This window comes from Streptomyces sp. JJ38, from assembly GCF_019303475.1.
GTDB lineage: Bacteria > Actinomycetota > Actinomycetes > Streptomycetales > Streptomycetaceae > Streptomyces.
This window is the reverse complement of the sequence record NZ_JABLSI010000013.1, coordinates 1-113,601: the sequence shown is the minus strand read 5'-3', so window position 1 is coordinate 113,601 and position 113,601 is coordinate 1. Positions and strand designations below refer to the sequence as shown.

At 72.9% G+C, this 113,601-nt stretch carries 102 protein-coding genes and 2 tRNA genes (1 of these 104 only partly in view); 43 read left to right on the top strand and 61 right to left on the bottom strand.

Going from position 1 to position 113,601, the window contains the following annotated elements; translation table 11 throughout:
- A protein-coding gene (locus HPT28_RS27610) for a LuxR family transcriptional regulator (RefSeq protein WP_219090447.1) crosses the window boundary here: on the bottom strand, positions 1–1,010 show its 5' portion. The gene continues 1,654 nt to the left of window position 1, outside the view; the window shows 1,010 of its 2,664 coding nt (coding positions 1–1,010); its start codon is at positions 1,008–1,010; its stop codon lies beyond the left edge, outside the window.
- A 217-nt stretch (positions 1,011–1,227) separates the two neighbouring features.
- Complete coding sequence (locus HPT28_RS09040; RefSeq protein WP_219090446.1) at positions 1,228–2,862, bottom strand: M28 family metallopeptidase; 1,635 nt, start codon at positions 2,860–2,862, stop codon at positions 1,228–1,230.
- Positions 2,863–3,124: 262 nt separating this feature from the next.
- Here HPT28_RS09040 and HPT28_RS09035 point away from each other — a divergent pair, with 262 nt between their 5' ends.
- From HPT28_RS09035 to HPT28_RS27605, 4 genes are all read left to right on the top strand, one after another.
- Positions 3,125–4,069: a diiron oxygenase gene (locus tag HPT28_RS09035; protein ID WP_219090445.1), complete on the top strand. Its 945-nt coding sequence runs from the start codon at positions 3,125–3,127 to the stop codon at positions 4,067–4,069.
- 145 nt (positions 4,070–4,214) lie between these two features.
- Positions 4,215–4,928, top strand: a complete 714-nt coding sequence (locus tag HPT28_RS09030) for a TetR/AcrR family transcriptional regulator (protein ID WP_219090444.1) — start codon at positions 4,215–4,217, stop codon at positions 4,926–4,928.
- Positions 4,929–4,938: 10 nt separating this feature from the next.
- Positions 4,939–5,199 (top strand): hypothetical protein, encoded by a 261-nt coding sequence (locus tag HPT28_RS09025; protein WP_219090443.1) that lies wholly within the window; start codon positions 4,939–4,941, stop codon positions 5,197–5,199.
- Positions 5,200–5,352: 153 nt separating this feature from the next.
- On the top strand, positions 5,353–6,906 hold the full coding sequence (locus HPT28_RS27605) for an NlpC/P60 family protein (protein ID WP_308119139.1): 1,554 nt from the start codon (positions 5,353–5,355) through the stop codon (positions 6,904–6,906).
- On the opposite strand, the gene HPT28_RS09015 is transcribed toward HPT28_RS27605, so the two are convergent.
- From HPT28_RS09015 to HPT28_RS08995, 5 genes are all read right to left on the bottom strand, one after another.
- On the bottom strand, positions 6,896–8,128 hold the full coding sequence (locus tag HPT28_RS09015; protein WP_219090442.1) for a styrene monooxygenase/indole monooxygenase family protein: 1,233 nt from the start codon (positions 8,126–8,128) through the stop codon (positions 6,896–6,898). The two genes, HPT28_RS27605 and HPT28_RS09015, sit on opposite strands and share 11 nt — an antisense overlap.
- Before the next feature lie 117 nt (positions 8,129–8,245).
- The gene (locus HPT28_RS09010) at positions 8,246–8,869 is read right to left on the bottom strand and encodes an ATP/GTP-binding protein (RefSeq protein ID WP_308119143.1); all 624 of its coding nucleotides are present in this window, start codon (positions 8,867–8,869) and stop codon (positions 8,246–8,248) included.
- Positions 8,870–8,930: 61 nt separating this feature from the next.
- Positions 8,931–9,350: a DUF742 domain-containing protein gene (locus HPT28_RS09005; protein ID WP_219090440.1), complete on the bottom strand. Its 420-nt coding sequence runs from the start codon at positions 9,348–9,350 to the stop codon at positions 8,931–8,933.
- A complete protein-coding gene (locus tag HPT28_RS09000) occupies positions 9,347–9,835 on the bottom strand; it encodes a roadblock/LC7 domain-containing protein (RefSeq protein WP_219090439.1) in 489 nt (162 codons plus the stop codon). Before HPT28_RS09000 ends, HPT28_RS09005 begins: the two co-directional genes overlap by 4 nt.
- On the bottom strand, positions 9,832–12,630 hold the full coding sequence (locus HPT28_RS08995; RefSeq protein WP_219090438.1) for a nitrate- and nitrite sensing domain-containing protein: 2,799 nt from the start codon (positions 12,628–12,630) through the stop codon (positions 9,832–9,834). Before HPT28_RS08995 ends, HPT28_RS09000 begins: the two co-directional genes overlap by 4 nt.
- 430 nt (positions 12,631–13,060) lie before the next feature.
- Here HPT28_RS08995 and HPT28_RS08990 point away from each other — a divergent pair, with 430 nt between their 5' ends.
- On the top strand, positions 13,061–13,858 hold the full coding sequence (locus tag HPT28_RS08990) for a hypothetical protein (RefSeq protein ID WP_219090437.1): 798 nt from the start codon (positions 13,061–13,063) through the stop codon (positions 13,856–13,858).
- Between the two features lie 24 nt (positions 13,859–13,882).
- Here the strand turns inward: HPT28_RS08990 and HPT28_RS08985 are convergent, their stop codons facing one another.
- From HPT28_RS08985 to HPT28_RS08975, 3 genes are all read right to left on the bottom strand, one after another.
- Positions 13,883–14,338, bottom strand: coding sequence for a MarR family winged helix-turn-helix transcriptional regulator (locus HPT28_RS08985; protein WP_219090436.1), 456 nt, complete (start codon positions 14,336–14,338; stop codon positions 13,883–13,885).
- Positions 14,339–14,503: 165 nt separating this feature from the next.
- Positions 14,504–16,927 carry an endopeptidase La gene (gene lon, locus HPT28_RS08980; protein WP_219090435.1) on the bottom strand — a complete coding sequence of 808 codons (2,424 nt, stop codon included), beginning with the start codon at positions 16,925–16,927 and terminating at the stop codon, positions 14,504–14,506.
- 199 nt (positions 16,928–17,126) lie between these two features.
- Positions 17,127–17,957, bottom strand: coding sequence for a rhomboid-like protein (locus tag HPT28_RS08975; protein WP_257578287.1), 831 nt, complete (start codon positions 17,955–17,957; stop codon positions 17,127–17,129).
- Positions 17,958–18,178: 221 nt separating this feature from the next.
- On the opposite strand from HPT28_RS08975, the gene HPT28_RS08970 reads away from it, so the two are divergent.
- The 3 genes from HPT28_RS08970 to HPT28_RS08960 all read left to right on the top strand — a co-directional run bounded on the left by HPT28_RS08970 (position 18,179) and on the right by HPT28_RS08960 (position 24,248).
- Complete coding sequence (locus HPT28_RS08970) at positions 18,179–18,943, top strand: response regulator transcription factor (protein ID WP_219090434.1); 765 nt, start codon at positions 18,179–18,181, stop codon at positions 18,941–18,943.
- Positions 18,944–19,043: 100 nt separating this feature from the next.
- The gene (locus HPT28_RS08965) at positions 19,044–20,096 is read left to right on the top strand and encodes an ATP-binding protein (RefSeq protein WP_257578328.1); all 1,053 of its coding nucleotides are present in this window, start codon (positions 19,044–19,046) and stop codon (positions 20,094–20,096) included.
- Between the two features lie 306 nt (positions 20,097–20,402).
- Positions 20,403–24,248 (top strand): multifunctional oxoglutarate decarboxylase/oxoglutarate dehydrogenase thiamine pyrophosphate-binding subunit/dihydrolipoyllysine-residue succinyltransferase subunit, encoded by a 3,846-nt coding sequence (locus tag HPT28_RS08960; RefSeq protein ID WP_219090432.1) that lies wholly within the window; start codon positions 20,403–20,405, stop codon positions 24,246–24,248.
- A gap of 119 nt (positions 24,249–24,367) precedes the next feature.
- Here the strand turns inward: HPT28_RS08960 and fxsT are convergent, their stop codons facing one another.
- From fxsT to HPT28_RS08925, 7 genes are all read right to left on the bottom strand, one after another.
- Positions 24,368–27,388, bottom strand: a complete 3,021-nt coding sequence (fxsT, locus tag HPT28_RS08955; protein WP_219090431.1) for an FxSxx-COOH system tetratricopeptide repeat protein — start codon at positions 27,386–27,388, stop codon at positions 24,368–24,370.
- A gap of 91 nt (positions 27,389–27,479) precedes the next feature.
- The gene (locus HPT28_RS08950; protein WP_219090430.1) at positions 27,480–28,808 is read right to left on the bottom strand and encodes an HEXXH motif-containing putative peptide modification protein; all 1,329 of its coding nucleotides are present in this window, start codon (positions 28,806–28,808) and stop codon (positions 27,480–27,482) included.
- 29 nt (positions 28,809–28,837) lie between these two features.
- Positions 28,838–29,116: a hypothetical protein gene (locus tag HPT28_RS08945; RefSeq protein WP_219090429.1), complete on the bottom strand. Its 279-nt coding sequence runs from the start codon at positions 29,114–29,116 to the stop codon at positions 28,838–28,840.
- Between the two features lie 221 nt (positions 29,117–29,337).
- Positions 29,338–32,487, bottom strand: a complete 3,150-nt coding sequence (locus HPT28_RS08940) for an SAV_2336 N-terminal domain-related protein (protein ID WP_219090428.1) — start codon at positions 32,485–32,487, stop codon at positions 29,338–29,340.
- A 7-nt stretch (positions 32,488–32,494) separates the two neighbouring features.
- Positions 32,495–33,586: a MoxR family ATPase gene (locus HPT28_RS08935; RefSeq protein ID WP_219090427.1), complete on the bottom strand. Its 1,092-nt coding sequence runs from the start codon at positions 33,584–33,586 to the stop codon at positions 32,495–32,497.
- A 109-nt stretch (positions 33,587–33,695) separates the two neighbouring features.
- Entirely contained in the window at positions 33,696–35,741 is a 2,046-nt protein-coding gene (locus tag HPT28_RS27600; protein WP_219090426.1) for a trypsin-like peptidase domain-containing protein, read from the bottom strand.
- The gene (locus HPT28_RS08925) at positions 35,738–36,190 is read right to left on the bottom strand and encodes a CU044_2847 family protein (protein ID WP_308119138.1); all 453 of its coding nucleotides are present in this window, start codon (positions 36,188–36,190) and stop codon (positions 35,738–35,740) included. Before HPT28_RS08925 ends, HPT28_RS27600 begins: the two co-directional genes overlap by 4 nt.
- Before the next feature lie 137 nt (positions 36,191–36,327).
- Here HPT28_RS08925 and HPT28_RS08920 point away from each other — a divergent pair, with 137 nt between their 5' ends.
- The 3 genes from HPT28_RS08920 (at position 36,328) to HPT28_RS08910 (ending at position 38,746) form a co-directional block, all read left to right on the top strand.
- A complete protein-coding gene (locus HPT28_RS08920; RefSeq protein ID WP_219090424.1) occupies positions 36,328–36,507 on the top strand; it encodes a DUF6104 family protein in 180 nt (59 codons plus the stop codon).
- A 330-nt stretch (positions 36,508–36,837) separates the two neighbouring features.
- A complete protein-coding gene (locus HPT28_RS08915; RefSeq protein ID WP_219090578.1) occupies positions 36,838–37,746 on the top strand; it encodes a hypothetical protein in 909 nt (302 codons plus the stop codon).
- A gap of 1 nt (position 37,747) precedes the next feature.
- The gene (locus HPT28_RS08910; protein WP_219090423.1) at positions 37,748–38,746 is read left to right on the top strand and encodes a PadR family transcriptional regulator; all 999 of its coding nucleotides are present in this window, start codon (positions 37,748–37,750) and stop codon (positions 38,744–38,746) included.
- Positions 38,747–38,925: 179 nt separating this feature from the next.
- Here the strand turns inward: HPT28_RS08910 and HPT28_RS08905 are convergent, their stop codons facing one another.
- The 5 genes from HPT28_RS08905 to HPT28_RS08885 all read right to left on the bottom strand — a co-directional run bounded on the left by HPT28_RS08905 (position 38,926) and on the right by HPT28_RS08885 (position 43,367).
- The gene (locus HPT28_RS08905; protein WP_219090422.1) at positions 38,926–39,405 is read right to left on the bottom strand and encodes a GNAT family N-acetyltransferase; all 480 of its coding nucleotides are present in this window, start codon (positions 39,403–39,405) and stop codon (positions 38,926–38,928) included.
- Complete coding sequence (locus tag HPT28_RS08900; protein ID WP_219090421.1) at positions 39,402–40,376, bottom strand: zinc-binding dehydrogenase; 975 nt, start codon at positions 40,374–40,376, stop codon at positions 39,402–39,404. Before HPT28_RS08900 ends, HPT28_RS08905 begins: the two co-directional genes overlap by 4 nt.
- Positions 40,377–40,501: 125 nt before the next feature.
- On the bottom strand, positions 40,502–41,290 hold the full coding sequence (locus HPT28_RS08895; RefSeq protein ID WP_306824595.1) for an amino acid ABC transporter ATP-binding protein: 789 nt from the start codon (positions 41,288–41,290) through the stop codon (positions 40,502–40,504).
- Complete coding sequence (locus HPT28_RS08890; RefSeq protein WP_219090576.1) at positions 41,287–42,231, bottom strand: amino acid ABC transporter permease; 945 nt, start codon at positions 42,229–42,231, stop codon at positions 41,287–41,289. The genes HPT28_RS08895 and HPT28_RS08890 overlap by 4 nt, the downstream gene beginning before the upstream one ends.
- A 182-nt stretch (positions 42,232–42,413) precedes the next feature.
- Positions 42,414–43,367 carry an ABC transporter substrate-binding protein gene (locus HPT28_RS08885; RefSeq protein ID WP_219090420.1) on the bottom strand — a complete coding sequence of 318 codons (954 nt, stop codon included), beginning with the start codon at positions 43,365–43,367 and terminating at the stop codon, positions 42,414–42,416.
- Between the two features lie 559 nt (positions 43,368–43,926).
- On the opposite strand from HPT28_RS08885, the gene HPT28_RS08880 reads away from it, so the two are divergent.
- Positions 43,927–45,123, top strand: a complete 1,197-nt coding sequence (locus tag HPT28_RS08880) for an NADP-dependent malic enzyme (protein ID WP_219090419.1) — start codon at positions 43,927–43,929, stop codon at positions 45,121–45,123.
- Positions 45,124–45,206: 83 nt separating this feature from the next.
- Here the strand turns inward: HPT28_RS08880 and HPT28_RS08875 are convergent, their stop codons facing one another.
- On the bottom strand, positions 45,207–45,977 hold the full coding sequence (locus HPT28_RS08875; RefSeq protein ID WP_219090418.1) for a trans-aconitate 2-methyltransferase: 771 nt from the start codon (positions 45,975–45,977) through the stop codon (positions 45,207–45,209).
- Positions 45,978–46,066: 89 nt separating this feature from the next.
- Between HPT28_RS08875 and HPT28_RS08870 the strand changes: the two genes are divergently transcribed.
- Positions 46,067–46,678 (top strand): ABATE domain-containing protein, encoded by a 612-nt coding sequence (locus tag HPT28_RS08870; protein WP_219090417.1) that lies wholly within the window; start codon positions 46,067–46,069, stop codon positions 46,676–46,678.
- Here HPT28_RS08870 and sodX read toward each other — a convergent pair.
- A complete protein-coding gene (sodX, locus tag HPT28_RS08865) occupies positions 46,600–46,938 on the bottom strand; it encodes a nickel-type superoxide dismutase maturation protease (protein ID WP_219090575.1) in 339 nt (112 codons plus the stop codon). The two genes, HPT28_RS08870 and sodX, sit on opposite strands and share 79 nt — an antisense overlap.
- Positions 46,939–47,128: 190 nt before the next feature.
- On the opposite strand from sodX, the gene sodN reads away from it, so the two are divergent.
- Entirely contained in the window at positions 47,129–47,524 is a 396-nt protein-coding gene (gene sodN, locus HPT28_RS08860; RefSeq protein WP_219090416.1) for a superoxide dismutase, Ni, read from the top strand.
- Positions 47,525–47,821: 297 nt separating this feature from the next.
- On the opposite strand, the gene HPT28_RS08855 is transcribed toward sodN, so the two are convergent.
- The 4 genes from HPT28_RS08855 to HPT28_RS08840 form a co-directional block, all read right to left on the bottom strand.
- A complete protein-coding gene (locus HPT28_RS08855) occupies positions 47,822–48,400 on the bottom strand; it encodes an HAD domain-containing protein (RefSeq protein ID WP_219090415.1) in 579 nt (192 codons plus the stop codon).
- Between the two features lie 35 nt (positions 48,401–48,435).
- The gene (locus tag HPT28_RS08850) at positions 48,436–49,167 is read right to left on the bottom strand and encodes a bifunctional 2-polyprenyl-6-hydroxyphenol methylase/3-demethylubiquinol 3-O-methyltransferase UbiG (RefSeq protein WP_219090414.1); all 732 of its coding nucleotides are present in this window, start codon (positions 49,165–49,167) and stop codon (positions 48,436–48,438) included.
- Position 49,168: 1 nt separating this feature from the next.
- Positions 49,169–50,080, bottom strand: a complete 912-nt coding sequence (locus HPT28_RS08845) for a phosphotransferase family protein (protein ID WP_219090413.1) — start codon at positions 50,078–50,080, stop codon at positions 49,169–49,171.
- Positions 50,081–50,161: 81 nt separating this feature from the next.
- Positions 50,162–50,911 carry a hypothetical protein gene (locus tag HPT28_RS08840; protein ID WP_219090412.1) on the bottom strand — a complete coding sequence of 250 codons (750 nt, stop codon included), beginning with the start codon at positions 50,909–50,911 and terminating at the stop codon, positions 50,162–50,164.
- Between the two features lie 223 nt (positions 50,912–51,134).
- Between HPT28_RS08840 and HPT28_RS08835 the strand changes: the two genes are divergently transcribed.
- From HPT28_RS08835 to HPT28_RS08825, 3 genes are all read left to right on the top strand, one after another.
- Complete coding sequence (locus tag HPT28_RS08835; RefSeq protein ID WP_219090411.1) at positions 51,135–52,490, top strand: tetratricopeptide repeat protein; 1,356 nt, start codon at positions 51,135–51,137, stop codon at positions 52,488–52,490.
- Position 52,491: 1 nt separating this feature from the next.
- On the top strand, positions 52,492–53,022 hold the full coding sequence (locus HPT28_RS08830; RefSeq protein WP_219090410.1) for an NUDIX domain-containing protein: 531 nt from the start codon (positions 52,492–52,494) through the stop codon (positions 53,020–53,022).
- A gap of 164 nt (positions 53,023–53,186) precedes the next feature.
- The gene (locus HPT28_RS08825; protein ID WP_219090409.1) at positions 53,187–54,581 is read left to right on the top strand and encodes a hypothetical protein; all 1,395 of its coding nucleotides are present in this window, start codon (positions 53,187–53,189) and stop codon (positions 54,579–54,581) included.
- Positions 54,582–54,627: 46 nt separating this feature from the next.
- Here the strand turns inward: HPT28_RS08825 and HPT28_RS08820 are convergent, their stop codons facing one another.
- The 4 genes from HPT28_RS08820 to HPT28_RS08805 form a co-directional block, all read right to left on the bottom strand.
- Positions 54,628–54,765, bottom strand: a complete 138-nt coding sequence (locus HPT28_RS08820) for a hypothetical protein (protein WP_219090408.1) — start codon at positions 54,763–54,765, stop codon at positions 54,628–54,630.
- Positions 54,766–54,780: 15 nt separating this feature from the next.
- The gene (locus HPT28_RS08815) at positions 54,781–55,314 is read right to left on the bottom strand and encodes a CbrC family protein (protein ID WP_219090407.1); all 534 of its coding nucleotides are present in this window, start codon (positions 55,312–55,314) and stop codon (positions 54,781–54,783) included.
- 424 nt (positions 55,315–55,738) lie between these two features.
- Positions 55,739–56,686, bottom strand: coding sequence for a bile acid:sodium symporter family protein (locus HPT28_RS08810; protein ID WP_219090406.1), 948 nt, complete (start codon positions 56,684–56,686; stop codon positions 55,739–55,741).
- Positions 56,683–58,347 (bottom strand): FAD-binding dehydrogenase, encoded by a 1,665-nt coding sequence (locus tag HPT28_RS08805; RefSeq protein WP_219090405.1) that lies wholly within the window; start codon positions 58,345–58,347, stop codon positions 56,683–56,685. The genes HPT28_RS08810 and HPT28_RS08805 overlap by 4 nt, the downstream gene beginning before the upstream one ends.
- Positions 58,348–58,601: 254 nt before the next feature.
- On the opposite strand from HPT28_RS08805, the gene HPT28_RS08800 reads away from it, so the two are divergent.
- Positions 58,602–59,234 carry a TetR/AcrR family transcriptional regulator gene (locus HPT28_RS08800; RefSeq protein ID WP_219090404.1) on the top strand — a complete coding sequence of 211 codons (633 nt, stop codon included), beginning with the start codon at positions 58,602–58,604 and terminating at the stop codon, positions 59,232–59,234.
- A gap of 73 nt (positions 59,235–59,307) precedes the next feature.
- On the opposite strand, the gene HPT28_RS08795 is transcribed toward HPT28_RS08800, so the two are convergent.
- The 4 genes from HPT28_RS08795 to HPT28_RS08780 form a co-directional block, all read right to left on the bottom strand.
- Positions 59,308–59,718 carry a VOC family protein gene (locus HPT28_RS08795; protein WP_219090403.1) on the bottom strand — a complete coding sequence of 137 codons (411 nt, stop codon included), beginning with the start codon at positions 59,716–59,718 and terminating at the stop codon, positions 59,308–59,310.
- Between the two features lie 63 nt (positions 59,719–59,781).
- Entirely contained in the window at positions 59,782–60,174 is a 393-nt protein-coding gene (locus tag HPT28_RS08790; protein WP_308119136.1) for an AraC family transcriptional regulator, read from the bottom strand.
- Positions 60,175–60,287: 113 nt separating this feature from the next.
- The gene (locus HPT28_RS08785; RefSeq protein ID WP_219090402.1) at positions 60,288–61,487 is read right to left on the bottom strand and encodes a S8 family peptidase; all 1,200 of its coding nucleotides are present in this window, start codon (positions 61,485–61,487) and stop codon (positions 60,288–60,290) included.
- A 188-nt stretch (positions 61,488–61,675) separates the two neighbouring features.
- Positions 61,676–62,662 (bottom strand): LysR family transcriptional regulator, encoded by a 987-nt coding sequence (locus HPT28_RS08780; protein ID WP_219090401.1) that lies wholly within the window; start codon positions 62,660–62,662, stop codon positions 61,676–61,678.
- A gap of 228 nt (positions 62,663–62,890) precedes the next feature.
- Between HPT28_RS08780 and snpA the strand changes: the two genes are divergently transcribed.
- The gene (gene snpA / locus HPT28_RS08775; protein ID WP_219090400.1) at positions 62,891–63,583 is read left to right on the top strand and encodes a snapalysin; all 693 of its coding nucleotides are present in this window, start codon (positions 62,891–62,893) and stop codon (positions 63,581–63,583) included.
- 216 nt (positions 63,584–63,799) lie between these two features.
- Positions 63,800–64,285, top strand: coding sequence for an NUDIX domain-containing protein (locus HPT28_RS08770; RefSeq protein WP_219090399.1), 486 nt, complete (start codon positions 63,800–63,802; stop codon positions 64,283–64,285).
- Here the strand turns inward: HPT28_RS08770 and HPT28_RS08765 are convergent.
- A complete protein-coding gene (locus tag HPT28_RS08765; protein ID WP_374226945.1) occupies positions 64,251–65,393 on the bottom strand; it encodes a methyltransferase in 1,143 nt (380 codons plus the stop codon). The genes HPT28_RS08770 and HPT28_RS08765 overlap by 35 nt on opposite strands.
- A 101-nt stretch (positions 65,394–65,494) precedes the next feature.
- Between HPT28_RS08765 and HPT28_RS08760 the strand changes: the two genes are divergently transcribed.
- From HPT28_RS08760 to HPT28_RS08745, 4 genes are all read left to right on the top strand, one after another.
- A complete protein-coding gene (locus HPT28_RS08760) occupies positions 65,495–66,418 on the top strand; it encodes a 1-aminocyclopropane-1-carboxylate deaminase/D-cysteine desulfhydrase (RefSeq protein ID WP_374226940.1) in 924 nt (307 codons plus the stop codon).
- A gap of 18 nt (positions 66,419–66,436) precedes the next feature.
- The gene (locus tag HPT28_RS08755) at positions 66,437–66,961 is read left to right on the top strand and encodes a GNAT family N-acetyltransferase (RefSeq protein ID WP_219090572.1); all 525 of its coding nucleotides are present in this window, start codon (positions 66,437–66,439) and stop codon (positions 66,959–66,961) included.
- Positions 66,962–67,197: 236 nt separating this feature from the next.
- Positions 67,198–67,605 (top strand): anti-sigma regulatory factor, encoded by a 408-nt coding sequence (locus HPT28_RS08750; RefSeq protein ID WP_219090397.1) that lies wholly within the window; start codon positions 67,198–67,200, stop codon positions 67,603–67,605.
- Positions 67,494–68,618 (top strand): RNA polymerase sigma factor SigF, encoded by a 1,125-nt coding sequence (locus tag HPT28_RS08745; protein WP_374226944.1) that lies wholly within the window; start codon positions 67,494–67,496, stop codon positions 68,616–68,618. Before HPT28_RS08750 ends, HPT28_RS08745 begins: the two co-directional genes overlap by 112 nt.
- Positions 68,619–68,658: 40 nt before the next feature.
- On the opposite strand, the gene HPT28_RS08740 is transcribed toward HPT28_RS08745, so the two are convergent.
- Positions 68,659–69,186 carry a hypothetical protein gene (locus HPT28_RS08740; RefSeq protein ID WP_257578284.1) on the bottom strand — a complete coding sequence of 176 codons (528 nt, stop codon included), beginning with the start codon at positions 69,184–69,186 and terminating at the stop codon, positions 68,659–68,661.
- Between the two features lie 154 nt (positions 69,187–69,340).
- Here HPT28_RS08740 and HPT28_RS08735 point away from each other — a divergent pair, with 154 nt between their 5' ends.
- The gene (locus tag HPT28_RS08735) at positions 69,341–70,312 is read left to right on the top strand and encodes a diacylglycerol kinase family protein (RefSeq protein ID WP_219090396.1); all 972 of its coding nucleotides are present in this window, start codon (positions 69,341–69,343) and stop codon (positions 70,310–70,312) included.
- A gap of 316 nt (positions 70,313–70,628) precedes the next feature.
- Positions 70,629–70,886, top strand: a complete 258-nt coding sequence (locus HPT28_RS08730; protein ID WP_191211014.1) for a WhiB family transcriptional regulator — start codon at positions 70,629–70,631, stop codon at positions 70,884–70,886.
- Positions 70,887–71,050: 164 nt separating this feature from the next.
- Here the strand turns inward: HPT28_RS08730 and HPT28_RS08725 are convergent, their stop codons facing one another.
- Together HPT28_RS08725 and HPT28_RS08720 are read right to left on the bottom strand one after the other, a co-directional pair.
- Positions 71,051–72,535, bottom strand: a complete 1,485-nt coding sequence (locus HPT28_RS08725) for a PAS domain-containing sensor histidine kinase (protein ID WP_219090395.1) — start codon at positions 72,533–72,535, stop codon at positions 71,051–71,053.
- A gap of 517 nt (positions 72,536–73,052) precedes the next feature.
- Positions 73,053–73,835 (bottom strand): GntR family transcriptional regulator, encoded by a 783-nt coding sequence (locus HPT28_RS08720; RefSeq protein WP_219090569.1) that lies wholly within the window; start codon positions 73,833–73,835, stop codon positions 73,053–73,055.
- A gap of 303 nt (positions 73,836–74,138) precedes the next feature.
- Here HPT28_RS08720 and HPT28_RS08715 point away from each other — a divergent pair, with 303 nt between their 5' ends.
- From HPT28_RS08715 to HPT28_RS08680, 8 genes are all read left to right on the top strand, one after another.
- Complete coding sequence (locus HPT28_RS08715) at positions 74,139–75,410, top strand: extracellular solute-binding protein (RefSeq protein ID WP_219090394.1); 1,272 nt, start codon at positions 74,139–74,141, stop codon at positions 75,408–75,410.
- Between the two features lie 93 nt (positions 75,411–75,503).
- A complete protein-coding gene (locus HPT28_RS08710) occupies positions 75,504–76,493 on the top strand; it encodes a carbohydrate ABC transporter permease (RefSeq protein ID WP_219090393.1) in 990 nt (329 codons plus the stop codon).
- Between the two features lie 104 nt (positions 76,494–76,597).
- Positions 76,598–77,410, top strand: a complete 813-nt coding sequence (locus tag HPT28_RS08705; protein ID WP_257578314.1) for a carbohydrate ABC transporter permease — start codon at positions 76,598–76,600, stop codon at positions 77,408–77,410.
- A 3-nt stretch (positions 77,411–77,413) separates the two neighbouring features.
- Positions 77,414–78,970, top strand: a complete 1,557-nt coding sequence (locus tag HPT28_RS08700; RefSeq protein WP_219090392.1) for a glycoside hydrolase family 3 N-terminal domain-containing protein — start codon at positions 77,414–77,416, stop codon at positions 78,968–78,970.
- Between the two features lie 92 nt (positions 78,971–79,062).
- Entirely contained in the window at positions 79,063–80,112 is a 1,050-nt protein-coding gene (locus HPT28_RS08695; protein ID WP_219090391.1) for an SIS domain-containing protein, read from the top strand.
- Between the two features lie 376 nt (positions 80,113–80,488).
- Positions 80,489–82,708, top strand: coding sequence for a carbon starvation CstA family protein (locus HPT28_RS08690; RefSeq protein WP_219090390.1), 2,220 nt, complete (start codon positions 80,489–80,491; stop codon positions 82,706–82,708).
- A gap of 23 nt (positions 82,709–82,731) precedes the next feature.
- Positions 82,732–82,929: a YbdD/YjiX family protein gene (locus HPT28_RS08685; protein ID WP_219090389.1), complete on the top strand. Its 198-nt coding sequence runs from the start codon at positions 82,732–82,734 to the stop codon at positions 82,927–82,929.
- A 77-nt stretch (positions 82,930–83,006) separates the two neighbouring features.
- Positions 83,007–83,516 carry a GNAT family N-acetyltransferase gene (locus tag HPT28_RS08680; RefSeq protein WP_219090567.1) on the top strand — a complete coding sequence of 170 codons (510 nt, stop codon included), beginning with the start codon at positions 83,007–83,009 and terminating at the stop codon, positions 83,514–83,516.
- 63 nt (positions 83,517–83,579) lie between these two features.
- On the opposite strand, the gene HPT28_RS08675 is transcribed toward HPT28_RS08680, so the two are convergent.
- From HPT28_RS08675 to HPT28_RS08640, 8 genes are all read right to left on the bottom strand, one after another.
- Positions 83,580–84,317, bottom strand: coding sequence for a D-Ala-D-Ala carboxypeptidase family metallohydrolase (locus HPT28_RS08675; RefSeq protein WP_219090388.1), 738 nt, complete (start codon positions 84,315–84,317; stop codon positions 83,580–83,582).
- Positions 84,318–84,538: 221 nt separating this feature from the next.
- Positions 84,539–85,198 (bottom strand): peptide deformylase, encoded by a 660-nt coding sequence (gene def, locus HPT28_RS08670; protein ID WP_219090387.1) that lies wholly within the window; start codon positions 85,196–85,198, stop codon positions 84,539–84,541.
- 96 nt (positions 85,199–85,294) lie between these two features.
- On the bottom strand, positions 85,295–86,308 hold the full coding sequence (locus HPT28_RS08665) for a tetratricopeptide repeat protein (protein ID WP_219090386.1): 1,014 nt from the start codon (positions 86,306–86,308) through the stop codon (positions 85,295–85,297).
- A 373-nt stretch (positions 86,309–86,681) separates the two neighbouring features.
- Entirely contained in the window at positions 86,682–87,074 is a 393-nt protein-coding gene (gene rsrA / locus HPT28_RS08660) for a mycothiol system anti-sigma-R factor (protein ID WP_219090385.1), read from the bottom strand.
- Positions 87,071–87,754: a sigma-70 family RNA polymerase sigma factor gene (locus tag HPT28_RS08655; RefSeq protein WP_374226943.1), complete on the bottom strand. Its 684-nt coding sequence runs from the start codon at positions 87,752–87,754 to the stop codon at positions 87,071–87,073. Before HPT28_RS08655 ends, rsrA begins: the two co-directional genes overlap by 4 nt.
- A 259-nt stretch (positions 87,755–88,013) precedes the next feature.
- Positions 88,014–88,652 (bottom strand): alpha/beta family hydrolase, encoded by a 639-nt coding sequence (locus tag HPT28_RS08650; protein WP_219090383.1) that lies wholly within the window; start codon positions 88,650–88,652, stop codon positions 88,014–88,016.
- A 31-nt stretch (positions 88,653–88,683) separates the two neighbouring features.
- Positions 88,684–89,499, bottom strand: coding sequence for an SOS response-associated peptidase (locus HPT28_RS08645; protein ID WP_219090382.1), 816 nt, complete (start codon positions 89,497–89,499; stop codon positions 88,684–88,686).
- Between the two features lie 51 nt (positions 89,500–89,550).
- Positions 89,551–91,644 carry a glycosyltransferase gene (locus HPT28_RS08640; RefSeq protein ID WP_219090381.1) on the bottom strand — a complete coding sequence of 698 codons (2,094 nt, stop codon included), beginning with the start codon at positions 91,642–91,644 and terminating at the stop codon, positions 89,551–89,553.
- A gap of 245 nt (positions 91,645–91,889) precedes the next feature.
- On the opposite strand from HPT28_RS08640, the gene HPT28_RS08635 reads away from it, so the two are divergent.
- Genes HPT28_RS08635 through rsgA form a run of 3 tightly spaced genes read left to right on the top strand, consistent with a single transcriptional unit; the run spans position 91,890 to position 95,021 of the window.
- On the top strand, positions 91,890–92,660 hold the full coding sequence (locus HPT28_RS08635; RefSeq protein WP_219090380.1) for a M50 family metallopeptidase: 771 nt from the start codon (positions 91,890–91,892) through the stop codon (positions 92,658–92,660).
- A 41-nt stretch (positions 92,661–92,701) separates the two neighbouring features.
- Positions 92,702–94,015, top strand: coding sequence for a 3-phosphoshikimate 1-carboxyvinyltransferase (aroA, locus tag HPT28_RS08630; protein WP_219090379.1), 1,314 nt, complete (start codon positions 92,702–92,704; stop codon positions 94,013–94,015).
- Positions 94,016–94,028: 13 nt separating this feature from the next.
- Positions 94,029–95,021, top strand: coding sequence for a ribosome small subunit-dependent GTPase A (gene rsgA / locus HPT28_RS08625; protein WP_219090378.1), 993 nt, complete (start codon positions 94,029–94,031; stop codon positions 95,019–95,021).
- Between the two features lie 75 nt (positions 95,022–95,096).
- Here the strand turns inward: rsgA and HPT28_RS08620 are convergent, their stop codons facing one another.
- Positions 95,097–95,666, bottom strand: coding sequence for a TetR/AcrR family transcriptional regulator (locus HPT28_RS08620; protein WP_219090377.1), 570 nt, complete (start codon positions 95,664–95,666; stop codon positions 95,097–95,099).
- A gap of 182 nt (positions 95,667–95,848) precedes the next feature.
- Here HPT28_RS08620 and hisN point away from each other — a divergent pair, with 182 nt between their 5' ends.
- Together hisN and HPT28_RS08610 are read left to right on the top strand one after the other, a co-directional pair.
- Complete coding sequence (gene hisN / locus HPT28_RS08615) at positions 95,849–96,643, top strand: histidinol-phosphatase (RefSeq protein WP_219090376.1); 795 nt, start codon at positions 95,849–95,851, stop codon at positions 96,641–96,643.
- Positions 96,644–96,826: 183 nt separating this feature from the next.
- A complete protein-coding gene (locus HPT28_RS08610) occupies positions 96,827–97,252 on the top strand; it encodes a cyclic nucleotide-binding/CBS domain-containing protein (protein ID WP_219090375.1) in 426 nt (141 codons plus the stop codon).
- A 136-nt stretch (positions 97,253–97,388) separates the two neighbouring features.
- Here the strand turns inward: HPT28_RS08610 and HPT28_RS08605 are convergent, their stop codons facing one another.
- Positions 97,389–98,852, bottom strand: coding sequence for a catalase (locus HPT28_RS08605; RefSeq protein ID WP_219090374.1), 1,464 nt, complete (start codon positions 98,850–98,852; stop codon positions 97,389–97,391).
- 158 nt (positions 98,853–99,010) lie between these two features.
- Here HPT28_RS08605 and HPT28_RS08600 point away from each other — a divergent pair, with 158 nt between their 5' ends.
- Positions 99,011–99,427, top strand: coding sequence for a Fur family transcriptional regulator (locus tag HPT28_RS08600; RefSeq protein ID WP_219090373.1), 417 nt, complete (start codon positions 99,011–99,013; stop codon positions 99,425–99,427).
- A 160-nt stretch (positions 99,428–99,587) separates the two neighbouring features.
- On the opposite strand, the gene HPT28_RS08595 is transcribed toward HPT28_RS08600, so the two are convergent.
- The 4 genes from HPT28_RS08595 to HPT28_RS08580 form a co-directional block, all read right to left on the bottom strand.
- Positions 99,588–99,661 (bottom strand) — tRNA-Met (locus HPT28_RS08595).
- Between the two features lie 66 nt (positions 99,662–99,727).
- A complete protein-coding gene (locus HPT28_RS08590; protein WP_374226939.1) occupies positions 99,728–101,596 on the bottom strand; it encodes a tetratricopeptide repeat protein in 1,869 nt (622 codons plus the stop codon).
- Positions 101,597–101,791: 195 nt separating this feature from the next.
- Positions 101,792–101,865, bottom strand: a tRNA-Met gene (locus HPT28_RS08585).
- A gap of 42 nt (positions 101,866–101,907) precedes the next feature.
- Positions 101,908–104,889, bottom strand: coding sequence for a UPF0182 family protein (locus tag HPT28_RS08580; RefSeq protein ID WP_219090372.1), 2,982 nt, complete (start codon positions 104,887–104,889; stop codon positions 101,908–101,910).
- Between the two features lie 112 nt (positions 104,890–105,001).
- Here HPT28_RS08580 and HPT28_RS08575 point away from each other — a divergent pair, with 112 nt between their 5' ends.
- Positions 105,002–105,565 (top strand): PPA1309 family protein, encoded by a 564-nt coding sequence (locus HPT28_RS08575; RefSeq protein WP_219090371.1) that lies wholly within the window; start codon positions 105,002–105,004, stop codon positions 105,563–105,565.
- Between the two features lie 197 nt (positions 105,566–105,762).
- Here the strand turns inward: HPT28_RS08575 and HPT28_RS08570 are convergent, their stop codons facing one another.
- The 4 genes from HPT28_RS08570 to HPT28_RS08555 form a co-directional block, all read right to left on the bottom strand.
- Positions 105,763–106,857, bottom strand: a complete 1,095-nt coding sequence (locus tag HPT28_RS08570) for a PDZ domain-containing protein (RefSeq protein WP_219090370.1) — start codon at positions 106,855–106,857, stop codon at positions 105,763–105,765.
- 9 nt (positions 106,858–106,866) lie between these two features.
- Positions 106,867–107,160, bottom strand: a complete 294-nt coding sequence (locus tag HPT28_RS08565) for a hypothetical protein (RefSeq protein ID WP_219090595.1) — start codon at positions 107,158–107,160, stop codon at positions 106,867–106,869.
- Positions 107,161–107,286: 126 nt separating this feature from the next.
- Positions 107,287–107,757: a molybdenum cofactor biosynthesis protein MoaE gene (locus HPT28_RS08560; protein WP_219090369.1), complete on the bottom strand. Its 471-nt coding sequence runs from the start codon at positions 107,755–107,757 to the stop codon at positions 107,287–107,289.
- Positions 107,758–107,886: 129 nt separating this feature from the next.
- Positions 107,887–109,005, bottom strand: a complete 1,119-nt coding sequence (locus HPT28_RS08555) for an SDR family oxidoreductase (RefSeq protein ID WP_219090368.1) — start codon at positions 109,003–109,005, stop codon at positions 107,887–107,889.
- 233 nt (positions 109,006–109,238) lie between these two features.
- On the opposite strand from HPT28_RS08555, the gene HPT28_RS08550 reads away from it, so the two are divergent.
- Positions 109,239–110,699 carry a zinc-dependent metalloprotease gene (locus HPT28_RS08550; protein WP_219090367.1) on the top strand — a complete coding sequence of 487 codons (1,461 nt, stop codon included), beginning with the start codon at positions 109,239–109,241 and terminating at the stop codon, positions 110,697–110,699.
- Positions 110,696–111,223, top strand: a complete 528-nt coding sequence (locus HPT28_RS08545) for an NUDIX hydrolase (protein ID WP_219090366.1) — start codon at positions 110,696–110,698, stop codon at positions 111,221–111,223. The genes HPT28_RS08550 and HPT28_RS08545 overlap by 4 nt, the downstream gene beginning before the upstream one ends.
- 105 nt (positions 111,224–111,328) lie before the next feature.
- Here HPT28_RS08545 and HPT28_RS08540 read toward each other — a convergent pair whose 3' ends face one another.
- The 3 genes from HPT28_RS08540 to HPT28_RS08530 all read right to left on the bottom strand — a co-directional run.
- Positions 111,329–112,063 carry an AIM24 family protein gene (locus tag HPT28_RS08540; protein ID WP_219090365.1) on the bottom strand — a complete coding sequence of 245 codons (735 nt, stop codon included), beginning with the start codon at positions 112,061–112,063 and terminating at the stop codon, positions 111,329–111,331.
- A gap of 16 nt (positions 112,064–112,079) precedes the next feature.
- The gene (locus tag HPT28_RS08535) at positions 112,080–112,763 is read right to left on the bottom strand and encodes an AIM24 family protein (protein WP_219090364.1); all 684 of its coding nucleotides are present in this window, start codon (positions 112,761–112,763) and stop codon (positions 112,080–112,082) included.
- 11 nt (positions 112,764–112,774) lie between these two features.
- A partial coding sequence (locus HPT28_RS08530; RefSeq protein ID WP_219090363.1) for an AIM24 family protein occupies positions 112,775–113,601 on the bottom strand: 827 nt, incomplete at its 5' end.

Here is a 113,601-nt window from a genome sequence, read left to right as displayed (position 1 = left end):
AGGGCGGCGTCGGGGTCGGTGGCGGCGAGGGCCTGGTGCCGGGCGCGGGCGGCGGGGTCGGTGGTGGCGGCGGCGAGGGTGATGTGGAGGGCGGCGCGGCGGGCGGCACCGGCCTGGGCGGCGATGACGTCGGCGGCGGCGGGCGGGGTGAAGCGGATGGTGTCGCCGTCGGTGAGCAGGAGCCCGGCGGTGGCGGCGCGGGCGATGTGGTCGTCGGCGGCGGGGCGGCCGGTGCGGAGGAGCAGCGGGAGCGTGGGCGGATCGGCGAGGGCCGCGGCGAGCAGGGTGTCGCGGACGGCGTCGGGCAGGGTCGCGAGGCGTTCGGTGAGAAGGGCGGCGACCTCGGGCGGGAGGGGCGCGGGTCGACCCGGGCGGGGGACGCGGTCCGCGTAGGCGGCGGCGAGGGCGAGGGCGAGGCGGGGGTTGCCGCCGGAGTCGGCGTGGAGCTTGTTGGTGAGCCGGACGGGGAGGCCGTGCGGGTCGAGGAGTCGGGCGACGCCCTCGGGACTGAGCGGGGGCACGGGGAGCTCGACGGCGTCCGGGGCGGGCCGCCAGGGGGCGGCGTCGGGCGCGACGTCGGTGGGGAGGCGGGGTGTCCAGCGGCCGGCGACGACGGCGCGGACGGGGGCCGGGGGCAGGCGGCCGGACGCGCGTGCCAGGGTGCGCCGCACGGCCTCGACGGCTCGGGGGTGGAGCCACTGGGCGTCGTCGACGAGGAGGAGGGTGGGGGTGTCGGGGGGCGGTTGCGGTGTGCGGGGCGGGGGCCTGCGGGGGACGGTGACGCGCAGGACGTTCTCGCCGCGGGTGCGGGCGGCGGTGGCGAGCGTGGCGAGGAGCGCGGTCTTGCCGATGCCCGCGGGGCCGGTGAGGACGACGCTGCCGCCGGCGGCGAGGCGCGTCTCGACGGCGCGGAGCAGCGCGGAGCGCCCCACCAGCGGTGGCGCTGATGGAGTGAGGTCATCGGCCGGTCTTCCTGCGTGGTCGTCGATGGCTCCCCCGGGCGCGTGCACGGTCGCACCGACCTTAGCGACGTGGCGCGCCGGGCCTCAACGGCACGGGTGTGACGGCTTTTGGACGGCGGCTCGGGGGCGGCTTCGGGCGCCGGCTCCGGACGGCGACGGTGCCGCCCGGCCGGGTGGGTCCGGCCGGGCGGCGGTGGAGCGGTGACCGTCGGCCGCTCAGCACGTCGGGGCGTGCCCAGAGGCTCGGGGCATGCTCAGGGCGTGCTCAGGGCGTGTCGTAGCCCAGGGTGTAGGAGCCGCTGCCGGAGTAGGCGTAGACCCGGTAGCGGTAGTAGCCGGAGGTGCCGGAGTAGGAGATCGACTCGTCGGGCCCGGAGCTCGTGCCGCTGTCGACGTTGGACCATCCGAAGCCGTTCCACTTCTGCAGGTAGAGGTCGAAGTCGACGCCGTCGGGGCCGTCCAGGCAGGCGCGGTGCGTGCCCGAGGTGGGGGTGTGGAAGTAGCTTCCGTCGGGCTGGTAGTCGGCGTCGCCCCGGCCGGAGAGGGTTCCGGTGCGGGTGTTGTCGTGGCCGCCGCAGGAGGAGGTGCCGTTGACGGTCAGGGTGTAGGTCGCGGTGTCCGAGGTCTGCGTGCCGGTGCCGGTCACGGTGACGGGGTGGGTGCCGGACGGCGCCGACTCCGCGGCCGTGAGGGTCAGCGTGGCGGACTCACCGGAGGTGACGGTGGCGGGGCTGAACGTGGCGGTGACGCCCTCCGGCAGCCCGGAGGCGGCGAGTTGGACCTGCTGGGCGGTGCCGCGCGTGGTCTGGGTGGCGACGGTGGCCGTGGCCGATGCGCCGGCGTCCACGGTGCCCGAGGTCGGCGAGACGCTCACCGAGAAGTCGTCGGCCGTCTGCTCGCCGGCGACCGTCCAGACGGCGTAGGCGATGGCGTCGGCGTTGCGGTTGAGCGCGCCGTCGTCGAGGTTGGCGAGGCCGTCGCAGGAGGAGTGGTAGCAGGGGTCGTAGGCGCGCCCGGCGGTGCCGCCCCACAGCTGCGCCTCGGCCTGGGTCTTGCGGCCCTCGGCGCCGGTGAAGGTGCCGCCGGCCGCGATGCCGACCTCGATGAACGGGCCGTAGTCGCTGCGTCCGCTGAAGTCGGTGCCGCGGGTGGGCCAGTCGATGGAGGTGAAGTAGTCCTCCAGGACGGTCTCCAGGTAGGCGGAGCCGTCGGGGCCGGGTCCGGCGCCGACGCCGTCGGAGTCGTCGCCGTCGTAGATGAAGTAGCCGGGGTTGGGCGAGCCGACCATGTCGAAGTTGTAGTAGCCGCTGATCCGTGCCTGGTCGGCGGCGGAGAGGCTGTCGACGTAGTGGCTGGAGCCGATCAGGCCGAGCTCCTCGGCGCCCCACCAGGCGAACCGCAGGTGCTTGTCGGGCTGGTAGTCGTTGCGGGCGACCTCCAGCGCGACTTCGAGGATGGCGGCCGAGCCGGAGCCGTTGTCGTTGATGCCGGCGCCGGAGCTGACGCCGTCGAGGTGGCCGCCGACCATGAGGACGTCGTCGGGGTCGCCGCCGGGCCAGTCGGCGATGAGGTTGTAGCCGGTCTTGCCGTAGTACGTGAACGACTGCACGCGGGTCTCGAAACCGGCAGCGTCCAGTTCGGCCTGGACGTAGTCGACGGAGGCCTGGTAACCGGGGGTGCCGTGGGCCCGGTTGCCGCCGTGCTGGTCGGCGATGTCCTGGAACGCGGAGAGGTGTTCCTTGACTTTGTCGAGCGAGATGTCGGGCGCGGCCGCCGTCGTCGCGGTGGTGGGGGCCTGCCGTGGTGCCGCACTCGCGCTTCCGGTGGTGACCAGGCCGGATATCGGCAGAGTCGCGGCGAGGGCCAGGGTGACGACCGGGGCCGTCAAGCGTCTCAGCATCTCGTCCTCCTTTCCGATGGTCTCGCTCCTGCCGCCTGCGGGCAGGGCGTCGGCCGGGGGGTGGCCGTGGCCAGCGAGCGTAGGGAGGGAAGCGGGCGGCGGAATCGGGGAGAACCCTTGTCGTCCTGCGGAACGGCGGAGTCGCGCAAAGAGTCGGGTCCGGGGGATTGACGCACTTGCTGACAGGCAGTCTCATAAAAGGGTCGCCGATGTGACCGGTGGTAACGCTCCGCCGTGCCCAGACCCGCAGTGAGGTGCAGCCATGACCACAGCCTCCGAACTCGGTACCGACCACCCCCTCCTGCGCGACGCACTCGGTCGGCTCAAGGACCGCGAGGAGGTGGCCGAACGCCTGCTGGAGGCGTCCCGGAAGCACTCCTTCGACCCGGACGTGGAGCTGGACTGGGACGCGCCCTTCGAGGAGGGCAAGTGGTTCTGGCCGCCCGAGCTGGTGTCCCTCTACGACACGCCCCTGTGGCGCCGGATGTCCGAGGAGCAGCGGATGGACCTGGCCCGGCTCGAGGCGGCCTCGCTGGCCTCGCTGGGCATCTGGTTCGAGATCATCCTCATGCAGCTCCTCGTCCGGCACATCTACGACAAGCCGCTCACCAGCAGCCACGTGCGCTATGCGCTGACGGAGATCGCCGACGAGTGCCGGCACTCGCTGATGTTCGGGCGGCTGATCAACCTGGGCGGCTCGAACCCGTACCCGGTCAGCCGGTTCAACCACAACCTGGCCCGCGTCCTGAAGACGGTCTCGACCACGCCCGGCTCGTTCGCCTGCACCCTCCTGGGCGAGGAGATCCTGGACTGGATGCAGCGCCTCACCTTCCCCGACGAGCGGGTGCAGCCGCTCGTGCGCGGCATCACGCGCATCCACGTCGTGGAGGAGGCCCGGCACGTGCGCTACGCGCGGGAGGAGCTGCGGCGGCAGATGGTGTCCGCACCGCGCTGGGAGCAGGCGCTCACCCGCCTCAGCGCCGGTGAGGCGGCCCGCGTCTTCTCCGTCGCCTTCGTCAACCCGCAGGTCTACACGGACGCCGGACTCGACCGGCGGGAGGCCCTCGCCCAGGTACGGGCGAGCGCGCACCGGCGCGAGGTCATGCAGACGGGCGCCAGGCGGCTGACGGACTTCCTCGACGAGGTCGGCGTGCTGCGCGGCGTGGGCCGCCGGCTCTGGATCAGCTCCGGCCTGCTCGCCCCCTGACGCCTCCGCGAACGCCCGGGCAGGGCGTTCCGCCTGCTCCGCGCCCCCTGCCCCACGTCGCCGACCGGCCGGGCGCGGTCCGCCCCCGCGCCCGGTGCGCACCTGCCCGGAGCGGTTCGTCCGGCCCCCCGTTACCCTGCTGGGCATGACCGCCCCCGCGTACCGACGACTCAGCGTGGAACAGCGGCGGGCCCAGCTCATCTCGACGGCGCTCGGCCTGTTCGCACACCGCCCGCCCGAAGAGATCACCCTGGACGACGTGGCCGCCGCGGCGGGCGTGTCGAGGCCGCTCGTCTACCGCTACTTCCCCGGCGGCAAGCAGCAGTTGTACGAGGCCGCGCTGCGCCAGGCCGCCGACGCCCTGGAGGCCTGCTTCGACGAGCCGACGGCCGGACCCATGACCGAGCGGCTGCTGCGCGTGCTGGACCGCTACCTGGCCTTCGTCGAGCAGCACGACGCCGGGTTCACGGCGCTGCTGGCGGGCGGCAGCGTGGCGGAGACCTCGCGGACGAACGCCATCGTGGACGAGGTCCGCAGAGCCGCTGCCGAGGAGATCCTCAGGCATCTGGAGGTCCCGGAGCCCGGGACCCGGCTGCGGATGGCGGTGCGGACGTGGATCGCGGCCGTGGAGGCGGCCTCGCTGATCTGGCTGGACGAGGGCCGGGTGCCGCCGCGCGAGGAGCTGACGGCCTGGATGGTCGAGCAGTTCGTCGCCCAGCTCCTGGTGACCGCGACCCGGGACGAGGAGTCCGCGCTCGCGGTCGCGACGGCGGTGGCGACCGAGGAGCGCGAGGGCCCGGCCGGGGAGCTGTTCCGGCGGCTGGTGCCCGTCCTGAGCGTCGGAGAGTCGCTGCTGTGACACTGGCCGGGTGAGAAGCGAGAAGACGGTGTTCGTGGGCGGCCCGATGGACGGCCGGGTCCTGGACGTGCTGCTGGGCCCGACGGGCCGGCCGCCCAAGTGGTACGAGATCCCGGTGCCCGACGCGGAGGGCGGCCCGCCGGTCGTCCACGTCTACCGGCTGGAGCCGGCCGGGACGTCGCGCCTGGGGATGCCGCGCGGCTGGCGGTACGTGCACGAGCCGGAGGGGCGCCCCCCGCGGAACTGGCCCTGGCGCGGTAAGCGGACCTGAGGGCGGCGGCGCCGGGGGACGGCGGGCGCCGCCGCGGGCGGCGGCCCGGTGCTCACCAGGGGGTGATTTCTGGTGGGCCGGTTGACCTAGCCGTCGGCGACAATATGACCGTACGACCTCCGTATCGCCTCTGCTGGGTGCGGAGGTGATGAGGTGTCAGCCACACGACGCTCCGCACGTCGGGCCGGAGCACGTCGGGCCGGAGCACGTCGGGCCGGAGCACGTCGGGCCGGAGGGCTGGGCGCCGCCACGGCCGTGGTGCTCGCCCTCACCGCGCCGTCCGGTCCGGCCGTCTTCCCCGCCGTCGCGGGGATCCTCCCCACCCCGCCCGGCGGCTCGGCCGCGGGGACGTCGGAGGAGCCTGCGGTACCGGTGTGGCGAGGGCGGCTGACGGGCCCGCCCCGACACCCTGACGCACCCCGACCCCCGTCCCCGGACAGCCCGGAGAGGCCGGCCCCGGACGAGCCGCCCGGCCCGCGCGAGGCGCCGGACGCCGCGCCCGAGGTCGCGGACCCCGAGGCCGCGGAGGGCACCGGAGAGACCGCCGGGCGGTCCGTGGGCGAGCTGCTGGGCCGACTGCGCACCCTGTACCGCGAGGCGGGCTCCGCGACCGAGCAGTACAACGCGGCCGAGGAGGCCCTGCGCGAGCAGCGGGAGAAGGTGCAGCGGCTGCGGAAGCGGCTGACCGGGGCCAGGGCGGATCTGGACGCACAGCGGCGGGCGGCCGGACGGCTGGCCCGCGAGCAGTACCGGGGCGGCAGCGTGGCGCTGGACCCGTATCTGGGGATGCTGCTCAGCCGCACCCCACAGGACGCCTTCCACCGCGGCCACGTCCTGGACGAGGCCGCGCAGAGCCAGGCCGCCACGGTGCGCAGGCTCGCGGCGGGCGAGCGACGGCTGCGGCGCACGGCGGAGCGGGCCCGGCGCGCGCTGGAACGGCGCGAGCGGCTGGCCGAGGACGAGGCCGAGCGGCGGGACGCGGTCCTCGGCCGGCTGGACGACATCTCCCGCCTGCTGGCCTCGCTGAGCGACAGCCAGCTGGCCGCCGTCAGGGAGCGCGAGCGCGCCGAGGTGCGGCGGGCCCAGCGCGAGCTGCTGGACGACGGGAAACTGGGCTCGGACACGCAGGCCGCGGCCCGGGCTCCGTCGGCGGCGGGGGCGGCCGCGGTGCGGAACGCGCTCGCGCAGGTGGGCAAGCCGTACCGGTGGGGCGCGGAGGGCCCGGCCGCGTTCGACTGCTCGGGCCTGACCTCCTGGGCCTGGGCCGAAGCAGCGCGTCCCATTCCGCGCACGAGCCAGGAGCAGTGGCGCCGGCTGCCCCGGGTCGGGCTGGACCAGCTGCGTCCCGGGGACCTGGTGGTGTACTTCGCCGAGGCGACCCACGTCGCCCTGTACATCGGCGACGGCCGGGTGGTGCAGGCGCCCCGCCCGGGGGCCGCCGTCAAGGTCTCCCCCGTGGCGGCCAACCCCCTGCTGGGCGCCGTCCGCCCGGACCCCGACGGACGCCCCCTGCCGCGGTACGCGCCGCCGCCGCTGCCGCCGGGGGCGGGCGAGGGCGCCGACGCGGGCTACGGCTCGGCGCGGGCGCCCTCGTCGTCCCCCGCGCCGGGGCCCGGCACCTCGGCCGTCCCGGGGCCCGGGACCCCGTCCACGCCGCGGCCCGGGGCCTCGGCGGCGCAGGGCCCCGGTGCCACGGTCAGCCGGTGACCGAGGCGAGGTAGGCCTCCGCCTTGGCGGGATCGAAGAACCATTCCTCGAAGTCCGCCGGGTCGTTGAAGCCGTTCGCGAACCGGTCGGCGACGGGCTGGAGCTGCCCCGCCGCGCCCAGCAGGTTCACCACGTGCTCGGGCGGCGGGGCGAGCATGGCGTTCGTCCACTTGGTGACGTGCTGGGCCGTCTCCCAGTAGCGGTCGAAGGTGGCCTGCATCCACTCCTCGTCGAACGGCCGGTCACCGTGCTCGACGATCGAGGCGAGGTAGGAGGCGGCGCACTTGGAGGCGGAGTTGGAGCCCTGCCCGGTGATCGGGTCGTTGGCGACCACGACATCGGCGACGCCCAGCACGGCACCGCCGCCGGGCAGCCGTCCGACGGGCTTGCGCACGGTGGGGGCGTAGCGGCCGGCGAGCGTGCCGCCCGCGTCCGTCAGCTCGACGTTCGTGGCCCGCGCGTACTCCCAGGGGAGGAACTTCTCCATCAGTTCGAGCGTGGTCGCCAGGTGCTCGGCCGGGTCCTTGACGTCCTGGAAGACGTCGAGCGGGCCCCCGGGCACCCCCTCCCAGAACAGGATGTCGCAGCGCCCGGACGTCGTCAGACACGGCATGACGAACAGCTCGCCGACGCCGGGGACGAGGTTGCAGCGCACGGCCTCGGTCTCCGGGTGCTCCGGACGCGGCCCGAGGCCGTGGACGTAGGAGACGGCCAGGGCGCGCTGCGGGGCGTCGTAGGGCGAACGGGCGGCGTCCCGGGCGAACATCGACACGAGCTCGCCCTTGCCCGCGGCGACGAGGACGAGGTCGTAGGTCCGGGCGAAGAAGTCCAGGTCGGAGACGGCGGCGCCGTGGACGACGAGCTGGCCGCCGCGCTGGGCGAAGGTCTCGAGCCAGCCGGCCATCTTGAGCCGCTGGTCCACGGACTGCGCGTAGCCGTCGAGACGGCCGAGCCAGTCGACGGGACGGGAGGCGTCGGGCGCGGCGATCGACACGCCGAGGCCCTCGATGCGGGGAGCCTGGCTCTCCCAGAAGTTGATCTGGGTGTCCCGCTCGTGCTGGAGCGCGCGGTCGAACATGCACTGGGTGGACATGACCCGGCCGCCCCGGATCTCGTCCGCGGTCCGGTTGGACATGACCGTGACGTCGTAGCCCTGCGCCTGCAGACCGAGCGCGAGCTGGAGACCGGCTTGTCCGGCTCCCACGATGAGTATTCTGCGCATGATCGAAGCTCTCCTCGTAACTCTTGCGCGCGTCGCACCGCCGGGGTGACCGGCGTGCTGGCTGGTGGACGGACGGATGGACGGGCCCGGCGGTGGCGGGAGGACCCCGGTGGCGGGTCAGGCGGGGGTCAGGTCCACCGCGTGGCCGACGAGAGCGGACAGGGACTCGACGACGCTGTCGGTGCGCCGCGCGTCCATGATCACCACAGGGACGTCCTCGGACACGGACAGCGCCTCGCGCACGTCGGCGACGTCGTGGCGGTGCGTGCCCTCGAAGTGGTTGACGGCCACGATGTAGGGGAGGCCGCAGCTCTCGAAGTAGTCCAGCGCCGGGAAGCAGTCGTCCAGGCGGCGGGTGTCGGCCATGACGATCGCGCCGATCGCGCCGCGCACGATGTCGTCCCACATGAACCAGAACCGCTGCTGGCCCGGCGTGCCGAAGAGGTAGAGCACGAGGTCGGCGTCGAGCGTGATGCGCCCGAAGTCCATGGCGACGGTCGTCGTCGTCTTCTCCGGGGTGGCGTCCAGGTCGTCGGTCTGCTCGCTGGCCCGCGTCATCACCGCCTCGGTGGTGAGCGGCTCGATCTCGGAGACGGCGCCGACGAACGTCGTCTTGCCGACGCCGAAGCCACCGGCCACGACGATCTTCGTCGCTATGGGCGCGCGCGAGGTGTCCCGCTGCCAGTCCCGGAGCTCCTCGGCGGGCTCCACCGGGGGCAGGGGCGCGGGGCCGGTCAGCACACCGGCCCCGGCCGGGGACGCCGCGTCCGTCGCCGGGGCGGTTCGAGCGGTCGGTGCGGTGTCAGAGCCTGCGAAGTCCACCCAACACCCTTTCCAGTAGTGCACGGTCGGGGCGCCCTGCCGTCTCCCGGCCGGTTCCGTAGACCCGGATACGGCCCTGGTCGGCCAGGTCGCTGAGAAGGACGCGGACGACGCCGAGCGGCATCCGGAGCACGGCGGCGATCTCGGCGACGGTACGCATGCGCCGGCAGAGCTCGACGATCGCCCGCATCTCCGGCATCACCCGGTCACGCAGACCCTCGCGGCTCAGCCCCGGCAGCTCGCGCAGCGGCTCGGGGGCCTCGATGGCGGCGACGAAGGTCTCCACCAGCAGGACGTGTCCGAACCGGGTCCGGCCGCCGGTGAGCGAGTAGGGACGGACCCGGGCGGGCCTGCGGTCGGCGACCGCGCCCCGCACGGGCAGGGGAAGATGGGAGGTCACTGGTCCAGCTCCATCGACTTGCGCAGTTCGGTGCGGAGTTCGGGCGTGAGCACGTGCCCGGCACGCCCCACGAAGAGGGCCATGTGGTAGCCGACGACGTCCATGTCGCAGTCGGGGGTCGCGTACGCGCCCAGCAGGGAACCGTCGCTGATGGACATGACGAACAGCGCGCCCTCGTCCATGGACACCATCGTCTGGGTGACCGTCCCGCCCTCCATGAGCTTCGCGGCACCCGTCGTCAGCGAGCCGACGCCGGAGACGATCGTGGCCAGGTCTGCGCTCGAACCCTTCGGCCCGGTGCCCGGCCCCTCCGGGTCCTTCCCCGCGGTGGCCAGCCCCGGGTCGGAGGAGAGCAGGAGCAGCCCGTCGGAGGAGACCACGGCGACCGAACGGATGCCGGGCACCTCCTCGACCAGGTTGGCCAGTAGCCAGCGCAGGTTGTCCGCCTCGCTGCGGCGTGTGTGCGCGGTGGTCGACGCGTTCACTGACGTGCCTCCTCGGTGCCACCCATGTCGTCCGCCCCCGCGCGGTCGCTGGAAGTTTCCTGTGCGCTGCCCGAGTCCCGCTCGGGCGGGGCGTCGGACGGTGTGTCGGCGGCGAGTTGAGCCGCCGCCTCACGCAGGCCCGCACGGGCGCCGCGCTGGAAGCCGCCGAGCCGTCTGCGCAGCTCCTCGGCGTTCACCCCGCTCCGGGCCGCACCGCCGGTGGCGGGCCCGGCCGTCGGGGCGCTGACGTGCGGGGTGCGCTTGGGCAGCCCCTTGTCCGTGAGCCGCCGGGTCGTCGGCGGTTCCTCCTGCGCCCTGGCGTGCTCGTCCGGCTCGTGCGCCTGCCCGGGCAGGCGGACGCCCTCGGGCGCGGACGGCTCCGGCGCGGGCGTCGGATCGGGCTCCGGCGTCGACTCCGGCGCCGGCGCGGGCGTCGGCTCCGGCTGCGTCTTGCGGAGAGCGAAGCGGCGGCCGGGACGGGTGGGCAACGTGTTGGAGTTGGCCTCCGCGACGGAGCCGGGCATGCCCGTCGCCGTCGCCGTGCCTGCCTCGACGGTCCCGGTGGTGCCGGGCGCCGGGCGGTCGGGCAGCAGTGCGCTGGGCAGGACCGCGACGGCGGTGATACCGCCCTCCCGCTGGGCGCGCAGCTGCACCCGGATGCCGTGCCGGGCGGCGAGCCGGGCGACGACGTAGAGCCCGAGGCCCAGCTCGTCGCGCCCCTCCGGGGCCGGGGGACGCCGGTCCGCGGGCTCGCCGAGCAGTTCGTTGAGCTCCACGAGGCGGTCGGCGGCCATGCCGATGCCCGTGTCCTGGACGGAGAGCATGACCTCGCCGTTCTCCAGCAGCCAGCCGGAGAGCTCGACGTCGGCGTCGGGCGGCGAGAAGGAGGTGGCGTTGTCCAGCAGTTCGGCGACGAGGTGGCTGACGTCGTCGGCCGCGTGCCCGGCGACCTGGGCGTGCGGCGGCAGGGACGTCAGTTCGACCCGCTCGTAGCGCTCGATCTCGCTGACGGCGGCGCGGAGGACGTCCAGCAGGGAGACCGGCTGCGGGTGGTGGCCCGAGGCCGTGTGCTCGGCGCCGGCCATGAGGAGCAGGTTCTCGCCGTGCCGACGCATGCGGGTGGCCATGTGGTCGAGCCTGAAGAGGGTGGCCAGCCGTCCGGGCTCGTCCTCCTTCTCCTCCATGGACTCGATCAGCGCGAGCTGCCGTTCGACGAGGCCGAGGCTGCGCAGGGCGAGCCGGACGAACGTACCGTGGACGGCGCTGGACAGCCCGTCCAGCTCCTCGCGGAGGGCCGCCTGTTCGGTGGTCAGCCGCCGGTGCTCCGCGCTGAGCCGGTCCCGGGCGGCGGCCTGCTCGGCGGCGTCGGCCTCGGCGGCCCCCGCCCGCTCCGCCAGCGCCACCGCCGCCTCCCGCAGGGCGTTGACGGCGCGTACGACGTCCGCGAACTCGTCGTTGCTCCCGGTGTACCTCACCGGTTCCTCGGCGACGGGATCGGCGGCCACCCGCTGGGAGCCGCGCCGCACGGCGGCCAGGGGACGGGCCATGGAGCGCGCGGTGCTGATGCTGACCCCGGCGGCCAGCAGCACAGCGGCACCGAGCAGGGCGAACCGCAGCTGGAGAGCGGTGACGTCGTCGTCGCGGAGCTGCTCGAGACGGGCGACCTCGGCGCCCGCCAGCGAGGAGTGCAGGCCGCGCATGCGGTCGACACGGGCCGTCAGCGTGGAGGCCACGCGCTCCTGGTCGACGTCGAGTTCGGCGTCGTCCAGCCGGGGCCGGTCGGCCAGGCGGCCGAGGTATGTCTCCGCCGTCGTCACGTCGGTGCCGTTGACGGTGCTGGAGAACCGCTCGCGGGTGGTGTCGGGGGCGTGGCGCTCGAAGTCGGCGAGGGCCGTCTGCTCGCGGACGCGGGCCTCCTGGGCGGTGGCGACGAGGCGACTGTCGCCGTCCTGCGCGGTGAGGGCGCCGAGGAGCAGTCCGCGGGTGCCGGAGGCCTCGGCGACGGCCCGGCCGAGGTACGGCAGCGCGACGGCGGTACCGGCGGCGGCGACGTCGTCACGGGCCCGGGCGGGCAGCGCGCCGGCGGCGTCCTCGGAGACACCGCCGAGGGCGATCACGATGGCGGTGTAGCCGGAGTAGGCGGCCTGCGCGTCCTCGGCCCCGCCCGTGGCCGCCTCGGCCTGCTGGCGCAGCTCGGGCAGACGGTCGACCAGGGCCCTGACGTCGCCGGGCAGTTCGGGGCGCAGCTCGGCGACCTTGCGATCCACACGGGAGCGCTGGGCGGCGTCGGGTCCGTCCTCCGAGCGGTCGCCGGTGGTGGTGTGGGCGGCCGGGTGCGCGACGGTGGCGGCCGTACCGGTTCCACCCGCCGTCCCGGGGGTGGCGGTCGCGCCGACGGTTCCGGGGACGCCGGTGCCGGGCACCGTGGACTCGGGGAGGCCGGGGTCCTGGACGCCCGGGTCCGGAACTCCGGACTCCGGTACGTCGGCCTCGGGCACCTCGGGGGCGCTGTCGGCGCCGCGCTCGGCGAGGGTGCGGACGACGCCGTCCCGCTCGTCGGCGACGGCGTGGGCCAGGGAGACGGCGCGGCGCGCCACGTCGGCCCGGTCGACCAGCTCCTGGGACTCGGCCACGTCGGAGGTTCCCGCGACGACACTGGGTACCCCGGCGGCGAGCACGGCCACGGTGCACAGGGCCACCGAGGCGAGCAGTCGGTTGCGCACGCGGGCCCGGCGTCCGGGGACGTCCTGGGCGTCGGCCTGCCGACCGCGGCGGCCGACTCGAAGTCGCTGCATCCCCACCCGTGCTCGCATTCTCCTTCCGCCGCCCGGACGGCTCCGGTCGGCGACTCCTACGGCGCGGCAGGGCAACGCCACACCGCATGACGGCATCTGACCCTGCATGGGTCCTTCGGACGCGGGTGGGACTTCGTCTTCCCGGCCACTCGAAAAAGTGAACCTCACCGATGTGACGTGGAACAACTCCGAGCGCCTCCGACCGGGTGGCGGGCGGGACTTTGGGGCTTGGAACCTGTGCCGGGGCGTGACAGGATGCGCACCCGCAGTTTCACGGACCGCTTGATTCCGGGAGATCCAGGCGGAAAGACCCACGAACAGCGAGCCCCCGACGTGGTATGGACCTGGCGGCACCCCACGCGAGGGCGATGTCGGCATCCCTCCGGCGCCACGGCACCGCCACCGGGCGTGGCTTGGGCACACTGGCACCATGCGCGTGGAGATGACCACCCGGCCGGGAAGCGGTGAAGTCCCCAACGAGGACCTCGTTTCGGCGATCCTGCCGGGGGACGGCCTCGGCGGCGCCGTCGTCGTCCTGGACGGGGTGACGCCGCCCGACGGTCCCGACGGCTGCCGCCACGGCGTCCCGTGGTACACGGCGCGGCTGGGCGGTGGTTTGCTGGAACTGTCCGCTTCGCGCCGGGATATGACGCTGGCCCAGTGCCTGGCCGCGGCAGTGCTGCGTACCTCCTCCGAGCACCGTTCAACCTGTGACCTTTCTCACAGGCGCACCCCCCAGGCGACGGTGATCGTCGTGCGGTGGGACGGGGACGTCGTCGAGCATCTGGTCCTCTCCGACTCCGTGCTGCTGCTCGAGTCCGCCGACGGGACGGTGGCGCCCGTCCTGGACGACCGGCTGGACCGGGTGCGTGCCCTGGCCCGCACCGCGCCGCCGGGCGGGCGGGCCGCCCGGATCGAGGCGCTGCGCAACGTGGCCGACGGATTCTTCACCGCCGCCGCCGACCCGGCCGTCGCCGAACGGGCCGTCACCGGGACGACGCCGCGTGCCCGGCTCCGCTCGCTGGCCGCCCTGACGGACGGCGCCGCCCGCTGGACCGAGACCTTCGCCCTCGGCGACTGGACGGCGCTGAGCACCGCGCTGCGCGAGCACGGCCCGGAGGCGGTGGTCTCCCAGGTGCGGGCGGCCGAGGCGGCCGACCCGGACGGCGTCACCCACCCCCGGGGCAAGGCGCGGGACGACGCGACCGCCGCCCTCGTCGTGTTCTGAAGGGGCCGGGGCTCCACCCGGCGCTCAGGACTGGCTCTCGGCGTCCTCCGGGGTGTTGAGGCGGTGGAGGAGGCGGGCCAGCTCGGCGATGTCCGAGCGTTCCCAGTCCGCGAGCTTGCGCAGATAGCGCTCGCGCCGGGCCTGCCGCACGCGGGCGAAGCGTTCCCGGCCCTCGGTCGTGAGATCGACGAGAAAGGCCCGGCCGTCGGCGGGGTCGGGGGTGCGCACGAGCAGGCCGAGTGCCTCCAGCGCGCTGAGCTGACGGCTCATCGTGCCCTTGCCGACGCCGAAGTAGCCGGCCAGTTCGGTGGCGCGCAGCGCCCCGGCCTCGTCCAGGCGCAGCATGATCCCGTAGGCGGACGGCTCCAGGTCCGGGTGGACCGCACGGGCCATCTCACCCGAGGACGCGCGGGCCCGCCGGAGCAGGACCGACAGCTCGCGTTCGAGGTCGAGCACCTCGGGGGCGGACCCGTGGCTCATGTCGGCTTCTCCTTCCCGGCGTCCGGGCTCGGGCTTCTCGCGTCCCGGTCTTCTCGGCCGTCACGCCAGTATTACGCAGGGTTTCACGGACGGCTCCGCCGTCGTGCCGGGCCGCTCCCCGGGGCCCGCGCCCCGCGGGAGGACGTGGGCACCGGGGCGCGAGGGTCACGCCGCCAGCGGGACGCGGTGTCCGTCGGACGTCGCCGGCGTCAACGCCAGCTCCAGCACCCGGCGCACGTCCGAGACGGGGTGGATGGTGAGCCCGGCGAGGACGTCCTCGGGGACGTCGTCCAGGTCCGGCTCGTTGCGCCGCGGAATGATCACCTCGGTGATCCCGGCCCGGTGTGCCGCGAGCAGCTTCTGCTTGACGCCCCCGATGGGCAGGACCCGGCCGGTCAGCGAGACCTCGCCGGTCATCGCCACGTCGGGACGCACCTGGCGGCCGCCGAGCAGCGAGGCGAGGGCGGTGATCATGGTGATGCCCGCGCTCGGCCCGTCCTTGGGCACGGCCCCGGCCGGGACGTGCAGATGGACGCCGCGCTCCTTCAGATCCCCGACGGGCAGCTCCAGTTCGGCGCCCCGCGAGCGGAGGTAGGACAGGGCCAGCTGCCCGGACTCCTTCATGACGTCCCCGAGCTGGCCGGTCAGCGTGAGCCCGGCGCCGCCCGTCTCCGGGTCGGCGAGCGAGGCCTCGATGTAGAGGACGTCGCCTCCGGTCCCGGTGACGGCGAGCCCGGTCGCCACGCCCGGCACGGCGGTGCGGCGGCGCTCCGGGTCCTGGGCGGACTCGGGGGTGTGGTGCGGGCGGCCGAGCAGCTCCCGCAGCTCCCCGGGCCCCACCGTGGCGGGCAGGTGCTGCTCCCCCAGCTCGCCGCGCGCCACGACCTTGCGCAGCAGCCGGGCGAGGTGACGCTCCAGGGAGCGGACGCCGGCCTCCCGCGTGTACTCGCCGGCGAGCCGTCGCAGTGCCTCCTCGGTGACGGTCACCTCGTCGGCGTCCAGCCCGGCCAGGCCGAGCTGGCGGGGCAGCAGGTGGTCGCGGGCGATGGTGACCTTCTCCTCCTCCGTGTAACCGTCCAGGCGGACGAGGTCCATCCGGTCCAGCAGGGGCTGCGGGATGGCCTCCAGGACGTTGGCCGTCGCGAGGAAGACGACGTCGCTCAGGTCGAGTTCGACCTCCAGGTAGTGATCGCGGAAGGTGTGGTTCTGTGCCGGGTCGAGCACTTCCAGGAGGGCGGCCGCGGGGTCGCCGCGGAAGTCGGAGCCGAGCTTGTCGACCTCGTCGAGCAGCACGACGGGGTTCATCGTGCCGGCCTCCTTGACGGCCCGCACGATGCGGCCGGGCAGGGCGCCGACGTAGGTGCGCCGGTGGCCGCGGATCTCCGCCTCGTCCCGGACCCCGCCGAGGGCGACGCGGACGAAGCTGCGGCCCATGGCCCGGGCGACCGAGGCCCCCAGCGAGGTCTTGCCGACCCCCGGCGGGCCGACGAGCGCGAGCACGGCTCCGCCGGAGTGCCGAGGGGAGGCGGCGCGTTCCGCGTCGTCGTTCCCGCCCCGCTCGGCGCGGCGCTTGCGGACGGCCAGGTACTCGGTGATGCGCTCCTTGACGTCGTCCAGCCCGGCGTGGTCGGCGTCGAGCACGGCCCGGGCTCCGGGGATGTCGTAGGCGTCCTCGGTGCGCTCGCTCCAGGGCAGTTCGAGGACGGTGTCCAGCCAGGTGCGGATCCAGCCGCCCTCCGGGCTCTGGTCCGAGGCGCGCTCCAGCCGGTCGGCCTCCTTCAGAGCGGCCTTGCGCACCTCCTCGGGGAGGTCCGCGGCCTCGATGCGGGCACGGTAGTCCTCGCCCGGGTCCTCGTCGTCCCCGGTGAGCCCGGCCAGCTCCTTGCGGACGGCCTCCAGCTGACGCCGCAGGAGGAACTCCCGCTGCTGGCGGTCCACGCCGTCCTGCACGTCCTTGGCGATGGACTCGGCGACCTCCTCCTCGGCGAGGTGCTCGCTCAGCCAGGTGACGGCGAGCTTCAGCCGGGCCGCCGGGTCCGTGGTCTCCAGCAGCTCGACGCGCTGCTCGACGCTGAGGAACGGCGAGTAGCCGGCGTTGTCGGCGAGGGCGGCGACGTCCTCGATCTGCTGCACCCGGTCCACGACCTGCCAGGCGCCGCGCTTGCGCAGCCAGGAGGTGGTGAGCGCCTTGTACTTCTCGGCCAGCTCCGCGACGGCGCCCGGCAGCGGGTCCGGCACGTGCTCGTCGATCCGGGTGCCGTCCACCCACAGGGCGGCGCCGGGGCCGCTGGTGCCGGCACCGATGCGGACGCGGCGCAGGCCGCGGATGAGGGCGCCGGGGTCACCGTCGGCGAGCCGTCCGACCTGTTCGACACGGCCGAGGACGCCGACCGCCGCGTACTTCCCGTCCACCCGCGGGACCAGCAGCACGCGGGGCTTCTCCCCCGCCGGCGCGGCCGACCGGGCGGCCTCGACGGCCGCGCGGACCTCGGACTCCGTCAGGTCCAGCGGGACGACCATGCCAGGCAGGACCACGTCGTCGTCGAGCGGCACCACGGGCAGGGTGAGGGTCTCCTGTGACACAGCCATGACCTTTCCCTCGGCAGACAAGTTGAGCCTGGACGGCTCACGTGTGCCGATGTCAATGCCGCGGGCGCTCGGGGTGTTCCCCGTCCCGGACGCCGTTCGCCAGGAGCGGACGTGGAGGGTGGGAATCCGAGCTCGCTGGGGAGGTCTGGCGCTGCGGCGCAGGGCTGGCGAGCGCAGCCCACAGCGCAGGAGGCGCCCCTTACGCGGCCGAGCCACCACCGGACAGGCGCGCGGCCGAGCCCAGGCGCTGGTAGCGGCGCAGGAGGGGCCACAGGGCGATGCCGGTCAGGAGCGCCAGCAGATGGCTCCAGTCGGTGACCGGGTCCGTCAGGGTGACGAGGTCGGCGATGACGACGGTGGTGAGCCCGGCCAGCAGCAGCCAGCGCAGCCAGGTGACGTAGAGCACGCCCGCGAGGGCGCCCGCGCAGGCCAGGACACCGCAGCTGATGCCGTAGTCCAGCCGGGTGAGGGAGGAGCGCGGCAGGTGGTCGAGCGCGACGGCCGCCGCGACGGTGAGCTGGGTGGCCAGCGTGGCCAGGACGTGCCCGGCGATGAAGACGGCCGCCGTCCGCCAGCCGCCGACGCGGCGCTCCAGCCCCGTCAGGGCGAAGACGAAGCCGAAGGCGATCGGAGCCAGCAGCGGCCCGTTGTAGAACAGCGCGCTGGCGAAGAGCACGAACAGCGGCTCCTTGGCCAGGTGCTCGACGTCGGTGCTGGAGCCGGCCAGCCAGCGGCCGACGACCTCCGGGTCGCCGAACTCCGTGAGCAGCGTCGTCCCGATCAGGAGCAGCAGGTAGCAGAACGTGAACGGGGTGCCCTTGGGGTCCGGCAGGAGCCGGGCCAGGTGGCGGTGTGGGGGCAGGTGCGGCGGCCTCGGCGGGCTGCCCGCCCCGTCCGCGCCGGACGGGGCGGAGGTGCCGGAGGCGCCCGCGGGGCGGCCCGCCCGCCCGGCCGAGGGGGGCTGCGGGGCGGGGGCACCCTCGCCGGCCGCGGCCCGGACGCGTGACGCCGCCCGTACTGTGGTCCGCATCGACCGGGCTCCTTCCCTGTGCGGGCACGTGCTCAAGCGGGCCGGGCCCGCCCACGTCCCGGTCCTCGGTCAATGTCAGTGGTCGGCGCCACACCTGTCAACCGGCCGTGAGCGCATGTCATGGCCGGAAACCGGGCGGGTGGGCCCGGCATGGCCCGGTGCGGCGCGGCACCCGTACGCTTCTGCCACACACCTCGGTAGGGCACAGGCAGGCGGGGCAGATGGAGCACACGAACACGGGGCACGGCCAGGCCGGTGCGGGAGCGGCGGCCACGCCCGGAGCGCAGCGCCGCATCCTGGTGGTCGAGGACGATCCGACCATCGTGGAGGCGGTCGCCGCCCGGCTGCGCGCGGAGGGATTCGCCGTGCAGACCGCGGCCGACGGGCCGGCCGCGGTGGCGGCGGCCGAGAGCTGGAGCCCGGAGCTGCTGGTCCTGGACGTCATGCTGCCCGGCTACGACGGTCTCGAGGTGTGCCGTCGGGTCCAGGCCAGACGACCGGTGCCGGTGCTCATGCTGACCGCGCGGGACGACGAGACGGACATGCTCGTGGGCCTCGGCGTGGGCGCCGACGACTACATGACGAAGCCGTTCTCGATGCGGGAGCTGGCGGCGCGCGTCCATGTGCTGCTGCGCCGCGTGGAGCGGGCCGCCCAGGCCGCCTCGGTGCCGCCCGCGGGCTCGCTGCGGCTGGGCGAACTGGAGATCGACCACGCCCAGCGCCGGGTCCGCGTGACCGGTCAGGACGTACACCTCACGCCGACGGAGTTCGACCTGCTGGTGTGCCTGGCGAACTCGCCGCGTGCCGTCCTGTCCCGGGAGCAGCTCCTGGCGGAGGTCTGGGACTGGACGGACGCCTCCGGCACCCGCACCGTCGACTCGCACATCAAGGCACTGCGGCGGAAGATCGGTGCCGAACGCATCAGGACGGTCCACGGCGTGGGCTACGCCCTGGAGTCCCCGGCGCCCGCCGCCGACGGTGTCTGACCCGGGCGTGCACGGCTTCCGGCCGGCGGCCACGCGGCGACGGCGGGGTCCGGCCGCGCGGGCCCGCCGGGCCGAGCGCGCCGACCGGGCGGAGCCGTCGCTGCGGACCAGGGTCTGGCTGGCCCTGCGCCACGTGGACCCGTTCCGCTCGGTCAAGGGTGCTCTCGGCTGGCTGGTGAGCACCTCGGTGGGGATCACCACGTTCCTGATCCTCGTCGCGCTCAACGTGGCGATCGAGCTGCGCATGATCGTCATTCTGGCGGTCATCGCCTCGCTGCTGATCACCCAGTTCGTGGCCCAGCGGCTGGCCGCCCCGCTGGACGAGCTGACGGACGCCGCCCGGGCCATGGCGCTCGGGGACTACGCCCGCCGGGTGTGCTTCGACCGCCGGGACGAGCTGGGCGAGCTGGGGGCGACGTTCAACCGGATGGCCGCCGACCTGGAGGCCGCCGACCGGCACCGCAAGGAGCTGGTGGCCAACGTCTCACACGAGCTGCGCACGCCGATCGCCGCCCTGCGCGCGGTGCTGGAGAACGTGGTGGACGGCGTCTCGCAGGCCGATCCGGAGACGATGCGCACCGCCCTGCGGCAGACGGAGCGGCTGGGCGGGCTGGTGGAGCAGCTGCTCGACCTCTCCCGGCTGGACCACGGCGTCGTACCCCTGCACGTCCGCCGCTTCGAGGTGTGGCCCTATCTGGCCAACGTGCTCAAGGAGGCGAACATGAGCAAGGGCCAGGGCCACGCGCGCACCGACGTGCACCTGCACCTGGACGTCTCGCCGCCGGAGCTGACCGCCCACGCCGACACGGCGCGGCTCCACCAGGTCGTGGCCAATCTCATCGACAACGCCGTCAAGCACAGTCCGCCGCACGGCCGGGTGAGCGTCGCGGCCCGCCCGGGGCGGCAGCCGCAGAGCCTGGTGCTGGAGGTGCAGGACGAGGGGCCCGGCATCCCCGAGCCGGACCGGGAGCGGGTCTTCGAGCGGTTCGGGCGGACGGCGAGCGCCCAGGCGGGCGACGGCGGGACGGGGCTCGGCCTGGCGATCGCCCGGTGGGCGGTGAATCTGCACGGGGGCCGGATCAGGGTCGCCGAGTCGTCCCGGGGATGCCGGATGGTCGTCATCCTTCCGGGTCTCGGCCGGGTGCGGGGTTGACGTAGGCTCGACGCCGACGTCCGCCGGCGGGCCGCCGTCGGGCGCCGTGGCGTCCACGGCGTGAAGTCCGCGTGAACCGGCGACGCCTTCGAAAGGCTGTGGCAGTCTCCCGCCACAGCCCCGGGTTCGTGTACCCGGAACGGTCAAAATCAATTGTCTTTCCCACCTCACCGTGCCCTGAAACACACGCCGAGATGTGACGTACACGACGACTGGCCGGTCCGGACTGCACCGAAGCGCATCGGAGGCGTAGCCTTTATTTCCGCTGTCCACCACCATGTGAAGCGGAAGAGGGCGGTTGCCGCCGTGTCGTCACAGTCCCCGAACACCTCGAGCATCTCGACCGACCAGGACGGGCAAAGCAAGAGCCCGGCCACCGGTTTTGGTCCCAACGAGTGGCTCGTCGACGAGATCTACCAGCAGTACCTCCAGGACCCGCACTCGGTTGACCGGGCTTGGTGGGATTTCTTCGCCGACTACAAGCCGGGCAAGACGACGAGCGGAGAGCCCCAGACTCCCGCAGCCGCCGCCCCCACGCAGGCCCGGCCCGCGCCGGCCGCCGACGTGCAGCCCGCTGTGGCTCCGCCCCCGGCCGCCCCGGCCCAGGCCCCCGCGGCCCCGGCACGGCCGGCGGAGGCCGCACCCGCGCCCCCCCGGGCCACCGAGGCCGCCCCGAAGGCGGAGCCGAAGGCGGCCCCGAAGACGCGGGCCGCCACCCCGAAGGAGCAGCCGAAGCCCAAGCCGGCTCCCACCGAGGAGAGCACGGGGCCCGAGTACGTCACGCTGCGCGGGCCCGGCGCCGCCGTCGCGAAGAACATGAACGCCTCGCTGGAGCTGCCCACGGCCACGTCCGTGCGCGCCGTCCCGGTGAAGCTGCTCTTCGACAACCGCATCGTCATCAACAACCACCTCAAGCGCGCCCGCGGCGGCAAGGTGTCCTTCACGCACCTCATCGGCTACGCCATGGTGCAGGCGCTGAAGGCGATGCCCTCGATGAACCACTCGTTCACCGAGAAGGACGGCAAGCCCACGCTGGTCAAGCCGGAGCACGTGAACCTGGGCCTGGCCATCGACCTGGTGAAGCCGAACGGCGATCGCCAGCTCGTCGTCGCCGCGATCAAGCGGGCCGAGACGCTCACCTTCTTCGAGTTCTGGCAGGCCTACGAGGACATCGTCCGCCGCGCCCGCGACGGCAAGCTGACGATGGACGACTTCACCGGCGTCACCGCCTCCCTCACCAACCCGGGCGGCATCGGCACCGTGCACTCCGTGCCGCGACTGATGCCCGGGCAGGGCCTGATCGTCGGTGTCGGCGCGATGGAGTACCCGGCCGAGTTCCAGGGCGCCTCCCAGGACACCCTGAACAAGCTGGGCGTCTCCAAGGTGATGACGCTCACCTCGACCTACGACCACCGGGTCATCCAGGGCGCGGCCTCCGGCGAGTTCCTGCGCCAGATGCACCAGCTCCTGCTGGGGCAGAACGACTTCTACGACGAGATCTTCGAGTCCCTGCGCATCCCGTACGAGCCCGTGCGCTGGAACCAGGACATCGACGTCTCCCACGACGACGAGGTCACCAAGGCCGCCCGCGTCTTCGACCTGATCCACTCCTACCGGGTGCGCGGCCACGTCATGGCCGACACCGACCCGCTGGAGTACAAGCAGCGCAAGCACCCCGACCTGGACATCGCCTCCCACGGGCTGACCCTGTGGGACCTGGAGCGCGAGTTCGCCGTCGGCGGCTTCGCCGGCAAGTCGATGCTCAAGCTGCGCGACATCCTCGGCGTCCTGCGCGACTCGTACTGCCGCACCACCGGCATCGAGTACATGCACATCCAGGACCCGAAGCAGCGCAAGTGGATCCAGGACCGGGTCGAGCGCCCGCACACCTCGCCCGAGCGCGAGGAGCAGCTGCGCATCCTGCGGCGGCTGAACGCGGCCGAGGCGTTCGAGACGTTCCTGCAGACGAAGTACGTCGGCCAGAAGCGGTTCTCGCTGGAGGGCGGCGAGTCCGTCATCCCGCTGCTCGACGCCGTCATCGACTCCGCCGCCGAGTCCCGGCTGGACGAGGTCGTCATCGGCATGCCGCACCGCGGCCGGCTGAACGTGCTGGCCAACATCGTCGGCAAGTCCTACGCGCAGATCTTCCGCGAGTTCGAGGGCAACCTCGACCCGAAGTCGATGCACGGCTCCGGCGACGTGAAGTACCACCTCGGCGCCGAGGGCGAGTTCACGGGCCTGGACGGCGAGAAGATCAACGTCTCGCTCACCGCGAACCCCTCCCACCTGGAGGCCGTGGACCCGGTCGTCGAGGGCGTGGCCCGTGCCAAGCAGGACATCATCGGCAAGGGCGGCACGGACTTCACCGTCCTGCCGGTCCAGCTCCACGGCGACGCGGCCTTCGCCGGCCAGGGCGTCGTGGCCGAGACGCTGAACATGTCCCAGCTGCGCGGTTACCGCACCGGCGGCACGGTGCACATCGTCATCAACAACCAGGTCGGCTTCACCGCCGCGCCCGAGGCGGCCCGCTCGTCGATGTACTGCACCGACGTGGCACGGATGATCGAGGCCCCGATCTTCCACGTCAACGGGGACGACCCGGAGGCCGTGGTCCGCGTCGGCCGGCTCGCCTTCGAGTTCCGCCAGGCGTTCAACAAGGACGTCGTCATCGACCTCGTCTGCTACCGCCGCCGCGGTCACAACGAGACCGACAACCCGCAGTTCACCCAGCCGCGGATGTACAACCTGATCGACAAGAAGCGCTCGGTGCGCAAGCTGTACACCGAGTCGCTGATCGGCCGGGGCGACATCACGATGGAGGAGGCGGAGCAGGCGCTCCAGGACTTCCAGGGGCAGCTGGAGAAGGTGTTCACGGAGGTCCGCGAGGCCGCCGCCGTGACGCCGGGCGAGGCCGCCGAGGCCCCGGCGGTCAAGCCGGAGTTCCCGGTCGCGCTGGACACCGCCGTCAGCGAGGAGGTCGTCAAGCGGATCGCCGAGTCCCAGGTCAACATCCCCGACCGGATCGCCGTCCACCCGAGGCTGCTGCCGCAGCTCCAGCGCCGCATGGCGATGGTCGAGGACGGCACGATCGACTGGGGCATGGGCGAGACGCTGGCCATCGGCTCGCTGCTGATGGAGGGCACCCCGGTGCGGCTGGCCGGCCAGGACTCGCGCCGCGGCACCTTCGGCCAGCGGCACGCGGTGCTCATCGACCAGAACACCGGCGACGACTACACGCCGCTGCTGTACCTGGGCAAGGACCAGGCGCGGTTCAACGTCTACGACTCGCTGCTGAGCGAGTTCGCGGCGATGGGCTTCGAGTACGGCTACTCGCTGGCCCGCCCCGAGGCGCTGGTGATGTGGGAGGCGCAGTTCGGCGACTTCGTCAACGGCGCCCAGACGATCGTCGACGAGTTCATCTCCTCGGCCGAGCAGAAGTGGGGCCAGACCTCCGGCGTCACCCTGCTGCTGCCGCACGGCTACGAGGGCCAGGGGCCGGACCACTCCTCGGCCCGCATCGAGCGGTTCCTGCAGCTCTGCGCGCAGAACAGCATGACCGTCGCGATGCCGACGCTGCCGTCGAACTACTTCCACCTGCTGCGCTGGCAGGTGCACAACCCGCACCACAAGCCGCTGGTCGTCTTCACCCCGAAGTCGATGCTCCGGCTCAAGGCAGCGGCCTCCAAGACGGAGGAGTTCCTCAGCGGCGGCTTCCGCCCGGTCATCGGCGACACGCTCGTCGACTCCGGCGAGGTGAGCGCCGAGGCGATCCGCAAGGTCGTCTTCTGCTCCGGCAAGGTCTACTACGACCTGGACGCCGAGCGGCGCAAGCGCGGCGCGACGGACACGGCGCTCATCCGCATCGAGCGGCTCTACCCGCTGCCCGCCAAGGAGATCCAGGAGGCGCTGGCCCCCTTCACCAAGGCCCAGAAGTACGTGTGGGCCCAGGAGGAGCCGGCCAACCAGGGTGCGTGGCCGTTCATCGCGCTGAACCTGGTGGACCACCTGGACCTGATCATCGGCGCGGCGCCGGACAACGCGGACCGGCTGCGCCGGGTCTCCCGTCCGTCGTCCTCCTCGCCGGCGGTCGGCTCGCCGAAGCGGCACGCTCAGGAGCAGACGGAGCTGGTGTCGGAGGTCTTCGACATCTGACGCCGCCGCGCCGCGCCGCGGCCGGAACCCGCCCGGGGCCGGGCCTCTCGCAGGAGAGGCCCGGCCCCGGGCCGTTTCCCCGGACGCCCCGTGGGGACGTGCCGGGCAGGGCGTGGCACTCAGCCCATGGTGGCCTCCAGGTCCCAGTACGGCCGCACCCGGCGCTGGGCGGAGAGCGTGTGCGGGTGCTGGGGGCCGAGGGTGCGGGTGAGCCGCAGGAGGGCGTCCTCCTCCTGCTTGTCGGCCTCCTTCCGCTCGCGCAGCGAGCGCAGGTCGGCCGCGAGCCCGGTCTGCGCGGAGAGCGTCATGGGGTGGTCCTCCCCCAGGACCCGCCGCGAGCGGCGCAGGGTGTCCCGGCTGAGCTCGGCGGCGTCCTCCAGCCGGTCGTTGAAGTTGCGGCCGCGTGCGGCGTTGAGCGCGCAGCCCAGGACCCAGGGGTGGTCGTCGCCGAGGGTGGCGGCCAGCCCGGCGTAGGCGGACTCGAAGACGGCCATGGCCTCGGCCCGCTCTCCGGCGGCCTGGAGGATGAGCCCCGCGTTGGACAGCATGCCGGTGGTGATCGGGTGGGCGGGCCCCAGGACGTTGCGGAAGACGGCCGCCGCCTGCTCCAGGTAGTCCCGGGCGAGGTCGAGGTCGCCGTGCTCGCGCAGGTAGTTGGCGTAGTCGGTGCGGAAGACGGCCGTCTGGTGGTGGGCGGCGCCGTAGACCTGCTCGTACTGCTCCAGCAGGCTCGCCATGACCCGCCCGACCTCCTGGTGCGGGCTGCCGGCCCGCCGTTCGCACAACACCAGGTTGGCGCGGGCCGCCAGCGTCTGCGGGTGCTGGGCCCCCAGCACCTGGAGGTGCAGCCGGACGACGAGCTCCTGGCGGGCGAGCGCGTCCCGGTAGCGGCCCATCAGCCGCAGGTCACGGGCGCAGGCGGTGCCGGAGAAGAGCGTCGCCGCGTGCCGGGGGCGCAGCAGGGACTCGCGCAGCCGCAGCGTCTCGACGTCCATCTCGTAGGCCTCGGTGTAGCGGCCGAGCATGCGCAGGGCGAGCGCCAGGTTGTGGCGGTTGGTGAGGGTGGTGTAGTTCTCCGGGCCGCGCACCTGCAGGGCCGTCTCCAGCACCTCGCGCTGGAGCTGCAGCGACTCCTCGTACTGGCCGAGGTAGTGCAGGTCCTGGGCGTAGCAGTTCCGCGCCGTCAGCAGCGAGTGCACGTCGGGCTCCTCGGCGGCCCGCAGCCGTTCCAGCATGCCGCGGTCGAGCTCGTAGGCGGTGCGGAAGTGCCCCATGTTGCGCAGGATGTTGCCCTGCTGGGTGGTGAGCTCCAGCATGCGCCGGGCGTCGGGCTCCATGAACTCCGACCAGCGCTGGCGGACGCGCTCGGCGAGCTGGCTGCCGAGCACGTACTCTCCGGCCCGCAGGCAGTAGCTGAGGCAGTTGAGGACCGTGGCCTGGACCCGGGGGTGGGTGCTGCTCAGCGCCCCGGAGGGCTCCAGGTGCGGCAGCAGCTCGGCGTACCGGGGCCACTGGGTGGCCTCCAGCGGCTGCCCCGGGTCGGCCTCGGCAAGCAGCCTGCGCACGACCCTGCGGTAGGTCTCCCGGTCCTCGGCGGTCGTCAGCCGTCCCATCACCTCGTGGACGAGCCGGTGCATGTGGATCGTCTCCTGCCGGGGGCTGGGCTCCCCGCCGCTGGAGGCGGCCGCCGCGCTGCGGCTGTCACGGGTGATGACCGAGTAGTTGACGAGGGCGTCCAGAGCACGGGACCAGCCCGCCGGGTCTTCGGCGATCCACGACAGCCGGTCGGGGAGGTCGCCCTGCGGGATGCCGTGGACGAGACCGATCGGAATGCGTCCCGGGGCGAAGCAGGTGGCCAGGGTCAGCAGCTCGACGGCGCGCGGCTGGGCCGCCCGCAGCCGGTTGATCATGATCGACCAGGAGGTGAGGGAGGCGTCGGAGTAACCCTCCAGCTCCGCCCGGCCCGGCAGGGGGGTGACGGTGTCCCGCACCATGCGCAGGTACTCGGAGACGGGCATCTTGGTCTCGTCCAGCAGTGCCGCGGCCTGGGCCAGCGACAGGGGGACGTCCCGGTGCTCCTCGGCGACGAGTTCGGCATCGCTCACGGTGACGTGCGCGGCGCGGCGCATCAGATAGGCGGCCGACTCGTACCGCTGGAATCCGGGCACCTCCAGGACGTCGACCGTGCGGCCCCAGTCCCGGTTGCGGGAGGTGATGAGGGCGTGGCCGCTGTAGCCCTGCGGGAGGAGCCCGTCGGCGCCCTCGACATCGTCCCAGCCGTCGAAGACGAGCAGCCAGCGTCCGTAGGGATCGCCCCGGCGCAGCGCCTCCCGCACGACGCGGATGCGCTCACCGGTCTCGGTGCCGACGGACAGCCCGAGCTCGGGGGCGAGTTCGCCGTACCGCTCGCGCAGCGTGCCGCGCAGGTCCGAGGGAATCCACCACACGACGTCGTAGTCCGGTGTGAAGCGGTGCGCGTACTCGGCGGCCAGCTGCGTCTTGCCGATGCCGGGCATCCCGACGAGGGCGCAGGCCGCCATGCCGTACTGGGTGTCGGTCAGCCGCTGCTGAAGCACCATCAGCAGGTCCTCGCGGCCGGTGAAACGAGGGTTGCGCAGCGGCACCTCGCCCCAGACGACCGGCGGGTCGTTGGGGTAGCGGGAACCGCCGCCCAGCGTGCGCTCCGGCGCGTTCGTGGGGAGCCCGAGCCGGGTCAGCAGCCGCCACTCGGCCTCGTCCGCGCCGACGGACCACAGATCGACGGGCTGGAGGACGGTGGTGGCCGGGAGCAGGGTGCGGTTGGTGAGACTGACGGCGGCGAACCGGTCGGCGTTGTCGCGCAGATAGCCGCGCAGCACCTCGTTCCACTCGCCCTCGCGGCGCGGTCCGAGCTGGAAGAACCAGTCGCTCAGGACCAGGATCACCCGGCTGCCCGACAGCAGAAGATCGGCGAACGCCGACTCCAGCGGCTCGTCGCGGGGCGGGTCCCAGCGGAGCAGGGTGGTCGTATGGCGGTAAGCCTCCAGCCGCCGGGCGATCCAGGACGCCCAGGGCCGGTTGTAGCCGGGGAAGGCGATGACGAAATGTTCGCTGCGGTGCTCGGTCGCCCCGCTGCCTGCCGAATGCCGCTGTGCGGCCATGCGCACGTCTCCCTCGTTGCGTAGAACCGCGTCGCCCCGCCGACCGACGCGAGAGAGCAGCACTCTATGTCACCGCGGCGTCGCTCTCCGGTCATCTGCGGCGCGGTCGGACCCGTTTCCCCAGACTCTGGTGGTACTCACTCATGCCTATCGCGAACTGTCTTCCAGCGTAGGTGAGTTCAGGCGAATTGAGGAGGATCGGCAGCGCCTCGCGCACCTGCTCCCAGCACTGCTCGTGCTGCTCCCCGGCCGCCCTCCGGAACCGCTCGGGCGCCGTCCCGCCACAGGCCAGCCGGGCCCACAGGTCCGCGAGGGCCAGATGCGCGTACGTGCCGTGCAGCACACCGCGCACCGGGCGCGGATCGGGCCGCCACCCCACCCGGTGGGCCGCGCCGTCCGCCACGCCCTCCGGCTCCTCGGGACCGGGCCCGTGCAGGGGCGCCAGCTCGTGCACGAGGTCCAGTTTGGTGTGGTGGGTCTCGTGGACGAGGACGGCGGCCAGCTCCACGGGGGAACCCGGCCACGTGGTCAGCAGGGCGCCCGGCACGGCCCGCGTCGTCGCGCTCACCCGGCCCCGGCCGCCGCCCGACGGCGCCGCGCCCAGCGGCACGACCGCCCGGACCAGCGCCCTGGTCTCGGCCGCCCGGGCGGGGTCGGCCGTCAGCAGCAGGGCCAGCGCACGGCTCCAGCGCGCCGCCCAGGGAAACGCCGCCGCCTCGTTGCGCTCGGCGGCCGGCCTCGGCTCCAGCCCGGGCAGGCCCACCCCGCCGGGCGGGACGCGGAAGGGATCGACGTCCTCCAGCCGGGCCGCCGAGCCGGGCAGCCGGGCGGGCTGCCGCCACCCCGGGCCCACCCCCGTCCACCGGACCCGGGCCCGGGCTCCGGGAAGCCGCAGCACCGCCGCCCCGGCCCGGGGGTACCCCAACGGCCGCACCCACGCCGCGCCCGCACGCACGCTCACCCGGACCCACGGGGCGGAGGTCCGCAGGACCCCAACCCCGGGCAGGGCCAGCGTGCCCTCGGGGGCGGTCAGGTCGGCCGTGCACGCGGTGCCGGTGTGCAGGGCGACGGCCACCGCGGCGGCGCCGAACGCGGCGAGCGCCCGCTCCAGCTCGGCACCTTCGGCGGCCCGGACCGCCGCCACCAGCCGGGCCCCCACGGCCGGGTAGCCCAGTGCGAAGCGGGCGGCGGCGGGCCGCCCGGCCTCGGCCCGGGCCAGGAGCGCCCAGTGCGCCGCGAAGGCGCGGTGGACCTCGGCGCCGACAGCCTCGGGACAGCGCCTCAGCCGGGTGTGCACGGCCTTGAGGAGGACCAGGGCGCGGTCCTCCTGGGCTCGGCGCAGCAGGGCGAGATCGCCGCGGACGAGCCGGGTGGCCGCCATGCGGGAGAGCGCGGCGGCGGGCACACGCGTTCCGCCCACGGTGTCCACCGTGCCGACCGGGTACGCCGTCACGTCTCACGTGCCCCGCGAGCGTCGTCCCCCCGCGGCGGGCCGGGTAACGGATTTGACCGGAAACCGCCGGTCGGGCTGGGCAGCGGCTCCGAGTCCGTTGTTCCGGCCCAGGTCTCGTCGAGGGCCTCCGGGTGGCGCAGGAGCGCCTCGACGCGCGCCGCCAGCCGGGGGTCCGCGTGATCGGCCAGCGTGGCCAACGGGACTTCGCCGAGGTCGGGGAGGGGACAGACGTCGGCCCCGGGGCCCGGCGGCACCGTCTGCTCGTCGGTGGACACCCTGGGCTCTCCTCCCCGCCGACTTCTGCCGTACGCCGCCCGAACGGCTGGACGGTTCTTCCCGCAGGCCCGGCGGGGGAAACCCGCCCCGCTGTGCTTCGGCCGTCGCCAGGCGTTCTGCGCCCGGAAGGTCCGCGTCGGCCGCGCAGGGCGGCCGGCACGGCACGGTGCGCGGCGCCGCCGCACGACGCGGGACGGTGCACGGCCCGGGCGGCCCCGGCTCAGCGGCCGGGCGGGGGCGCGAGGCGCCGTCGTGTCTCGTCCACCTCGTCCCACGGCACCGGCTCCAGGTGCGCGACCAGCCGCCGCCACTCCGCCGACGCCTCCTGGAAGGCCTCCCGGGCCGCATCCGCGTGCCCCTCGGCGGCCAGCAACGCGCCCTGGGCGTGCAGGACGCGGGCCACCGCGACGGACGGGGCGCCCCGGGCCGCGGCGCGCGCCTCACGGAGTGCGGCCCGGAAGGCGGCTCCCGCCTCCCCCGCGTCCCGGCCCCCGCCCCCCGGGAGTTCGGCCGCCAGCACCCGGCCCAGCTCCAGCCAGGCGTCGGCGCGCAGCTCCGCGTCGGCACCGCGCCACGCGGCGCCCTGGAGCAGGTGTACGGCCTCGTAGCGGTCGGGTGGGAAGCCACCCCGTCGGTGGCGTACGAGCAGCGCCCGGGCCAGGGCGAGTTGCAGCCGGGAGAAGAGCGGGGCGCGGCCGGGGACGGTGGCGAACGCCTCCCGCAGCACTCCCTCGGCCCGGGCCACGGTGGCGTCGCTCGCGGCGGGGGCGGAGGCCCGGTCGAGCAGCCGCGCGCCCCACTCCGCGAGGATCTCGCACCGGCGCATGCTGTCGCGGGGGGCCGCGTTGGCGGCCTGCGCGTAGGCCGCGTCGGTCTCCTCGGCCCGCCCGGCGTCGGCCAGCGTGCGGGCGCGCACGAGCTGGGCCCGCTCCCCCAGCGCCGGGGCCTGTGCCGTCAGCTCCTGCGCCCGGCGCACGGTCTCCAGGGCCTCCTCGGTGCGGCCGTGCAGCCGTAGCGCCGCTGCGAAGTCCAGCAGCGCTCCCACCCGCAGGTCGTCCGGCACGTCCGCCGCCTCCGACTGCTCGCAGGCCGCCCGCAGTTCCCGCACGGACTCGGCCGCCAGCCCCGCCCGCAGCCGGGGCGCGGGCTCGGCCTCGGCACGGGCCAGCAGCACCCGGCCGAGCCGCAGATGCCGGGTGCGCCGCTCCTCGGGCGGGAGGGACGCCGCGTCCAGCCCCCGCAGCACCCGCTCCGCCGCGGCGAGCTGCTCGGCCTCACCGGCCGCGTGCCAGGTGCCGTAGTGGACGGCGGCCAGCTCCAACGCCGCCTGAGCCCGCCAGGGGTGCCCGGGCTCCGCCCGGCGCAGGGCCTCCGTCAGATACGTCTGGGCCCGGCTGAGCACTTCGCGGCGGGCCGACCCGTCCCGCCGGACGGCCGGGGTGCCCGACTGGGCCAGCAGCACCCTGCCGAGGGCCAGCAGCGCCCGCACGCCGTCGGCGTCCTCCCCCGTATCCGTCTCCTGCCCGAGCAGGGCGTCCTCGGCGTAGTGCCTGGCCTGGGCGAGCAGGGCCGGGTCGCGCTGCTGCCGCCACTCGCGCAGCAGCGCCTCGGCCTTGCCCAGGGGCCCGGCCCCGTCCTCGCTGGAGGGGGCGGGCTGGAACCAGCGCACGACGCGGGCGGGCACCTCGGCGAACAGGGAGGTCTGCGAGGTGACCCCGCCGTCGTCCTCCTCCTCGGCGGGCGGGAGCGGGGCCGCCCGCCCCTCGGCCCGCGCACGCTCGTCCGGGGCCGACGGCGTCGGCTCGGCTCGCGGACCGGGTGAGGCGTCCGTGAGCCGGGCGACCGCGAGGGCCGGGAAGTTACGGGCGCCCTTGCCGAAGTGCCGGGCCACCAGCCGCGAGCAGTGCCCCAGCACGTTGGCCGCCGCGTCCTGGCCCAGCGACTCCAGCAGCATCTCCCGCACCCCGTGGGCGAAGCGGTAGTGCGGCCCCGCGCCGATGCCGTGGGCCGGGCCCTCGGTCTGGCCCGGCACCTGCCACAGCAGGCCGCCGAGCAGCACCTCGGCCAGCTCCATCGGGCCGGTGTCCGGCAGCAGGGCCCGCTGGACGAGCTGCATGACCGGAAGCGTGGTCGGGGCCGCGGCGAGATGGGTGGCCAGCCGGCGTGCGCCGGGCGAGGCCGCGGCGGTGAACGCGCGCAGTGCCTCCTCCGGGCTGCGGGCGGCCTGGCGGCGCGGGCCGGGCGCCGGCGCGGGCGGGTGGTCGGCGCGCAACCAGGCGGCGGCGCCCCGCGCGGAGACGTCGCCCGTCCCGGACAGCAGCCGGGCCCAGGCGCCCAACGCGTCGACCGTGGGCAGCAGTACCGGAACCGGTCGCGCTCCCGGGGCCGGGCGTGCGCCGGGGCCGTAGCCGTCGGGTTGGAAGGTCAGCGGACCGCCCGCGGGTCTGCGCAGCAGCCGGCCGTGGACGGCGGGGAGGGCGGTACGCGACCACAACCGGGGCGGCAGCGGCTGGACGACGGCGACGGGCGAGGCCTCGGCCCACGCGTGCAGCATGCGCTGAGCCGCGCCGGAGCGCCACAGCGGCCCCACGCAGTCGCTCACGACGAGGGTCAGCCGGCGCCCCGTCGGATCGCGGAACTGCCCGGAGGACCGCAGCCGGGGCACGCCCCCGCCGCCGGCCGTGGTGCCGATCACCGCGCTGCCGTCCTCGGCGCGGTGCAGGTAGTGCGCCTGCACGTCGCGGAAGACGCCGATCTGCTCGCAGACCTGCCGTAACTCCTCGAACATCCGCTCCCACACCACCATCGAGGGTGAGGTGTCCAGCAGGAGCTGCATGTCGGTTCCCCAGCGTTCGACCGGGCGGAACACGGGCCGCAGGACTCCGGCCCGCGCGCTGAGGTCGGCGGTGGCCTCCTCGTCGAGACCATAGCGGCCGCTGGCCGTCCGGGGCCGGTAGCCGCGCAGGGGGCGCAGGGCGCGCTGCAGGCCGAGGAGCCCGGGCAGCGCGGCGGCCACCGGTACCCGGACGGGGAAGGCCGCCTGCCCCTCACCGTCCACTCCCTCCGCCTCGGGTGCCGGCGTGAACAGCGAGACGGGCGGAGAGGGCCCGTGCCCCGGCCGGGGCGTGCGGGACGGCGAAGCCGGGGGCGGCGCCGGTTCGCCGACGGCGCCCGGCCGGGCGTCCCCGTCGTCAGGGCGCCCGGCCGGGGCGGAGTCAGCGCCCCCGGAGCGGGGTTCCGCGCCGCCGGGCCACTCCGGGGCCGTGGCCCGGGCGAGCCACAGGGCGTCGGCGACGTCCTCGGCACTCGGGTCGAGTCCGGCCGCCCGCAGCCGGGTGAAGACGTGCCGCAGCCGTCCCTCCTCCGTCATCGCGGCCTCACCGCGGCCGGTCGAGCGGCTGCATCAGGATCTCGGCGAGTCGGTCCCTGGTCACCCGCTCGGCCTGCGGGGTGTGCTGCGTGAGGTAGAGGGCGTTGAGCAGTTGGTCGGCGGCGATGACGGAGCCCGGGTCGCGGCTGAGGAAGCGGGCGATGAGGTCCTCCCCCGCCGTGACGGCGTCCGCGCCCAGATGGGCCGCCACCATCGCGGCGAGCTGTTCCTCCCCCGGCGGTTCGAGCTCCAGCTGGATGCACCGGCGCAGCAGGGCGGGCGGGAAGTCCCGCTCGCCGTTGGAGGTGAGGACGATGAACGGGAACGTCGTGCACCGGACCCGCCCGCCCGTCACCTCCACCCGGCGGCCGTCGTCCGTCAGCACCTGGGCCGTCGGCTCGCGGTCCGCCACCCGCTCCAGCTCGGGGATCGTGAACTCGCCCTCCTCCAGAGCGTTGAGCAGGTCGTTGGGGAGGTCGAGGTCGCTTTTGTCCAGTTCGTCCACGAGTAGCACCCGGGGGCGGGAGGCGGGCAGCAGAGCGGTGCCCAGCGGGCCGAGCCGCACATAGGAACCGATCGGCCGGGGCGTCGTCGCCTCCCCGCCGCCCGCCGCGCGCTCCAGCTGGACGTCCTGGAGCCGGCCGATCGCGTCATAGCGGTACAGCCCGTCCTGCAGGGTCGTCCGGCTGACGATCGGCCAGCGCAGCACCCGGCCGAGGCCCAGCTCGTAGGCCACGGCGTGGGCCAGGGTCGATTTGCCCGTGCCCGGGTTGCCCGTCACGATCAGCGGCCGCCGCAGGTAGAGGGCGGCGTTGACCGCCTCCACCTCCTCCGGCCGCGGGTGGTGGTTCTCCACGAGGCGCCGGCGCACGCCCAGCCGACGCGCCGCGCTCGGGTCCGCCTCGGCCACGGCGGCCTCGGCCGCCTCCACCTCTCCTGGACGGTCGGGTCCTCCGGTGAGCGGGCCCGCCTCGGGATCCGGCCCGGCGTCCCCGTCCGGGCCCGCGGCGGCGAAGTCCCGCCACGGCGGCGGGGGCGGCAGCCGCCGGATACCGTCGTGCGGGAGCCCCGCTCCGCGGTAGATGCGCCAGTCGTTCACGACACGGCCTCCTCACGGGCTCGTTGCTCGACGGTACTCCGCACGGCCCGGCCTGCGGAGACCTCCGGCCGTCCGAAGCACGGCACTTGACGCGTTCTCGGCCAGGAGTTCACCAGGGCTCCTCCGGGGTCGGATACGGCTCGTGGACGGAGCCGACGGCACCCGCGTCCGGCTCCGGCGGGTCGTAGAGCAGGGCGATCGAGCGGCCCCAGGCGGTGTCCGGGTCGCTCCCGTCGGGATCGCAGGTGCGGATGCGCAGGCTGCGCAGCGGGCCGTGCAGGCCCTCGGCGGTACGGACCTCGGCCACGAAGTCCTCGGCCTGACGGTGGAACTCGGCGCAATCCGTGTGCCCGCCGGCCTGCGAGCGCCAGATCACCACCGGGTGGCCCGCGGTCAGCGCCGCGTCCATCGCCTCCGCGCCGTCCCCGTCACCGACACCGCCGCAGTAGACCGGCACGCTCCCCGGCGGGGCGCTGGAGAGCCGGTCGTAGACGGCGCCCCAGCGCTCGCCGCGGGGCCCGCCGTCGTGCCCGCACACCTCGACCCCCGAACGCAGCGGGACCGCCGCCAGTGGCCCGCTCTGCGCGGCCGCCCAGCGCCGCCGCCACTCCTGGGTGGGCTCGACGACCGTGCGCAGCAGGTCCCGGACGGCGACCACCCGCCGCTGCCCGAGCGGCAGCCCGTGCGGATTCGTCGCCCCCTCGGGCGTGCGGCGCGGGGCCAGTTCCCAGGAGTCGAAGGGGAGATCGAACAGGTCACGCGGGACCACGAACTCGACGGCCGCCAACTGGCCGCCCACGTCGCACTGGTTCAGCGCGGCGGCCAGCGCCCCCCGCAGCGCCTCCCGCAGCTCGCCGCGGCGGTGCCCGGTGTCGTCACCGTCGAAACCGGTGACGCCGCTCGGATCGTCGGCGCCCAGGGGGTCGAAGACGAGCTTGACCTCCCACGGGTAGCGGTCGCCGTAGCTGCGCGGATGGATGACCACCCGGACGGCGGCCCGCGGCCGGGAGCGGTGTTTGGGGGTGCCCGGGTCGGCGCCGTCCAGGATCTCCTGGACCTCCTGGCGGATGTCGATGAGCGGCTCGGCGGTGGCCCGCACCCACGCGCTCAACTCCGCGAGGGGGCCCGCGTCCCGGGTGTGGCCGCGGGCGCGCACGAGGCTCGCGACCTCCGCCGCGTACCGCACCATGCCCATCAGCTCGGGCCGCTCTTCCCGGCCGTAGAGGAGTCCGACGCCCTCCCGCCAGGTGCGGGGCGTCGGCTCGTCCACGCCCTGCCGGTAGCGGCCCTGGAGCGTGCGCACGCGTACCGCGTCCACCAGCGAGGTCACCTCACCGGAGGTGTCGGGCGGGGTCAGCGCGGCCAGACAGCCGAGCAGGTGCGTGCGCAGCCCCGGGGTGAAGTGCCGCGGCCGCTCGCCGCACAGCTCGTACTGCGCGTCCGTCCACGAGGGGTCGGGGGCGTTCGCCCGGAACCGGCCCAGGTGGTAGCGGTCGTGCGCGGCGAGCACGTCCGCCAGCAGCCCGCCGTCCGGCAGGTCGAGCAGGGCGTGCAGGGCGGTGACGGGTACCGCCACACCCGCCGTCGGATCGCTCTCGTCCCGGGCCTTGGAGATGCCGATGACCTCGCCGCGCACCGTGTCCACCACCGGGCCGCCGGAGGTGCCCGCCACCGGCCGTTCCCCGCGCAGCAGGAGCAGCGGCCCGTCCAGCCCGCTGACCTCTCCGGCCACCGGGCGGTAGGCCCGGGTGCCGGTGGCCAGCGACCAGCCGTGCAGGGCGACCCGGCTGCCCTCGAAGGCCGCCCGGTCGCTGAGCCACACGCACTCGACGTCGGTGGCCTCCGGCACCTCCACGAGGGCGAGGTCGGGCGCGGGCCAGCCGCGTAACGTACGGCCGCCGCCCGGCTCCGGCACCGGCAGCGCGAGGCGCACGGTGCCGACGGCCCGGCCGCCGGCCCACGTCACGCCGACGGCCTCCGGCCTGGTCCACACCTCGCCACCTCCTTGATCCAGAACATGCGCGCAGGTCAGCAAGTACGTGGGCGCGACGAAGAAGCCGCTCCCCCAGAAGGTGTCGCTGGGCGCGTCATACCCCTCGCCGGGCGCGGAAATGCGCGCGACCGCACCGCGCACGAGTGCGTCGAGGGCGCTCACGGGGTCGAGGGGGTGGCGGCGGATCGGGGCGCGGGAGGCACGGAGGGCGCGCTCCGCGGCTCCTCCGCTGCCCCGGCCGCCTCGGGGGCGGCCTCGGCCTCCCGGGCGCGACCGCGCCCGCCACCGCGCTCCGTCCAGGTGAGGGTGACGTTGATCGACGCCGTCCCCTGGGCGTTGGCCAGCAGGCTGACCAGCTTCCCCTCCTGGGCCGCGAGTTCCAGCCCGAACTCGACGGTCACCTCGTCCGGCGCCGCCGCGGCCATGCCCATGCGCACGGAGCGGACGACACCCCGCACGGTGTCGGCCAGGCCCGAGGCCAGCTCGGTGACCCGGCCGCTCAGGGCCGAGTCCTGGTATCCGCCGCCCGGGCGCAGCTCCTGTGCCTCGCTGACGCGCGCCCACACCACCGTCCCGTCGTCCAGGCGCAGTTGCGTAATGCCGTCACTCACGACCCGACACCCCCGTCTCCCCCACTCGTCGACCCCGGTCGGTTCGCAGGTTATCGGCGCCACCCAGCGGGCGCGAGGGGCCCGGCCGGGCCCGGCATATCCTGCGGAGGTAGATCCCATCGGCGACGGAGAGCACGTTGTATTTCACCGACCGCGGCATCGAGGAGCTGGAGAACCGGCGCGGCGAGGAGGAGATCACCCTCGGCGAGCTGGCCGAGCTGCTGCGCACGTTCGTCGACCTCAACCCCGACTTCGAGGTCCCCGTGGAGCGGCTGGCCACCTGGCTCGCCCGGCTGGACGACGAGGACGACGAGTGACGGGCGCGAGCTGACGACGCACCGGGGGCGGGCCGCCACAGGACCCGGCCGCCCGGCGCCCGCGACCGCCCGCCGGGCGGCTCCCCTCATCCGGGCCTCGGAGCACTGCTCCGAGGCCCGCGGCATGTCCGTTTCTTGCCGGATGCCCGGTTCCGGGGGAACTTGACGCCACAAGGACGCGATGTATCGTGAATGGCGCGACGCGATATATTGCGTGATGTCTGATGTCCACCACCGGACCGAGGAGGCGCCGTGGCCAGCGAGTCGGACCAGTCGTCGGAGCAGTGGGGCCAGCGGGGCCCGGACGGCCATCCCGGCCGTCTTGAGTGGCTGATCGACACCCCACGGCGGCTCGCCCTGGAAGAGCCGGTGGAGAGCCTGCAGGTCCGGGTCGTCGGCGGCGCCGTCAACGTCGTCGGCCTGGCAACCGGGGCCGGAGCCGGGGCGGAGGGGGAAGCCGGTTCGGGCGCCCGGCTGGAGGTGGCCGCGATCGACGGGCCCCCGCTGCGCGTCGTCCTGGAGGGCGGCGTGCTCACCGTCGCCTACGACGACGTGCCGTGGCAGGGCTTTCTGAAGCTGCTGGACGGCAGGGGCTGGCGCCGCAGTGCCGACATCACGCTGGCCGTCCCCGCGCACGCCGAGGTCCGGGTCGCGGCCGTGAGCGCCGCCACGGTCGTGTCCGGTCTCACCGGTCCCACCGAGACGCGCGGCATCACGGGCGACACGACGCTCGTCGGGCTGCGGGGCCCGGTCACCGCGCACACCGTCTCCGGTGCGGTGGAGGCCCAGGCCCTGGGCGGCAAGCTCGCGTTCCACTCGGTCTCCGGCACCCTCACGGTCGTCGACGGCGGTGCGGGCGCCGTCAAGGCGGACTCCGTCACGGGAGACCTCATCGTCGACGTCACGGACAGGCCGGGCAGCGAAGACCCCGGCGGCCTCCCGCTGCCCGGTCACCCCACGCCCACGGAGCTGGCCATGACGACCGTCTCCGGGGACATCGCCGTCCGGCTCCCCCCGCACCCCGACACCGTCGTGGAAGCCCATACCACCGGCGGCTCCCTCTCCTGCGGCTTCGAGGACCTCCGGATGGACGGACACTGGGGGGCCAAGCGCATCACCGGAGCGCTCGGTTCCGGACGTGGCAAGCTGAGGGCCACCACGGTCTCCGGCCGCATCGCCCTCCTGCGCAGAGCGCCCGCCCCCGCCGACGCCGCCCCCTCGTTCGTGAAGGACGCCTGACATGCCCCCCGTCTTCGCCCACGGCCGACTGCGCCTGTACCTGCTGAAGCTGCTGGCGGAAGCCCCCCGGCACGGTTACGAGGTGATCCGGCTGCTGGAAGAGCGCTTCCGCGGCCTGTACGCCCCCTCGGCCGGCACCGTCTACCCCCGGCTCGCCAAGCTGGAGGCCGAGGGGCTGGTCACCCACACCACCGAAGGGGGCCGCAAGGTCTACTCGCTGACCCCGCAGGGGCGGGCGGAGCTTGCCGGGAGACAGGGCGAACTGACGGAGCTGGAGCAGGAGATCCACGACTCACTGACGGCGCTCGCCGCCGAGATCCGGGAGGACGTGCGCGGCTCCGCGGACGACCTGCGCCGGGAGATGCGCGAGGCTGCCCAGGCCAACGGCACCGCGGCCGACGGCGAGCGGGAGACCTCTGGGCGTCCGGGGCGCGGCGGGAAAGAGGGGGCCCGCCGCGGTAGGGCGGACCACCGCCAGATCCGCCAGGAGAAGATCCAGGCCGCTCAGGAGGACGCCCGGAAAGCCCGGCAGGAGGCACAGCGGGCCGCGCAGGAGGAGGTGCGGCGGATCGCCCGCCAGGTACAGGACCGCGTCTCCCCGCATGCCCAGAGCGGTGACTGGCAGCGGGCGGTCCGCGAGGGCATGGCCCAGCTGGCCAAGGAGATGGGCGGCCTCGGCCGTACGACGAACCAGGGCGCGGCCTGGCCGCCTCCGTTCGGCACACCGCCGGGCGAGCCCGGCACGCGGCACCGGCCCTCGGAGCCGCGCGAGTCCCCCGCCGCGGCAGAACACCCCGAGCCCGAGTGGCCCGGCGAGGCCGCCGCCGAGCCCGGCGCCGACCCGGCCCGCACGCTGGAACGGCTACTGGACCACTTCCGGGACGAGGTCCGTGACGCCTCCCGCGACCACGGCGTCACGCCCGAGCAGTTGCGCGACGTGCGACGCCATCTGTCCACCGCGGCAGCGCAGATCGCCGCCGTGCTCCGGGCCCCTCAGTGAACCGGTCACGGTCCCGGCACGGCTGAACCGGGGTGGGAGGGTGCCGAACGGAGCGCGGAAGCCGCTGCTCCGAGGGCCGGGGCCGGGCGTCGGAACCGGGGCCGGGGGCCGGGGCGGGGATCAACCGGTCCCCGGCTCCCGGCTCCCGGCTCCCGGCTCCCGGCTCCCGGCTCCCGGGATCAGCGCAGTGCCTTCTCGAAGAAGTGGTCGGCGTACGGGCCATCGTGGTAGGCCGGGATCTCCTGGTAGCCGTGCGCGGCGTAGAGCGCCCGCGCCTCCACCAGATCCGCCCGCGTGTCCAGGCGCAGCACCGTGGCGCCCAGGTCCCGGGCGGCGGCCTCCGCGGCCCCCAGCAGCGCGGCTCCGCCGCCGGTGCCCCGCAGCTCCGGCCGCACGTACACGCGCGCCAGCTCCCCCACGCCGGGCTCCATCAGGCGTACACCCGCGCAGCCGGCGACGTCCCCGTCGTAGCGACCCAGGAGGAACCTGCCCTCGGGCGGGGTGAGGCCGTCGCTGGGCTCCGCCGACATCGCGGCCCGCACCTCGTCCCGGGTGGCGGCCCGGCCGTGGTAGCGGCCGACGATGTCGGTGTAGTAGGCGAGGAGGATGCCTTCGGCCTCGGCGCCGTCCACGGGCGCCGAGGCCACGGCCCAGGTCATCGGTCGGCGCCGACGGTGAGCACGATCTTGCCGAACAGGTCGCCGGAGGCCATCTTCTCGAAGCCCTCGCGTGCGCGCTCCAGCGGCAGCGTCGAGTCGATGACGGGGCGCAGTCCCTTGGCCGCGCAGAAGTTCAGCAGCCCGGCCAGCTCCTCCTTGGTGCCCATCGTGGAGCCGATGACCTTCAGCTCCAGGAAGAAGATGCGGTTCAGCTCCGCCTTGGGAGGGTTGTAGCCGCTCGTGGCACCGGAGATGACGAGCGCGCCACCCGGCTTGAGGGACTTCACCGAGTGGGACCAGGTCGCCGCGCCGACGGTCTCCATCACCGCGTCCACCCGGTGCGGCAGCCGAGCTCCCGGCTCGAACACGGCCTCGGCGCCGAGTTCGAGCGCCTTCTTCCGCTTGCCCTCGTCCCGGCTGGTGGCGAAGACCCGCAGCCCCGCCGCCGCGCCGAGCGCGATGGCCGCCGTCGCCACGCCACCGCCGGCGCCCTGGACCAGCACGCTGTCCCCGGGCCGGACTCCGGCGTTGGTGAAGAGCATCCGGTAGGCGGTCAGCCACGCGGTGGGCAGGCAGGCCGCCTCCTCGAAGGAGAGCTGCGGGGGCTTGGGCAGCACGTTCCACTGCGGCACGGCCACCCGCTCCGCGAAGGTGCCCTGGTACTTCTCGGTGAGGATGGTGCGCGGCTCGCGCGGGCCGACGCCGTGGCCGGTCAGCCCGATCACCGGATAGACGACGACCTCGTTGCCGTCCGCGTCGATCCCGGCGGCGTCGCAGCCGAGGATCATCGGCAGCGCCTCCTCACCGAGTCCGACCCCACGCAGCGTCCACAGGTCGTGGTGGTTGAGAGAGGCCGCCCTGACGTCGACGGTCGTCCAGCCCGGCGGCACGTCCGGCTCCGGACGCTCTCCCAGTTCGAGTCCGGTGAGCGGCTGTTCCCGGTCCATCCGGGCGGCATACGCAGCAAACATGATCCGCACGCTACGCCGCGTCAGGGCCGTGCGGAATGGCCTGCCGCTGTGACACGCGCCGCGCACGCGCGTGGGGCGGTACCGGCCGGTACCGCCCCACGGTGTCTCGTTCCAAAGCTGTGCGCTCAGAGCACCTTGGAGAGGAAGCCCTGCGTGCGCTCGTGCTGCGGGTTGGTGAGCACGTCCCGCGGATGTCCGGACTCGACGACCACGCCCTCGTCCATGAAGACCAGGGAGTCGCCCACCTCGCGGGCGAAGCCCATCTCATGGGTGACGACGATCATGGTCATGCCGTCCTCGGCCAGGCCCCGCATGACGTCCAGCACCTCGCCGACGAGCTCCGGGTCGAGCGCGGAGGTCGGCTCGTCGAAGAGCATCAGCTTGGGCTCCATCGCCAGCGCCCGGGCGATGGCGACGCGCTGCTGCTGGCCGCCGGAGAGCTGCGCGGGGTAGTTCTTCATCCGGTCCGCCAGCCCCACGCGCTCCAGGAGGCGCGCCGCCCGCTCCCGGGCGACGGCCTTGGACTCGCGCTTGACCTGGACGGGCGCCTCCATGACGTTCTCCAGCGCCGTCATGTGCGGGAAGAGGTTGAAGCGCTGGAACACCATGCCGATGTCCTTGCGCTGCTCGGCGACCTCACGCTCACGCAGTTCGTAGAGCTTGTCGCCCTTCTCCCGGTAGCCGACGAGCTGCCCGTCGACGGAGAGCCGCCCGGCGTTGATCTTCTCCAGGTGGTTGATGCACCGCAGGAAGGTCGACTTGCCGGAACCGGAGGGGCCGACGAGGCAGAAGACCTCCTGCGGCGCGACCTCCAGGTCGATGCCCTTGAGCACCTCCACGGGTCCGAAGGACTTGTGGACCTGCTCGGCCTTCACCATCGGCCGGGCGGTGCCCGTCGTGTTCTCGCTGCTCATACGGTGGTCCCTCCCACCTTGCTCGGCGTGCGGAAGGAGGAGAGCTGGCCGCGGATCCGCTGCAGCGGAGTGGGCGGCAGCGAGCGGTTGGCGCCCTTGGAGTAGTGCCGCTCCAGGTAGTACTGGCCGATGCTGAAGACCGTGGTCAGGAGCAGATACCAGACCGAGACGACGATGTACATCTCCATGACGGCGTAGTCGGTCGACCCGATGTTCTTCGCCACGTAGAAGAGCTCTCCGTAGCCGATGGCGAAGGCCAGCGAAGAGGTCTTGAGCATGTTGATGAACTCGTTGCCCGTCGGCGGGATGATGACGCGCATCGCCTGCGGGAGGACGATGCGGCGCATCGTCTTGGTGCCGCTCATGCCGAGGGCGTGCGCCGCCTCGGTCTGACCGTGGTCGACGGACTGGATGCCCGCGCGGCTGATCTCCGCCATGTACGCGGCCTCGTTGAGGCCGAGAGCCAGGAGCGCGGCGACGAACGGCGTCATGACGTCGTTCATCTCGTTCTTGTAGATCGGCCCCAGGTCGACGGTCGCGAAGACCGCGGACAGGTTGAACCAGAGCAGGAGCTGGACGATCACCGGGGTGCCGCGGAAGAACCAGATGTAGGCCCAGGACACCGCCGACAGCACCGGGTTGGCGGACAGCCGCATCACGGCGAGCAGGGTGCCCAGGACCACGCCGATGAGCATGGAGTAGACGCTGATCTTCAGCGTCTCCCAGGCCGGGCCGACGAACGTGCCGTCCGTCAGGCGCTCGCCGACGACGGCCCAGGCGATGTCGCCGCCGGCGAAGGCGAGGCCGATCAGACCGAGGACGACGATGACGAGGGCGGCGCCGATCCAGCGGCCGTAGTGACGGACCGGAATGGCCTTGATGGCGGCCGGCGCGGCGCTCGCACCGTCCTCCGGGTCCCCGGGGCCTTCGGTCTTGCTCAGTTCCGCCGGTTCGGTGGTCGCCACGGCGGTGTCGGTCTTGGTCGGCTTCGTGTCGCCGACCGTCTTCTCGCCCTGGGCGGGCTGCGCGGCCTGGTCGGCCTTACGCAGCCCGTCGGGCGTCTCGTGTGGTTCGCTCACGGGAGAGTCGCTTCAGTCGGGAGTGGTCGTGCGGCCTGGGCGGGTCACTTGCCCGCGTTGATGGTGGCCTGCTCCAGGGCGCCCGCCTCGGCGCCCCACTCCTCCAGCACCTTGGCGTACTCGCCGTTGTCCATGATCGCCTGGAGGGCCTTCTGGATCGCGTCGCGGAGCTGGGTGTTCTCCTTGTGGACGGCGATGCCGTAGGGCGCCGCGTCGATCTGGTCGCCGACGACCTCGAAGCGGTCGCCGCCACCGGCGGTCTTCGCGCTGTAGATGGCCACCGGGTAGTCGGTGACGACGGCCTGGACGCGGCCGTTCTGGAGCTGGGTGACCGAGTCCGTGTCCTTGTCGGCGATGAAGAAGTCGATCTTGTCGTCGCACTTCTTGCTCTGCTCGTTGACGAGGGTCTCGTTGGCGGTGCCGCGCTGGGCGGCGACGCCGAGGCCACACAGGTCGTCGAGACTCTCGATCTTCTTCGGGTTGCCCTTCTCGACGAGCAGGGCCGAACCGGCCTGGAAGTAGTCGACGAAGTCGACGCCACCGTCAGCGTCCTGGGCCGCGCCCTCCTGGCGCTCCTTGGTGTCCGTCATGGCGGACATGACGATGTCGTACTTGTCCGACTGGTTCAGCCCGATGACGAGCTGGTCGAAGTTGGCGTCGATGAACTTCAGCTCGACGCCCAGCTGCTCGCTCAGGGCCTCCGCGATGCCCGGGTCGACACCCTTGAGCTCCTTGTCGTCGAAGAACTCGATGGGCGGGTAGGCGATGTCGGAGCCGACCTTGATGACTCCGGCGTTCTGGATCTCCTTGGGCAGCTCGGAGAAGAGCGGAGCCTCGGAGCTCTTGGTGCCCTTCTTGCCGCCGTCGCCGGAGCCGGCGTCGGCGTCGTCCGTCTGGTCGCCGCAGCCGGTCAGCAGCAGAGCCCCGGTGACCGCGACGGCTCCGGCCGCGGCGAGACGACGACGCGCGGACGGACGGCGGGTGGAACGTGCGGTCATGACGAGGTCCTCCTGCGAGGGGTGAGGGGGTCTTCGGCGGGCCGCGTCCCACCCTCGAGCGTGACGGCGACCCTGCGTAGTGGGAGGAATCTTGCCATCCGGACATGCCCTGGGGAGAGGTCAGCGATATCAAAATCGGATAACGGAGATCGGTGACCGAACATGGTTTGGTCGAGAGGCGCACTGGACTGAGCAGGACCGGAGCATTTTGAGAGGTTCCTCACGCCGGGGTCCGGCGACTGTGAGGAAACCCCTCATCAGTGGGCGTTGACCATCCGTTTTCCTACTGTTCGCCGGATACGTCCCTTCCAGTTGATCACGAGGCGTACTCATGGCGCGGCAGCGACGGGGGGAAGTGACTCGTGGCAGCCATCGTCATCCGGTACAAAGGGCTGTTACACCCCTCACCTGGGGACCCAGGGCGCGTGTGCGGCGCGCCCGGCGTCCAGCACCTCCCCCCTGAACGGTGTCGATCACCGGACGGGGCCTGGACGCGGTTCCGCCCGCGCCTCAACCAGGCAGCGGTACCCTCGGCAGTTATTCGGAATAAGGGGTCAAAGTGGCAGCGGAGATCGTCAATCCGCAGGGAGAGCTGGCCGAAGACGCGATCGATCCGGCCTTCGCCCTGCATCGAGGCGGCAAGATGGCAGTGCAGGCGACCGTCCCCGTGCGGGACACCGCGGACCTGTCCCTCGCCTACACGCCCGGTGTGGCCAAGGTCTGCACGGCGATCGCCGAGCAGCCGGAGCTGGTCGACGACTACACCTGGAAGTCCCAGGTCGTCGCGGTCGTGACGGACGGCAGCGCAGTGCTCGGGCTGGGTGACATCGGCCCGGAGGCCTCGCTTCCGGTCATGGAGGGCAAGGCCATCCTGTTCAAGCAGTTCGGCGGCGTGGACGCGGTGCCGATCGCGCTGGACACCAAGGACACGGACGAGATCGTCGAGACGGTCGTGCGCCTCGCCCCCTCCTTCGGCGGCGTCAACCTGGAGGACATCTCCGCGCCCCGCTGCTTCGAGATCGAGCAGCGCCTCAAGGAGCGGCTGGACATCCCCGTCTTCCACGACGACCAGCACGGCACCGCCATCGTGACGCTGGCCGCGCTGCGCAACGCCGCCCGGCTGACCGACCGCGCGCTGGGAGAGCTGCGGGCCGTCATCTCCGGCGCCGGCGCGGCGGGCGTGGCGATCGCCAAGATCCTCATCGAGGCGGGCATCGGCGACGTGGCCGTCTGCGACCGCAAGGGCGTCGTCTCCCAGGACCGCGAGGACCTGAACGCCGTCAAGCGCGAGGTCGCCGGCTTCACGAACAAGGCCGGGCTGTCCGGCTCGCTGGAGAAGGCCCTGGACGGCGCCGACGTCTTCATCGGCGTCAGCGGCGGCACCGTGCCCGAGCCGGCCGTCGCCACGATGGCCGAGGGCGCGTTCGTCTTCGCCATGGCCAACCCCAACCCGGAGATCCACCCCGACGTCGCGCACAAGTACGCCGCCGTCGTCGCCACCGGGCGCAGCGACTACCCGAACCAGATCAACAACGTGCTCGCCTTCCCCGGCGTGTTCGCCGGCGCCCTGCAGGTGCGGGCGACGAGCATCACCGAGGGCATGAAGCTGGCCGCCGCCGAGGCGCTGGCCGCCGTGGTGGCGGACGAGCTGAGCGCGGACAAGGTCATCCCCTCGCCGTTCGACGAGCGGGTGGGGCCCGCGGTGACCGCGGCCGTGGCCGCCGCCGCCCGCGCGGAGGGCGTCGCCCGCCGCTGACCGTGAACCACGCGGGGGCGGTACGGGTCGCATCCCGTACCGCCCCCGCGTGGTTTCCCCTCAGCCCGCCCGTGAGGGCCCCGTCACTTCAGGGCGAGGACCATCGCGTCGTGCGGCGAGGCCCACACCGTCCGCGCCTCGGCGAAGCCGCCGTCCCGCAGGGCGCGGGCATGCCACGCCGGGGACTGGAGCTGGCCGTCGCTGTGGTCGTCGGCGGGGCGGCCGAAGAGGCGGTTGCGCTCGGCGACCGCGTCGGCGAGCGCCGGGTGCGCGGCGGCCTCCTCCCACCAGCCGCTCCAGTCCTGGGCTCCGCCCGCCTTCGCGCGCTCCCGGCGGGCCTTGTCGAAGGCGTGCACCGCCTCGTTGATCCGGGGCGTCTCCGGGTCGGGCATGTGGTCGGCGTTGAGGAACACGCCACCCCCGCGCACGACCCCGGCGACCTGCCCGTAGAGGGTGGCCAGCTCGTCCGTGCGCAGCCAGTGCAGCGCGGTGGCCGTCAGGACGGCGTCGAACTCCCGGTGGGGCAGCTTCTCCGCCCAGGCCGCGTCCCGCAGATCCGCGCTGACGAACTCGATCCGCTCGTCGCCCGCGAAGTGGCCGCGCGCGATGGTCAGCAGCGCCGGGTCGAGGTCGACGCCGACGCTGCGCGCCGCGGGGAGCCGGGCGAACAGCCGGTCGGAGATGCTCCCGGTGCCGCAGGCCAGGTCCAGCACCCGGGGCTTCGGGCCGACCAGCGCCTCGACGGCGTCCAGCATGACGCCGAACCGCTCCTCGCGGTCGGGCAGGTACCACTCCTGCTGCCGGTCCCACGAGCTCTGCCAGGTCCGCCAGTCGACGTGTGCGCTTTCGGTCATCGATTCCCCTCCACAGGTAATAGGCTGTTTCCAAGGCCAGCCCTTACGTTCCTGTCCGCCACCCTAGACCCCGCCCGTAAGGACCACAAGTGGAACTGACCTATTACGCCGACTTCGCCGTGCGCCTCGTCAACACCGAGGAGCCGCTGCGCGGAGAGGACCGGCTCACGTCCGTGGACACGGTGCGGGAGCTGCTCGGCGCCAACCTGCAGACGGCACGGCGCGCCTCGGACGCCGACGTCACCCGGCTGCGCGGCGTCCGCACCCGGCTGCGCGCCGTCTTCACCGCGGCGGCCGAACACGACGAGGTCCGCGCGGTGGACCTGCTGAACGCCCTCCTCATGGAGTACCCGTGCAGCCCGCAGGTGGCCGGACACGACTACCGGGACGAGCAGGGCAACCCGAAGTGGCACATGCACCTGGCCGAGAACGCCGCGAGCGCGGGCGCGGGCTACACCGCCATGGCGGCCATCGGCCTCGCCTTCAGCCTCACCGACCTCGGCGTCGACCGGCTCGGCATCTGCCAGGCCGACCCCTGCCGCAACGCCTACCTGGACACCTCCACCAACCGCTCCCGGCGCTACTGCTCCGACCGCTGCGCCACCCGGGCCAACGTCGCCGCCTACCGCGCCCGCAAACGCCTGGAGAGCGGCCGGACGGCCGACAGCGCCCAGCCCGCCACGGAGGCCACCGAGCGTTGAACCTCCCGGGGTGGCCGCAGCCGCACCGAGGCCCGGGCCACCACCAGTTCGTCCGGAACCGCGCCGAACTCCCGGCTGTCGTTGTGCACATACGGGTTGTCGCCCTGCACCCACCAGCCCCCGGCCCGCCGGCCCACGATCCGCTTGACGATCAGCAGGTCGTGCTGCAACGGGTGCCGGATCACCACCACATGCCCCGGCCGCACCGGCACCCCGTACCGCAGCACGAGCCGGTCCCCCGGCCGCAGCGTCGGCACCATCGACGGGTTGAAGACCTCCGCCAGCCCGATCCGCCCCACCGCCACCAGCCGTCCCTCCGGTCACATCGTCCGAGAAGCCTGCGGCCGGTATCGGACTTTCGCCCTAATCCCGCGGGCCCCCGCGCGAAAAGCATTCCCTCAGGGAGTAATCTCGCACGCGAGAAGACGATCACGAGGAGGCCCAGCTCTCATGCTTTCCCGCCTGTTCGCCCCGACGGTGAAGGTCAGCGCCCACTGCGACCTGCCCTGCGGCGTCTACGACCCGGCCCAGGCCCGCATCGAGGCCGAGTCCGTGAAGGCCGTCCAGGAGAAGTACCAGGCCAACGAGGACCCCCACTTCCGCGCCCGCGCCACCGACATCAAGGAGCAGCGCGCGGAGCTCGCGAAGCACCACATCTCGGTGCTGTGGAGCGACTACTTCAAGCCCCCGCACTTCGAGAAGTACCCCGAGCTCCACCAGCTCGTGAACGACACCCTCAAGGCGCTGTCCGCCGCGAAGGGTTCCACCGACCCGGCCACCGGCCAGAAGGCCCTGGACTACATCGCCCAGATCGACAAGATCTTCTGGGAGACCAAGAAGGCCTGATCTCCAGTCATGCCCTCTGACCTGCGATTTCCTTGATCGCCTGGTCATCCAGTCCGCACCCGGTCCGCAGGCCGCCGAGAACGGCGTCCATGACGGACCGGGTGCGGTCTTCTTCACCCGGCCACGGCTCGGAGGCGTAGCGCCGTCAGCGGCGCGTCGTCCTTGTCCCCCAGGCCACACGCTCCGGCCGCACCGGTGAGCATGAGGCCCGAAGACCGCCGTCGGCACCGCTGACGCTGGTCAGATGCCCTCGCCACGCGCCGTGGCGAGGGCATCGGCTCTTCGCCCCGGGCCGCGTCAGGCTGCTTCGGTTTCGCTCGGAGCGGCGGGCACAGCAGTCCGCGTGCCGAGCAACTGCCCGGCCCACGCTCGGACCTCGGCCAGGTGTTCTGCCTGGAGTCCGACGTGAGGTTCCGGCTGCACAAGGAGGGTCGGGGCACCACTGGCTGTGCGTTCCGCAGCCCACGCGTGGTCCAGGCGAGTGAAGTCGTCGTCGATCCAGACGGCAGGGGCTTCTCCCAGCCAGGCGTCGACGTGGTCGCGCTTCCAGAGGTAGCCGTTGGGGTGGCTGGTGGTGATCTGGGGGCGCGGCAGGTCGACATGCGGCAGCGGCGGGAGGGCGAGTAGTGGGCCGATCAGCGTGGTGGCGTCCTGGCGCCAGCCCGTGCACCAGACCGGCGTGACCAGCCCCGTACGGAACACGTTGATGAGCATGGGGCCGTGGGCGGGGTTGAGCCAGATGGTGACCGGGTCGTCGGCGCTGCGGCCGGTGGGGACGACGTCGTGGCGGGCGTGGGTGTCCGGGGTCGAGCCCCTTGCGTCGGGAAAGGGTATGAGGACGCCATCGATGTCGAGGAGCAGGAAGGGCGGGCGCATCGGTTCCTCCAAGGGAAGCCGGGGCGAATGGCTGGTCAGAGCTTGCGGGCGCGGATCAGCAGGGTGGTGGGGAAGTGGCCCATGCGGGGGTCGTGGAACTCCTGGGCTGAGGTGAGCCAGAAGCCCGCCTGGCTGAGGTGCCTCTCCCAACGGTCGGTATCGAACTCCCATCGGGCGATGGGTAGCCGCGTGCGGTCGGGGAGCGTGATGTAGTCGCGACGAGGCCGGTCGTCGCCCGAGGGGCCTCGGCCGCCGCGCTGCGGGTGCGGGACGGAGAAGGCGAGCACTCGGCCGGGCTTGAGGCGCTGGGCAATGGCCGGGAGCAGGAACTCGGGCTCGACGAGCCCGACGGCTCCGAAGACGGAGTAGATCACGTCGAACGGCTCGTCGGAGGCTCGCAGATAGTGCAGGGCGTGGCCGGCGACGAAGGCGAGGTTGTTCAGCCGTCCGTAGTGGGAGCGGGCGCGGCGGACCTGGAGGCCGGCCAGGTCGACGCCCGTGACGTGGGCGCCGATTGGGGTCTCCCCTGCTCGAGCGGAGCCGAGAGCTTGGGGAAGGGTGGCGAGGTGGGCGGCGTTGTGGCCGGGGCCGCAGCCGAGTTCCAAGAGTCGCTTGCCGCGCAGGTCAGGGCCGAGGATCTCGGCGCCGGGCCCTTGGCCGAGTCTCGTGGTCCATTCCATCCGGGCGGGTACGGCCAGGGGTTCGGCGAGTCCGGCGGCGGTGCGCTGGAGCGCGTGGGCATGCCAGGGGGATGCCTGGGCGAGCACGTCAGATCTCCAGGATGTGGAGGACGTCGGTGAGGTGGCGGCGGACGGCCTTGAGGTAGGCGGGGTCGGTGGCCGGGTCGCTGATCCAGCGAATGGACTGCTCCATGAACCACTCGACGGCCCACATGCGGTGCCAGCCCAGGGCCCAGTTCTCGGCGGTGAGCCCGCCGCGCGGGGCGAGGGCGTCGGGTGTGCCGCCGGCGGTGACGTATTGCTCCAGGAGGACGCGCAGGCGCACGGGGTGCGGGGGCTCGATGGTGCCGTGCCAGCTGGCGAGGTCGAGCAGGCCGGGGCCGGTGAAGGCGCGGGCGAAGTCGAGCAGCCGCCAGCCGCGCTCGCCGATGTGGAGGCTGGTGGGGTGGAACTCGGAGTGCACCCAGCCGAACGGTTCCAGCGTCGCTCCGGCCGAGCGGGCCTCGGCGGCCTGGGCAATACGGTCGAGCGCGTCCTCGACATCGTCGGCGTCCTGCCACCGGTCGGCCTTGCGCAGCCGTTCGAGATGCTCCAGCGCCCGGGTCGGCAGTGTCCGCAGCCGGTCCTGGTCGAGGAGGGGCAAGGGCGGAGCCGTACGAGCCCCGTGCAGGACCACGGCCGCGGCGACGCCGTCAAGGTCATCGGCCTCACGGGCGGACGATCCGAGGTCCTCCATGAACATGCCGAGCCAGCCATCCCGAACGGCGGAGGCGTGGACCTGGGGTACGGGCACTCCGAGGGTGCGTGCCAGGCGGAGGGCCTGGTCCTCGCTGTCGAAGGGCTTCTTGGCGTACTTGAAGATGGCCGTGGAGCCATCGAGGAAGGTCACACGCTCGACGCCGGACATGGACCACACGCGTACCTCCTCCCGTACGGCGGTGGTCTGGCCGGCCACGGTGAGCAGGTTGTCGAGAAGTTCGGCGCTGGGGTTCGTGGTCACCTGGAGGCTCCCGGTAGGTGTGGTGGCGTCCGGGGCGGGCGAGGGATGCCAGCCCGCCCCGGAGCCTGATCGGATGGTGGATTACGCGGCGGGGTCCACGCGGTGGGCGTAGACCTGCTCGATCCAGCTGGCCTTGAACACCGCGAGGTCGTTGCGGAAGGTGGCCATTGAGGCCCCGTAGGGCGCGACCACGCCGCCGGACTGGTCCGGCACCGACTGGCAGCCGTGCACGAGTCGGCCACCGAGCGCGGCATGGGCCTTGATGGACTCGATCCGGCGGTGCTCGTTGAACCAGCCGCCGTGGTAGACCTCGTCGAGCATTCCGCCCATCTCGTCGTCCAGGTCGAAGACGACGGAGGTGGCGGCGGGGAAGAACCAGCACGGGCCGACGTTGGAGATGTGCCCGTCGAGCTCGACCTTGTTGAGCGCCATGAGCGTGGCGGCCTCGCGGAGCATCCGCAGGTGGTCGGCGGTGATCTGCGGAAGTCCGAGGCTGGCCAGGTGCTCCTCGCGGAAGAGGTACGCGTACACCTCGTACGCGGTGGCCACGACGCGGGCGGCGTCGGAGGTGGACTCGCTGTGCTGCTTGATGAAGTCGAGCGCGAGCTGCTCGACCGCGCTCTCGGTCGTCTCGTCCACGTCCAGGAGCTGGGACTTGACCAGCTCCCAGTCGGCGACGAGCCAGGTGTTGGACTCGAAGCGGAAGAAGTACTCGGCCGGGTCGATCGTGATGCGCCGGCCGTCGACCTGGATGCCGGGCAGGCGGCTCCAGCGCGGGTCGAACGCCTCGGGCAGCTCGACCGTGACGGCCGTAGTGTCGATGGTGGTCATTGTGTCTCCGTCTCTGAGCGGCCGGGTTCGAGCACAGGAATGCCAGAGCCCGGTGTGGACGTACGGAACTTCGGGGAGCCGCCCGGGCCAAGAGGGAGCCTGGATCACGGTCGCGCCGTTCCGGGCGGCTGCTGATAAGTGAACCGGCGGTCACGCTCAGTGGGTACTGTGGAAGGCAGTTGAAGCGGTATACGCGGTTTACAGCTCCAGGGCGGAGGCGATCGTGGCGGCGCAGCGAGAACCCAACTCCCGTCTGCGCGAGGTCATCGACGCGGTCGGCTGCACCTACGAGGCGCTCGCCAGAGACGTCCGACGCATCGCCGCCGAGAACGGCGAGATCCTCCAGACCAACAAGTCGGCCATCTCGCACTGGGTGAACGGCACCCGTGCCCCGTCGGGTCGCGTAGGTCAGTACCTGGCCGAGGCGCTGTCCCGCAGGGCGGGGCGCACGGTCACCCAGGCCGAGATCGGCCTCCAGGCCGGTGATGACGAAGCGCCGGCGGAATCCGACCCTGTCCTCGCGGTCACCGATCTGGGTCGGGCCGATGTCGAGCGCCGCCGCTTCCTCGCCATCGCGGCATTCACCACCGCCGGTGTCGCCATGCCGCTCGGATACGACCACGAGGCCACCGCCCGCATGCTCCGCGCCCGAATGGGCACGTCTCTGGTCGGGGCGGAGGACGTGGACGTCGTACGCCAGATCACCGCGGCCTTCAGCGCCGCCGACGAGCGCCTCGGCGGCGGCCACGGCCTGACCACCGTCACCGCATATCTCGCCGACACCGCCGCCCCCATGCTGCGCGGACGCTTCCCCAGCGAAGCCTTACGCCGGGCCGCCTTCGGCGCCGTCGCCGAACTCGCCTACCTCGCAGGGTGGAAGCACCACGACCTCGGCCAGGAAGGCGCCGCCCAGCGCTACTACCAGGTCGGCTACAAGCTCGCCTGCGAAGCCGACCCCCACGGCCACGCCGCCTGGATGATGCGCGCCCTCGCCCACCAGGCCCTCAGCCTCAAACAGCCCCACCATTGCGTCGACCTCGTCGAAGGCGCCCTCCGCACGGGTCTCGGCCACGTCGACGGTCAGACCGAGGCCCTCCTCCACATCACCCACGCCCGCGCCTACGCCGCCGCGAACGAGAACCCGTCGGCTGCAAGCGCCCTGCTCGCCGCCGAGGATGCCCTCCTACGGGACGACGGTCCCCAGCCCAGCTACTCCCGTGTGAGCGGCCCGGCCGCCGGCACCGTGGCCAGCCACACCGCCCGCACCCTGACCGACCTCGCGGACCACATCGGCACCGAACAGCAGCACCGGGACGCCCTCACCCGCTGGGACCCGGAGAAGTACAAGCGCGTCCACGCCCTCACCCACGCCGACCTCGGCGACAGCCTCGCCGCCCAGGCCCGCGCCGACGAAGCCGTCGCTGCCTGGACCCGGGCCCTGGTCCTCATGGAGGGTATGACCTCCGATCGGACCCGGAAGGCGATCACCTCAATCCGCTCCACGCTCGCGGTCTACCAACGTCGCCGCGTTCCCGGTGCCGCCGATCTCGCCCGCCGTGCCCGCGAGGTCCTCGCCTAACATGCCCAACAACCCGCCCGACGAAGGGAACACCGTGACCCAGCAGACCGACGACCAGCCCAAGGCCCTCAAGCCGGCGCTCGAATCCATGATCCTGCTGGTCGCCGCCGTCATCGTCCACGACAAGGCCACCAACCGCGTCGTCCTCCTCCAACGCAGCGAAAACGCCAAGTTCGCCCAGGGCATGTGGGACCTCCCCGTCGGCAAGAGCGAGCTTGGCGAGCCGATCACCGAGACCGCCGTCCGCGAGCTCTACGAGGAGACCGGCCTCACGGTGAAGCCCGAGTCCCTCAAGGTCGCCCACATCATCCACGGCGCCTGGGGCGTCGAAGCCCCCAACGGCTTCCTCACGGTCGTGTTCGCCGCCCACGACTGGACGGGCGAACCCGAAAACCGCGAACCCCGCAAGCACTCCCAAGTCCGCTGGGTCGACGCCGACGCAATCCCCGAGAACTTCGTGGACACCACCTCAAGCGCCCTCCACCGCTACCTCGGAGGCGGTCCGCAGGTCTCCCTGGATGGCTGGCAATAGGGGGCATCGACTGCGGCGCCACCGGATGCACTGGCGGCCCCTTGGTCACTCGCATTTGGCATGCGCAGACCTTGAAGAGGGAATTCTACCAATCACCCCCCGACACCGGCACGGTAATAACAACTCCAAGGGCCCCGCTGCTCTCTCTGCCATAGAGTGGAATCATGTCGAACACATCCCGATCAACGGCAGAGGCGCCGATCTCTCCAATTTACGACTTCAACGAGCCCGGGCAGCCCATTGCGCTACACGACGGGCCGATCGGCGGGCTGGCCGCCGGTGATGTGGCTGGCGTCATGGAACTGTCCTGCACGTCCGGACTGAGTTTCGACTGGAGAGTCTCCCCCGATACGCCTCCCGATTTCGCAAACCACTCGGAACTGAGCTTGGAGCTTCGCCGGCCTGACGGCGATATGCATGTCCATGCAGTGCCGCATGGGATGAACGGAGGATGGTCGAACGGTGGCACCTTCGGCGATCGCGAAGTTCCATTGAAGCGAGTTATCGCCCATTGGTTCAACCTTCCACGGTGGCGTGGCTCGATCGACCTGCTGACGGGCACAAACAGCGGCAAGCCACCAAGGACGCGGGATCGATGGCTTCACGAGGTCGACGGATGGAGGATCCGTCTGGACGCTCGCCCGGATCACAGCCGGATCTGGACCGACCTACACAGTTCGCACGTCTATGTGATGACGCATGTGATGGAACTTACCCGCATGGATGGCGGAACCTTTACGGCGACCGAGGCTCAGCCGGTGCTGACTGCCTTGCACGTGGGCATTTCGTTTGCCCTGGGGCGCTGGGCTGCTCCCATGTTGCCTGTTGGCGTGGACGCGAGTGGGAACGTGGCATGGGAGGATTGGGGTTCGTACCACTGCGATCCTGCCCGGAGCATCAGTCCCGGATGGTGGCACGAGCGTGACAGTGGCCCCCTCGAAGAACTCCTGGATCACGTGATCCCGGCATTCTCGGACCCCGATCGACTCACCTCCCTGCGGCTGCAAATGATGTTCGCTATCACGGCAATCAGCGATCGAGGTTTTGTAGAGCAGCGGATCACGATGGGTACCGCCGGCCTGGAACACATCATGTGGCAACTCCTCGTACTCGGCGGCCAAATGACCAAGAATCAATACGAGGGCCGACAGCCGTATAACGGCACCATGCTCCGGAATCACGACCGGCTCCGCAAGGTGTTGACGGAAGCGAGCATCTCCATCGATGTAGACGCCAAACTCTCGCCAGTCACGACGAAATTCGTGGCCGACGAGGCTGCTCCTGATCGCCAAGGCAGGATCCTCGACGGCGCAGACGTGGTTACGCAGATCCGCAATCGGCTCGTCCACCCGAAGGGGCGCTCAGGAAACCGTCTACCGGCTGGACGGCCTGACAACAGAGGTGTGGTTGATGACACGGCACTACCTCGTGTTGTTGATCCTCAACTCGCTGGGCTACTGCGGCCCGTACCGGGACCTAAGACAAACCCGTGGCTGGGTCGGCGACGTTGCCGCTGTGCCATGGGTCTAACAACTCATCCTATTTGGCTAGTTCGATAGCCTACAGGCACGGTGATCGGGAAGTGCTGTACGTGGCAGCAGCGGCTCAAAGATCCAGTTGATCGACAAGCAGACCGGTCTGTCCCCGTCCGTCGACATCTCCTGCATGAACCTGCATGACAGTCAGCCACTTCCTGGCCTTCACCAGCATCGCCAGCACCCCCATCTGCTCCAGCAGACTCATGAGGACAGACGATCCTTAAGATGCGTCGGCGTAGGCGAGGTGGGCACCGCAGACGGTGCAGCGGAAGAGCATGGCAGTCGCCCCCTCGCCAAGGCTCGCCAGGAAGTGCTCAAGCCGGTCTTCGTCGTGCCAGCCGTCGAGGCGCATGTCGGTCCGCAGCTGGTCGAGGGCTTCGGGATGCGCCGCCAGCTCGGTGTGTCCGACTTCGCCCACGAAGGCAGCCGCGTCCTGGCAGTGGACGAGCCAGTGCGGATCCTGCCAGGCATGGAAGCCAGGGGTGCGGCAGGTGACCTCACGCAAAACGTCCTCGCTGACACCATCGAGCCCGTAGGAGTCGGTGAATTCCCCGGCGAAGCGTTCTGCCGCGCTCCCGTCCGCGATGCACCACGGGCAGAAACGTCCGGTGACGTCCTGGGCGGTGTAGAAGGACGCCGTATAGAGCCAGCCTCTGCTGCGCTCGCAGCAGGCGCACGTCTCGGTGGCCGCGCGGATGGACCCGCTCGCGAGGGGGTCTGGGTGATAGCGGAAGAAGGGCAGGCCGACACTCATCGCCGCTTCCTGATCCGCGCCTTGGTGGCCCTGCCCGCTGATCCCATGGAGAGCAGTCTGTCCGCGAGGAGCCTCCCGATCAAGCGGCGACGTCGGACTCCTGCTGGCCCGGCCAATTGAGACAGCTTGTAAGTCGCAGCACCACACCGTTCGGTCCGCACACAGTCCGCAGGACACTCGATCGAGACCGTCGCACCCCATCGCTACCCAACACCAAAAGGCCAGGTCAGCGACCTACGAGGAAGATCCCCGCAGGTCACCGACCCAGCCCATTACTAGGAGACCAAGAAGGCCTGACCCGGCCTCGCACCGCCACGGCCGGCGGCGTCCTCGGACGTCGCCAGGTCACTGCGACCGCACCCGGTCCGCGACCCGCCTGCACGGCGTGGCCTGCGGGCCGGGTGCGGTCGTCTGCGTCCGGCCGTCAGGCGCGGCTCTCCGTGACCGCGGCGGACTCCCCGGTCGGGCGCGGACGGCGGCGTCCGTACCAGATGAGGGCGAAGGCCGAGACGTTCATGAGCAGCCCGTAGACGCCCGAGGGCACGGCCATCTCCGGCTGCCCCATGACGGTGACGGCGATGAGGATGCCGATGGTGGCGTTCTTGACGCCGAGCTCGACGGCGCCGGTCATCCGGTCCGCCCACGGAAGCCCGGCCAGTGCCATGACGCCGAAGCCGACGCCGAGCCCACCCAGGTTGAGCAGGAGCGCAGGGGCGCCCGCCGTGCGCAGGTACTCCCAGGAGTCCTCGCCCAGCGAGACGGCGATGACCACGACCAGCGCCGCGAGGACGAGCCCGCCGAAGACGGAGACGGCTCGTTCCAGGGCGTCGGCCAGCCGGGGCCGTCCGGTGCGGATGGCCATCCCGAGCAGCAGCGGGAGCAGCACCAGCACGAGCAGCAGGGCGATGGTGCGCGGCACGGGGACGCGGACCTCGCCGCCGCCGCCGACGGGCCAGATGTCGAGCGCCAGGTTGGCGAAGACCGGCAGCGTCACGATGGTGGCGGCGCTGGCGATGATGGTCAGCACGATCGACAGCGCCACGTTGCCCCGGGCCAGGTAGGCGATCAGGTTCGACGTCGTCCCGCCGGGGCAGGCCGCGATGATCACCAGGCCCACCGCGACGACGGCGGGCAACGCGAGCGCCCAGGCGAGGGCGACCCCGAGCAGGGGCATCAGCAGGAGCTGCGCCACCGTCCCGACGAGGGTGCCGCGGGGGGCGCGGAGCTCGCGGCCGAAGTCCCGGCGGGTCAGGCTCAGCCCGATGCCGATCATGATGACGAACAGGGCGACGGGGAGCCCGTTGTCGATCAGGGCGTTGTCGAGCAGGGGGTGGTCCTCGCTCACCTCCACCCGCTGGCCGATCGCGATCATGCCAGCTCCTTCGCGAGCGCCCGGCCCGCCGCCCGGCCGGAGAAGATGCATCCGCCCAGGAACGTGCCTTCGAGGGCGTTGTAACCGTGCACGCCGCCGCCGCCGAACCCGGCGACCTCCCCCGCCGCGTAGAGGCCCGGGAAGGGCGTCTCGTCGGCGCGCATCACCTGCGAGTCCAGGTTGGTCTGCACGCCGCCGAGTGTCTTGCGGGTCAGGATGTTCAGCCGCACGGCGATGAGCGGGCCGTGCGCCGGGTCGAGGAGGCGGTGCGGCCTGGCCACGCGGGTCAGCCGGTCGCCCCGGTACCGCCGCGCGTTGCCGATGGCCATGAGTTGCAGGTCCTTGGAGTAGGCGTTGCCGACCTCGGCGTCCCGGGCCAGGATCTGCCGCGCCAGTTCGGCGTGGTCCAGGTGCGGTCCGCGGGCGATCGCGTTCATGCCGTCGACCAGTTCGGGGAGCGTGTCGGCGACGACGAAGTCCACGCCGTGCCGCTTGAACGCCTCGACCGGGCCGGGCGCCCCGCCGCTGAGCCGGCTGGCGAGGGTCTGCCTGACGCTCTTGCCGGTGACATCCGGGTTCTGCTCCGATCCGGACAACGCGAACTCCTTCTCGATGATCGTCTGGGTGAGGACGAACCACGAGTAGTCGTAACCGGTGTCGAGGACGGCTTTCAGGGTGCGGTTGGTGTCGAAACCGGGAAAGTTCGGTGCCGGGAGCCGCTTCCCGGTGGCGTCGAACCACAGGGACGACGGCCCGGGGATGATCCGGATCGCGTGGTGGGGCCAGATCGGGTCCCAGTTGTGCACCCCCTCGGTGTAGTGCCACATCCGGTCGGAGTTGACGATGGCGCCGCCCGCCCTCTCGGCGATCTCCAGCATGCGTCCGTCCACATGGGCGGGGACGCCCGCGATCATCGTCCGCGGGCAGGGGCCGAGCCGGTCGGCGGGCCAGTTCCGGCGGACGAGGTCGAAGTTGTGCCCGATACCGCCGGAGGTGACGACCACGGCCCGCGCCCGGAACGTGAAATCCCCCACCGGGGTGCGGGAGGAGGCCCTGCCGCGTTCGAGGTCGGTGGGCTCCAGCACGTCCCCCCGGACGCCGACGACGGCGCCGTCCTCGACGACGAGCTCGTCGACCCGGTGCCGGAAGGCGAACCGGACCAGCCCGCGCCGCTCGCCGTCGAGCACCGGTTCGGCGAACACCCGGACGACCTCCGGGCCGGTGCCCCAGGTGAGGTGGAAGCGCGGTACCGAGTTGCCGTGGCCGTCCGCGGTTCCGTCACCGCGCTCGGCCCAGCCGACGACCGGCGTCAGGCGCAGCCCGAGGTCGTGCAGGTACCGGCGCTTGTCGTGGGCGGCGAACTCCACGTAGGCGCGCGCCCACTGACGGGCCCAGTGGTCCTCCCGGCCACGGTCGAACCCGGCCGAACCCTGCCAGTCCTGCCAGGCGAGCTCGACGGAGTCGGAGATGCCCATGCGGCGCTGCTCGGGGCTGTCCACGAGGAACAGGCCGCCCAGCGACCAGAACGCCTGGCCTCCGAGGTTGTCGCGGTTCTCCTGCTCCACGACGAGCACGCTGCGGCCCGCCCTGACGAGCTCGTACGTCGCGACGAGCCCGGCCAGGCCGGCACCGACGACGATCACATCGGGTTCGAATGCCATGGTCTTCCTTCGCGGTCTGAGGGGACGCGTATGAAGCCCGTGCGGCCCGCGGCCGCGCCGGACCGCACCCGGTGACGCTCTGCTCGACGGCCGGATCAGTACGTTCGCGGGCCGGTGCCGACCGGTGGGCGATGCGGCTGTCAGCGCATCGGCCCAGGCCCGCGAGCACCGGATGGATCTGCCTATCCGATAGGATTTCCTATTGACGAGGGCATCATGGCCGGTGGTCCGACGCCCGTCAAGGAGGAGAGCCCGTGCCGAAAGGTCCGACGAAGCGACGCCCGCAGACCCGGGCGCGGCTGCTCGACGCCGCGATGGAGGCGTTCGCCGAGCTGGGATTCCACGGTGCGACGATCGACGAGATCTGCCGCAGGGCCGGGTACACGACCGGGGCCTACTACTCGAACTTCGCCAGCAAGGACGAGCTGTTCTACGCGCTCTTCGACGAGCAGGCCACGAAGGCGGTGGACCGCTTCTCCGAGCGGCTGTCCCGGCTCGACGACCCGACGTCGCCCGAGCAGCTCGTCGCCCTGGCCGGAGAGATCGGCCCGGACGAGCGGCGCTGGTTCCTCGTGAGCACCGAGTTCACCCTGTACGCCATGCGCAACCCGGAGGCGGCCCGGACCCTGGCCGACCACGACGCGAGAGTCCGGGCGAAGCTCGTCCGGGTCCTGGAGCGCCTGCTGGACGAGATGGGCAGAGCGCCCGCCGTCGACCTGGAGCAGTTCGCCCGGCTCCTCATCGCCATCCGGGAGGGCGGCCTGATGCAGAGTCTCGTCGAGCCGGAGCAGCTTCCCCCGAACAGCCTTGAGCGAGACTTCCTGCCGGTCCTGCTGCGCGCCGCCAGCGCGGAGCGGGACGACGGTCCCGCCCCGCGCGGAACGTGAGTGAGCCCGGCGGTCCGTGCCGAAGCACGGGCCGCCGGGCTCGTGGCCGTCACCGGTGCCGACGCCGGTGGCGTCAGGCGTGGGGCTGGGTGAAGCGGATGGCGTTGCCGAAGGGGTCGCGCAGACCGCAGTCGGTCCCGTAGGGACGCTCGGTGGGTTCCTCGGTGAACTCCACGCCCCGGCCCAGCAGGGTCTCGTAGGTCTTGCGGCAGTCGTCCGTGGTGAGGATGAGCGGCCCGCCGAGGACCCCCTTGGTCAGCAGCTCACGGACCTGCTGCGCCGTCTCCTCGGTCATCGCGGGCGGGCCGGGCCGCTCCAGCAGGACGTGCCGGTCCGGACTGCCGGGGACGCCGACGGTCAGCCAGCGCATGAAGCCCATGTCGACGTCCGCGGTCACCTCCAGGCCGAGCTTGCCGACGTAGAAGTCGAGGGCCTGGTCCTGGTCGAGGACGTAGAGCTGGGAATGGGTGATGGCGTTGAACATGGCCATCACGCTATGGGGTGCACCGGGCGGAATACTTATCCGAAACTGCTCAGTCGGCGGCGGTCAGGAACTGGGCCGCGTCCAGGTCTTCGTGAAACAGGTGGGCACGGCCGTGGCCGCCGCGTGCCTGCGGTACTCCCGCGGCGAGCGCCCGACGATGTCGCGGAACGTCCGGCTGAAGGTCCCCAGGCTGCCGAAGCCGACGGCGTAGCAGATGTCCGTCACGCTGCGGTCGGTCTCCCGCAGCAGGCACATGGCCCGCTCGACGCGGCGGCGTTGCAGGTAGCGGTGCGGCGTCTCGCCGAACGTGGCCCGGAAGGTACGGACGAAGTGCGCCTCGGAGACGTGGGCGACGCGGGCCAGGGCTGGTATGTCCAGGGGCTGCGCGTACCGGCGGTCCATGGTGTCGCGGGCCCGGAGCATCCGGCGGTTGCTGTCCTCCGTCGCACGGCTCACGGCCCCATCACACCACGCGCCCGGCCGCCGTCGACGGGCCCGGCCCACGCGACGGGCACGGGCGCGGCCCGGCGTGCGGTGCGCGCGCCGGGCCGCGGGAACGTCAGGGGCGGTCACAGACCACCGGTGTAGAGCAGGCGGTTGGGAGAACCGGGGTCGATCGAGCGGACCTTGTCCTTGCTGGCCGTGTCGGCCAGCCAGCGGGCGAGCGCGGCGGAGGAGACGTCGCCGTACTCGTCCTTGGCGAGCGCCGCCACCCCGGCGACGTGCGGCGAGGCCATGGAGGTGCCGTTCAGCGCCACGCTGCCACCGCCCAGCCGGGCGGAGACGATCGCCTGGCCGGGTGCGTACAGGTCCAGGCAGCGGCCGTGGTTGCTGAAGCTCGCCTCGGCGTCGTCCCGGCGGGTCGCGCCGACGGTGACCGCGGAGCGGGCACTGGCCGGGGAGACGCGGCAGGCGTCCTCGTCCGCGTTGCCCGCGGCCACGACGGGGAGCACCCCGGAGGCGGCCAGGTTCTCGGTGGCCATGTTGGTGGCGAAGGAGTAGGAGCCGCCCAGGGAGCCGTTGAGCACGGCGGGACCCTCGGCGTTGCGGGCCGTCCAGTCGAGCCCGGCGACGATGCCGCCCATGCTGCCCTTGCCCTCGCAGTCCAGCACGCGGACGCTGACGAGCTTCGCCGCGGGGGCGACACCGAACGTCGAGCCGGCCACCGTACCGGCGACGTGGGTGCCGTGGCCCGCGCAGTCGGCGCCGTCGCGGCCGTCGCCGACGGCGTCGAAGCCGGGGACGGCCCGGCCGCCGAACTCCTGGTGCCGGTAGTCGATGCCGGTGTCGAGAATGAAGACGGTGACGCCGGAGCCGTCGTTGCGGGTGGTGAAGTCGGAGTCGAGCGGCAGCTCCCGCTGGTCGATGCGGTCCAGGCCCCAGCTCGCGAGCGGGGCGGCCGGAGCGGCGGAGGGCAGCGCGTCGGCCCGTACGACGGCGTCCTGCTCGACGGCGGCGACGCCGGGCAACGCGCGCACGGCCGCCACCTGCTCCTCGGTGAGGGAGGCGGCGAAGCCGAGCATCGCCGAGCGGTACACGAAGTCGGGGTCCGCTCCGAGGCCATCGGCGATCGCCTTCGGGTCGAAACCGGTGTCGAGGGTGACGAGGTACCGGCCCGGGATGGCGTCGGGGCTGCGGTGGAGCGGTGCCAGTGTCCCGGCGTTCGGCTCGGGCGCCTCGTCGGCGGTGCCGGCGGCGAAGGCGAGGGGCGCGGGCAGGAGCGCCGCGGCGGTCAGCAGGGCCAGACGGTGCGTCAGGGAACGGGACATCGGTGGCACCTCTCAGACGTGGGGAGCATGGGCCGCCGCACGCGCCTGATCGCTGACGTGTTCGACGGCCGTCTCCCTGCCCATCGTCCGCGGCACACCGCGGGCTTGAGGGGCGTCACCCGTCCGAGGGGTGCGAGTGTGGCGTTCGCCCGCCCGCTCCTCCCGCCGGCCAGGGGAGGGACCTCCCGTCACGCGTCCGCGCCCTGCTCCGTCCGGAGGAGGGCCGGGTCGGCGTTGCGGCACAGCCACCGGTGGTACACCTCGCACTGCCGCGCGATCTCGAGGTAGGCCGCGCGCAGGTCCTCGAAGACGGCGTCCAGGTCGGTGCCCGCCGTGGCGGCCGGCCGGGAGACCAGCAGCAGGCGGACGGTGAGCGGATCACCGGCGAGGGGCCGCACGACGAGCCCCGAGCGCTCCGGGGAGGTGGGCTGGCACGGCATGACGGCCTCACCGGCGGCGGTCAGCACCCAGGCGGTGGCGTAGTCGCCGAGCACGACCTTGGGGTTCACCCCATGCGCCGCGAAGACGCGGCGCAGGCCGTCCCACTCGCCGTCCGCGCTCGGGTCGACCATCCAGCGGTCCCCCGCGAGGTCCTCGAGGGTCAGCTCGCGGCGCTGAGCGGCCGGATGGGAGTCGGGGACGGCGACGAACTGCGGCTCCCGCTCGATGAGGAGCCGCAGTCGCAGCCCGGAGGGCAGACTGAGCGGACTGCCCTCCACCTCGTGCACGAAGGCCGCGTCGAGCTGCCCGCTGGCGACCATCCGCAGCAGCAGGTTGGCCGAGGTCTCGAAGTGGATGGTGGTGTCGACGTCCGGATAGCGCTCGTGCAGACGCCGGAGCCAGCCCACGACGGTACTGCTGCCCGTGCCGCCGGTGCTGCCGATGCGCAGCCGCGCCCCGTCGGAGCGCAGCGCGGCCTCCCGTGCCTCGCTGATGAGGGCCGCCATCTCCGTGACGATGGGACGGGCACGGCTGAGGACGGTGCGGCCGAGCGGGGTGGGGCGGCTGCCGGTGCGCTCCCGGACGAAGAGGCGGCCGCCCAACGCCTTCTCGATGCGCCGTAACTGGGTCGTCAAGGAGGGCTGCGTCATGCTCAGGCGGCGCGCGGCGGCCCTGACGCTGCCCGCGTCGGCGATGGCACACAGCGCCCGCAGATGCCTGACCTCCAGCTCCACGAGCGGAGGATATCGGCGGCGTGCGCGGGGCCACCAGGGGTCGGATGCCCCGAACACCCGGAAAGGCACGGGGGTATAGCTCAGGGCTATCGCCTGCTGACATCCTCCGCCCACCGTGCCATGTACCCGACACTCACTGGGACCGCGATTCGGTCCGGGCGCCCGGCCGGCCGCAACCCCCCACTCGCAGGCGGCCGGTCGGAGTCCGGCGATGAAGGGACACCCCCCATGAAGTACCTCAGAAACGTGCTGACGGCCGCCCTGGGGCTGGGCCTGGCGACGGGACTCGCCGCCGTGCCCGCCACGACCACCACGGCGTCGCCCGCCACTCCGACCGAGACCCACGGCGAGCGGGGCTTCGTGACCGCCGCCTTCACCGGCCCGCGCACCCCGGACGCGAGCGTGTCCGAACAGGAGGCCACCCGGGCGTTCTTCGAGGCCGTGCGCGCCTCCGCGCTCAAGAAGCACGCCGAGGACCCGAGCGCCCAGGTCGTCACCGTCACCTACGACGCCAGCCGGGCACCGTCGTTCGCCGGTGAGATCGCCAGCTCAACCCGGATATGGAACTCCTCCGTCAGCAGCGTGCAGCTCCGCGAGGGCTACCCCGCGGACTTCCGCTACTACGAGGGGAACAGCTCGCGCGGCTCGTACGCGTACACGGACGGGCGCGGCAACGGCTACATCTTCCTCGACTACCGGCAGAACCAGGTCTACGACTCCACCCGGGTGACGTCGCACGAGACCGGGCACGTCCTCGGGCTGCCGGACCGGTACTCGGGGCCGTGCAGCGAGCTGATGTCGGGCGGCGGACCGGGGCCGTCGTGCACCAACGCCTATCCGAACCGCGACGAGATCCGCCGCGTCAACTCGATGTGGAGCTACGCCCTCTCGGCGTTCGACAAGGAGTTCGCGCTGAAGTAGCCCCGTCGGCGCAGTGGAGCCCGCCCGGGAGCCCGCGCGCCGCACCCGGGCTCCGGGGCCGGCCCGAACAGCCCCCGGCACGGCGCCCGTCCGGCCATCCGGCCGGACGGGCGTCCGGGTTGTCGGTCCCGGGTGAGAGGGTGGGACCTCCGGTCGGCGCCTGCCGTGGCAGAGCGGTACGCGTCGGGGCCGGAACGCCACGAGAGGGGACGTCCCATGCTGCCTCCCGCCGTCGACTCACTGTGCCTGCTGGCCGCCGCCGTGATCGTGCACGACGCCGAGCGGGACCGGGTGCTGCTGGTCCAGCGCGGCCCGAACGCGAAGTTCGCCAGAGGGCGGTGGGACCTGCCGGTCGGCAAGGCCGAGCCCGGCGAGCCGGTCACCGAGGCCGCGGTGCGCGAACTGCGGGAGGAGACGGGGCTCGTGGTCCGGCCCGAGGAGTTGACGCTGGTCCACGTCGTGCACGGGTCCCGCAGCGTCGAGGCGGCCGGCGGCTATCTGACGGTCGTGTTCGCCGCCCGGACGTGGACCGGGGAGCCGGTCAACGCGGAGCCGGAGAAACACGCGCGGGTGAGCTGGATACCCGCCGCGGAGGTACCGGCGGACGCTGTGGAGCCCACCGCGGAGGCGGTGGCCCGCTACCGGGCCGGTGAGCACCGGGTGCTGCTCACCGGCTGGGGGTCAGCCGCCACAGCGAGGTGACCTCGGCGGCGCGGGCCGCGTGCAGCGGGTCGGCGGCGTCGCCGGAGCGCGGGTGGGTGGGCCGGGTGTCCAGCCGGTCGACGACGGTGAGCCCGGCGGCGTCGAAGTGGCCGAGGAGTTCCTCGCGGCCACGCAGGCCGAGGTGCTCGGCGAGGTCGGAGAGGATGAGCCACCCCTCGCCCTGCCGCGTCAGGGCGCCGGGCAGCCCGGTGAGGAACGCGCGCAACATGCGGCTGCCGGGGTCGTACACAGCGTGCTCGAGGGCCGAGGTGGGCTTCGCGGGCAGCCACGGCGGGTTGCAGACGATCAGCGGCGCCCTCCCCGGCGGAACGTCGGAGGGGAAGAGGTCCGCCTCGACGACATCGATCCGGTCTGCCAGGCCCAGGCGCTCGGCGTTCTCCCGGGCGCAGGCGAGGGCGCGGGGGTCCTGGTCCGTGCCGACGACGCGGGCCACCCCGCGCCGGGCCAGCACCGCGGCGAGCACGCCCGTGCCGGTGCCGATGTCGTAGGCGAGGTCGTGGTCCCTGGGCAGCGGCGCGCGGGCCACCAGGTCCACGTACTCGCCCCGCACCGGGGAGAAGACGCCGTAGTGCGGGTGGATGCGGTCGCCGCCGAGTGCCGGCACCGGGACGCCCTTGCGCCGCCACTCATGGGCGCCGACGAGGCCGAGGAGCTCGCGCAGGGAGACGGCGAAGGGCTCGTCCCCCGGCGGCCCGTAGGCCTCGGCGCAGGCGGCCCGCACGTCCGGGGCGCGGCGCAGCGGTACGGCGTAGCCGGGTTCGACGGGAACGAGCAGCATGCCGAGCACGCGCGCCCGTCTGCCCTGCTCCTGGCGGTGCCGGTGGAAGGCGTCGTACGGCGTCGCGGGCTCCGGCCTCGCCGACCGGCGGGGCGCGCGGTCGACGCGTCGGCCGAGCGCGGCCAGCAGCTGCCGGGCGCCCTGGAAGTCGCCGCGCCACAGCACGGCCGTGCCCTCGCAGGCCAGCCGGTACGCCTCGGCGGCGCGCAGGCTGTCGTCCGCCTCCCGGACCCGCCGGGGTGCGGGGGCACCCGACGCGGAGCGCCAGCGCAGCGACCGCTCCGAGGAGGGGAGGGGGAGGACGTCCATGTCAGGCATGTCTGGACTCTAGCCCGGCCGCGCACCGCCCCCCGAGCCGGTCCGTGCCCCGCTCCTCGCGGCGGCAGAGCGGAGCGCGGGAGAATCATGGGGTGACCCCACTGTCCGACGATCACTTCGGCGGCGCGCTCGACGGCCTGCCCGAGGCGCTGCGCGCCGCGCTGCCGTCGCCGCTGACTCCCGTCGCGGACGAGCGCTTCGCCGCGCGCGGCCTGGAGCTGCTGCTGAAGCGGGACGACCTCCTGCACCCGGCCCTGCCCGGCAACAAGTGGCGCAAACTCGTCCCCAACCTCCTGGCAGCCCGTCGGCGTGGGGACGAGGCTCTGCTGACCTTCGGCGGCGCGTACTCCAACCATCTGCGGGCCACCGCCGCGGCCGGACGGCTGCTGGGCCTGGCCACCGTGGGCGTCGTGCGGGGCGACGAGCTGGCGCGGCGTCCCCTCAACGCCTCGCTGGCCCGCTGCGCGGCCGCCGGCATGCGGCTCCACTTCGTCTCCCGGAGCGAGTACCGCGAACGCGCCGACCCCGCGTACCGGGCCGGACTGTGCGAGCGGCTCGGCCTGCCGCCCGGAACGCTCGTCGTCCCCGAGGGCGGGAGCAACGACCGGGCCGTCCACGGCTGCGTAGCGCTGGGCCGGGAGCTGCGGGGTGCCGCCGACGTCGTGGCCGTCGCCTGCGGGACCGGAGGCACGCTGGCGGGTCTGGCGGCCGAGGGGCCGCCGGTCATCGGCGTACCCGTCCTGGCGGGCGGCTTCCTGGGCGCGGAGGTGACCCGGCTGCAGCGCGAGGCGTTCGGCGGCCCACGCGGCACCTGGCGACTGGAGGAGCGCTTCCACTGCGGCGGCTACGCCCGCAACACCCCCGCCCTGGAGGCGTTCGCCCGGGACTTCGAGGCGCGGCACGGGCTCGCCGTGGAACGGGTCTACGTGGCGAAGGCCCTGTACGCGGTGACGACGCTGGCCGCCGAGGGGGCCTTCGCGGCGGGCAGCCGGGTCGCCGTCGTCGTCACCGGCTAATCTCTCCCCATGCCCCCCATGATCCGAGACGCCACGTCCGACGACGTCCCCGTCATCCTGGACATGATCCGGGAACTCGCCGCGTACGAGCGGGCCGCGGAACAGGCCCGGGTCACCGAGCGGCAGCTGCGCGACGCGCTGTTCGGGCCGCACCCGGCCGTCTTCGCGCTGATCGCGCAGGACGAGGCCGGCTCCCCCGTGGGCTTCGCGCTCTGGTTCCGGAACTTCTCCACCTGGACGGGCACGCACGGCGTCTACCTGGAGGACCTGTACGTGCGGCCCGAGGCCCGGGGCGGCGGGTACGGCAAGGCGCTGCTCGCGGAGCTCGCGCGGATCTGCGTGGAGCGCGGCTACGAGCGCTTCGAGTGGTGGGTGCTGGACTGGAACGAGCCGTCGATCGGCTTCTACCGCTCACTCGGTGCCGAGGCCATGGACGAATGGACGGTGTTCCGGATGAGCGGCGAGCCGCTGCGGGCCCTGGCGGCCACCGGCCCGGGGGTCGGCGCCGGGGTCGGCTCCGGCACGGGAAGCAACGCAGCGTAATCTACTTGGAATTGATAGTGCCATACCCCTAGCCACGGACAGTGCCCATGTGTTTACGATGGGTGACAGTTCACGGTATGGGAAGGCGTGCCGGCTTCCGTGGGACAGCGTGCCACGGATCGCGGTAGCGTCGCAGGCGGACCATCTGCTTCGCGCCGGCCCGGCCCTCCGGTAGCCCGGGGAGTCGGCGGGTGTTCGCGGCAGCCCAACCAGTTTGTGTCACCTTGGAGGTGAGGGTGTCCCAGATCGTAGGTGCGGACAAGGACTTCGTCGAGGTCCGGCTGCCCGCGGCGGGTGCCTATCTGTCGGTGCTGCGGACGGCCACGGCCGGTCTTGCCGCCCGCTTGGACTTCACCCTCGACGAGATCGAGGACCTGCGCATCGCCGTCGACGAGGCCTGCGCGATCCTCCTCCAGCAAGCGGTGGCGGGTTCCGTCCTCAGCTGTGTCTTCGCCCTGGTGGGAGACTCACTGAGAGTGACGGTATCGGCGCCGACGACGGACGGTCGCGCCCCCGAGCGCGACACCTTCGCCTGGACGGTGCTCTCGGCGCTGGCCGGCGAAGTGGACTCGGCCGTGGCCGAGGACCGCACGGTCAGCATCAGCCTGCACAAGAAGCGCGGCGCCGGCCCCGGGGCATCGTGACCGATGCCGAGGGGCCGTCCCGCAACGAGGGGGCCGGTATGAACGACCTGGAGCGCAACGCGCCGGTCGGCCGCCACGACATGGCGGCGGATACGGCGATCCCGGAGCAGCAGGCCCGACCGCATCCGGCCGACGTCGGCCAGCGGGCGGAACCGGTGAAGCGGGCGGAGGCCATGGAGCAGCAGCCGGAGCAGCATCGCGCGGGCGGCGGCGCGAACGACGGGTCGGCGAGTGACGGTGCCGCCCGGCAGCAGTCCGGGCCGGACCGCTCCGGAGCCCGGGAGCTGTTCATCCAGCTGCGCGGCCTCGACGCGGGCTCCCCCGAGCGGGCCGAGCTGCGCGACCGGCTCGTCCGCATGCATCTGCCGCTGGTGGAGCATCTGGCCCGCCGCTTCCGCAACCGCGGCGAGCCGCTGGACGACCTGACGCAGGTGGCCACGATCGGCCTGATCAAGTCGGTGGACCGGTTCGATCCCGATCGCGGTGTGGAGTTCTCCACCTACGCCACGCCCACCGTCGTGGGCGAGATCAAACGCCATTTCCGGGACAAGGGCTGGGCGGTACGGGTCCCGCGGCGGCTGCAGGAACTGCGGCTCTCGCTCTCCTCGGCGACGGCGGAGCTCTCCCAGCAGCACGGCCGGGCGCCGACGGTGCACGAGCTGGCGGAGCGGCTGTCGATCTCCGAGGAGGACGTCCTGGAGGGGCTGGAGTCGGCGAACGCCTACAGCACCCTGTCGCTGGACGTACCGGACACGGACGACGAGTCCCCGGCCGTGGCCGACACCCTCGGCGCCGAGGACGACGCGTTGGAGGGCGTGGAGTACCGGGAGTCGCTCAAGCCCCTGCTGGAGCAGCTCCCACCGCGGGAGAAGAAGATCCTCCTGCTGCGCTTCTTCGGCAACATGACGCAGTCGCAGATCGCCCAGGAAGTCGGCATCTCGCAGATGCACGTGTCCCGGCTGCTGGCCAGAACCCTGGCCCAGCTCCGGGACAAGCTCCTCGTGGAGGAGTGAGGCTCTGCGCGCTCCCGCGGTCCGCCAAAGGTGTGGCGGCTCAGGCGTCAGCGTCCCGGACGCGGCCCGTCTCGACACCGAGTGCGGCGGCGGCCCGGGAGTGGAACAGGCACACCAGAACGGCGATGGACGTGGCGGCCAGGGCGAGGCCGCACGCGACCCACCAGCCGGTGCCGGAGCCCATCTGCCAGCCGACCGGCAGCGCCAGAAGCTGGGTGAAGATCGCGGGCCCGCGGCTCCACCGGCGCAGGCGCCACAGCCCGCGTGCGGTGAGCAGCGGCAGCAGCGCGAGCGCCAGCACGGTGACGGCTCCCGTCACCGCCTGGACGGTGCCGTCGGTGCGCCCTCCGGTGAACGGCAGCACGAGCATGACCACGCCGACGGTGAGAACGACGAGGCCCTCCAGCGCGACCAGCCCCGCGGCCACCGCGACGCGGGTGGGCCGCTCGGCCGCCGTCACACCGCCCTCGGCCTCGGGCGCCTCCGGCTTGGGCCGGGCGCCGCCCCCGGCCTTCTTCCCGCCGGACGCCGCCGGCCCCGGTCGCTTGCCTGCTCGGTTTCTGCTCACCCCGCCAGCGTAGGGGGTGTCCCGAACGTCCCGTCCGGCCGGGAAGCCTGGCCCGTACGGCCGAGCGCGTCCGGAGGCCGTCGGGGGCGGGCGGGAGTGCGCTGGGGAGCGGGCCGGGTGAGCGTTCCGACCGCCAGTCGGTAACCTGCACACCATGCGCGCACTCCTCGTGGTCAACCCGAAGGCAACCACCACCAGTGCGCGCACGCGGGACGTCCTCGTCCACGCGCTGGCGAGCGACCTCAAACTCAGAGTCGTCGAGACCGGGCACCGGGGGCACGCGCGCGAGCTGGCGCGACAGGCGGCGGAGGACGGCGAGACGGAGCTGGTGATCTCCCTCGGCGGTGACGGCACCGTCAACGAGGTCGCCAACGGGCTGCTGGAGCCCCACGGCCCCGACCCGGACGGGCTGCCGAGGCTGGCGGTCGTGCCGGGCGGCTCGACGAACGTGTTCGCCCGCGCCCTGGGCCTGCCCAACGACGTCGTCGAGGCGACCGGCGCCCTGTTGAACGCGCTGGAGAACGGCAGGAGCCGGACGGTGGGGCTGGGCCTCGCCTCGGGCACCCCGGACACGGATGACGCCGGAGTCCCGCCGCGCTGGTTCACCTTCTGCGCCGGCTTCGGCTTCGACGCCGGCGTCGTCGGCCGCGTCGAGCAGCAGCGGGAGCGCGGGAAGCGCTCCACCCACGCCCTGTACATGCGGCAGGTCCTGCGGCAGTTCTTCGGTGATCCGCATCGTCGGCGCGGCACGATCACATTGGCCGAGCCGGAGCGGGAACCGGTCGAGGGTCTCGTGGCGTCCATAGTCTGTAACACCGCTCCCTGGACTTTCCTGGGGAACCGGCCGGTGTACGCGGCGCCGGAGGCGTCGTTCGACACGGCGCTCGACGTCCTGGGGCTGACCAGGCTGTCCTCGACCGCGGTGACGCGGTACGGCACACAGCTCCTCACGTCGTCGCCGGAGCGTGGCCCGCGTGGCAAGCACGCGGTGTCACGGCATGACATCCCGGCCTTCACCTTGCATTCGCAGGTGCCGCTGCCGTTTCAGATGGACGGTGACCACCTGGGGCTGCGTACGAGCATCAGCTTCACAGGTGTTCGGCGTGCACTGCGTGTGATTGCGTAAGTAGAAGGGCCGAAAGTCCTTCCACTCGAACGTTTAGGCCAGTCTCCACCCACTAGAAGTACGGCTGTGAGGCAAGCGACACCAAGGAATCAAAAAAAACTTGCCTGAAGGGGTTGTATCCGTCGCCGAGGTTTGCGAGTCTCTTCGTGGCGATCGGGACAGCGCCTTCCGGCAGCTCCCGAGTCAGCCCGAACTCCCTCCACGAAGCCGTGGGACCCGCATCACATCAACTGATCGGCCCTTCCTTTGTCGAGGGATTCGTGAAAGCGTTCACATTCACAAGCCACGTACCAACCGCGTAGGAGATGGAGCAGCCATGGACTGGCGTCACAACGCCGTTTGCCGCGAGGAAGACCCCGAGCTCTTCTTCCCCATCGGCAACACCGGTCCTGCGCTGCTGCAGATCGAGGAAGCCAAGGCCGTCTGCCGCCGCTGCCCCGTCCAGGAGCAGTGCCTGCAGTGGGCCCTGGAGTCCGGTCAGGACTCCGGCGTCTGGGGTGGCCTCAGCGAGGACGAGCGTCGCGCGATGAAGCGCCGCGCCGCCCGCAACCGCGCGCGTAAGGCGACCGCCTGACGCCCGGCGTGGCCACCCGCTGCCCCGAGCCGCAGCACGCAGTGCCGGCAAGCCACCGCTAGCACGCAGCACGACAGCCCGAGCCCCGGCGTCGTCCGATCTCCCGGACGGCCCCGGGGCTCAGTGGTGTGCGGAAGCACACGCGCCCGCCCGGTCCAGCGGGTTCAGGACTTCTCCGGGGCCACCGGCAGGTCGAAGACGACCCGGGTGCCACGCTCCTCCCCCGGCACCATGTCGAACGTCCCGCCCAGTTCGCCCTCCACCAGGGTGCGGACGATCTGGAGTCCCAGGTTCCCGGCCGTGCGGACGTCGAACTCCTCGGGCAGGCCGCGTCCGTCGTCCTGAACGGTCACCAGCAGCCGGGACGCACCGGTTCCCGGAGCCCCTCCGCGCACCGCGCCGATCTCCAGGGTCCCGTGCTCGTCGGGTCCGTAGCCGTGCTCCAGGGCGTTCTGGAGCACCTCGGTGAGCACCATCGACAGCGGCGTGGCCACCTCCGCCGAGAGGATGCCGAACCGCCCGGTGCGCCGCCCCACGATCTTTCCCGGTGCGATCTCGGCCACCATCGCCAGGACGCGGTCCGCGATCTCGTCGAAGTCCACGCGCTCGTCGAGGTTCTGGGACAGGGTCTCGTGGACGATGGCGATGGAGCCCACCCGGCGCACGGCCTCCTCCAGCGCCGCCCGCGCGCTGTCGTCACCGGTCGCGCCGATGCGCCGGGCCTGCAGGCGCAGCAGCGCGGCCACCGTCTGCAGGTTGTTCTTCACCCGGTGGTGGATCTCCCGGATCGTCGCGTCCTTGGTGATCAGCTCACGCTCCCGGCGCCGCAGCTCGGTGACGTCGCGCAGCAGGACGAGGGAACCGATGCGGGTCCCCTTGGGCCTGAGCGGGATCGCGCGGAGCTGCACCACGCAGTCGTCGCCCTCGATCTCGGCCTCCCGGTGCGCCCAGCCGCTGGCCAGCTTCACCAGTGACTCGTCCACCGGCCCCTTGGCGGGGGCGAGTTCGGCGGTCGTCTCACCGAGCTGCAGCCCGACGAGGTCGGCGGCGAGCCCGAGCCGGTGGTACGCGGACAGGGCGTTGGGGCTCGCATACTGGACGTGCCCTTCGGCGTCCAGCCTGATCAGCCCGTCCCCGACCCGGGGCGAGGCGTCCATGTCCACCTGCTGGCCGGGGAAGGGGAACTCCCCGGCGGCGATCATCTGCGCCAGGTCGGACGCGCTCTGCAGATAGGTCAGCTCCAGCCGGCTGGGCGTGCGCACCGTGAGCAGGTTCGTGTTGCGGGCGATGACGCCGAGCACCCGGCCGTCCCGCCGGACCGGGATGGACTCGACCCGCACGGGCACCTCCTCGCGCCACTCCGGATCGCCCTCCCGGACGATGCGGCCCTCGTCCAGCGCGGAGTCCAGCAGCGGACGGCGCCCCCGCGGCACGAGGTGACCCACCATGTCGTCCTGGTAGGACGTCGGCCCGGTGTTGGGGCGCATCTGCGCGATGGAGACGTAGCGGCTGCCGTCGCGGGTGGGTACCCACAGCACGAGGTCGGCGAAGGAGAGGTCGGAGAGGAGCTGCCACTCGGAGACGAGGAGGTGCAGCCACTCGAGGTCGGATTCGCCGAGAGCGGTGTGCTGGCGTACGAGGTCGTTCATGGAGGGCACGGTGCCGAGCCTAAGGCCTGCCCGGCGGATCAGCCGCGCGCGGGCGATACCGCGCGCTGGGGAGGACTGCGCGAGGGCTCGGAGCTGGCCAGCACGGCCCCCGCACGGGTCCCGCCTGGGCGGGGGGTGCGGCTCCCGCGCGTCTCAGCGCGTAGGTTCCCGCGCCTCTACAGGGCGCGAACGCACTTCGGGCCGCGGCGCCTGGACGGGACCCTCAACCCGTCCGGCACCGCAGCCCGGAGCGACCGGAGACCCGGGGCGCAGTCAGGGCAGAAGGCGCCCGTGGGTCTCGCTCTGCCCTCCTGTGCGGGGAGGACAGAAGCCCTGCTGTCGATTGTGGACTAGACCACTCGGTCTGTCCATGCCTTGAACGGACCCGGGCCCGCCTCAGGCTCGACAGCGTCGATTCTTGCGCACAACGGCGCCGGGCGACAGGCCCCGGGCTCCCCTATTCACGCCCGTCGAGCGATCGTCGAGGCCGTCACCGCTCGGGGCGCCGTCGAGGCCGTCACCGCTCGGGGCGCCGGAGGCGGGCGACGAACTTGTAGCGGTCCCCGCGGTAGACCGAGCGCACCCACTCCACCGGCTCACCCCCGCGGTCGAAGGAGTGCCGGGAGAGCATGAGCATCGGCAGCCCGACGTCCGTGCCGAGGAGCCCGGCCTCGCGGGGCGAGGCCAGCGACGTCTCGATCGTCTCCTCGGCCTCGGCGAGATGCACGTCGTAGACCTCGGAGAGGGCCGCGTAGAGCGAGGCGTACTTCATCAGGCTTCCGCGCAGCGCCGGGAAGCGCTTCTGTGACAGGTGCGTGGTCTCGATGGCCATGGGCTCGCCGCTGGCCAGCCGGAGCCGCTCGATGCGCAGCACCCGGCCGCCGGGCGGGATGTCGAGGAGGGCGGCCAGGCGGTCCTCGGCGGTGACGTAGGCGATGTCCAGGAGCTGCGAGGTGGGCTCAAGCCCCTGGGCACGCATGTCCTCCGTGTAGGAGGTGAGCTGGAGCGCCTGGGAGACCTTGGGCTTGGCAACGAAGGTGCCCTTGCCCTGGATGCGCTCCAGGCGGCCCTCGACGACCAACTCCTGGAGGGCCTGGCGCACCGTCGTGCGGGAGGTGTCGAACTCGGTCGCCAGGGTGCGCTCGGGCGGGACGGGGGTACCGGGGGGCATGGTTTCGGTCATCTCCAGGAGATGCCGTTTGAGACGGTAGTACTTGGGCACGCGGGCGACCCGCGAGCCGCCCTGGGCCGGCGCACCCGCCTCGCCACCAGGCTCTTCCACGCTCGTCGTGGCGGGCATGCCGCCGCCCTGGGGCCGCTGCCCCGCCTCCTGCCGTCCTGCTGCCGTCACCGGCTTCCTCCGACTCCGTGCGTAACGGCCTCACATCCTGGCATGACGGCACCGCTCGGCCACCGCCCGGCGCAGATGTCGGTCCGGTAACGGACCGGACGGGCCTTCTGATCCACTCTTGACACCCCTATAGGTCTAGGCCAAGCTGCGGGAACTGGTCTAAACCATTAAAGACCAATCCCAGTCCCACGGGCACTACCTCGTCGTATGTCATCTCGGTGGGCGGGAGGTTCTGCATCCTGGGAGGGTGACGTGAAGCGCAAGCTCATAGCAGCCATCGGCGTCGCGGCGATGCTGGGCGTGTCGGCCTGTGGCTCCGACGACGGCTCGGGTTCCGGTTCCGGCGACAAGACCCTGACCGTGTGGGTCATGGACGGCTCCGCACCCGAGGAGTGGGTCACGGAGCTGAACAAGGAGTTCGAGGCCGCCCACGAGGGGGTGACCGTCAAGGTCGAGACACAGCAGTGGAACGGGATCCAGGAGAAGGTCACCACCGCGCTGTCCGAGGACTCGCCGCCGGACGTCCTTGAGCTGGGCAACACCCAGACCGCCGGCTACGCGGTCACCGGCGGTCTCGCCGACCTCACCGGCAAGAAGGGTGAGCTCGGCTACGACTCCTGGAACAAGGGGATGGTCAGCTCGGCCGAACTGGACGGCAAGCTGTACGCGGCCCCCTGGTACGCCGCCAACCGCGTCGTCGTCTACGACAAGAGCATCTTCGCCGACGCCGGCGTCAAGCCGCCCACCACCCGCGAGGAGTGGCTGGCCGGCCTGCAGAAGATCGAGGACGAGACCGACGCGCAGCCCATCTACCTGCCGGGCCAGAGCTGGTACGTCTACGCCGGTTTCCTGTGGGACGAGGGCGGCGACCTCGCCGTGCAGGACGGCGACCAGTGGAAGGGTGCCCTGGCCACGCCCGAGGGCGAGGCCGCCATGAACTTCTACCAGGAGCTGGCCGCCTTCTCCACCGCGCCGAAGGACACCGACGAGGCCACCCCGCAGCAGTCCACCGACATCGTGCCCAAGGGCGACGTCGCCTCCTGGATCGGGCTCGGCTGGGAGGCCGGCGGCGCCACCGCCGCCATCGAGGAGGCCGGCGGCGAGGCCGACTTCGGCTACTTCCCGATCCCGGGCAAGACGGCCGACCAGCCCGGCCACGTCTTCTTCGGCGGCTCCAACCTCGCCGTCCCGGAGCGCTCCCAGAACAAGGAGCTCGCCCAGGAGTGGCTGAAGCTCGCCACCTCCGAGAAGTGGATGAAGAAGTACGCCGAGGTCACCGGCGGCGGTCTGCTGCCGAACTCCGAGGCCGCGCAGATCACCCCTGAGCCCGGGTCCTTCGCCGAGGCCATGGTCGCCTCCGCGGACGTCGGCCGGATCACCCCCGTGACGCCCGGCTGGGCCAACGTGGAGACCGACCCGAACCCGATCAAGCAGTACATGTCCAACGTGCTGCAGGGGACGGACCCCCAGAAGGCCGGCGAGGCCGCCGACAAGATCATCACCGAGCGCGTCAACCAGGGCTGACGCCCCCGACGGGGTGCCCCGGCCGCGTACCGGCCGGGGCACCCCGGGCCCCGTCCCACACCCCTCCGCAGCCCGCAGGCGAGGAAGTAGACCATGACCGTGCAGACCGAGGGCGTCACTCCCGTGGCCGAGGAGCCGCCCCCGCGCGAACCGGCCCCGGGGCCGGCCACCCCCGCACCACGCCCCAGGCGGAGCCTGCCCTCGGGCTGGCTGCCCTATCTGCTGATCGCCCCCGCCGTCCTGGCCCTCGCCGTCTTCCTGGGCTACCCGCTCGTGCGCAACGTGCTGGTCTCGCTCCAGCAGCTCGGACGGGTCGAGATGATCTCCCGGGCGACCGTGTGGACGGGCTTCGACAACTACACGGAGCTGCTCGGGGACAGCGCGTTCTGGACGGTCGTGGGGCGAACGTTCGCCTTCATGACCGTCAACGTCGTGCTCATCATGACCTGCGGCACGCTCATCGGGCTCCTGCTCAACCGGCTCGGCAAGGTGATGCGGCTCGTGCTGTCCCTGGCCCTCGTGCTGGCCTGGGCCATGCCGATCGTCGCCTCGGCCACCGTCTTCCGCTGGCTCTTCGACACCCAGTTCGGCGTCATGAACTGGGTCATGCGCAGCCTCGGCTTCGAAGGCTACGAGCAGCACAACTGGTTCGAGACCGGCTTCTCGACCCTCGCGATCGTCACCCTGCTCGTCGTCTGGGCCTCGATCCCCTTCGTGGCCCTCAACATGTACGCCGGACTGACCACCATCAGCGGCGAGCTCTACGAGGCGGCCCGCGTGGACGGCGCCTCCGCGTGGCGGATCTTCCGCTCGGTCGTCTTCCCCATGCTCCGGCCGTTCTTCCTGATCACCACGTTCCTGGAAATCATCTGGGTCTTCAAGGCGTTCGCGCAGATCGTCGCCCTCAACTCCGGCGGCCCCAACCGCGAGTCCGAGACGCTGCCCGTGTTCGCCTACGTCGAGGGCATGAGCCAGATGAACTTCGGCGTCGCCGCCGCGGCCTCCGTGCTGACCATCCTCATCCTGCTGGTCGCGATGTCGTTCTACTTCCGCCTGATCCTCAAGCAGGAGGACGAGCAGTGAGCCACTCCACCACCCTCGCCGGACCGGCCGGCGCGCCCGACGCGGTCACGCCCCGGGCCGCGGGCCCCGACCGCGCGGCCGTCCGCGCCCGCCGCCGCAAGAGCCTGGGGCGGATCTGGCCCAACGCCCTGGCGCTCGTCCTGGCGGCGTTCTTCGTCTTCCCCGTCTACTGGATGTTCTCCACCTCCTTCAAGCCGGCCACCGAGGTGCTGACGAAGACGCCGACGTTCGTCTTCACGCCGACCTTCGAGCACTACGGCACGGCCACCGACGTGGAGCTGTTCTGGACCTTCGTCCGCAACAGCGTCACCGTCACCGTGGGCGCCGTCCTGCTCGCCCTCGTCGTCGCGCTGGCCGCCAGCTTCGCCATCGTCCGGATGAGGTTCAGGGGCCGCAAGGGGCTCGTCCTGGCCGTGATGATGGCTCAGCTCGCGCCCTGGGAAGTCATGGTCATCGTGATGTACCTCATCGCCCGGGACGCCCAGGTCCTCAACAACATCGGCTTCCTGACGCTCGTCTACTTCGTGATGGTGCTGCCCTTCACCATCTGGACGCTGAAGGGCTTCATCGCCGCCGTGCCGAAGGAGCTGGAGGAGGCGGCCATGATCGACGGCTGCAGCCGTACCCAGGCCTTCGTCCGGGTGATCTTCCCGCTGCTGGCCCCCGGGCTGATGTCGACGTCCCTGTTCGGCTTCATCACCGCCTGGAACGAGTTCGCCATGGTGCTGGTCGTCAACAAGGACCCCGAGGCCTACACCCTGCCGCTGTGGCTCACCCAGTTCCAGACCGCGTTCGGCAACGACTGGGGCGCCACCATGGCGGCGTCCTCGCTGTTCGCCGTCCCCGTCCTGCTCCTGTTCCTCTTCCTCCAGCGTCGTGCCGTCGGCGGGCTCAGCGCCGGCGCGGTGAAGGGATAACGCATGACCGTCCTCGCGACCGCCTCCCCGACCCTCCTGCGGGACGCACTCGCCGTCCTGCAGCCCGGCTTCGTCGGCACGGACGCCCCCGAGTGGCTGCTGCGCCGCCTCGACGACGGACTCGCCTCCGTCGGCCTGTTCGGGCGCAACATCGCCTCCGCCGACCAGCTCACCGAGCTCACCGCCCAGTTGCGGGCCGTTCGGCCCGACGTCCTCGTCGCCATCGACGAGGAGGGCGGCGACGTCACCCGGCTGGAGGCCCGCACCGGCTCCTCCTTCCCGGGCAATCTCGCCCTCGGACACATCGACGACCCGGAGCTCACCCGCGCCGTCGCCCACGAGCTGGGCCGGCGCCTCCTCGGGTGTGGGGTCAACCTCAACTGGGCGCCCTCCGCCGACGTCAACTCCAACCCCGACAACCCGGTCATCGGCGTGCGCTCCTTCGGCGCCGAGCCCGGCCTCGTCGCCCGGCACACCGCCGCCTACGTCGAGGGCATGCAGGCCGCGGGCGTGGCCGCCTGCACCAAGCACTTCCCCGGGCACGGCGACACCAACGTCGACTCCCACCACGCCCTGCCCCGCATCGACGTCGGCCTCAAGACCCTCGGCGAGCGCGAACTCGTCCCGTTCCGCGCCGCCGTGGCCGCCGGCACCAAGGTCGTGATGAGCGCCCACATCCTGCTGCCCGCGCTCGACCGGGACCGTCCCGCCACGCTCAGCCCCGCCGCCCTCACCGGCCTGCTGCGCGCCCCGGCCGACCGGGGCGGGCTCGGCTTCGACGGGCTCGTGGTCACCGACGCCGTCGAGATGAAGGCCATCGCCGACACCCACGGCATCGAACGCGGCGCCGTGCTGGCCCTGGCCGCCGGGGCCGACGCCATCTGCGTCGGCGGCGGTCTGGCCGACGAGGACATCGTCCTGCGGCTGCGCGACGCCCTCGTCCGCGCCGTCCGCGACGGCGACCTGGCCGAGGAACGGCTCGCCGAGGCCGCCGCCCGGGTACGCGACCTCGCCCGCTGGACCCGCGAGCGCGCCGCCGCCACCGGCCCGGACGGGACGGGGCGGCCGTCCGACATCGGCCTCACCGCCGCGCGCCGCGCCCTGCGCGTCACCCGCCGCTCCGAGGACAAGCCCTCGGACGCGCCCGTGTTCGTCGCCGCCCTCACCCCCGTCGCGAACATCGCCGTCGGCGACGAGACGCCCTGGGGCCTGGCCGCCGAGCTCACCCGGCTGCTGCCAGGCAGCGGGACCGGCGCGTGGGGCCCCGCGGACGCCGAGGCCGATGGCGTCGCCGCCCTCGCCGCACGGGTGTTGGCCGCGGCGGAGGACCGTAGGATCGTCGCAGTGGTCCGCGACGTCCACCGTCACCCCTGGATGGCCGCCGCCCTCGACGCCGTGCTCGCCGCCCGGCCGGACTCCGCCGTGGTCGAGATGGGCGTCCCTCAGGCACCGCCCGTGGGAGCCCTGCACATCGCGACGCACGGCGCCGCCCGCGTCTGCGCCCGCGCCGCCGCCGAGGTCGTCGCCGGCCGCCGGAGCGACGCCGCCGGACAGGTCTGAGCGGTGACGTCCGACGCCCGAGGCCGCCCGGCGCCCCGACCGCCCGGCGCCCCGGGGAGAAACCGCACCACAGCCGACTGGAGGCACCCAGCATGACCGTCACGACCGGTCGCATCATGTCCGGCGAGATGGCCGAACAGCCCGCCGTCCTGCGCCGCATCCTCACCGAGGGCGCACCGAGGATCCGCGAGGTCGCCGAGCGGATCGCCGCCCGGGCGCCGCGCTTCGTCCTCCTGACCGCGCGCGGCACCTCCGACAACGCGGCGCTGTACGCCAAATACCTGCTGGAGGTCCTGCTGGGCAAGCCCTGCGGGCTCACCTCCATGTCGACGACCACGGCCTACGGCGCCCGCCCCGACCTCACCGACTGCCTCGTCATCACCGTCAGCCAGTCCGGCGGCTCCCCCGACCTCGTGGCCTCCACCCGGGCGGCCCGCGAGGCGGGGGCGATCACCCTGGCCGTCACCAACAACGCGGACTCCCCGCTGGCCGAGGTCAGCGAGTTCCACATCGACGTCCTGGCCGGACCGGAGGAGGCGCTGCCCGCCACCAAGACGTACACCGCCGAACTGCTGGCCCTGTACCTCTTCGTCGAGGGGCTGCGCGGCGGCGACGGCGCGGGGCGGGCCGCGGCCCTGCCGGAGCTGGCCGAGCAGATCCTCGCCCGCCGGGACGAGGTCAGGGCCCTCGCCGGGCGGTACCGGTTCGCCGAGCGGATGGTCCTCACCTCGCGCGGCTACGGCTATCCGACGGCCAAGGAGGCGGCCCTCAAGCTCATGGAGACGAGCTACATCCCCGCTCTCTCCTACTCCGGCGCGGACCTCCTGCACGGCCCGCTCGCCATGGTGGACAACGTCTCCCCCGTCATCGCCATCGTCACGGACGGCAAGGGCGGCGAGGCCCTCCAGCCCGTCCTGGACCGGCTGCGGGACCGCGGTGCGGACCTCGTCGTCATCGGACCCAAGCCGCAGGTGGACGCCGCCTCGGCCGGCTTCGTGCTGCCGGTGGACGGGGTGCCGGAGGAGCTGCAGCCCGTGCTGGAGATCCTGCCGTTGCAGATGCTGGCCTACGAGGTGACCATCGCCCGCGGCCAGGACCCGGACGCGCCCCGCGCCCTGGCGAAGGTCACCGAGACGCACTGAGCAGCACGCCCCCGCAGTTCCGCGCCGGGCGCGAGTCCGGCCGGCGCGGCCCCCGGCTCCCGGGCACCGCCCGGCCCGGGGGCCGCTGCCGCTCCCGGCACATCACGGCCCACGGGCGCGGCATGGTCACGCGTGCGGTTGGCCCCCGCGCCTTCGGAACCGGGCCATTCCCCACGCGCCCGGACGTCGCCGCATCCCGCACGTCGCCGGACGCCCGCCGTCGCCGCGCGCCGACGGTCGCCGACCGCTCGGCGCGCATCTCGACCGTCGGCCTACCCCCACCGGACGCACCCGTGACGCCCCGGTCACCCACGGCTAGGGTTCCTGCGCACCTTGACGAAGATCACGAGGACAGCGGGAACGGAGGCTGAGCAGCATGAGCGGACCCGGGGCGCCGGCACCGACCGGCGAACGCGGCGCGGCGGGAGGCGGCAGCCCGTCGCCGGGGAAGATCGCGGTGTGGACGGCGGTGGCCCTCGTCGGCGCCGTCGGCTGGGCCATGCTCGCGCTCTCCCGCGGCGAGGAGGTCTCGGCCGCCTGGATGGTCGCCGCGGCCCTCGGCTCGTACGCCATCGGGTACCGCTTCTACGCCCGCTTCATCGCCCACCGTGTGCTGCGGGTCGACAAGACCCGCGCGACCCCGGCCGAGCGGCTGGACAACGGCGTCGACTTCCACCCCACCGACCGCCGGGTCCTGTTCGGGCACCACTTCGCGGCCGTCGCCGGGGCCGGTCCGCTCGTCGGCCCCGTCCTCGCCGCCCAGATGGGCTATCTCCCGGGCACCATCTGGATCATCGTCGGCGTCATCTTCGCCGGTGCCGTGCAGGACATGGTGACCCTCTTCTTCTCCACCCGCCGCGACGGCCGTTCCCTCGGCCAGATGGCCCGGGACGAGATCGGTCCGTTCGGCGGCGCCGCCGCGCTGGTCGCCGTCTTCGCCATCATGATCATCCTGCTGGCGGTGCTGGCCCTGGTCATCGTCAACGCGCTCGCGCACTCGCCCTGGGGCGTGTTCTCCATCGCGATGACGATCCCGATCGCCCTCTTCATGGGCTTCTACCTGCGGGTCCTGCGCCCCGGACGGGTCACCGAGGTCTCCGTCATCGGCGTCTTCCTGCTCCTGCTGTCGATCGTCGCGGGCGGCTGGGTCGCGGAGTCCTCGCTCGCCGACACCTTCACGCTCACCCCCGGCACGCTCGTCGTGTGGATGGTGATCTACGGCTTCGTCGCCTCCGTGCTGCCGGTGTGGATGCTGCTGGCCCCGCGCGACTACCTGTCCACGTTCATGAAGGTGGGCACCATCGCCCTGCTGGCGCTCGGCGTCGTCGTGGCGCTGCCGACGCTGGAGATGCCCGCCGTCACGGACTTCGCCTCCCGCGGGGACGGCCCGGTCTTCGCCGGATCGATGTTCCCGTTCGTCTTCATCACCGTGGCCTGCGGCGCGCTCTCCGGGTTCCACGCCCTGGTCTCCTCGGGCACCACCCCGAAGATGATCCAGAAGGAGACCCAGGTCCGCATGGTCGGCTACGGCGCCATGCTCACCGAGTCGTTCGTCGCCGTGATGGCGATGATCACCGCCTGCATCATCGACCCGGGCCTCTTCTTCGCCGTCAACTCCCCCGCCGGGGTGGTCGGTGACACCGTGCAGTCCGCCTCCGAGGCGGTCGCCGGGCTCGGCTTCAGCATCTCCCCCGAGGCGCTGGCGGCGGCCGCCGAGTCCGTCGAGGAGGACTCGCTGCTCTCCCGGACGGGCGGCGCGCCGACCTTCGCGCTCGGCATGTCGGAGATCTTCTCCGCGGTGATCGGCGGGGCATCGCTCAAGGCGTTCTGGTACCACTTCGCGATCATGTTCGAGGCGCTGTTCATCCTCACCACCGTGGACGCGGGCACCCGCGTCGGCCGGTTCATGCTCCAGGACACCCTGGGCAACGTCTGGAAGCCCCTGCGGGACGTGAGCTGGAAGCCGGGCGTGTGGCTGACGAGCGCGGCGGTCGTGGGCGGCTGGGGGTACTTCCTGTGGGTCGGCGTCCACGACCCGCTCGGCGGCATCAACCAGCTCTTCCCGCTCTTCGGCATCGCCAACCAGCTCCTGGCCGCTGTCGCCCTCGCCGTGTGCACGACGCTCCTGGTGAAGTCGGGACGGCTCAAGTGGGCCTGGGTGACGGGCGTTCCGCTCGCCTGGGACGTCTCCGTCACGCTCACGGCGAGCTGGCAGAAGATCTTCTCCGACGACCCGCGGGTGGGCTTCTTCACCCAACGGCGGATCTACCAGGAGGGCATCGACAACGGGGAGGTCCTCGCCCCGGCGAAGAACATGGACGACATGCACACCATCGTCACCAACTCCACGGTCGACGGGGTCCTGTGCGCGCTCTTCGCCCTGCTGATCATCGTGGTGATCGTGGACGCCGGACGGGTGTGCTGGAAGGCGGCCACCGCGCCGGAGACCGTGAAGCTCCACGAGGCGCCCTACCGGCGCTCCGCGCTCGTGGCCCCCGCCGGACTGTTCGCCACCCGCGAGGAGAAGGCGGAGCTGGCGGCGGCCCGCTCGGCGGGCGGGACGGAGCCGGAGAGCCCGGCGGAGGTGCGCTCGTGAGGGCGCCGGCGAGGCTCCCGGCGGTGACGAAGCTCCGGGCGGCCACCGCCCGGGCGCGCCGGTACTGGTGCGAGCTGACCGGTGAGGCCGCCTACGAGCGCTACGTGGCACACTCCCGCGCCCACGACCCCGAGGCACAGGTGCTCAGCCGCCGGGCCTTCGAGCGGCGCCGCACCGACGCCCGGGAGGCCGATCCGCGCGAGGGCTTCCGCTGCTGCTGAGACTTTCGGGAACGGCCGGGGAAAAGCCCGGCGCGATGTCAGAGCCGTGCAGCACACTGGTCGGCATGAACGCCACCATGAACCTCACCGTGCGCGCGGCCCGTCCCGAAGAGCTGGACGAGATCGGGGAGCTGACCGCCGAGGCGTATCTGGGCGAGGGGCTGCTGGACTTCGGCGAGGCGGATCCGTACCTCGCCGAGCTCCGGGACGCCCGCCGCCGGTCCCAGCTGGCCGAGGTGCTCGTCGCCGTGGACGATCACGGCGGGGACGTCCTCGGGGCGGTCGCCTTCGTCGGGGAGGGCGGGGAGTACGCCGACATCGCGCGGGCGGGTGAGGCCGAGTTCCGCATGCTGGCGGTGCGGCGTGAGGGCCGGGGGCGCGGCGCCGGCGAGGCGCTCGTGCGGGCCTGCATAGACCGGGCGCGGGAGAGGGGGCTGGCGAGGCTGGTGCTGTCCAGCCAGGCGAGCATGGAGCCCGCCCACCGGCTCTACCGTCGGCTGGGCTTCGTCCGCACCCCCGAGCGGGACTGGGAGCCGCTGCCGGACTTCGGGGCGCTGTGGACGTTCGCGCTCGAGCTGTCCGGCTGAGCCGGCGAGGCCGGGCAGGGCGCTGGTGCCCTGCCCGGCGCTGGGCCGTCGGTGGGGTGCCGGTCAGATGCCGCAGCTCGACGCGGACCAGTAGCGGCTGGAGCGGTGGTCGAGGTGGGTGTGGTCGTTGTGCCCGGGGAAGCCGGGGCCGAGGATGCCCCGGAAGCCGTGGTAGCGGGCCTGGCGGGCCAGCGTGCACAGCGAGTGGGAACCGGAGCCCAGGTCGGCGGCGTCGCCGTAGAGGTGTCGGCTGCTCGGGGAGCCGCCGACGGCGTTGTTGCAGGCGTAGGAGCGGAAGCCACTGGTGACGCGGATGGGCGCGTCACCGAGGGCGTGCCGCATGGCCTCCAGCTTCCACATGGTGCGCTTGGCGTTCTCCCGCGCGGTGGCGGCGCTCACGGCACCGCCGCTCCAGGTGGAGTTGCACCGGTTGAGCTCGCTGAAGTCGAAGTGCGCCGGTGAGCAGTCGGCTTCCTGGAGCGCGTAGATCTTGTTGTAGGTCTGCGATCCGGCGATGCCGTCGGCGGAGAGCCCGTAGGCCCTCTGGAAGCGCTTGACCGCCGCCTCCGTGGCGGGCCCGAACTCGCCGTCGATGGCGAGGACGTTGCCGTATCCGGGGTAGCCGGCGACGCGGATCTGGAGTTGCTTGACGTCCGAGCCCGAGTCACCCCGGTTCAGGGTGCGGCCCCAGGTGTAGCAGCTGTCGGCTTGCGCGGTACCCGCCGTGGCGATCGTGCCCGTGAGGGCCGCCGCCGCGAACATGACAAGTGCGAGGAACGTTCTGACCAGTCGTCTGCGCATGGCTGAAGAGCGTGGCGGAGCCGGTTGTACGCGTCAACAACACCGGCGCAATGCCAATGGACGGGCCTTTGACGACAACACCGCGCCCCGCGCCACGACTCCGCCGTCAGACGTCCGGGCACCGGCGGCTCCGCCGGCCCCGGGCAGCGGTGACCAGGGCCGACGGGGTAGCCGGTGCTGACGGCGTGGCCGAGCGGGGTGACCCGGGGCCGGCGGGCGGGTCAGTCGTTCGGAACCGTCTCGTAGCGGGGCGTCGCCTCGGCCATCTGACGCAGCACGTCCTTGCGCTCCCGCTTGGAGAGCCGGTCGATGTAGAGCCGCCCGTAGAGGTGGTCCGTCTCGTGCTGGAGGCAGCGCGCGAAGTAGCCGGTGCCGCGCACCTTGATCGGCTTGCCGTCGAGGTCCTGGCCGCTGACCTCCGCGTAATCCGGCCGGGCCAGCTCGCTGTAGGCACCGGGCACCGACAGGCAGCCCTCGCCACTGCCGTCCAGCCGCCGCCGCTCGGCCGGCAGCTCCGCCAGCACCGGGTTGCAGACGACGCCGACGTGCCGCACGCCCTCGTCGTCCGGGCAGTCGTAGACGAAGACCTTCAGGTCGACCCCGATCTGGTTCGCGGCCAGCCCGACCCCCTCCGCGGCCCGCTGCGAGGCGAACATGTCGTCCACGAGCCGGGCCAGCTCGTCGTCGAACTCCGTCACGTCCCGGCACTCGCGGTGCAGCACCGGATTGCCGACGACCGTGATCGGACGGGCGGTGCCCCGCTCGCGGTAGGCCCGCTCCCGCGCCTCACAGTCCTCGGTGTCGATCACGAACTCCGAGGCCGCCGCGTCCTCCCGGCCCTCCCCGGCCACATCCGGCCGGGTCTCCTGCTGCTGGGTCATGCCGCCGTACGCCTTCCTGACAACCTGCTGTTCCGCCCTACAGGGTACGGGGAGGCGGCACGGTGGCGGCTGCCAGCGGCGATTTCCGGCTACGGCTCAGCAGACCTCTTCCAGATCCCGCCACTCGCGGGTGTCCGGGCTGTCGGCCACCCAGCCGTCCAGGAGGCCGCGGACGAGGGAGGCGGGCGCGGCCAGACCGCATTCGCGCTCCGGCATCCAGATCTGGCCCGGCCCCCCGGGCGTCATATGGCCCAGCGGGCCGGGGTGGCCCGGCTCGCTGTGGTCGTGCGGGTCGTGCCGGGGCGCGCTGCCGTCGCCCTCGTCGCTCGGCATCCGCGACTCCGAGCAGGAACGGCACAGCAGCCGCACCGAGGAGGACCAGTCCTCGGCGGCGAAACCGGCGTCGGCGGCCAGCTGCTCCAGCGCCTCGCGGTCCGCCTCGGTGGCCGCCTCGAGCAGCACCACCCAGGTGGGCACCGGCGAGGGCGCCCACAGCTCTATCTCGTCGAAGACGGGGTATGCCGTGGGCCGTCCGCCCCCGCTCACCGTCCGCTCGCCGTTCGGCACGCCGTCGTGCAGCACCACCTCGCCCCAGCGCCGCCCGGAGGAGGGCAGCGGGATCGACTGCACGGTTATCCGGGCCGGGTCCAGCCGGCGCCCCCACACGACCTCCGACTCCCCCTCGGGGGACAGCCGCACGGCCGCGCTGCCCAGCTCCATGCCCGTCGGCTCGCCCAGGGCCGCGGCGTCGGCCGAGTCCGTCGGCACCTTCAGCCCGTAGGCCTGCCAGGCACGGCGGGCCAGCGGCCAGTCCTGCAGGGCGGTCGCGGCGATGCCCACGTTCCACCAGTCGGGGGCGCCCGTCGCCCGGTCCAGCAGCGCGACCGCGCGCAGACCGGCGGTGCGGGCCTGCTCCCAGTCGTGCCGGAACTTGTGCAGCAGGGCGAGGTTGAACCAGGACTCGGAGAGCCAGGGCTCCAGGTCGGCAGCGCGCGTCAACAGCTCGCCCGCGTCCTCGTACCGGCCGTCACCGATGAGGGTGAAGGCGCGGTCGGTGGCGAGCCGCCAGTCGGTGGACGGCCGGTGCCGTGCCCTGCCGAAGATCTTCACGATGATCCCGCCTGATTCCCGCCTGTCGATGATGGCGTCTGCCGTGTCCCTGTCGAGGGCGCCGCGTGCAGTGGCGTGTGGGGTCGCTACGGAGCACTTACCCCCGCATCCAACCATGCCCGCTCCGGCCCGCGCTCATTACCGCAAGGGGCGAACCGTTCCGCGGCGTTCCGGTCGCTACAGGGTCAGCTTGCTTCAGCCGACAGCAGGGCGCGACATGACGGGGGTCGGCCGGGTACGTGCCCGGTGAACGGCGGCCTCGGGGCCGCGGTGGGAGCGCCCGGACGGAGCCGTGCGAACACGGCGTGGAGAGGCCCGTACGCGGGGGGTGACGCCGGAGCCCGAACCGGCCGAACGGGTGCCCCGCGGGGGCTCAGTTCAGCTTGGGGCGTACCGGGGACGAGGACTCGTCGACGCCCTCGCCGAGGCTCTCCTCGGCGGCCGGACCGGGGTCCGAAGCGCCGTGGGAGTAGCGGGCGGTGTCCAGGACGGCCTGCTCCGGCACGGCGCCGCCGGAACGGATGAGGTCGATCCGGCCCATCACCTTCGACCGCAGGTCCGTGGGGACGTCGTCGTGGCCGCAGCATCGCTTGACGAGCTTCTTCACGGCCTGCTCCAGCCCGTACTTCTCCAGGCAGGGCGAGCACTCGTCGAAGTGCTCGGCCAGCTTCTCCCGGTCAGCGTCGGGCATTTCCTGGTCCAGGTACTCGTACAGGTGGTCCAGGACCTCTGAGCAGTCCGTCTCGTGCGGATCTCCGCAGCTCATGAGTCCGAGCCTTTCCGGTCGTGCGCTTCGTCGAACCCCCCGGAACCGCCCGCACCCGCAGCCGCCCCCGCGGGGACGAGGCCGCGCTCGCGCGCGTAGTCCTCCAGCATTCCGCGAAGCTGGCGGCGGCCTCGGTGCAGACGGGACATCACGGTGCCGATCGGCGTACCCATGATGTCGGCGATCTCCTTGTAGGCAAAGCCCTCGACGTCCGCGAGGTACACCGCGATGCGGAATTCCTCGGGAACGGCCTGGAGGGCCTCCTTCACGTCCGAGTCGGGCAGGTGGTCCAACGCCTCCGACTCGGCCGAACGCAGCCCCGTCGACATGTGCGACTCGGCACGGGCCAGCTGCCAGTCCTCGATCTCCTCCGCCGCGCTGCGCTGCGGCTCCCGCTGCTTCTTGCGGTAGGAGTTGATGAACGTGTTCGTGAGGATGCGGTACAACCACGCCTTGAGGTTGGTGCCCTCGCGGAACTGGTGGAACGAGCCGTAGGCCTTGGCGTACGTCTCCTGCACCAGATCCTCCGCGTCCGCCGGGTTGCGCGTCATGCGCAGGGCGGCGGAGTACATCTGGTCGAGAAAGCCGAGGGCGTCCCGCTCGAACCGGGCGTTGCGCTCGGCGTCCGTCTCCCGCGGCAGATGCTGCGTGCCGTCCTCGGTGCCCGTGACCGGACCCACCTCCTCCGTATCGGCGGCGAACCCCTTACCGGGCCCGCTGGAACCGGAGAATAGACGACGTTCCACACCATTCGCCGCCTGAATCTTCCCCGCACCGGCCAGCGCGAGGGTGGCCCAGTCCATCGCGACGGCCTGGGGACGCTGCGGGCAAGCGACTGAACCCATGGGGGCGGCTCCCTCTCCTGGTGCCTCGTGACGACGTGCGGTCCGTGCCGGACTCCCCGCCCGGCAGTCGGTCACAACACCGGCGCCCGGCGGATCATTCCCGGGTCAGCCACCCGGCCACGGCATCCGTGATCAGCGTCACAGCCGCGTCCTGGGAGAGCTCCGCCCGCTGGGGGACGGCGAAGCCGTGGTCGGCCTCCGGCACCTCGACGAGCTCCGTCCCGGCCGGGAACTCCCCGGGCCGCCCGAACGGGTCACGCCCGCCCTGGACGACGAGGACGGGCACCCCGGCGCCGAGGAGCTCCTCCGCCCGGGACTTCTCGGGCCGCCCCGGCGGGTGCAGCGGGAACGAGAGCGCCACGACTGCGGTGGCGCCCAGTTCCGCGGCGGTGCGGCACGCGACCCGGGCCCCGGCGCTGCGGCCGCCGGCCACGACGGGCAGCCCCTCGGCCGCCAGTCGGGGCCACAGCGCCCGCCAGGCCGTGTCCAGCGTCTTCGGGGCGGGCGCCACCTTCTTGCCCGCGACCCGCCAGGGCTGCTCGACCAGCGCGACCGTGACGCCGTGCCCGGGCAGTACCGCGGCCAGAGCGGCCAGGTCGCGCGCCTCGATGCCGCCGCCCGCCCCGTGCCCGAGAGCCAGGACGGTGTGCGCCCCGGAGGCGCGGTGCCAGGTGACGCGGGCCGGTCCGGCCGGGGTCTCGACGTCCTCGGTCTTCGGCTTCTCGGTGCTCATGGGGGCCATTAGACCCCGCAGCGCGAGCGGCTCAGAACAGCGTGCCGACCTCGGGGGCGTCGAGCTCCTCCACCAGCTCCGGGGCGTTGTTGCGCACGTTGCTGACCTCCGTGCTCACCGGGTAGGCGCGCAGCCGCCCGGTGGGCAGGCCGCCCAGCAGCTCCCGCAGCTCGCCCTCGTCGTCCCGCGCCGGGTCGAGCCAGGCGTCCCAGCGGTCCGCGGGCAGGGCGACCGGCATGCGCGGGTGGATGTCGGCCAGCGACCGGGGGCCGCCCTCCCCTCCTCCGGGCAGCGGCGCCGTCTCGGCCTCGGTGGTGATGACCGTGCACGTCACCCACCAGGCCCGGGGGTCGTCCGGAGCCCTGGTGACGTCCTTCCAGAACTCGTACAGCCCCGCCAGCGCCATCACCGAGCCGTCGACGGGCGTGACGAAGTACGGCTGCTTGCGGGGACGCTTCCGCCGGCCCCGCTGCTCCAGGTCCAGCTCCTCCTTGCCCGTCACCCACTCGAAGTAGCCGTCGGCCGGCAGCAGACAGCGGCGGGAGGTGAAGGCCCGGCGGAAAGCCGCCTTCTCGTGCACCGTCTCCGCCCGGGCGTTGATCATTTTGGCCCCGAGCTCCGGGGACTTCGCCCAGGAGGGCACCAGGCCCCAGCGCAACACCCGCAACTGCCGCACGGGGTCCGGATCGCCGGACCCCTTCACCGGCCGGTCGAGCACCGCGAACACGTCCTTGGTCGGCGCCACGTTCCAGTCCGGGGCCAGCGTCTCCGCCGGCTCCCACTTGCTCACATCGAAGAGCCCGACCAGGTCCTCGGGGCTCCGGCTCGCCGCGTACCGTCCGCACATGTGTGCAAGCCTGCCACGCGGCCCGGACATCCGGGCGCGGGAGGCGGGCCCTCAGGCGTCGCCGGGCGGCTCGATGTCGCGGGCGCTGAGGGCCAGTTCGTTGCGGAAGGTGACGTACGGCCGAATCCGCGTCGTCCCGCGTCCGGGGTGCGGCAGTTCGACGGCGGGGTAGACGTCGGTCTTCCGGCGGTCGGCCGAGTCGCCTCCGATGCGCCCGATCGGCACCGGCTCCGCCCCGGGGGCGGGCAGCAGGCGCAGGTCCCACAGGTCGTGTTCGGCGCTGCGCCGGGCCAGCGCCCCGGCGTACGGCAGCGAGACGGTGAACCGGGAGCCGGCCAGCGGGCGGACCGCGGCGGTGAAGTCCCGGTCGGCGTCCTCACGGGAGGCGGCCAGCACCACAGCGTCCGGGCCCGGGACGGCTCCGTGCACGACGACGGTGACGACGACCGCCTCCTCCCCCACCTCGACATGCTCCACCTCGGCGTGGGCCGGGCGCAGCCAGGTGCGCACGCTGAGGTTGCCCTCGGAGGTGGTGTAGGGCACCCAGGCGGAGACGCCGTTCTCGTCCACCCTGGGCTCCAGGGTGACCAGCGCGGCCTGCTCCACCAGCTCCGCCCGCACCCGGCGGCGCCGGGCCGTGCCCCGCGGTGCCGTGTAGAGGTCCCAGCGGCCCTCGGGAAGCCGGTGCTCGCTCCGCCGGAGGACGACCTCGATCCAGCCGTCCGTTGCGTCCCGCCCAGCCGGCAGCGGGAGGACGACCTGCCGCTCCCCGGGGTCCTTGCGCAGCCGCAGCACCAGCTCGAGCGGCGCGTCGGGCAGGTCCGCGGTGGCGAGGCGGACGGCGACGCTCCCGTCCGCGGTGGCGGCGGCCCGGGCCCGGGGCGCGGGCGCGCCGGAGTCGGCGGAGTCGACGGGCCCTCGCCGGCTACCGCGCCACGCGCGGTAGCCGGCGAGGGCGCCGCGCAGCCGGCGGGCGGGGCCGCGGCGACGGGCCGCGCCCAGTTCCTCCATCAGTCTGATGTAGCGGGCCGCGATCCGCTCGGGGTCGTAGGCGCGGGCGGTCTCGCGGGCGGCGCGGCCCATGGCCCGCCGTCTCTCGTCGTCGTCGATGAGCTGGAGCAGGGCCTCGGCGAACGCGTCCTCGCCGCCGTCCAGCGGCACCAGCAGCCCGTCGCGCCCGTGGGTGATGATCTCCCCGGGGCCGAGCGGGCAGTCCGTGGAGACCACCGGGACACCGCAGTGCATGGCCTCGACGATGGTCATGCCGAAGGACTCGCCGTCGGAGGAGACGGCCGCAACGGCTCCTTTGGCCCACTCGGTCTCGATCGGCGTGACGGCCCCCATCAGGCGGACCCGGTTGTACAGGCCGAGCTCGTCGATGAGGCTCCGCAGGGATGCGGCGCGCGGCCCACGGCCGTACAGCCGCAGGGTCCAGTCGGGGCGTTCGGCGGCCACCTTGGCGAAGGCGCGCACGAGCCGGTCGTAGCGCTTGACCGGGATGAGCCGTCCGGCGGCGACGATCGTCTTCGAGTCGCCCTCGGAGGGGCTCACGGGCACGGCGGGCACGGCGTTGGGGATGCACAGGACGCGGGTGTCGGCTCCGGGCAGCATCTCGCGGTAGCGGACGGCGTCGGCCTCGGAGACGGTGACGAGGGCGTCGAGGCCCGCGAAGGCGGCCTTCTGATCCTCGCGGAGCCGCGGGTTGTGGAAGTCGTGGGTCAGGTGCTCCTGCCCGACGCGCAGGTAGCGCGAGCGGCCGTAGCGCTCCAGGTAGCCGTTGATGACGGGTCTGGTGCCGATGACGACGTCCGCCTCCGTCCGGCGCAGGTACTCCGCGACCCGTTCGTCGGTCAGCCGGGTGGGGGCGAGCGGACCGTTGCTGACGCCGCTGTCCTCCCACATGCCGGTCGGCTCCGCGGTGCGCGGGTGCCCGCCGTCGTAGCCGGGGGCGTCTCGGCGGCACTCGACGAGCGCCCGGGTACGCACCCCGGGGCGCAGCTCCAGCCGCAGGTCGTCCCTGGTCCGGTGGACGGAGACGATCTCGACGGTGTGCCCCGCCGCGGCGAGGGCGCCGCTGAGGTTCACCGTGGAGCGGATCGTGCCGCCGATTCCGTACGCGTTGTAGAGGAGGAACGCGATGTGCACCTCGCACCTTCCTGTTCCGGCCTGTCCCGGCCCGTCGACGTAGACGCCCGGCCGCGTGGGACCGGGCTATCTACCGCAACGATTCGGGCGCCCGGAGGCGTCGGAGGGAGTGGAGGTCTCCCCGGGCGGCGCGGGCCGCGCGGAAGCGGGCCCCACCGGGCCGGTCGGCCGAGGACGGCCGCCCAGCCGGCCCGCGGAGGACGGCGTGGCAGGGTGGACGACGAGCCGAACGGGAAGAGGAGCACATGGGGATCGACGACTTCGCCGACGTGTGGGGCCGGGTGACCGGCGTCCAGTCGGCGCCGGCGCTGTGGCTCGTCGTCGCCACCGGCCTGCTCGCGCTGGCGGTGGTGGGCATACGGGCCCCGTGGCGGTTCGCGCGGAACGCCGTGACGATCGCCCATGAGGGTGGCCACGCTCTGATGGCACTGTTGACGGGGCGTCAACTCCAAGGCATCAGGCTGCACTCGGACACCTCCGGACTCACGGTCTCCCGCGGCAAGCCGACCGGGATCGGCATGGTGCTCACCGCGGCGGCCGGCTACACCGCCCCGCCGCTCCTGGGCCTGGGCGGGGCGGCGCTGCTGGCCTCCGGGCGCATCACCGCGCTGTTGTGGGGGGCCACGGCGCTCCTTTTGGCCCTGCTCGTGATGGTGCGCAACGCCTACGGCGTGCTGACGGTGGTGTCCGCGGGCTCGCTGTTCGTGCTGGTGTCCTGGCTGACGTCCGCCGAGGTGCAGGCCCTCTTCGCCTACGCGGCGGTGTGGTTCCTGTTGCTGGGCGGTGTGCGCCCGGTGTTCGAGCTCCAGCGCGAGCGGCGCCGGGCCCGCAGGGTGCCGCAGGCCGCGTACGGGTGGCCCCAGGGCGCCCCCGAGGGGTCGTCCGGCATGCCCGACAGCGACGCCGACCAGCTCCACCGGCTGACCAACGTCCCCGCCGTGGGCTGGCTGCTGTTCTTCCACGCGGTCGCACTCTGCTCACTCGTGGGCGGCGGCACCTGGCTGCTGGGCGGGTAGGCGTTCGTCCCCCGCGCCGCCCACGGCCTAAAGTGAAGGTCATGACCGCCACCGCAGCCCACTGGCCCGCCCCCCGCGCGGCCGGCCCCGTCGACGCGACCGTCACCGTGCCCGGTTCCAAGTCGGTGACCAACCGCGCGCTGGTGCTGGCCGCCCTGGCCTCCGAGCCCGGCTGGATCCGGCGCCCCCTGCGCTCCCGGGACACGGTGCTGATGGCCGAGGCGCTGCGCACGATGGGCGTGGGCATCGAGGAGGGCGTCGGCCCCGACGGCACGGGTGAGGCGTGGCGCGTCATCCCGGCGGGCCTGCACGGCCCGGCCCGGGTGGACGTGGGCAACGCGGGCACCGTCATGCGCTTCCTGCCCCCCGTGGCGGCCCTGGCGGACGGGCCCGTCCACTTCGACGGCGACCCGCGCTCGTACGAGCGTCCGCTGCACGGCGTGATCGACGCCCTGCGCGCCCTCGGCGCCCGCATCGACGACGAGGGCCGGGGCGCCCTGCCGCTCACCGTGCACGGGGCGGGCTCGCTGGCCGGCGGCCCGGTGGGGGTCGACGCCTCGTCCTCCAGCCAGTTCGTGAGCGCCCTGCTGCTGTCGGCCCCGCGGTTCAACCAGGGCGTCGAGGTGCGGCACACCGGGCCGACGCTGCCCTCGCTGCCCCACATCCGGATGACGGTCGAGATGCTGCGGGCCGTCGGCGCCCAGGTGGACACCCCCGAGTCGGGCGGCGAGGCGAACGTGTGGCGGGTGACGCCGGGCGCGCTGCTCGGGCGGGACCTGACGGTGGAGCCGGACCTCTCCAACGCCCAGCCGTTCCTGGCCGCCGCCCTGGTGACCGGCGGCCGCGTCACCATTCCGGACTGGCCGCGGCACACCACCCAGCCGGGTGACGCCCTCCGGGAGATCTTCACCGCGATGGGTGGCCGGTGCGAGCTGGACGAGCGCGGGCTGACCTTCACCGGTACCGGCGCCGTCCACGGCATCGACGTCGACCTGTCGGACGTCGGCGAGCTCACCCCCGGCATCGCGGCGGTCGCGGCGCTCGCGGACTCCGAGTCGGTACTGCGCGGCGTCGCCCATCTGCGGCTGCACGAGACGGACCGGCTGGCGGCGCTCACCAAGGAGATCAACGGCCTCGGCGGCGCCGTGACCGAGACGGCCGACGGCCTGCGCATCCGGCCGCGGCCGCTGCACGGCGGGGTCTTCCACACCTACGACGACCACCGGCTGGCGACGGCGGGAGCGCTGCTCGGCCTGCTGGTGCCCGGCGTGGAGGTGGAGAACGTGGCGACGACCGCGAAGACGCTGCCGGAGTTCCCGGAGCTGTGGCAGGCCATGCTCGGCGCGGCCGCGTAGGGACGGCGCGGGCATGCGCCGCTACGGCAAGCACACCGACGAGGACGACATCCGGGTCCGCCCCGGGCGCCGGGGCAGCCGTCCGCGCACCCGCATCCGGCCCAAACACGAGGACGCGACCGAGGGCTTCGTCCTGACCGTGGACCGCGGGCGCGTCACGACGCTGGTCGACGGCCGGACCGTCACCGCGATGAAGGCCCGCGAACTGGGCCGCAAAGGCGTGGTGGTGGGCGACCGGGTCGCCGTCGTGGGGGATCTGTCGGGTGAGAAGGACACGCTCGCGCGGATCGTGCGCGTGGAGGAGCGCTCGTCGGTCCTGCGCCGCACGGCCGACGACGACGACCCGTACGAGCGCATCGTCGTCGCCAACGCCGACCAGCTGGCCATCGTCACCGCGCTCGCCGACCCCGAGCCGCGGCCGCGGCTGATCGACCGTTGCCTCGTCGCCGCCTACGACGCGGGGCTCGAACCACTGCTCGTCCTCACCAAGGCGGACCTGGCCCCCGCCGAGGAGCTGCTGTCGGCGTACGCCCCGCTGGGGGTGCGGGCGGTGGCGACCCGGCACGACGAACCGGCGACCCTGGTCCGGGAGCTGCTGGAAGGGCGGGTCACGGCCTTCGTCGGGCACTCGGGCGTCGGCAAGACGACGCTGGTCAACGCCCTGGTGCCGGAGCGCAGCCGGGCGACGGGCGTCGTCAACGCCGTCACCGGGCGAGGCCGCCACACGACGACCTCGGCGCTGGCGCTGCCGCTGCCGGACGACGAGGGGTGGGTCATCGACACCCCGGGCGTGCGGTCCTTCGGACTGAACCACGTGGACCCGGCCCGCGTGATCCACGCCTTCCCCGATCTGGAGCCGGGCACGGTGGAGTGCCCACGGGCGTGCAGCCACGACGAGCCGGACTGCGCGCTGGACGCGTGGGTGGCCGGGGGGCACGCGGAGCCGGCCCGGCTGGACTCCCTGCGCCGGCTCCTGGCCACCCGGGAGCGCCGCGAGGGCGACTGAGCCCGTCCGCCGGCCCCCGCCACCGGGCTCCGCCGCCGATCGACGGACGCCGCGGCCCGTCGACGGACGCCGCCGTCAGTCGACGGGCGTCCCGGCAGGCGTCCCGCGCAGGAGAGCCGCGACGACGGCCGCCACCCCGGCAGGGGCCGCCGGGTCGGCCGGGGGCACCACGACGTAGGAGAGGGCGAGCCGCAGGCCCACCTCGCAGGCCCGGCGCAACTCGGCCTCCCGGGTGCCGCACAGGGCGTCCATGGTGGTGGCGCACAGCCGGGCGACGACCTGCTCGGGCCGGTGCTCGGGCAGCGGCAGCCGGGAGTCCCAGAAGCCGGTCAGCGCGGCGCGCAGGAGCGGCTCCTCCCGCGCGCGGTCGAGCATCCAGACGGCCGCAGCGGCGCAGCACGCGGCCGGATCGCCGCCGAGGCGGCGGGCGGCGGTCACCGCGTCGGCCGCGCCGGTGACGAGCCCGTCGATCTGCCGGTCCACGAGGGCGGCCCCGAGCCCCTCCTTCGTGCGGAACTCGTTGTACAGGGTCTGCCGGGAGACTCCGGCCGCCGCGGCGACCTCCACCATGCGCACGGTCGCCCAGGGCTGGTCCGCCAGCGCCGTCTGAGCGGCGATCAGCAGGGCCTCGCGCGCGCTGGGCATGCTCCCCTCCCCCCTCGGCCACGTTCGATTTGCGGCACAGGATCAACGGACGGACCAGGCATGTCAATACGTCGGAGGCCGGAACCCGGGAGGTGTGCGGACGGCGGCATCCGGACGAACGTGCCGCGCCCGGACGGACCGCCCGTGTGGCCGGGGCACGCCCCACTCGGTACTGTTCGATCATGCCGGACTATCACGATGATCTGCGTCTCGCCCACGTGCTGGCCGATGCGGCCGACGCCACCACGATGGAGCGGTTCAAGGCGCTCGACCTCAAGGTCGAGACGAAACCTGACATGACGCCGGTCAGCGAGGCCGACAAGGCCGCCGAGGAGCTGGTCCGGGCGTCGCTGCAACGGGCCAGGCCGCGCGACGCCGTGCTCGGCGAGGAGTTCGGCACCGAGGGCACAGGCCCGCGGCGCTGGGTCATCGACCCGATCGACGGCACCAAGAACTACGTCCGCGGCGTCCCGGTGTGGGCCACGCTCATCGCCCTTATGGAGCGGGGCGAGGAGGGCGACCGTCCGGTCGTCGGCGTCGTCTCCGCCCCGGCGCTGGGCCGCCGCTGGTGGGCGGCCGAGGGCGGCGGCGCCTACACGGGACGGAGCCTGTCGGCGGCGACGCGGCTACAGGTGTCCCGGGTGTCCCGGCTGCGGGACGCCTCGTTCGCGTACTCCTCGCTGTCCGGGTGGGAGGAGCGCGGCCGGCTCGGCGGCTTCCTCGACCTCACCCGCTCCGTGTGGCGTACCCGGGCCTACGGCGACTTCTGGCCCTACATGATGGTCGCCGAGGGCTCGGTGGACCTGTGCGCGGAGCCGGAGCTGTCGCTGTGGGACATGGCGGCCAACGTGGTCATCGTCCAGGAGGCGGGCGGCACGTTCACCGGGCTCGACGGCCGTCCCGGGCCGCACAGCGGGGACGCCGCCGCGTCCAACGGCCTGCTGCACCCGGAGCTGCTGGAGTACCTGGGCGGCTGACGGGCCGCGCACGGCGCCCGGCGGGGGCGCGCGGGCGCGTCGGCGGCAGCGGGCCGCGCACGACCTCTTGTTGGGGTTCCACGTCCGTGTGACTATGAACACTCCCCCGCTTGTGAGCTTGTGAATTCGTTCTCGTTGACGCGAACGGACTCCCGGCTCCGCCAAGGAGGTGGCACGTCGACCATGCCCGACCTCGTCCGTGACGCCATGACGACCACGGTCCTCACCATCGGTCCCACCCACACCCTCCGTCAGGCCGCCTGCCTGATGGCCGGGCGCCGGGTCGGGGCCGCAGTGGTGCTCGACACCGACACCAGCGGGCTCGGCATCCTGACCGAGCGCGACATCCTCAACTCCGTGGGCTGCGGCCAGGACCCCGACCGGGAGACCGCGCACGCCCACACCACGACATCCGTCGTGTTCGCCGCGCCGGAGTGGACACTGGAGGAGGCCGCCGGAGCGATGACGCGCGGCGGCTTCCGCCACCTGATCGTGCTCGACGACCGCGAACCGGTCGGCATCGTGTCCGTACGCGACATCGTCCGCTGCTGGACGGCCTCGGGCGGACCGCCCCGCGCGGCGTCCCGGCCGGGCGCCGTCGCCGTCTGATCCCACGGCCCGAAAGGCCGAAGGGGCCGGAGCCCATTGGCGTCCGGCCCCTCCGGGGTGGGCGGCAGGCGGTCGGCCCCACCGCGCAGGGCCTTGACCACGGTGGAGGACCGCCTGCCGCGGTCAGTGGCGCGGCTCAGCCACGCAGCGCCCGCACGGCTTCCTCCAGCCGCTTGCCGTAGTCGGCGTCGGCCCGGCGGAAGTTCTCGACGGCGCGCTCCGCGATGTCCTCGCGCGAGACCTTGGCGATGAAGCCCGCCAGGTTGTCGATCAGGCGCTGCTTCTCGTCCTCCGACATCAGCCGGTAGAGGTTGCCCGCCTGGACGAAGTCGTCGTCCTCGGCGTGGCGCGGCGCCTCGTGGTCCCCGGTGGCACCGGAGACCGGCACGGGCTCCCACAGCGGACGGCCGGTCTCCGCCGGGCCGCCGAAGCTGTTGGGCTCGTAGTTGCGCGCCCGGCCGTGGCGACCGTCGTACAGGGCGCCGTCCCGTCCGTGGGTGCGGGCCTCGCCGGCCTTCGGACGGTTGACCGGCAGGTGGTCCGCGTTGATGCCGACGCGGTAGCGGTGCGCGTCGCCGTAGGCGAAGAGGCGCCCCTGCAGCATCTTGTCCGGCGAGGGACCGATACCCGGGACGAAGTGGTGCGGGGAGAAGACCGACTGCTCGACCTCGGCGAAGATGTTCTCCGGGTTGCGGTTGAGCTCCAGCCTGCCGATCTCCACCGGCGGGTAGTCCTCGTGCGGCCAGACCTTGGTGAGGTCGAACGGGTTGAAGCGGTACTCCGCCGCCTCGGCCGCGGGCATGATCTGCACCTGCACCGTCCAGCTCGGGAACGCGCCGCGCTCGATGGACTCGCGCAGGTCCCGCTGGTGGCTGTCCGGGTCCCGGCCCGCCAGGACGTCGGCCTCCTCCTGGGTGAGGTTCCGGATGCCCTGGTCGGTCTTGAAGTGGTACTTGACCCAGAACACCTCGCCGGCCTCGTTGCTCCACTGGAAGGTGTGCGAGCCGTAGCCGTTCATGTGCCGGTAGGAGGCCGGGATGCCGCGGTCCCCGAAGAGCCAGGTCACCTGGTGTGTGGACTCCGGCGAGAGGCTCCAGAAGTCCCAGACGTTGTCCGCCTCCTGGGAGCCGGTGTACGGGTCGCGCTTCTGGGTGTGGATGAAGTCGGGGAACTTGAGGGCGTCCTTGATGAAGAACACCGGGGTGTTGTTGCCGACGAGGTCGTAGTTGCCCTCCTCGGTGTAGAACTTCACCGCGAAGCCGCGGGGGTCGCGCACCGCGTCGGCCGCGCCCAGATTGCCCGCCACGGTGGAGAAGCGGAGGAATACCTCGGTCCGCTTACCGATCTCCGAGAGGAACTTCGCACGCGTGTACTTCGTCACATCGGCGGTCACCGTGAAGGTGCCGTAGGCGCCCGCACCCCGCGCGTGGACGACCCGCTCGGGGATGCGCTCGCGGTTGAAGTGGGCGAGCTTCTCCAGCAGAAGCTGGTCCTGAACCAGGACGGGGCCGCCGATTCCGGCCGTCTGGCTGTTCTGGTTGTCCGCGACGGGAGCGCCCGCCTCCGTGGTCAGAGGACCGTTCTCACTCTGGGCAGTCACTCGTTCGCCTCCTGCACTTGTCCTGTCCTGCACTGTCGCCGAGACCAGAGCCTACATTGGACTGTGTCTAAGTCAAGATGACTATGAAGTCCGTACACAGTCCGACCGGGCGGCTGTCCACTGTTAAGCTGGCCCCACCTGAACGATGGGTGGGATCGATGAGTGACCTTCTGGAACGGCTGCGCAACCGCGGCTGGCGGCTGACCGCACAGCGCCGCGTCGTCGCCGAGGTCCTCGACGGGGACCACGTGCACTTCACCGCCGACGAGGTGCACGCCCGGGCGGCCGAACGGCTTCCCGAGATCGCTCGTGCAACCGTGTACAACACACTCAGCGAACTCGTCGCGCTCGGCGAGGTCATCGAGGTCAGCACGGACGGCCGCGCCAAGCGGTACGACCCGAACGCCCACCACACGCACCAGCACCTGGTGTGCTCGCGCTGTGGCACGATCCGGGACGTCCACCCGGCCGCCGACCCGCTCGGCGCCCTGCCCGAGAGCGAGCGGTTCGGATTCGCCGTCTCCGAGGCCTCCGTCATCTACCGGGGCGTGTGCCCCTCCTGCGCCGCCGCCTGACCGGCCGCGCCCGCACACCAGCACGACGCAAGCGAACGGCCCGCCCCGAGGGGCGGGCCGTTCGCTTGCCCGGACGGACTGCGGACGCATTCCAGGATGGGCGGGCGGACACGAAAAGACCGGTGGCCCGGAACCATGGGTTCCGGGCCACCGGTTTCAGTAGCGGGGACAGGATTTGAACCTGCGACCTCTGGGTTATGAGCCCAGCGAGCTACCGAGCTGCTCCACCCCGCGCCGTTGTGTCCCCCACTCTAGCCACAGGGTTACGACCAGCGCAAATCCGTGGACCGCCCGCGGTACTCAGGCCGAGAGCTCGGAGTGCAGCGCCTCGCTGAGCCGGGCCGCCCGCTCCGCCACGGCCGCCGGCCCCAGCTCCACGGCCCGTGCGCACCAGTGCCGCCCCTCGGCCAGCTCGTTGCGGCGCGCGGCCAGCAGGGCGAGGCGCAGCGCGGCCCGGCCGTGGCCCGCCTCGGCGGCACGGGCCCACCACAGGGCGGCCTCCGGCTCCGCCCCCTCCCGGGCCAGCAGCAGGCCGAGGTTGAACGCGCCGTTCGGGCTCCCCGCCTCCGCGGCCGTGCGGTACCAGTGGGCCGCCTCGACGACCTCCCCGCGGGCCGCCGCGCACATGCCCACCCGCACCTGCGCCCGGCGGTGCCCACCGCGGGCCGCCGCGGCGTACCAGCGCTCGTACTCCGGCGGCTCCTCGCCGTCCCGGTCGCCTTCGCCGCCGGTCGACCGCCCCGTCGGCACACGTGTCCCGGCACGCTCGGGAGAGGCCTCGGAGGCCCGGGCCGGCCCCGGCCGGCCGGACGGGCCCGAGGGCTCGGTCGCGTCGGACACCTCGGCCGTGCGGCGCTCCAGCAGGGAGGCCAGCCGGAAGGCACCCTCCACGCTGCCGCCCTCCGCCGCGCGGCGCAGGACGCGCTCGGCGGCGTCCTCCTCGCCGTCCCGCAGGAGCGAGCCGCCGACCTGCAGGGCCGCCCCCGCGTGACCGGCCTCGGCGGCCTGCCGGTACCAGTGCAGTGCCTCGCGCTCCGCCCCGCGCCCGGCGTGCAGGATGCCGAGGTTGAACGCCGCGTCCACGCTCCCGCCCTCGGCGGCCTTGGAGAACCACGGCTCCGCACCCTCGGTGTCCCCGCGCTGGAGCAGCAGGACGGCCAACGCGTTGGCCGCCTCGGTGTGACCGGCGTAGGCCGCCTTGCGGTACCACTGCTCGGCCTGGGCCTCGCGGCCCTGCCCCGCGCAGAGCAGGCCGAGGTTGAACGCACCGTTGATGTCCCCCGCGTCCAGGGCCGTCAGGTACCAGCGCTCCGCCTCCTGGCGTCGGCCGCGCTCGGCGTGCAGCGCGCCCAGCGCGTTGGCGGCGTTGCCGTCGCCCTCCCGCGCGGCCCGCAGCCACCACTCCTCGGCGGCCGCCTCGTTCCCGCCGTCGCGCAGCAGGAAACCGAGCGCGCAGGCGGCACCGGGCTCACCCTCGCCCGCGGCGATCAGGTACCAGCGGCCGGCCTCCCGCGCCTCCCCGCGCTCCTCCAGGATCATGCCGAGGCGCAGGGCGGCTCCGCGGTGGCCACGGGACGCGGCCTGCCGGAACCAGGACTCCGCGGCCGTGGAAGCGCCCGCGGAGTCGGCGGCCGGGAGACTGTGCAGGCCCATCCGGTAGGCGGCCTCGCGGTGCCCGCCCTCGGCGGCGGCCCGGAACCACGCCTGGGCCCCCTCCTCGCCGCGGTGGTCGAGCAGATCGGCCAGGGCGTAGGCGCCCAGGGTGTGGCCCGCCTCGGCCGACTGCCGCAGCCAGTAGTCGGCGGCCACCTCGTCGCCGCGCTCCCGGTGGTGCCGACCGAGCGCGTGGGCGGCGGCCGCCGAACCGGCCACGGCCGCGGCCCGCCACCACTCGGCCGCCTCGTCGGCACGGCCGCGCTGGTGCAGCAGCACTCCGAGGTTGTTGACGGCGGCCCGGTCCCCGGCCGCGGCGGCGGCCCGCAGGTGCGGCTCCGCCTCGTCCAGCTCGCCCCGGCGCAGCAGGGCGGCGCCGAGCGCGCTCAGGCCCCCGGCCTCCTCCGTGGACGGCCCGAGCGGTTCGTCGGGACCTGCGGTGCGGACGTCACGCACAACTCCGGCATTCCGGCGCGCTGTGTAGCCAAGCCCTGTCATCTCCCCCATAACGTCCATCGTCGCACCACCTGCAACCCGGGTACACCTGGTATACCCCAACCCGCTAGGTCACTTCAGCGTTTTGTCGACTTCCCGATATAACGAGGGCTCAAACCCACTTGTTGGAAAGAGAGTTGACAACGGGTGCGATCGACGGCCGACACCGGACAAGCGGAAGGGCCCGGAGTGCATACTCCGGGCCCTTCCGTTCAGTAGCGGGGACAGGATTTGAACCTGCGACCTCTGGGTTATGAGCCCAGCGAGCTACCGAGCTGCTCCACCCCGCGCCGTTGTGTTCACAACACTAGCACGGCGCGGAGCGGGCTCATTCACCCCCCGTTGCCCCCGCCGTCCTGGCCGCCGCCGTCGCCGCCGCTCTGGGCGTCCTCGGCACGGCGCAGCGCGTCCTGAAGGTCGTCCTGGGCGCGCCCGTAGGCCTCCCAGTCGCCCTCGCGCAGCGCGCGCTCACCGGCCTCGTAGGCGTCCTGCGCGTCCGACAGGGCCTCGGACAGCTCCGTCGGGCTTCCGGGCTCGGCGGGCTGCTCCGGCTGGTCGGGCTGCTCCGGCTGATCGGCCGGGGGCTCCTCGGGCTGGTCACCCGGTGGCTGCTCGCTCTCGCCGCTGACGGAGAACACCCCGTTGAGGGCTTCCTCCAGCGTGTCCTCGTAGGCGATCTCACCGCCGTACGCCGCCAGCACCTTGCGCATGCGCGGGTAGTTGGTGTTGGCGCCCTGGACGTAGAGCGGCTCGATGTAGAGCATGCCGTCGTCCATCGGGATCGTCAGCAGGTTGCCGTACTCGACCTCCGAGTCACCTCTCTCGAGGATGTTGATCGACTCGGCGATCTGTGGATCGGAGTTGAAGCGGCTCTGCACCTGCTGTGGACCGGAGACCTCGAGCGAGGTGGGCACCTTGAGGATGCGGATCGTGCCGTAGTCGTCCTTGGCCGCGTCCGACTCCACCGCCATGAACGCGCTCAGCGTCTCGCGGTTGTTGGGGTTGAACGTGGTCGTCAGCGAGAAGCTCTTCGCGTCCTCCTTCGGCATCTTCATGCTGAGGTAGTACGGCGGCACCGGCTCGTCGTCCCGCGTCCGGTCGATCGGGATCTGCCAGCGCTCGCTGCCGCTGTAGAACTGGCCGGGCGTGTCGACGTGGTAGCGCGTCAGCAGCTCCCGCTGGACCTTGAAGAGGTCCTGCGGGTAGCGCAGGTGCCGCATCAGGTCCTCGCTGATCTCCTCACGCGGCTCCACGGTGCCCGGGAACGCCTTCATCCAGGTCTTGAGCACCGGGTCCTTCGTGTCCCACTCGTAGAGCTTCACGTCGCCGCTGTAGGCGTCCACGGTGGCCTTGACCGAGTTGCGGATGTAGTTGACCCGGTCCTGCTGGGCGATCACGGTGCGCTGGCCGTCGGTCAGCGCGTCCTGTGTGGTGTCTCCGAGGGTCGTCCGCGACGAGTACGGGTAACCGTTGGACGTCGTGTAGGCGTCGACGATCCACTGGATCTTGCCGTCGACCACGGCCGGGTACGGGTCACCGTCGATCGTCAGCCAGGGCGCGACGGCCTCGACCCGCTCCTTGGGCGTGCGGTTGTACAGGATCCGCGAGCCGTCGCCGATGGCGCCGGAGTAGAGGATCTTCGGTTCCCCGAAGGTCAGCGCGTACGCGGCACGGTTGAAGGTGTTGGAGATGTCGACGCCGCTGTCGCCCTCGTAGGTGTACAGCTTCTCCTGGTCGTCCGCGACGTAGTCCAGCTCCTGCTGGGGGCCGCCGACGATGGAGTACATCGTCGTCTTCTCGCCGTAGTAGACCCGCGGCTGGTAGTCGGGGAGCTGCCCCTGCGGCGGCAGGTCGCTCTCGGTGAAGACCGGGGTGCCGCCGCCCTCCTCGTAGTCCACCTCGGTGCCCTTGGCCGCGACGACGCCGTAGCCGTGGGTGAACTTGAAGTGGTCGTTGATCCAGTTGCGCTCGGTGACCCCGCCGATGTTGATCTCACGCAGACCGATGACGGTGTCCTGCTCGCCGCCGTCCTCCGTGGAGTAGCGGTCCACGTCGAGGTCGTCGGGGAACGTGTAGTAGCCGCGCACCTGCTGCTGCTGGCGGAAGGCCGGCGACACGACGCTCGGGTCGAGGAGGCGGATGCTGGCCGTGTCCCCCACCGAGTCCCGCGCCTCCTGGTTGCGCTGGGCGTCGTCGGTGTCGGCCTGGTCCTCCGGCGGCCCCTCGAAGTTCGAGAACTGGACGTCGTCGATGCCGTAGGCCTTGCGGGTGGCCTCCATGTTCTTCTGGATGTACGGCGTCTCCTTGGCCTGCTGGTTCGGCTGGACCTGGAAACGCTCGACGATCGCCGGGTACAGCCCGCCGATGAGGATCGCGGAGAGCACCAGCAGACCGAGGCCGATGACCGGGAGCTGCCAGGTGCGCCGCCACAGCGCGCCGAAGAACAGCAGGGCGCAGATCGCGGCGATGAAGAACAGGATCGTCTTCGCCGGCAGGTAGGCGTTGGCGTCGGTGTAGCGCAGCCCCGTCCAGTCGCTCGTGCCCCGGATGTCGCTGGACTTCACCGCGAGCCCGTAGCGGTCCAGCCAGTACGCCACCGCCTTGAGGGCGACGAAGAGGCCGAGAAGCACCGACAGGTGGCCGGTGGCCTGGGTCGTGGCCCGGGCCCCGGGCGTCGTGACGCGCAGACCGCCGTAGAGGTAGTGCACAAGCGCCGCGGCGATCAGCGAGAGGACGACGACGGCGAAGCCGAAGCTCAGCAGGAAGCGGTAGAACGGGAGATCGAAGGCGAAGAACGAGATGTCCTTGTTGAACTGGGCGTCCCGTTCCCCGAACGGCGTGCCGTTCACCCACATCAGCCAGGTGCGCCACTCCCCCGAGGCGGAGGCGCCGGCGATCAGCCCGACCAGGGCAGCGACGCCGAGCAGGATCCACTTCTTGAACGGCGCGATGGCCATCCGGTAGCGGTCCAGGCTCTGCTGCTCCAGCGACATCGCGCTCAGTGGCGGGCGCAGCCGGTGCGCGAGCCAGATGTTGAGCCCGACGGCGGCGGCCATGAGGACGCCGAACACGGCGAACAGGCCGATCTTGGTCCACAGCGTGGTGGTGAAGACCGTCGTGTACTTGAGCGACCGGTACCAGAGCCAGTCGGTCCAGAACCCGGCGAACATGACGAAGAGCATGGCCAGCACGGCCAGCACGCCTGCTGTCAGCAACAGCGTCTTGGCGCGCCGGGATGGCTGGCCGACTCTGATCCGTGGCCCGGAGGGGCCCCCTGAGCCCCGGTCCGGCATCTGGAAAGCCAAGGTGCGCACCTCGAAGATCGCGATGGATGATGCGGGCCCCGTACCACAGGGCTCGTCTGGTCAACTTAACGAAGCTTTACTCGGTTCCCGTTCCCGGGGCATCAGAAGGCACGATATGGGCATGAGCAACCTCCCCCTTGACGGAACCCCGCCCGCCGCGACCCCGCTGACCCGTGCCGTACTCGAAATCGACGAGTACGCCGCCGGGCTCGGCTGGGACCAGCCCGCCAGGCTCTTCGCCCTCGTCGACACCGCACAGCTGCGGGAGCAGGAGCCCGAGCTGGCCGAACGCCTCGGGCTGGCCGACGGCGACACCGGGCCGACCGTCGGTCTCACGCCCATCGAGCAGGACGAGCTGCCCCCCGGCGTGCCGCTGGACGAGTTCCTCGGCACCATCGCCTGGCCGGACGCCGTCGCCGGCTGCGCCCTGAGCATCGAGCGGCTGATGCTGCCCCCGACCGCCGAGACCTCTCTGCCGACGGATCTGGACGAAGAGGCGCTCACCGCCTGGGTGGCCGAGCACCCCGAGCGCCAGGAAGTGCGCATGACGGTCGCCGTCCTGCGCGACGGCGGCCGCGAGGCGGCGCTCCGGCTGCGCGAGAAGGACGCCACGACGGAGGTACTGACCGGGGAGAACCTGGTCCCGGGGCTGGCCGAGGCGCTGACGGCCACCCTCTCCGGCTGAGCCGCGCGCCGGGCCGGACGGGGGCTGGGCCGGACGGGGGCTGGGCCGGGGCTGGACGGGGGCCTCGGTCGGCGGTGGCGCCGGTGGGCCCGGCTGCGGGCTACGGCGCCGGTGGGCCACCGGTCGGCATGGGGGCCGGTGGGCCGCCGTCTCGGCGGAGGACCGTCGTCGACGCGGTGCCGGTGGGGCCCGCCGGGTCAGCTCGCGGTGCAGCGGGGCAGGGCGTCCGTGTCGTCCTCGCGGATGCTCTCCAGGGCGTCCAGCGCGTCGGCGATCGTGGCGACCTTCACCAGGGTGAGGCCGTCCGGGCGGTCCCCCGCCGCCGTCGGACAGTTGGCCTCGGGGGTCAGGAAGTAGCGCGCCCCGGCGTCCCGGGCGGCCCGGGTCTTCATCGTCACGCCGCCGATCGGGCCGACCTCCCCGTCCGGGTTGATCGTTCCGGTACCGGCCACGAAGGTGCCGCCGGTGAGGTCCTCGGGGGTGAGCTTGTCGGTGATGCCGAGGGCGAACATCAGCCCGGCGCTGGGGCCGCCGACGTCGGCGAGCTGGATGTCGATCTCGAACGGGAAGGTGTGGGCCGTTCCGGCCTCGATGCCCACGATGGCCCGCCCGTCGCCCTCGGCCGCCGTGGTGGTGATGGTGACGTCGCGGGTCCCGGCCTCGGCCGGGTCCTCGCCCGCCTCCTCCGCGGCCGTCGCCTGCTTGACCGGGACGACGGTGAAGATGACCTCCTCCCCTGCCTCGTGCTCCGTGACCAGCTCGGCGACATCGGACGGCTCGTCGACGGGGCTGCCGTCCACGGCCTTGATGACGTCACCGGCGCGCAGCACGCCTTCGGAGGGGCTGTCCCTGACCACGGCCTTCACCACCGTGCGGGTCGCCACGGGGATGTCCAGCTCCCGCAGGGCCGCGACCTTGGCGCTCTCCTGCGACCGGGTGAACTCCTCGGCGTTCTCCTGCTCCGCCTCCTCGACGGTCGTGCCGTCCGGGTACAGCGTCTCGTGCGGGACGACGGCCGAGTCGTCGGCGAACCAGCCGTAGAGGGCCTCGCCGAGGGTCATCCGGTAGTCCGCGCTGGTGACGCGGACGGTGGTCATGTTGAGATGGCCGGACGTGTCGTAGGAGCGGCGGCCGTCGATGCTGAGGACGGGTTCGCCGCCGTACTCGCCGAGCGTGTTGACCGTCGGCCCGGGTGAGAGCTCCGCGTAGGGGACCCGCACCAGGGCCACCGCGCAGAGCATCGCTATCAGGAGAAGCGCGGAGGCGAGCATCGAGGCGTGGCGGCGAGACATGCCCCGACACTACGGGACCCTCCGCTCAACCGCCCGCTCGGGACGGGCCGTCCGGGGAGGGGGCGCGTCCGGGGAGGAAGCGGGCGGGGCCTGCGGCGTTCCCGGGGCGGCCGCGGAGCGCGCGGGTATCCGGTAGCGGTCCGCGGCGGCGCTCTCCATGGCGTTGCGGAAGGCGTCGTATCCGGCCACCCCGGCGGCGTCGCCCGAGCCGTTCTCCGGGGACTGCCGGGCGGCCCAGGAAGCCCAGAAGGCCGCCGATATCACGCCTGCCAGGGGTATGAGCAACCAGACGAGCGACGCCATGCGAACCTCCTTCGCCGACCGGCCCCCCAACCGCCGCGGACGGCGGAGGCGGGCACGGCGGATGGATCGGGAGATTCCACTCTTGGGCCGGGTGCCGGGCGACGCAACCGGAGCCGGGCGCGCCGGTCAGCAGGCGCCGACCCACTCCTCGGTGCCGTCGGCGAAGATCTGCTGCTTCCAGATGGGGACCTCGTGCTTGAGGTCGTCGATCAGCTTGCGGCAGGCGCTGAACGCCTCCCCCCGGTGCGGGCAGGAGACGGCGACGACGACGGCCAGGTCCCCCACGGCCAGATCCCCCACGCGGTGCACCGCGGCGAGCCCCCGCACCGGGAACTCGGCGGCGACCCGCTCGGCGATCCGGCGCATCTCCGCCTCCACCGTGGGGTGGGCCGAGTAGCCCAGCCGGGAGACGTCCGCCCCGCCGTCGTGGTCGCGTACGGTGCCGACGAACAGCGCCGTGCCCCCCGCCGCGCTGTCCCCCACCGCGTGGAAGACCTCGTCGAGCGAGAGGGGCGACTCTCGGATCGCCAGCAGCCGAATCGGGTCGGCCGCGCCCTGTTCGCCGGGGTGCTGGGCCGCGTCGTGCGTGTGTGCCATGGGCTCATGCTGCCGCACGGGGGCGGGATTCGGAAGCACGCTTCCGCCCTCCGGTCACCCTCGGTCGCCGCCGGTCGCGATCGTCCCCGGCGGCCCCCGTCGTCCCGGGGCGCCGGTGGGCGGCGCGCGTCACCGGCCGCGGCGCCTGCGGGCGCGACGGACCAGGGCCGCCGTGCCCACCAGGGCGACCGTCGCACCGGCGGCCCCCAGCGTCGTCGCGGCGTCCTTGCGGCCGAGACGGCGTCCGGCCACGGCGTGCCGGCCCTCCGCCTCCTCCAGCAGCTCGGCCAGCACCTCCTCGTTCGTCCACTTCGGCCGCCAGCCCGCGTCGTGCAGTCGCGAGCCGCTCACCACCCACGGGTACATCGTGTACGCCAGGTCACCGGCCGGTGACGGGGTGAGCCCGAGGCGGTGCAGTCGCGCGGCGGCGCCGAAGGCGACGGCCGAGGGCAGCTCCATCCGGCGGATACCGGACAGCTCCTCGACCTCCTCCTGCTCCAGCCAGCCGTCGCAGCCCACCGCCAGCTCGCCGTCCACCTTCTCCAGCACGGCGTACTCCAGCGCGCTCACCAGGTCCTCCACGTGGCAGAACTGCCAGCACGGGCGGGAGCCGGCCACCACGAGCAGCCGCGGGGACTCGAAGTAGCGGGTCAGGGCGGTGTCCATGCCCCCGACCAGGACGGCGGGGCGCAGCACGGTCACGTCGAGCCCGGGGTGGGCCCGGGGCGCCCGCTGGGCGAGCCGCTCGATCTCCAGCAGGTCGCCCACGCCCGTCGCCTCCGCGGTGGCCCGCAGCTCGGCGTCCTCGGCGAGGGGGATCTCGTTGTCCGGCAGGGCCCCGTAGACCATGGCGGAGGTGCACAGCACGACCCGGCGCACCCCGGCCGCCGCGGCCGCGGTGAGCACGGTCTGCGTGCCGCGCACGTTGAAGGCCGTACGGGTCTCGGGGTCCGACTCCAGGTCCAGGTCGAGGGCCAGGTGCACGACGACGTCGGCCGGCTCCCCGCCGGCGTCCCCGGTGCGCAGCCGGTCGGCGAGGGCGGGATCGCGCACGTCGAGGGTGTGCCACTCCACTCCCTCCGTCTCACCGCGCCGCTCGTCCAGCGCGATGACCTGCCGGATCTCCGGCGAGGCGGCCAGCCGCTCGGTGAGCAGCGCGCCGATGCCGTCGGCGGCGCCGGTGACGGCGACGACGGGGCCGGAAGTGCCGTTTCGCGCTGCGCGAACGTGGTGCTCAGGGGAACTCACCGGGCTGCTCCAGTGGTTGTCTCTGGTACGGGTGCGCAGGACCCATCCTGCCTGACAGGTGTCTAGGCTGGAGGGAGTGCCCGCGAAACGGGCGGTCCCGCTCGGTATGGACGCTTCATACAGACGCAGCCGCCCGATGCCGCGGTTCGGCGTGGCGCCGATGCGTTTGTCGCGTGGACGCCGCCGCACCGCACCGACCCGATCCGACCCACCGACAGAGCCGAGGACTTTCCGTGAGTGACACCCCATTCGGATTCGGCCTTCCGCCGGAGGAGCCGGAGGACGGCGACGACGGCCGGAAGAAGGGCGGCGAGGGCGGCAACCCGTTCGGCTTCGGCGGCATGCCCGGCGGCACGGGTGACCCGAACAACCCGCTCGCCGCGATGTTCGGCTCGCTGGGCGGCCCCGGCGGGATGAACCCGGGCGATCTGGGCGCGGCCTTCCAGCGGCTCGGCCAGATGCTCAGCTACGAGGGCGGCCCGGTCAACTGGGACATGGCCAAGGACATCGCCCGGCAGACGGTTGCCCAGGGCGCCGCCGACGGCTCGAAGGACGCCAGCGTCGGCCCGCAGGAGCGCGCCCAGGCCGAGGAGGCCCTCCGGCTGGCCGACCTGTGGCTGGACGGCGTCACCTCGCTCCCCTCCGGAGCCGCCACCACCGTGGCGTGGAGCAGGGCGGAGTGGGTCGAGGCCACGCTGCCCGTCTGGAAGGAGCTGGTCGACCCGGTGGCCGAGCGGGTGGGCGCGGCCATGGGTGACGTCCTGCCCGAGGAGATGCAGGCCATGGCCGGGCCGCTGCTGGGCATGATGCGCTCGATGGGCGGCGCGATGTTCGGCACCCAGATCGGGCAGGCTCTCGGCGTGCTCGCCGGCGAGGTCGTGGGCTCGACCGACGTCGGGCTGCCCCTCGGCCCGGCCGGCAAGGCCGCGCTGCTGCCACGCAACGTGGCGGCGTTCGGCGAGGGTCTCGGCGTCCCGCAGGAGGAGGTACGGCTCTATCTCGCACTGCGTGAGGCCGCCCACCAGCGGCTCTTCGCCCACGTGCCGTGGCTGCGCTCGCACCTGTTCGGCGCCGTGGAGGGCTACGCCCGGGGCATCGCGGTGGACACGGCCAAGCTGGAGGACGTCGTCGGGCAGCTCGACCCGAGCCGCCCCGAGGAGCTGCAGGAGAAGCTCCAGCAGGGCATGTTCCAGCCGGAGGACACGCCCGAGCAGAAGGCGGCGCTGGCCCGGCTGGAGACGGCGCTGGCCCTGGTGGAGGGCTGGGTGGACGCCGTCGTGCACGCCGCCGCGCAGCCGCACCTTCCCGCGGCCGACGCGCTGCGCGAGACGCTGCGCCGCCGCCGGGCGACGGGCGGCCCCGCCGAGCAGACCTTCGCCACCCTGATCGGGCTGGAGCTGCGGCCCCGCAGGCTGCGCGACGCCGCACGGCTGTGGGCCTCCCTGGCCGACGCCCGGGGCCCCGAGGGACGCGACGGGCTGTGGGCGCACCCCGACATGCTGCCCACCGCGGCCGACCTCGACGACCCGGACGGCTTCGTCCACCACGAGCAGCCCGACTTCTCGGAGCTGGACAAGATGCTCGGTGCGGCGGCCGCGGGCGCCTCGGACACCCGCGAGCCGGGCGAGGAGCCGGGCCGGGAGGGCGAGTCCGGCGAGGAGGACCCGGGCGGCAAGGGGGACGACGCGCGGTGAGCCTGCGGGACGACGCGGTGCGGGTGCTGAAGGAGTGGCCCGCGCCGGACCCCGGGCAGGAGACGCTGCGCGGCGCGTACCTCGACCACCTGGCCGCGCGGCACGACGCGATGTGGCGCTCCTGCGGCACCGGCCACCTCACCGCGAGCGCCCTCGTGGTGGACGCCGAGGGCGGCCGGGTCCTGCTCACTCTGCACGGGAAGCTGCGCATGTGGCTGCAGATGGGCGGCCATTGCGAGCCGCAGGACACCACGCTGGCCGGTGCCGCGTTGCGGGAGGCGACGGAGGAGTCCGGCATTCCGGGGCTCAAGCTGCTGCCGGGCGGCCCGGCACGCCTGGACCGGCACCACACGCCGTGTGCCTGGCATCTGGACGTGCAGTACGTGGCCCTCGCCCCGGCCGGGGCCGTGGAGGCCGTCAGCGAGGAGTCGCTCGAGCTGCGCTGGTTCCCGTTCGAGGAGGTGGGGCGGGTGGCCGACGCCTCCGTCGTCCGGCTCACCGAGCGGGCTCGCGCCCTGCTGTGACACCGCCGGGCCGGGGGCCGCCGTGATGCGGAGCCCCGGCCCGGCGTCGGTCGGCCGGTCGTCGGCCGCTTCGGTCGTCGGCCGGCCGACGACCGGTGAGGAGCGTCAGTTGGTGAAGATGCTGCCTCCCGTGGGCCGGTCCATGCCGAACTGGCCCCTGACCCCGCCGCCGATCTGCGCGTTCTGCGGCGGCAGCAGCTCGCTGGGCTGAACGAGGGCGAAGCCCGTGCCCATGAAGTTCAACTCCCAGCCCTCACCCGTGTTGCCCCGGCGACGCCAGACACCCGAGGAGCTGGTCTGCGCCTGCATCTGGACCGTGAGCGCGGTCGACCAGGCGACGACGGCGTCCGAGTCCACGCTGACGTAGCGATCGGGGGTGACCGGCATCATCAGCGGCTTCCCCGAGGTCATCAGCGCCACCTGGCCGTGCCCGGTGATCAGCAGGTTGTACTTGCCGGTTCCGGCGATGCCGTACTGGCTGTCGACGCTGACGACCTCCCAGTGCAGCCCGGTGTCGAGCGCGAGCACATAGGAGCTGTCCACCGTCAGGCCGTCCCGGTCGACGTCGACGATGTGGACGTCCTGGGCGAGGTTGGCGAAGAAGACCGTCCCGTTGCCCGAGCAGCGCATCAGGTCCAGGTGTTCGCGGCCCGGGCGGCGGTGGCCGTGTTGGTGCGGCTCCCCGTCGAACTCGACCTGCCCCTGGTAGGCGACCATGCTGCCCTTGCGGGCCAGCACGTCCCGGTGCCCGTCGACGACGACGCGCAGGAGCTTGTCGTTCTGCAGCCCGAACGGCGGTGCGTCCTGCACCTCGACGTGGGCGAAAAGCGGACTCTGCATCGTGTGTTCCTCCCCCTCAGCCGCGCACCCGCAGGCGGTCGGCGCTGTCCTCGCTGGGCTGGACGACGACGAAGCCCTCCCCGGAGAAGCCGAGCTGGAAGGCCTCGCCGCTGCCGCGTCCGATCAGGGACGACGCCTTGAAGCTGCGCTTGCCCTTCACCCTCAGCCTGGTGGACCAGGCCACCAGCGCGTCCGGGTCCACATACGTCTCGTCCTCGCCCCGGCCGCAGTCGACGACGACGGGGGTGCCGCGCGAGGTCAGGGCCACCCATCCGGTGCCCCCGATGGTGACGTTGAACAGGCCCTGGCCCGCCAGCTTGGCCAGTCCCTTGACCCGCTCGACACCCCACTGGAGCTGGGCGTCGAAGGCCAGGACGTTGGTGCCGTTGACGGACAGGGAGTCGTCCGCGAGGTGCAGGACGACGACCTCGGCCCCGTAGTCGGCGAGGTAGAGCAGGCCATCGCCGTGACAGCGCATCAGGGGCGCGCCCTCGCCGGTGAGCCACTGGGCGGCCTGCTGCCGGACGGCGGGCGGATTGGGCTCGTACTGCACGAAGCCCTCGTAGGAGATCATCGATCCGGTGCGGGCGTACACGTCCTGGCCGGAGGCCATGGCCACCTTGAGGATGTGGCTGCCGTGGTTCTCCATCCGCGCCGCCGGCGGAGTCGGGGCGAAGCCCGTGAGCTGGTTCTGGGTCATGACGGGCTCCCTCAGACCTCGTAGGGCTGGACGACGATGAAGTTGCCGGGCGCGCCGCGGAACTGGAGGTTCACGCTCTCCCCGCTGTGGCCCGGGTACGCGCTGCGGCGCAGCCGCACCTGGCTGGAGACGATGACCTGGGCCGTGGACGACCAGGCGACGACGGCCTGAGCGTCGGCGTACGTCATCGGGGTGACGGGCAGCACCACGGGTGTGCCGTGCGTCTTGACCACGACGGTTCCGGTGCCCTGGAACTGCATGGTGAACAGCACGCCACCGGGGATGCCGTGCCCCTCGATGCGGCGGACCTCGTAGTGCAGCGTCTCGTCGAAGGCCAGCACGTTCTCCGCGGAGACGCAGATGCCGTCGCCCTGGAGCTCGATCGGGTGGAGATGGCTGCTCTCGTCCGCGAAGAAGACCTGCCCGCGCCCGGCACAGCGCATGAGCTGCATCTCCTGCCCGGTGGCGTGCCCGACGACCCGGCCCATGAAGCCGGCGCCCTTGTGGCTGAAGTCCACGTCGCCCTGGTAGAGCACCATGCTGCCCTGGCGGGCGAGGACGGGCTGCGGGGCGCTGCCGAGGTCCACCCGGACGAGCTGGCTGTTCTGCGCCGTCCATCGCTGGCCGACGGGCGCCTCCCGGTACTTCTCCAGGCTGACGCGCAACCCGCCGCCGCCCTGCTGCGGCACGGTGTAGCCGCCCGCGGAACCGGGCGCGGCCGCACCGGGCGGGCCGGGCGGGCCGGGCGGCTGCTGTCCGAAGCCGGGCGGGGTGTGGACGCCCGGCGGGGGCTGCGGCGGCCCCGGGGGCTGCGGCATCGAGGGGGCGCCCGGCGGGG

Excerpts from the sequence above, each read along its gene's own strand:
- HPT28_RS09040 (WP_219090446.1), bottom strand. The coding sequence starts at position 2,862 with ATGCTGAGACGCTTGACGGCCCCGGTCGTCACCCTGGCCCTCGCCGCG.
- HPT28_RS09035 (WP_219090445.1), top strand. The coding sequence starts at position 3,125 with ATGACCACAGCCTCCGAACTCGGTACCGACCACCCCCTCCTGCGCGAC.
- HPT28_RS09030 (WP_219090444.1), top strand. The coding sequence starts at position 4,215 with ATGACCGCCCCCGCGTACCGACGACTCAGCGTGGAACAGCGGCGGGCC.
- HPT28_RS09015 (WP_219090442.1), bottom strand. The coding sequence starts at position 8,128 with ATGCGCAGAATACTCATCGTGGGAGCCGGACAAGCCGGTCTCCAGCTC.
- HPT28_RS08995 (WP_219090438.1), bottom strand. The coding sequence starts at position 12,630 with ATGCAGCGACTTCGAGTCGGCCGCCGCGGTCGGCAGGCCGACGCCCAG.
- HPT28_RS08990 (WP_219090437.1), top strand. The coding sequence starts at position 13,061 with ATGCGCGTGGAGATGACCACCCGGCCGGGAAGCGGTGAAGTCCCCAAC.
- HPT28_RS08985 (WP_219090436.1), bottom strand. The coding sequence starts at position 14,338 with ATGAGCCACGGGTCCGCCCCCGAGGTGCTCGACCTCGAACGCGAGCTG.
- lon (WP_219090435.1), bottom strand. The coding sequence starts at position 16,927 with ATGGCTGTGTCACAGGAGACCCTCACCCTGCCCGTGGTGCCGCTCGAC.
- HPT28_RS08975 (WP_257578287.1), bottom strand. The coding sequence starts at position 17,957 with ATGCGGACCACAGTACGGGCGGCGTCACGCGTCCGGGCCGCGGCCGGC.
- HPT28_RS08970 (WP_219090434.1), top strand. The coding sequence starts at position 18,179 with ATGGAGCACACGAACACGGGGCACGGCCAGGCCGGTGCGGGAGCGGCG.
- fxsT (WP_219090431.1), bottom strand. The coding sequence starts at position 27,388 with ATGGCCGCACAGCGGCATTCGGCAGGCAGCGGGGCGACCGAGCACCGC.
- HPT28_RS08940 (WP_219090428.1), bottom strand. The coding sequence starts at position 32,487 with ATGACGGAGGAGGGACGGCTGCGGCACGTCTTCACCCGGCTGCGGGCG.
- HPT28_RS08910 (WP_219090423.1), top strand. The coding sequence starts at position 37,748 with ATGCCCCCCGTCTTCGCCCACGGCCGACTGCGCCTGTACCTGCTGAAG.
- HPT28_RS08905 (WP_219090422.1), bottom strand. The coding sequence starts at position 39,405 with ATGACCTGGGCCGTGGCCTCGGCGCCCGTGGACGGCGCCGAGGCCGAA.
- HPT28_RS08900 (WP_219090421.1), bottom strand. The coding sequence starts at position 40,376 with ATGTTTGCTGCGTATGCCGCCCGGATGGACCGGGAACAGCCGCTCACC.
- HPT28_RS08895 (WP_306824595.1), bottom strand. The coding sequence starts at position 41,290 with ATGAGCAGCGAGAACACGACGGGCACCGCCCGGCCGATGGTGAAGGCC.
- HPT28_RS08885 (WP_219090420.1), bottom strand. The coding sequence starts at position 43,367 with ATGACCGCACGTTCCACCCGCCGTCCGTCCGCGCGTCGTCGTCTCGCC.
- HPT28_RS08875 (WP_219090418.1), bottom strand. The coding sequence starts at position 45,977 with ATGACCGAAAGCGCACACGTCGACTGGCGGACCTGGCAGAGCTCGTGG.
- sodX (WP_219090575.1), bottom strand. The coding sequence starts at position 46,938 with ATGGTGCCGACGCTGCGGCCGGGGGACCGGCTCGTGCTGCGGTACGGG.
- sodN (WP_219090416.1), top strand. The coding sequence starts at position 47,129 with ATGCTTTCCCGCCTGTTCGCCCCGACGGTGAAGGTCAGCGCCCACTGC.
- HPT28_RS08855 (WP_219090415.1), bottom strand. The coding sequence starts at position 48,400 with ATGCGCCCGCCCTTCCTGCTCCTCGACATCGATGGCGTCCTCATACCC.
- HPT28_RS08840 (WP_219090412.1), bottom strand. The coding sequence starts at position 50,911 with ATGACCACCATCGACACTACGGCCGTCACGGTCGAGCTGCCCGAGGCG.
- HPT28_RS08830 (WP_219090410.1), top strand. The coding sequence starts at position 52,492 with ATGCCCAACAACCCGCCCGACGAAGGGAACACCGTGACCCAGCAGACC.
- HPT28_RS08825 (WP_219090409.1), top strand. The coding sequence starts at position 53,187 with ATGTCGAACACATCCCGATCAACGGCAGAGGCGCCGATCTCTCCAATT.
- HPT28_RS08820 (WP_219090408.1), bottom strand. The coding sequence starts at position 54,765 with ATGAGTCTGCTGGAGCAGATGGGGGTGCTGGCGATGCTGGTGAAGGCC.
- HPT28_RS08815 (WP_219090407.1), bottom strand. The coding sequence starts at position 55,314 with ATGAGTGTCGGCCTGCCCTTCTTCCGCTATCACCCAGACCCCCTCGCG.
- HPT28_RS08810 (WP_219090406.1), bottom strand. The coding sequence starts at position 56,686 with ATGATCGCGATCGGCCAGCGGGTGGAGGTGAGCGAGGACCACCCCCTG.
- HPT28_RS08805 (WP_219090405.1), bottom strand. The coding sequence starts at position 58,347 with ATGGCATTCGAACCCGATGTGATCGTCGTCGGTGCCGGCCTGGCCGGG.
- HPT28_RS08795 (WP_219090403.1), bottom strand. The coding sequence starts at position 59,718 with ATGTTCAACGCCATCACCCATTCCCAGCTCTACGTCCTCGACCAGGAC.
- HPT28_RS08785 (WP_219090402.1), bottom strand. The coding sequence starts at position 61,487 with ATGTCCCGTTCCCTGACGCACCGTCTGGCCCTGCTGACCGCCGCGGCG.
- snpA (WP_219090400.1), top strand. The coding sequence starts at position 62,891 with ATGAAGTACCTCAGAAACGTGCTGACGGCCGCCCTGGGGCTGGGCCTG.
- HPT28_RS08770 (WP_219090399.1), top strand. The coding sequence starts at position 63,800 with ATGCTGCCTCCCGCCGTCGACTCACTGTGCCTGCTGGCCGCCGCCGTG.
- HPT28_RS08765 (WP_374226945.1), bottom strand. The coding sequence starts at position 65,393 with ATGGACGTCCTCCCCCTCCCCTCCTCGGAGCGGTCGCTGCGCTGGCGC.
- HPT28_RS08755 (WP_219090572.1), top strand. The coding sequence starts at position 66,437 with ATGATCCGAGACGCCACGTCCGACGACGTCCCCGTCATCCTGGACATG.
- HPT28_RS08735 (WP_219090396.1), top strand. The coding sequence starts at position 69,341 with ATGCGCGCACTCCTCGTGGTCAACCCGAAGGCAACCACCACCAGTGCG.
- HPT28_RS08730 (WP_191211014.1), top strand. The coding sequence starts at position 70,629 with ATGGACTGGCGTCACAACGCCGTTTGCCGCGAGGAAGACCCCGAGCTC.
- HPT28_RS08725 (WP_219090395.1), bottom strand. The coding sequence starts at position 72,535 with ATGAACGACCTCGTACGCCAGCACACCGCTCTCGGCGAATCCGACCTC.
- HPT28_RS08720 (WP_219090569.1), bottom strand. The coding sequence starts at position 73,835 with ATGCCCGCCACGACGAGCGTGGAAGAGCCTGGTGGCGAGGCGGGTGCG.
- HPT28_RS08710 (WP_219090393.1), top strand. The coding sequence starts at position 75,504 with ATGACCGTGCAGACCGAGGGCGTCACTCCCGTGGCCGAGGAGCCGCCC.
- HPT28_RS08700 (WP_219090392.1), top strand. The coding sequence starts at position 77,414 with ATGACCGTCCTCGCGACCGCCTCCCCGACCCTCCTGCGGGACGCACTC.
- HPT28_RS08695 (WP_219090391.1), top strand. The coding sequence starts at position 79,063 with ATGACCGTCACGACCGGTCGCATCATGTCCGGCGAGATGGCCGAACAG.
- HPT28_RS08690 (WP_219090390.1), top strand. The coding sequence starts at position 80,489 with ATGAGCGGACCCGGGGCGCCGGCACCGACCGGCGAACGCGGCGCGGCG.
- HPT28_RS08680 (WP_219090567.1), top strand. The coding sequence starts at position 83,007 with ATGAACCTCACCGTGCGCGCGGCCCGTCCCGAAGAGCTGGACGAGATC.
- HPT28_RS08675 (WP_219090388.1), bottom strand. The coding sequence starts at position 84,317 with ATGCGCAGACGACTGGTCAGAACGTTCCTCGCACTTGTCATGTTCGCG.
- def (WP_219090387.1), bottom strand. The coding sequence starts at position 85,198 with ATGACCCAGCAGCAGGAGACCCGGCCGGATGTGGCCGGGGAGGGCCGG.
- rsrA (WP_219090385.1), bottom strand. The coding sequence starts at position 87,074 with ATGAGCTGCGGAGATCCGCACGAGACGGACTGCTCAGAGGTCCTGGAC.
- HPT28_RS08650 (WP_219090383.1), bottom strand. The coding sequence starts at position 88,652 with ATGAGCACCGAGAAGCCGAAGACCGAGGACGTCGAGACCCCGGCCGGA.
- HPT28_RS08645 (WP_219090382.1), bottom strand. The coding sequence starts at position 89,499 with ATGTGCGGACGGTACGCGGCGAGCCGGAGCCCCGAGGACCTGGTCGGG.
- HPT28_RS08635 (WP_219090380.1), top strand. The coding sequence starts at position 91,890 with ATGGGGATCGACGACTTCGCCGACGTGTGGGGCCGGGTGACCGGCGTC.
- aroA (WP_219090379.1), top strand. The coding sequence starts at position 92,702 with ATGACCGCCACCGCAGCCCACTGGCCCGCCCCCCGCGCGGCCGGCCCC.
- rsgA (WP_219090378.1), top strand. The coding sequence starts at position 94,029 with ATGCGCCGCTACGGCAAGCACACCGACGAGGACGACATCCGGGTCCGC.
- HPT28_RS08620 (WP_219090377.1), bottom strand. The coding sequence starts at position 95,666 with ATGCCCAGCGCGCGCGAGGCCCTGCTGATCGCCGCTCAGACGGCGCTG.
- hisN (WP_219090376.1), top strand. The coding sequence starts at position 95,849 with ATGCCGGACTATCACGATGATCTGCGTCTCGCCCACGTGCTGGCCGAT.
- HPT28_RS08610 (WP_219090375.1), top strand. The coding sequence starts at position 96,827 with ATGCCCGACCTCGTCCGTGACGCCATGACGACCACGGTCCTCACCATC.
- HPT28_RS08600 (WP_219090373.1), top strand. The coding sequence starts at position 99,011 with ATGAGTGACCTTCTGGAACGGCTGCGCAACCGCGGCTGGCGGCTGACC.
- HPT28_RS08590 (WP_374226939.1), bottom strand. The coding sequence starts at position 101,596 with ATGGACGTTATGGGGGAGATGACAGGGCTTGGCTACACAGCGCGCCGG.
- HPT28_RS08575 (WP_219090371.1), top strand. The coding sequence starts at position 105,002 with ATGAGCAACCTCCCCCTTGACGGAACCCCGCCCGCCGCGACCCCGCTG.
- HPT28_RS08570 (WP_219090370.1), bottom strand. The coding sequence starts at position 106,857 with ATGTCTCGCCGCCACGCCTCGATGCTCGCCTCCGCGCTTCTCCTGATA.
- HPT28_RS08565 (WP_219090595.1), bottom strand. The coding sequence starts at position 107,160 with ATGGCGTCGCTCGTCTGGTTGCTCATACCCCTGGCAGGCGTGATATCG.
- HPT28_RS08560 (WP_219090369.1), bottom strand. The coding sequence starts at position 107,757 with ATGGCACACACGCACGACGCGGCCCAGCACCCCGGCGAACAGGGCGCG.
- HPT28_RS08540 (WP_219090365.1), bottom strand. The coding sequence starts at position 112,063 with ATGCAGAGTCCGCTTTTCGCCCACGTCGAGGTGCAGGACGCACCGCCG.
- HPT28_RS08535 (WP_219090364.1), bottom strand. The coding sequence starts at position 112,763 with ATGACCCAGAACCAGCTCACGGGCTTCGCCCCGACTCCGCCGGCGGCG.